The sequence below is a fragment of the Dickeya fangzhongdai genome (genome assembly GCF_002812485.1).
In the GTDB taxonomy this organism is placed as follows: domain Bacteria; phylum Pseudomonadota; class Gammaproteobacteria; order Enterobacterales; family Enterobacteriaceae; genus Dickeya; species Dickeya fangzhongdai.
The window spans coordinates 1,899,842-2,015,184 of sequence record NZ_CP025003.1 but is presented as its reverse complement, the minus strand read 5'-3'; the positions used below and the strand labels follow the sequence as shown (position 1 = coordinate 2,015,184).

The 115,343-nt window shown below is 58.7% G+C and carries 100 protein-coding genes, 2 tRNA genes and 1 riboswitch (2 of these 103 running past the window's edge); of the genes, 43 read left to right on the top strand and 59 right to left on the bottom strand.

Annotated elements, in window-relative coordinates:
- From CVE23_RS09140 to CVE23_RS09115, 6 genes are all read right to left on the bottom strand, one after another.
- Positions 1-769, bottom strand: the 5' portion of a protein-coding gene (locus tag CVE23_RS09140; RefSeq protein ID WP_038918718.1) for an ABC transporter permease. Its footprint begins 110 nt before the window's first position; 769 of the gene's 879 nt are visible here — the first part of the coding sequence; the start codon lies at positions 767-769; the stop codon falls past the left edge of the window.
- An 11-nt stretch (positions 770-780) separates the two neighbouring features.
- Positions 781-1,707 carry an ABC transporter permease gene (locus CVE23_RS09135; protein ID WP_038918717.1) on the bottom strand — a complete coding sequence of 309 codons (927 nt, stop codon included), beginning with the start codon at positions 1,705-1,707 and terminating at the stop codon, positions 781-783.
- Complete coding sequence (locus CVE23_RS09130) at positions 1,701-2,573, bottom strand: ABC transporter ATP-binding protein (protein ID WP_038918716.1); 873 nt, start codon at positions 2,571-2,573, stop codon at positions 1,701-1,703. Before CVE23_RS09130 ends, CVE23_RS09135 begins: the two co-directional genes overlap by 7 nt.
- A complete protein-coding gene (locus CVE23_RS09125) occupies positions 2,570-3,442 on the bottom strand; it encodes an ABC transporter ATP-binding protein (protein ID WP_038920923.1) in 873 nt (290 codons plus the stop codon). The genes CVE23_RS09130 and CVE23_RS09125 overlap by 4 nt, the downstream gene beginning before the upstream one ends.
- A 10-nt stretch (positions 3,443-3,452) precedes the next feature.
- Positions 3,453-5,012, bottom strand: a complete 1,560-nt coding sequence (locus CVE23_RS09120; RefSeq protein ID WP_100849371.1) for an ABC transporter substrate-binding protein — start codon at positions 5,010-5,012, stop codon at positions 3,453-3,455.
- A 199-nt stretch (positions 5,013-5,211) separates the two neighbouring features.
- Entirely contained in the window at positions 5,212-5,985 is a 774-nt protein-coding gene (locus CVE23_RS09115) for a DeoR/GlpR family DNA-binding transcription regulator (protein ID WP_038918714.1), read from the bottom strand.
- 529 nt (positions 5,986-6,514) lie between these two features.
- On the opposite strand from CVE23_RS09115, the gene CVE23_RS09110 reads away from it, so the two are divergent.
- Positions 6,515-7,411 (top strand): DMT family transporter, encoded by an 897-nt coding sequence (locus CVE23_RS09110; protein ID WP_100849370.1) that lies wholly within the window; start codon positions 6,515-6,517, stop codon positions 7,409-7,411.
- A 143-nt stretch (positions 7,412-7,554) separates the two neighbouring features.
- On the opposite strand, the gene rhlE is transcribed toward CVE23_RS09110, so the two are convergent.
- Positions 7,555-8,925, bottom strand: a complete 1,371-nt coding sequence (rhlE, locus tag CVE23_RS09105) for an ATP-dependent RNA helicase RhlE (protein WP_038918712.1) — start codon at positions 8,923-8,925, stop codon at positions 7,555-7,557.
- A 421-nt stretch (positions 8,926-9,346) separates the two neighbouring features.
- Between rhlE and hlyD the strand changes: the two genes are divergently transcribed.
- The 6 genes from hlyD (at position 9,347) to clsB (ending at position 16,463) form a co-directional block, all read left to right on the top strand.
- The gene (gene hlyD / locus CVE23_RS09100) at positions 9,347-10,351 is read left to right on the top strand and encodes a secretion protein HlyD (protein WP_100849369.1); all 1,005 of its coding nucleotides are present in this window, start codon (positions 9,347-9,349) and stop codon (positions 10,349-10,351) included.
- Entirely contained in the window at positions 10,341-12,092 is a 1,752-nt protein-coding gene (locus tag CVE23_RS09095) for an ATP-binding cassette domain-containing protein (RefSeq protein WP_100849368.1), read from the top strand. The genes hlyD and CVE23_RS09095 overlap by 11 nt, the downstream gene beginning before the upstream one ends.
- Positions 12,076-13,221: an ABC transporter permease gene (locus CVE23_RS09090; protein WP_049854315.1), complete on the top strand. Its 1,146-nt coding sequence runs from the start codon at positions 12,076-12,078 to the stop codon at positions 13,219-13,221. The genes CVE23_RS09095 and CVE23_RS09090 overlap by 17 nt, the downstream gene beginning before the upstream one ends.
- A 64-nt stretch (positions 13,222-13,285) precedes the next feature.
- The gene (locus CVE23_RS09085; RefSeq protein WP_100850444.1) at positions 13,286-14,392 is read left to right on the top strand and encodes an ABC transporter permease; all 1,107 of its coding nucleotides are present in this window, start codon (positions 13,286-13,288) and stop codon (positions 14,390-14,392) included.
- Positions 14,393-14,484: 92 nt separating this feature from the next.
- Positions 14,485-15,255, top strand: a complete 771-nt coding sequence (locus CVE23_RS09080) for an endonuclease/exonuclease/phosphatase family protein (protein ID WP_049854314.1) — start codon at positions 14,485-14,487, stop codon at positions 15,253-15,255.
- Positions 15,252-16,463, top strand: coding sequence for a cardiolipin synthase ClsB (gene clsB / locus CVE23_RS09075; RefSeq protein ID WP_100849367.1), 1,212 nt, complete (start codon positions 15,252-15,254; stop codon positions 16,461-16,463). The genes CVE23_RS09080 and clsB overlap by 4 nt, the downstream gene beginning before the upstream one ends.
- 368 nt (positions 16,464-16,831) lie before the next feature.
- Here the strand turns inward: clsB and CVE23_RS09065 are convergent, their stop codons facing one another.
- The 12 genes from CVE23_RS09065 to CVE23_RS09010 form a co-directional block, all read right to left on the bottom strand.
- Positions 16,832-17,542, bottom strand: coding sequence for a Bax inhibitor-1/YccA family protein (locus CVE23_RS09065; RefSeq protein WP_038918705.1), 711 nt, complete (start codon positions 17,540-17,542; stop codon positions 16,832-16,834).
- Positions 17,543-17,723: 181 nt separating this feature from the next.
- Complete coding sequence (locus tag CVE23_RS09060; protein ID WP_100849366.1) at positions 17,724-18,758, bottom strand: ABC transporter ATP-binding protein; 1,035 nt, start codon at positions 18,756-18,758, stop codon at positions 17,724-17,726.
- Positions 18,755-20,257 carry an ABC transporter permease gene (locus CVE23_RS09055; protein WP_225622679.1) on the bottom strand — a complete coding sequence of 501 codons (1,503 nt, stop codon included), beginning with the start codon at positions 20,255-20,257 and terminating at the stop codon, positions 18,755-18,757. Before CVE23_RS09055 ends, CVE23_RS09060 begins: the two co-directional genes overlap by 4 nt.
- A 124-nt stretch (positions 20,258-20,381) precedes the next feature.
- The gene (locus CVE23_RS09050; RefSeq protein ID WP_038918703.1) at positions 20,382-21,398 is read right to left on the bottom strand and encodes an iron ABC transporter substrate-binding protein; all 1,017 of its coding nucleotides are present in this window, start codon (positions 21,396-21,398) and stop codon (positions 20,382-20,384) included.
- A gap of 246 nt (positions 21,399-21,644) precedes the next feature.
- Positions 21,645-22,094 carry a molybdopterin synthase catalytic subunit MoaE gene (moaE, locus tag CVE23_RS09045; RefSeq protein WP_038918702.1) on the bottom strand — a complete coding sequence of 150 codons (450 nt, stop codon included), beginning with the start codon at positions 22,092-22,094 and terminating at the stop codon, positions 21,645-21,647.
- Between the two features lie 3 nt (positions 22,095-22,097).
- Positions 22,098-22,343 carry a molybdopterin synthase sulfur carrier subunit gene (gene moaD / locus CVE23_RS09040; protein ID WP_038918701.1) on the bottom strand — a complete coding sequence of 82 codons (246 nt, stop codon included), beginning with the start codon at positions 22,341-22,343 and terminating at the stop codon, positions 22,098-22,100.
- A complete protein-coding gene (moaC, locus tag CVE23_RS09035) occupies positions 22,340-22,822 on the bottom strand; it encodes a cyclic pyranopterin monophosphate synthase MoaC (protein WP_038659837.1) in 483 nt (160 codons plus the stop codon). Before moaC ends, moaD begins: the two co-directional genes overlap by 4 nt.
- A gap of 6 nt (positions 22,823-22,828) precedes the next feature.
- Positions 22,829-23,341 carry a molybdenum cofactor biosynthesis protein B gene (gene moaB, locus CVE23_RS09030; protein WP_100849364.1) on the bottom strand — a complete coding sequence of 171 codons (513 nt, stop codon included), beginning with the start codon at positions 23,339-23,341 and terminating at the stop codon, positions 22,829-22,831.
- A 31-nt stretch (positions 23,342-23,372) separates the two neighbouring features.
- Positions 23,373-24,362: a GTP 3',8-cyclase MoaA gene (moaA, locus tag CVE23_RS09025; protein WP_038918700.1), complete on the bottom strand. Its 990-nt coding sequence runs from the start codon at positions 24,360-24,362 to the stop codon at positions 23,373-23,375.
- Positions 24,350-24,493: riboswitch (molybdenum cofactor riboswitch) on the bottom strand. It overlaps the preceding gene by 13 nt.
- Positions 24,494-24,804: 311 nt before the next feature.
- The gene (locus CVE23_RS09020) at positions 24,805-24,951 is read right to left on the bottom strand and encodes a DUF2474 domain-containing protein (protein ID WP_071605258.1); all 147 of its coding nucleotides are present in this window, start codon (positions 24,949-24,951) and stop codon (positions 24,805-24,807) included.
- A gap of 47 nt (positions 24,952-24,998) precedes the next feature.
- The gene (gene cydB, locus CVE23_RS09015) at positions 24,999-26,006 is read right to left on the bottom strand and encodes a cytochrome d ubiquinol oxidase subunit II (protein ID WP_100849363.1); all 1,008 of its coding nucleotides are present in this window, start codon (positions 26,004-26,006) and stop codon (positions 24,999-25,001) included.
- Position 26,007: 1 nt separating this feature from the next.
- Complete coding sequence (locus CVE23_RS09010; RefSeq protein ID WP_100849362.1) at positions 26,008-27,423, bottom strand: cytochrome ubiquinol oxidase subunit I; 1,416 nt, start codon at positions 27,421-27,423, stop codon at positions 26,008-26,010.
- 632 nt (positions 27,424-28,055) lie between these two features.
- Here CVE23_RS09010 and CVE23_RS09005 point away from each other — a divergent pair.
- A complete protein-coding gene (locus tag CVE23_RS09005) occupies positions 28,056-28,976 on the top strand; it encodes a gluconeogenesis factor YvcK family protein (protein ID WP_049854308.1) in 921 nt (306 codons plus the stop codon).
- Between the two features lie 3 nt (positions 28,977-28,979).
- Here the strand turns inward: CVE23_RS09005 and CVE23_RS09000 are convergent, their stop codons facing one another.
- The 6 genes from CVE23_RS09000 to bioB form a co-directional block, all read right to left on the bottom strand.
- A complete protein-coding gene (locus CVE23_RS09000) occupies positions 28,980-29,411 on the bottom strand; it encodes a VOC family protein (protein ID WP_038918694.1) in 432 nt (143 codons plus the stop codon).
- Between the two features lie 121 nt (positions 29,412-29,532).
- Entirely contained in the window at positions 29,533-31,545 is a 2,013-nt protein-coding gene (gene uvrB / locus CVE23_RS08995) for an excinuclease ABC subunit UvrB (RefSeq protein ID WP_038918693.1), read from the bottom strand.
- 732 nt (positions 31,546-32,277) lie between these two features.
- On the bottom strand, positions 32,278-32,958 hold the full coding sequence (gene bioD, locus CVE23_RS08990; RefSeq protein WP_100849361.1) for a dethiobiotin synthase: 681 nt from the start codon (positions 32,956-32,958) through the stop codon (positions 32,278-32,280).
- On the bottom strand, positions 32,951-33,733 hold the full coding sequence (gene bioC, locus CVE23_RS08985) for a malonyl-ACP O-methyltransferase BioC (RefSeq protein WP_100849360.1): 783 nt from the start codon (positions 33,731-33,733) through the stop codon (positions 32,951-32,953). Before bioC ends, bioD begins: the two co-directional genes overlap by 8 nt.
- Complete coding sequence (bioF, locus tag CVE23_RS08980) at positions 33,720-34,874, bottom strand: 8-amino-7-oxononanoate synthase (protein WP_049854305.1); 1,155 nt, start codon at positions 34,872-34,874, stop codon at positions 33,720-33,722. The genes bioC and bioF overlap by 14 nt, the downstream gene beginning before the upstream one ends.
- Complete coding sequence (gene bioB / locus CVE23_RS08975) at positions 34,875-35,912, bottom strand: biotin synthase BioB (RefSeq protein ID WP_038920918.1); 1,038 nt, start codon at positions 35,910-35,912, stop codon at positions 34,875-34,877.
- 89 nt (positions 35,913-36,001) lie between these two features.
- On the opposite strand from bioB, the gene bioA reads away from it, so the two are divergent.
- The 12 genes from bioA to CVE23_RS08910 all read left to right on the top strand — a co-directional run bounded on the left by bioA (position 36,002) and on the right by CVE23_RS08910 (position 50,423).
- The gene (gene bioA / locus CVE23_RS08970) at positions 36,002-37,285 is read left to right on the top strand and encodes an adenosylmethionine--8-amino-7-oxononanoate transaminase (RefSeq protein ID WP_100850443.1); all 1,284 of its coding nucleotides are present in this window, start codon (positions 36,002-36,004) and stop codon (positions 37,283-37,285) included.
- A 410-nt stretch (positions 37,286-37,695) separates the two neighbouring features.
- Complete coding sequence (locus tag CVE23_RS08965; protein WP_100849359.1) at positions 37,696-39,672, top strand: glycoside hydrolase family 3 protein; 1,977 nt, start codon at positions 37,696-37,698, stop codon at positions 39,670-39,672.
- A 146-nt stretch (positions 39,673-39,818) separates the two neighbouring features.
- Entirely contained in the window at positions 39,819-40,229 is a 411-nt protein-coding gene (locus CVE23_RS08960; protein ID WP_038918688.1) for a CidA/LrgA family protein, read from the top strand.
- Positions 40,229-40,924 (top strand): CidB/LrgB family autolysis modulator, encoded by a 696-nt coding sequence (locus CVE23_RS08955; protein ID WP_038659877.1) that lies wholly within the window; start codon positions 40,229-40,231, stop codon positions 40,922-40,924. The genes CVE23_RS08960 and CVE23_RS08955 overlap by 1 nt, the downstream gene beginning before the upstream one ends.
- A gap of 102 nt (positions 40,925-41,026) precedes the next feature.
- On the top strand, positions 41,027-42,373 hold the full coding sequence (locus tag CVE23_RS08950; RefSeq protein ID WP_100849358.1) for a PDDEXK-like family protein: 1,347 nt from the start codon (positions 41,027-41,029) through the stop codon (positions 42,371-42,373).
- A 173-nt stretch (positions 42,374-42,546) separates the two neighbouring features.
- Positions 42,547-43,434, top strand: coding sequence for a cytidine deaminase (gene cdd, locus CVE23_RS08945; RefSeq protein ID WP_100849357.1), 888 nt, complete (start codon positions 42,547-42,549; stop codon positions 43,432-43,434).
- 280 nt (positions 43,435-43,714) lie between these two features.
- Positions 43,715-45,412, top strand: a complete 1,698-nt coding sequence (locus tag CVE23_RS08940) for an NAD-dependent malic enzyme (protein ID WP_049854302.1) — start codon at positions 43,715-43,717, stop codon at positions 45,410-45,412.
- A 218-nt stretch (positions 45,413-45,630) separates the two neighbouring features.
- A complete protein-coding gene (moeA, locus tag CVE23_RS08935) occupies positions 45,631-46,866 on the top strand; it encodes a molybdopterin molybdotransferase MoeA (protein WP_100849356.1) in 1,236 nt (411 codons plus the stop codon).
- On the top strand, positions 46,866-47,624 hold the full coding sequence (gene moeB / locus CVE23_RS08930; RefSeq protein WP_100849355.1) for a molybdopterin-synthase adenylyltransferase MoeB: 759 nt from the start codon (positions 46,866-46,868) through the stop codon (positions 47,622-47,624). Before moeA ends, moeB begins: the two co-directional genes overlap by 1 nt.
- A gap of 213 nt (positions 47,625-47,837) precedes the next feature.
- A complete protein-coding gene (locus CVE23_RS08920) occupies positions 47,838-48,233 on the top strand; it encodes an acyl-CoA thioesterase (protein WP_038918682.1) in 396 nt (131 codons plus the stop codon).
- Positions 48,234-48,348: 115 nt separating this feature from the next.
- Positions 48,349-49,401: a glycosyltransferase gene (locus CVE23_RS08915; protein ID WP_100850442.1), complete on the top strand. Its 1,053-nt coding sequence runs from the start codon at positions 48,349-48,351 to the stop codon at positions 49,399-49,401.
- A gap of 467 nt (positions 49,402-49,868) precedes the next feature.
- Positions 49,869-50,423 (top strand): flavodoxin family protein, encoded by a 555-nt coding sequence (locus tag CVE23_RS08910; RefSeq protein ID WP_038659899.1) that lies wholly within the window; start codon positions 49,869-49,871, stop codon positions 50,421-50,423.
- A gap of 71 nt (positions 50,424-50,494) precedes the next feature.
- On the opposite strand, the gene CVE23_RS08905 is transcribed toward CVE23_RS08910, so the two are convergent.
- The 4 genes from CVE23_RS08905 to CVE23_RS08890 form a co-directional block, all read right to left on the bottom strand.
- Positions 50,495-50,662, bottom strand: coding sequence for a YqaE/Pmp3 family membrane protein (locus CVE23_RS08905; RefSeq protein ID WP_038918679.1), 168 nt, complete (start codon positions 50,660-50,662; stop codon positions 50,495-50,497).
- 156 nt (positions 50,663-50,818) lie between these two features.
- Complete coding sequence (locus tag CVE23_RS08900) at positions 50,819-53,020, bottom strand: discoidin domain-containing protein (RefSeq protein ID WP_100849353.1); 2,202 nt, start codon at positions 53,018-53,020, stop codon at positions 50,819-50,821.
- A 104-nt stretch (positions 53,021-53,124) separates the two neighbouring features.
- Positions 53,125-53,472, bottom strand: coding sequence for a DUF3168 domain-containing protein (locus tag CVE23_RS08895; RefSeq protein WP_038918678.1), 348 nt, complete (start codon positions 53,470-53,472; stop codon positions 53,125-53,127).
- A gap of 401 nt (positions 53,473-53,873) precedes the next feature.
- Positions 53,874-53,963: transfer RNA gene (locus CVE23_RS08890), tRNA-Ser, on the bottom strand.
- Positions 53,964-54,057: 94 nt separating this feature from the next.
- Between CVE23_RS08890 and mtfA the strand changes: the two genes are divergently transcribed.
- Together mtfA and CVE23_RS08880 are read left to right on the top strand one after the other, a co-directional pair.
- On the top strand, positions 54,058-54,849 hold the full coding sequence (mtfA, locus tag CVE23_RS08885; RefSeq protein WP_100849352.1) for a DgsA anti-repressor MtfA: 792 nt from the start codon (positions 54,058-54,060) through the stop codon (positions 54,847-54,849).
- 109 nt (positions 54,850-54,958) lie between these two features.
- Positions 54,959-55,034: transfer RNA gene (locus tag CVE23_RS08880), tRNA-Asn, on the top strand.
- A 221-nt stretch (positions 55,035-55,255) separates the two neighbouring features.
- Here CVE23_RS08880 and CVE23_RS08875 read toward each other — a convergent pair.
- The gene (locus CVE23_RS08875) at positions 55,256-55,684 is read right to left on the bottom strand and encodes a hypothetical protein (protein WP_072093575.1); all 429 of its coding nucleotides are present in this window, start codon (positions 55,682-55,684) and stop codon (positions 55,256-55,258) included.
- A 46-nt stretch (positions 55,685-55,730) separates the two neighbouring features.
- Positions 55,731-56,675: an AraC family transcriptional regulator gene (locus CVE23_RS08870; protein ID WP_373287771.1), complete on the bottom strand. Its 945-nt coding sequence runs from the start codon at positions 56,673-56,675 to the stop codon at positions 55,731-55,733.
- A gap of 359 nt (positions 56,676-57,034) precedes the next feature.
- On the opposite strand from CVE23_RS08870, the gene CVE23_RS08865 reads away from it, so the two are divergent.
- The 8 genes from CVE23_RS08865 to CVE23_RS08830 all read left to right on the top strand — a co-directional run bounded on the left by CVE23_RS08865 (position 57,035) and on the right by CVE23_RS08830 (position 65,772).
- A complete protein-coding gene (locus CVE23_RS08865; RefSeq protein WP_100849350.1) occupies positions 57,035-58,183 on the top strand; it encodes an iron-containing alcohol dehydrogenase in 1,149 nt (382 codons plus the stop codon).
- Positions 58,184-58,265: 82 nt separating this feature from the next.
- Positions 58,266-59,357: an alpha/beta hydrolase gene (locus CVE23_RS08860; protein WP_038918646.1), complete on the top strand. Its 1,092-nt coding sequence runs from the start codon at positions 58,266-58,268 to the stop codon at positions 59,355-59,357.
- A 289-nt stretch (positions 59,358-59,646) separates the two neighbouring features.
- A complete protein-coding gene (locus CVE23_RS08855; protein WP_373287763.1) occupies positions 59,647-60,582 on the top strand; it encodes a metal ABC transporter substrate-binding protein in 936 nt (311 codons plus the stop codon).
- Positions 60,579-61,475 carry a manganese/iron ABC transporter ATP-binding protein gene (locus CVE23_RS08850; RefSeq protein ID WP_038918644.1) on the top strand — a complete coding sequence of 299 codons (897 nt, stop codon included), beginning with the start codon at positions 60,579-60,581 and terminating at the stop codon, positions 61,473-61,475. Before CVE23_RS08855 ends, CVE23_RS08850 begins: the two co-directional genes overlap by 4 nt.
- Positions 61,468-62,322, top strand: coding sequence for a metal ABC transporter permease (locus CVE23_RS08845; protein WP_038918643.1), 855 nt, complete (start codon positions 61,468-61,470; stop codon positions 62,320-62,322). Before CVE23_RS08850 ends, CVE23_RS08845 begins: the two co-directional genes overlap by 8 nt.
- 1 nt (position 62,323) lies before the next feature.
- Positions 62,324-63,151, top strand: coding sequence for a metal ABC transporter permease (locus tag CVE23_RS08840; protein ID WP_100849349.1), 828 nt, complete (start codon positions 62,324-62,326; stop codon positions 63,149-63,151).
- Between the two features lie 450 nt (positions 63,152-63,601).
- The gene (locus CVE23_RS08835) at positions 63,602-64,465 is read left to right on the top strand and encodes an ETX/MTX2 family pore-forming toxin (RefSeq protein ID WP_038918640.1); all 864 of its coding nucleotides are present in this window, start codon (positions 63,602-63,604) and stop codon (positions 64,463-64,465) included.
- A 374-nt stretch (positions 64,466-64,839) separates the two neighbouring features.
- Positions 64,840-65,772 carry a LysR substrate-binding domain-containing protein gene (locus tag CVE23_RS08830; RefSeq protein ID WP_049855229.1) on the top strand — a complete coding sequence of 311 codons (933 nt, stop codon included), beginning with the start codon at positions 64,840-64,842 and terminating at the stop codon, positions 65,770-65,772.
- Here the strand turns inward: CVE23_RS08830 and mdcH are convergent.
- From mdcH to CVE23_RS08780, 9 genes are all read right to left on the bottom strand, one after another.
- Positions 65,756-66,664 (bottom strand): malonate decarboxylase subunit epsilon, encoded by a 909-nt coding sequence (gene mdcH, locus CVE23_RS08825; protein WP_049855215.1) that lies wholly within the window; start codon positions 66,662-66,664, stop codon positions 65,756-65,758. The genes CVE23_RS08830 and mdcH overlap by 17 nt on opposite strands.
- Position 66,665: 1 nt before the next feature.
- Positions 66,666-67,280, bottom strand: a complete 615-nt coding sequence (locus CVE23_RS08820; RefSeq protein ID WP_049855214.1) for a malonate decarboxylase holo-ACP synthase — start codon at positions 67,278-67,280, stop codon at positions 66,666-66,668.
- Positions 67,281-67,283: 3 nt separating this feature from the next.
- Positions 67,284-68,243 carry an AEC family transporter gene (locus tag CVE23_RS08815; RefSeq protein WP_038918637.1) on the bottom strand — a complete coding sequence of 320 codons (960 nt, stop codon included), beginning with the start codon at positions 68,241-68,243 and terminating at the stop codon, positions 67,284-67,286.
- A 305-nt stretch (positions 68,244-68,548) separates the two neighbouring features.
- The gene (mdcE, locus tag CVE23_RS08810) at positions 68,549-69,349 is read right to left on the bottom strand and encodes a biotin-independent malonate decarboxylase subunit gamma (protein WP_100849348.1); all 801 of its coding nucleotides are present in this window, start codon (positions 69,347-69,349) and stop codon (positions 68,549-68,551) included.
- Positions 69,346-70,179 carry a biotin-independent malonate decarboxylase subunit beta gene (locus CVE23_RS08805; RefSeq protein WP_049855212.1) on the bottom strand — a complete coding sequence of 278 codons (834 nt, stop codon included), beginning with the start codon at positions 70,177-70,179 and terminating at the stop codon, positions 69,346-69,348. The genes mdcE and CVE23_RS08805 overlap by 4 nt, the downstream gene beginning before the upstream one ends.
- Positions 70,172-70,471, bottom strand: coding sequence for a malonate decarboxylase acyl carrier protein (gene mdcC / locus CVE23_RS08800; RefSeq protein WP_049855211.1), 300 nt, complete (start codon positions 70,469-70,471; stop codon positions 70,172-70,174). The genes CVE23_RS08805 and mdcC overlap by 8 nt, the downstream gene beginning before the upstream one ends.
- Before the next feature lie 9 nt (positions 70,472-70,480).
- On the bottom strand, positions 70,481-71,338 hold the full coding sequence (locus tag CVE23_RS08795) for a triphosphoribosyl-dephospho-CoA synthase (protein WP_100849347.1): 858 nt from the start codon (positions 71,336-71,338) through the stop codon (positions 70,481-70,483).
- Entirely contained in the window at positions 71,338-72,993 is a 1,656-nt protein-coding gene (mdcA, locus tag CVE23_RS08790) for a malonate decarboxylase subunit alpha (RefSeq protein WP_038918631.1), read from the bottom strand. The genes CVE23_RS08795 and mdcA overlap by 1 nt, the downstream gene beginning before the upstream one ends.
- 392 nt (positions 72,994-73,385) lie before the next feature.
- Positions 73,386-74,360: a chemotaxis protein gene (locus CVE23_RS08780; RefSeq protein ID WP_038918629.1), complete on the bottom strand. Its 975-nt coding sequence runs from the start codon at positions 74,358-74,360 to the stop codon at positions 73,386-73,388.
- Between the two features lie 732 nt (positions 74,361-75,092).
- Here CVE23_RS08780 and CVE23_RS08775 point away from each other — a divergent pair.
- The gene (locus tag CVE23_RS08775; RefSeq protein ID WP_100849346.1) at positions 75,093-76,316 is read left to right on the top strand and encodes an MFS transporter; all 1,224 of its coding nucleotides are present in this window, start codon (positions 75,093-75,095) and stop codon (positions 76,314-76,316) included.
- A 118-nt stretch (positions 76,317-76,434) separates the two neighbouring features.
- Here the strand turns inward: CVE23_RS08775 and CVE23_RS08770 are convergent, their stop codons facing one another.
- On the bottom strand, positions 76,435-77,055 hold the full coding sequence (locus tag CVE23_RS08770) for a helix-turn-helix transcriptional regulator (protein ID WP_100849345.1): 621 nt from the start codon (positions 77,053-77,055) through the stop codon (positions 76,435-76,437).
- Positions 77,056-77,250: 195 nt separating this feature from the next.
- On the opposite strand from CVE23_RS08770, the gene CVE23_RS08765 reads away from it, so the two are divergent.
- Positions 77,251-78,219: a threo-3-hydroxy-L-aspartate ammonia-lyase gene (locus tag CVE23_RS08765; RefSeq protein ID WP_100849344.1), complete on the top strand. Its 969-nt coding sequence runs from the start codon at positions 77,251-77,253 to the stop codon at positions 78,217-78,219.
- A 34-nt stretch (positions 78,220-78,253) separates the two neighbouring features.
- On the opposite strand, the gene CVE23_RS08760 is transcribed toward CVE23_RS08765, so the two are convergent.
- The 10 genes from CVE23_RS08760 to CVE23_RS08710 form a co-directional block, all read right to left on the bottom strand.
- Positions 78,254-79,333, bottom strand: coding sequence for an alginate lyase family protein (locus CVE23_RS08760; protein ID WP_225622660.1), 1,080 nt, complete (start codon positions 79,331-79,333; stop codon positions 78,254-78,256).
- Between the two features lie 180 nt (positions 79,334-79,513).
- Positions 79,514-80,893, bottom strand: a complete 1,380-nt coding sequence (locus tag CVE23_RS08755) for a glutamine synthetase family protein (protein ID WP_100849342.1) — start codon at positions 80,891-80,893, stop codon at positions 79,514-79,516.
- A 197-nt stretch (positions 80,894-81,090) separates the two neighbouring features.
- Positions 81,091-81,996: an alpha/beta hydrolase gene (locus CVE23_RS08750; protein WP_100849341.1), complete on the bottom strand. Its 906-nt coding sequence runs from the start codon at positions 81,994-81,996 to the stop codon at positions 81,091-81,093.
- Between the two features lie 76 nt (positions 81,997-82,072).
- The gene (locus tag CVE23_RS08745) at positions 82,073-83,866 is read right to left on the bottom strand and encodes an ABC transporter ATP-binding protein (protein ID WP_100849340.1); all 1,794 of its coding nucleotides are present in this window, start codon (positions 83,864-83,866) and stop codon (positions 82,073-82,075) included.
- Between the two features lie 3 nt (positions 83,867-83,869).
- The gene (locus CVE23_RS08740; RefSeq protein ID WP_082171007.1) at positions 83,870-84,790 is read right to left on the bottom strand and encodes an ABC transporter permease; all 921 of its coding nucleotides are present in this window, start codon (positions 84,788-84,790) and stop codon (positions 83,870-83,872) included.
- Positions 84,787-85,761: an ABC transporter permease gene (locus CVE23_RS08735; protein ID WP_038659970.1), complete on the bottom strand. Its 975-nt coding sequence runs from the start codon at positions 85,759-85,761 to the stop codon at positions 84,787-84,789. The genes CVE23_RS08740 and CVE23_RS08735 overlap by 4 nt, the downstream gene beginning before the upstream one ends.
- Positions 85,762-86,001: 240 nt before the next feature.
- On the bottom strand, positions 86,002-86,970 hold the full coding sequence (locus CVE23_RS08725; RefSeq protein WP_038659973.1) for a nucleoside hydrolase: 969 nt from the start codon (positions 86,968-86,970) through the stop codon (positions 86,002-86,004).
- Positions 86,970-87,920: a nucleoside hydrolase gene (locus tag CVE23_RS08720; protein ID WP_100849339.1), complete on the bottom strand. Its 951-nt coding sequence runs from the start codon at positions 87,918-87,920 to the stop codon at positions 86,970-86,972. The genes CVE23_RS08725 and CVE23_RS08720 overlap by 1 nt, the downstream gene beginning before the upstream one ends.
- Positions 87,917-88,801 (bottom strand): dihydrodipicolinate synthase family protein, encoded by an 885-nt coding sequence (locus tag CVE23_RS08715; protein WP_100849338.1) that lies wholly within the window; start codon positions 88,799-88,801, stop codon positions 87,917-87,919. The genes CVE23_RS08720 and CVE23_RS08715 overlap by 4 nt, the downstream gene beginning before the upstream one ends.
- A gap of 268 nt (positions 88,802-89,069) precedes the next feature.
- A complete protein-coding gene (locus CVE23_RS08710; protein ID WP_100849337.1) occupies positions 89,070-90,608 on the bottom strand; it encodes an ABC transporter substrate-binding protein in 1,539 nt (512 codons plus the stop codon).
- Positions 90,609-90,774: 166 nt separating this feature from the next.
- Between CVE23_RS08710 and CVE23_RS08705 the strand changes: the two genes are divergently transcribed.
- The 5 genes from CVE23_RS08705 (at position 90,775) to CVE23_RS08685 (ending at position 98,661) form a co-directional block, all read left to right on the top strand.
- Positions 90,775-91,674 (top strand): LysR substrate-binding domain-containing protein, encoded by a 900-nt coding sequence (locus CVE23_RS08705; protein WP_100849336.1) that lies wholly within the window; start codon positions 90,775-90,777, stop codon positions 91,672-91,674.
- Between the two features lie 172 nt (positions 91,675-91,846).
- On the top strand, positions 91,847-92,614 hold the full coding sequence (locus CVE23_RS08700) for a CDP-diacylglycerol diphosphatase (RefSeq protein WP_100849335.1): 768 nt from the start codon (positions 91,847-91,849) through the stop codon (positions 92,612-92,614).
- Between the two features lie 365 nt (positions 92,615-92,979).
- Positions 92,980-94,818, top strand: coding sequence for an amidohydrolase (locus CVE23_RS08695; protein ID WP_082171006.1), 1,839 nt, complete (start codon positions 92,980-92,982; stop codon positions 94,816-94,818).
- A gap of 392 nt (positions 94,819-95,210) precedes the next feature.
- On the top strand, positions 95,211-97,448 hold the full coding sequence (locus CVE23_RS08690) for a LamG-like jellyroll fold domain-containing protein (protein WP_100849334.1): 2,238 nt from the start codon (positions 95,211-95,213) through the stop codon (positions 97,446-97,448).
- 286 nt (positions 97,449-97,734) lie between these two features.
- Positions 97,735-98,661, top strand: a complete 927-nt coding sequence (locus tag CVE23_RS08685) for a LysR family transcriptional regulator (protein WP_100849333.1) — start codon at positions 97,735-97,737, stop codon at positions 98,659-98,661.
- Between the two features lie 4 nt (positions 98,662-98,665).
- On the opposite strand, the gene CVE23_RS08680 is transcribed toward CVE23_RS08685, so the two are convergent.
- The gene (locus tag CVE23_RS08680; protein ID WP_225622659.1) at positions 98,666-99,763 is read right to left on the bottom strand and encodes an ABC transporter substrate-binding protein; all 1,098 of its coding nucleotides are present in this window, start codon (positions 99,761-99,763) and stop codon (positions 98,666-98,668) included.
- A gap of 240 nt (positions 99,764-100,003) precedes the next feature.
- On the opposite strand from CVE23_RS08680, the gene CVE23_RS08675 reads away from it, so the two are divergent.
- The 4 genes from CVE23_RS08675 (at position 100,004) to CVE23_RS08660 (ending at position 105,434) form a co-directional block, all read left to right on the top strand.
- Complete coding sequence (locus tag CVE23_RS08675) at positions 100,004-101,608, top strand: ABC transporter permease (RefSeq protein WP_225622658.1); 1,605 nt, start codon at positions 100,004-100,006, stop codon at positions 101,606-101,608.
- Entirely contained in the window at positions 101,605-102,408 is an 804-nt protein-coding gene (locus CVE23_RS08670; protein ID WP_038659998.1) for an ABC transporter ATP-binding protein, read from the top strand. Before CVE23_RS08675 ends, CVE23_RS08670 begins: the two co-directional genes overlap by 4 nt.
- Positions 102,409-102,420: 12 nt before the next feature.
- A complete protein-coding gene (locus CVE23_RS08665) occupies positions 102,421-104,214 on the top strand; it encodes an aryl-sulfate sulfotransferase (protein ID WP_100849332.1) in 1,794 nt (597 codons plus the stop codon).
- A 215-nt stretch (positions 104,215-104,429) separates the two neighbouring features.
- Positions 104,430-105,434: a DUF2167 domain-containing protein gene (locus CVE23_RS08660; RefSeq protein WP_100849331.1), complete on the top strand. Its 1,005-nt coding sequence runs from the start codon at positions 104,430-104,432 to the stop codon at positions 105,432-105,434.
- A gap of 277 nt (positions 105,435-105,711) precedes the next feature.
- On the opposite strand, the gene CVE23_RS08655 is transcribed toward CVE23_RS08660, so the two are convergent.
- The 5 genes from CVE23_RS08655 to CVE23_RS08635 form a co-directional block, all read right to left on the bottom strand.
- Complete coding sequence (locus CVE23_RS08655) at positions 105,712-106,104, bottom strand: hypothetical protein (protein ID WP_100849330.1); 393 nt, start codon at positions 106,102-106,104, stop codon at positions 105,712-105,714.
- 353 nt (positions 106,105-106,457) lie between these two features.
- On the bottom strand, positions 106,458-107,117 hold the full coding sequence (locus CVE23_RS08650; RefSeq protein WP_167389569.1) for a methionine ABC transporter permease: 660 nt from the start codon (positions 107,115-107,117) through the stop codon (positions 106,458-106,460).
- The gene (locus tag CVE23_RS08645; RefSeq protein WP_072093975.1) at positions 107,114-107,905 is read right to left on the bottom strand and encodes a methionine ABC transporter ATP-binding protein; all 792 of its coding nucleotides are present in this window, start codon (positions 107,903-107,905) and stop codon (positions 107,114-107,116) included. Before CVE23_RS08645 ends, CVE23_RS08650 begins: the two co-directional genes overlap by 4 nt.
- Before the next feature lie 3 nt (positions 107,906-107,908).
- Positions 107,909-108,715 carry a MetQ/NlpA family ABC transporter substrate-binding protein gene (locus CVE23_RS08640; RefSeq protein WP_038660006.1) on the bottom strand — a complete coding sequence of 269 codons (807 nt, stop codon included), beginning with the start codon at positions 108,713-108,715 and terminating at the stop codon, positions 107,909-107,911.
- Between the two features lie 43 nt (positions 108,716-108,758).
- Complete coding sequence (locus CVE23_RS08635) at positions 108,759-109,793, bottom strand: isopenicillin N synthase family dioxygenase (RefSeq protein WP_100849328.1); 1,035 nt, start codon at positions 109,791-109,793, stop codon at positions 108,759-108,761.
- Between the two features lie 517 nt (positions 109,794-110,310).
- Here CVE23_RS08635 and CVE23_RS08630 point away from each other — a divergent pair.
- Both CVE23_RS08630 and CVE23_RS08625 read left to right on the top strand, forming a co-directional pair.
- Complete coding sequence (locus tag CVE23_RS08630) at positions 110,311-111,081, top strand: DUF2076 domain-containing protein (RefSeq protein ID WP_100849327.1); 771 nt, start codon at positions 110,311-110,313, stop codon at positions 111,079-111,081.
- A 167-nt stretch (positions 111,082-111,248) separates the two neighbouring features.
- On the top strand, positions 111,249-112,184 hold the full coding sequence (locus tag CVE23_RS08625; protein WP_100849326.1) for a LysR family transcriptional regulator: 936 nt from the start codon (positions 111,249-111,251) through the stop codon (positions 112,182-112,184).
- Here the strand turns inward: CVE23_RS08625 and CVE23_RS08620 are convergent.
- Positions 112,171-112,905, bottom strand: a complete 735-nt coding sequence (locus CVE23_RS08620; protein WP_049842652.1) for a DUF6250 domain-containing protein — start codon at positions 112,903-112,905, stop codon at positions 112,171-112,173. The genes CVE23_RS08625 and CVE23_RS08620 overlap by 14 nt on opposite strands.
- 96 nt (positions 112,906-113,001) lie before the next feature.
- Positions 113,002-115,343 carry the 3' portion of an exo-rhamnogalacturonan lyase family protein gene (locus CVE23_RS08615; protein ID WP_100849325.1) on the bottom strand. Its footprint extends 427 nt past the window's final position, so 2,342 of the gene's 2,769 nt are visible here — the last part of the coding sequence; its start codon lies beyond the right edge, outside the window — the gene reads right to left on this strand; its stop codon occupies positions 113,002-113,004.

The following is a 115,343-nucleotide window of genomic DNA, read 5'->3' as shown; positions in this document are numbered from 1 at the left end:
TCATGATGTAGTCGCGGCCGGCGCCGACCAACGACCCCAGACTGACCTGTGGCGGCTGTACGCCGAGGCCAAGGAAACTCAGCGACGACTCCAGAATGAGGATTTCAGGCATCACCACCGTGAATGTCACCAGCACGACGGCAAGGATATTGGGAAGTACGTGAACCATCGCGATACGAAAACTGCCTGCGCCGTTGCGATGCAACGCGGCGATATAGGGCTTTGCCAGTTCAAGCCCGGCCATGGTCCGCGTCAGACGTGCAAACCGTTCCCAGCCAAACAAACCGAGCAGGCAGATGAACAGCGTGAGGCTGTTGCCGAGAAACGCCAGCACCGTGAGGGCGATGATGATAAACGGCATCGACGCCTGAAAATCGACCGCCACCCGGATGATGGCGTCGGCAAAACCGCGCCGGAAACTCGCGATGAGGCCCAGCGCCGTACCGATAATCATGCTGATGATCGACGCACCGAGCGATATCAACATGCTCATACGCAGCGCAAAGAAAATGCGACTTAGAATGTCGCGCCCCATCTCGTCGGTGCCGAGCCAGTGCGTGGAACCGGCCACGACGTGGAGTGGCGGCATTTTGCGTGCCCTCAGGTCGATCTGCGCAAAGCCGTATGGCGCCAGCGCGTCGGCGAATACCGCAACACCGACGGTAAACACGATGACCAGCACGCATACCGCCAACAGCGGATGAATGCGCGGGAGTCTGGCGAAGAAGCCGGAAGTCAGCTTTGGCGACGCAGGGGAGATATCGGCCATGAGTCCCTCCTTCAAGAACGTTTCGCGTAGCGCAGGCGGGGGTCGGCCATCACATGCAGGAAATCGACCAGCAGATTTGCGCTGACCATAGCGACGGTGATGAGAATGACAATCGCCTGAACCACCGCGACGTCGCGGGAAGCGACCGAACTGATCAGCAGCAAGCCGACGCCGGGCCAGGCGTATACCGCTTCAACCACCGCGGAGCCGCCAATCATTCCGCCGAGCAGGAATCCAAGCAGCGTCAGCAAGGGAAGCGCCGCGTTCGGCATCACATGCCTCACGATGATCCCCCACTCCGATACACGCTTCGCCCGGGCGGCGAGGATGTAACGTTGCCCACTCACCTCCAGCGCGCTTGAGCGAACGAACCTCGCGATGACGCCGGCATTGTAAAGCCCGATCACCAGCGTGGGCATCACCATGTGGGCGAGCGTCGCCCCGCCGCCAGAAGGCAGAAGCCGCAGCTTTACGGCAAACAGCTGGATCAGGAGAATGCCGGTCAGGAAGGTCGGCACAGAGTGCGTCAGCACGGCGAGACTAATCACCGCGCGGTCGACAACGCCGCCGCGATACCGTGCCGCGACGATACCTAACGGGACACCCGCCGCCAGCGCCAGCACCAGCGCGGCCGCCATCAGCCGCAGCGTCGCCGGAACCTTCTCGATGATGATGGCAAGCGCGTCCTGACCGCTTCGCAGCGAGGTACCGAAATCGCCGCTCAACATACGGCCGAGATAGGTGAAATACTGCTCGGCCACGGGACGATCCAGGCCCCATTGCTGGCGCAGCATGTCGACCACCTGCGGCGGGGCTTCGACGCCGAGGAGTGACGTCATCGGGTCGCCGCTGATGCGAAGCATGACGAAGGTAAAGGTCACCACCAGGAAAACCGTCAATATCGCGCGCAACAATGAGCCGGTCATGATGTTCAGCATGCTCTCGCCTCCGCCAGTATTGAGCGGCTGCACGCCGTATCCGCAGACGTTGCCCGACGCTTGCCTTTCGGCACGGCGGCAAGCAGCTTCGCGGTATAAGGGTCGGACGGTGCGGCAAAGACGGTTGACGTCGGCCCGCTTTCCACCACGCGACCGGCCTGCATCACCACGACCCGATGCGACACATGGCGCACCACGCGCACATCGTGGCTGATGAACAGGATTGACAGACCGCGCTTCTGCTGAAGGTCGAGCAGGAGATTGAGCACCTGAGCCTGCACCGACACATCCAGCGCCGAAACGGGTTCATCGCACAGCAGGATGTTGGGTTCGGTCACCAGCGCCCGGGCGATGGCGGCGCGCTGCCGCTGCCCTCCCGACATCTGATGCGGATAGCGATCCAGCATGGCGCCCGGCAGCGCAACGGCGCCGAGCGCTTCTTTAGCCCTATCGCGCCGCTCGCTCTTGCTGCCGATAGCATGAATCAGCAGCACCTCTTCAATCTGCCGACCGATGGGATGACGCGGGTCGAAAGCGCCGAGCGTATCCTGTGCGACGACCTGAAGAACGCGGGCCAGACGCCGGCGATTCGGCCTGAGATAGCCCGCGAAGGGCGCGTCGAAGAGTTCCAGCGTGCCGCTATCCGGCTGGCGGTCGCCGCACAGCAGAGCGGCGAGGGTCGATTTCCCGCATCCAGACTCGCCGACCAGACCGAGCGTTTCACCCTGACCAAGCGCGAGGGAAACGCCGCGGACGGCATGGTGACCCGCCCGCTTGCCCGGCAGAAGAGAAAATCCAGCGGGGTAAGTGAAATTCAGATCGCGGGCTTCAAGGACTGTCGTCCCGCCTGGCGCGTTCAAACTCATGGTAAGCGCTCCGCTGAGGTTAAGGATACGGCAGCGTCGAGCCGCCAGCTGTGGGGCATTTCCACCAGTCGGGTGAGCGGTTCGCCGTGCCCTGGCATCGCGTCCAGCAAAAGCCGGGTGTAGGGATGGCTCGGTCGTTCATAGATGTTTTCAGTCGTGCCGACTTCCATGATCTCGCCGCCGTACATCACGACGATGCGATCGCAGACCTCCGCGATCAGGTCAAGGTCGTGGCTGATGAAAATCATGGCAATACCGCGGTTGCGCACCAGCGACACCAGCAGCGACACCACCTGAGCCTGAACCGTGACGTCGAGTGCGGTCGTCGGTTCGTCGGCGATGACGAGCTGCGGCTCCAGCGCCAGCGCCGTGGCGATCATCACGCGCTGGCACATGCCGCCGGAAAATTGCGAAGGGTAGTCATGGTAACGCCTCTCCGGCTCGTCGATGGCGACGTCTTTCAGGAGTTGCAGCGCGATCTGGCGGGCTTGCTCCGCATCGTGCCCGGCACTTCGCGCCGCCTCGGCGATTTGCTCGCCAACGGTGCGTACCGGATTGAGGCAGGATACCGGTTCCTGAAAAATCATGCCGATCGGCGCAAGTTGTTTCGACGCCAGCGCCTGTTGCAGGTAGTCGGCGGCGAACGTCCGACCGCCGATGGCGACCGAACCGCAAGCCAGGGCCGTTGCCGGCAGCAGACCGGCAACGGCGAGGCACGACAGCGATTTTCCGGAACCGCTCTCCCCCACAATCCCCAGGATTTCGCCCTCCCTGACGTCAAAGGATACCGACTTAACCGGCGTCGTCCTGCCCTTTGCGGCGGGAAAGGAAATGCTCAAGTCTTGAATAGTGAGAACGGATTTGCGCATTGCGACAACCTCACCCGGCGGCATTGACGAAGGACAGGTTTTGCGGCCCCAGATCCATCGCGAAGGCGTGCTGCGGTTTCCACTTCACCTTTTTGGCGACGCCGAAGAAGACGGCGTTCTGGTGAAGAACCGTGATGCCTGGGTCCTTCCATTCAATGATGTCCAGCATGTCGGAGAAGATTTTGGCGCGATCCGCCGGAGCTACGGCCTGTTCAAGCTTCGCGCCAAGAGCGTCGAATTCGTCATTGATCCAGATCTTCTGCGTGCCCATCGTTGCGGTTCTGGCGAACGACAGCGAGTAGATGGAAACGTAAGGATCGGCAATGACCGCGGTGCTGGACCAGTTGCCGGTCGTCCGACCGCTGGCGTTATCGAAGAGCTTACCGGCTTCAACAAACTCCAGTTTGGCGTTGACGCCAACCGCCTGCCACATGGCGACGACCGCTTCGCTGACCGGGTTTTCCGCCGTGTAATAGTTGTTCTGCGAGCGGATCGTGATCGGTTCGCCCTTGTAGCCGCCCTCCTTTAGGAGCTGTCGGGCTTTTTCCGGGTTGTATTCATATTTTGGCCGGTCCTTCAGGTAGATGGGGCCGAACTCCTTGAACTGCTCGCCGTTCGGGACCACGGTCAGGCCGTTCCAGATGGTGTCGACGATCGCCTGACGGTCGATAGCAAGAATCAACGCCTGACGCACGCGCGGATCCTTGAGCGCAGGGTTGTATTTGTCGAAAAAGAGGATGCGGTTGTTTGGAACCGGACCTCCGACGATCGTCGCAGTGCCGGACTTGTTCACCACGTCGAGCTGGTCCGGCGGCAGATCGGTCGCGATGTCATAGTCGCCCGCAAGAAGACCGGCGATACGAGATGACACTTCCGGCACCACCTTGAAGGTGACGCGCTTCGCGTTGGGCTTTCCGCCGAAATACCGGTCGTGAGCGACCAGCGTGACATGATCGTTAGCGACGGATTCGAGAACCTTGTAGGGGCCGGCGCCGACCGGCTTTTGCTTCCACTTCGCCCAGTCGCCGCCCATCTTGACCCAGGCATCTTTGCTGATGACCACCGCGGCATAGCTGGCCAGCCGCTGTAACAAGATCGGATCCTTAAACTTGGTGACGAAACGGACAGTTTGCGGATTCACAACCTCGACATGAGCAAGGCTGCTGAAGCTGGTCAGATAGGTGGGATAACCGGGTGCCTGCGGGTCGGTCAAACGTTGCGGCCCGAACGAAAAGGCCACGTCGTCAGCGGTCATCTCACGGCCGTCATGGAAAATGACGCCTTTGCGAAGCGTGATGTCGAGGGTTTTGTCGTCTACCCATCGCCACGAGGTCGCCAGGTTCGGCTGCACCGAGAAGTGACCATCAAGGTCAAGTTTCAGCAGCGTCTCGTGAATCGAGGGATTGTTGCGAAAAGCGACGTTGGACGCCGCGTCAACCGGCTCCTGCGTCTCCGGGTTTTTCTGAACCGCGATCCGTAACTCAGGACGATTGTCTTCCTGAGCGGCCGCGCCGCCTGCAAGGGAGACGGCGATCAACGCCGCCATAGCAATAAAAATGCGTATCTTCATCCAAACCACTCCTTAAGTAAGCAGGTCCGTCGAGCCGTGCCCGCGATTGTTCTTTTTTCACTACCCATCACCGCCGGGATGGCAGCGATTTCCCCCGTACAGAAACGCGTGCCGGAAGATACTTAAGCGAGCCGTCGTACCCGGATTAGTCCGGGCGGTTCAGCCGGATCCCCATGTCCGCCGACCAGAGGGCCGGATTTCAGTGCGCGATGACAAACTTCTTGCGCAGTTTCTCAGGTACGGTGTCGATGATGCTGCGGGCGCCGGCATCGGTAACAATGACGCCCACGTCTTCTATCCGGGTGATGACCGAGAGGCTTGATTTCGTGAATTTCGAGTGGTCAGCCACAACAATGACGCGGTTCGACACGTCGATCATGGCTCGCGCGACGCTCGCATTCACTGGCGATGAGGTGCAGATCAAACCACGGTCGACGTCGATCGATGCGGCATTCAGGATGAGTTTGTCGACATTGAACTGCCGTATGAAATACTCGGCCAGCGGCCCTCTGAATGAGCGGTTCGTGGCGGTAAATTCTCCCCCGACCGAGTAAATGCTCTGCCCCTCGCTGCGCGAAAATTCAGCAACGATGTCAAGGCCATTCGAGATCAGCGTCAGACTTCGACGACCAACGAGCTTTTTAGCCACTTCCAGCGCGGTCGTACCGGCATCCAGAAGCACGGTGTCGCCATCGGCAATCATGCCGGCGACGGCGGCGGCGATGGCCGCCTTCTCCGCCTGATTCCAGACGGCGCGGGCCTCGTTCGTCGCATCCAGCGCGACCTGATTGATATTGACCGCGCCGCCATGCGTTCTGCGCAGCAATCCGGCTTCCTCAAGATCGCACAGGTCCCGACGAACGGTGGCGACCGAAACCTCGAATCGATCCGTTAACGTGCGCAAATCAGCAAAATTCTCTTCGCGCAAAAATTCAACGATTTTCGCCTGACGCTCTTCCGCCTGAGTCAGCATAGGGTGGTTCCTTGTCATCATCATGACCGTTATCGATCAACAATCTGAGCGAACCCTATCCTTTCCAGATGACACTCGTATGAAGAAAATGCGTCGATTACCACCATCGAAGCGTTGCCGGACAAGAAGACTGCGCAATAAACCCTGAACCCATCTTAATGAACGAAATCGCTCACTTACCAACGGCGGCGACGGCTCGTGCCGGACTCTGGCGCCCCGCCAACCACCGATCGATAGCCCTGGCGTTATTCTGCGTAATCTGAAGGAAAACGTGCTGCGGCGGGGTGCGGCGCAGGTCGCCCCCTGTCGGTGCTGGAAGCCGTTTGAAATAAAAAACCGCAGGATTCTGCTACTCGCCGCAAGCTGCTGACAGCCGCCGCCCTGCCAATCCCAGATACTCAATGTTTACGGTTGCTTGCGGATTGTTTGCGGAATTACCGGTGAAACTGTTTGTGAAATTGACTGTTTGTGAAATTGACTGTTTGTGAAATTGATTGTTCGTGAAATTGATTATTAGCGGAGTCTGACGATGAATAGCCTGCTTTATTGCGCCGTGGTGCTGATTTGGGGCACCACCTGGATCGCCATCAGTCTACAGCAAGGTAGCGTGCCGCCAGAAGTGTCGATTTTCTGGCGTTTCGCCATCGCTTCGGCGTTGTTAATGGCGTTTTTGATCCTGACTCGTCGCCTGCGCCCGCTGAGCGGCCGCGCGCATTTGCTGTGTATGGCTCAGGGGGTGACGGTTTTCGGCATAAATTTCTTTTGCTTTTATCATGCCGTCGCCTGGATCCCCAGCGGGCTGGAATCGGTGATCTTTTCGATGGCGGTGCTGTTCAATGCCTTCAACAGCCGGCTGTTTTTCGGCACCCGTCTCAGCCGCAACGTGAAGCTGGCTGCGCCGTTGGGGCTGGCCGGCATCATCCTGCTGTTCTGGCACGATCTGCTACAACTTGGCAGCAGCCCACAATTGCTGTGGGGGGTCGGCATGAGCCTGATCGCCACCTACTGCTTTTCGCTCGGCAACATCATCAGCGCCCAGCATCAACGCATGGGCCGGGACATCATGACCACCAACGGCTGGGGCATGCTGTACGGCGCGCTGGCGATGGGTTTCATCGCACTGCTGCTGGGTTACCGCTTTACGCCGGAATTCTCGCTGCGCTATCTCGGTTCGCTGTCTTACCTGGCGCTGTTCGGCTCGGTGATTGGTTTTGGCGCCTACTTCGCGCTGGTTGGGCGTATCGGCGCCAGCCAGGCGGCTTATGCCACCTTGCTGTTTCCGTTGGTCGCGCTCTCCGCCTCCACCCTGTACGAAGGGTACGTATGGCGAAGCAACGCCGTGCTGGGTTTACTGCTGATTCTGGCGGGCAATGCGGTGATGTTTTATCGCCCCCGGCCGCAACCGGTGGCGAAAACCGCCGCGTAAACGGTCGTCTTCTCATCATGGGAAGACGACCTGGGCGATAACTGACTGGATAACAAGGTTTGCCGACGAATAGCTACCCGACCGGGTAGCTATTTTGTTTGCTGCGTGACCGGATAGCGACCCGACCTTGCCGGGTAACCCGCTTACTGGCCGCCGGCAGGCTTGCGCGGCGGGCGACGACGGGCGGATTGCCCTTCCGGGCGCTGTCCGGCCGGGCGCGCTGCGCCATCACGACGCGGCTGATGAGGACGGTCGCCCTGCGGGCGTCCGGATGCGCGTTCGCCTTGCGGACGATCGCCCTGACGCGGCGCACCGCCGCCGCGACCACCGCGCCCGCCCTGCCGGCCGTTCTGGATCGGTTCGGCCTTGATCGTTGGGTCCGGCTCATAACCCGGAATCTCCATCCGCGGGATTTCCCGCTTCAGCAGACGCTCGATATCACGCAGCAGTTTGTGTTCATCGACGCACACCAGCGACAACGCCTCGCCAGTCGATGCCGCCCGGCCGGTACGGCCGATACGGTGCACGTAATCTTCCGGCACATTCGGCAGCTCGTAGTTCACCACATGCGGCAACTGGTCGATATCCAGCCCACGGGCGGCGATGTCGGTCGCCACCAGCACGCGGATGTCGCCGTCTTTGAAATTAGCCAGCGCACGGGTACGCGCCCCCTGGCTCTTGTTGCCGTGGATAGCGGCGGCGGTGATGCCGTCTTTATTCAGTTGTTCCGCCAGATGGTTGGCGCCGTGCTTGGTGCGGGTAAACACCAGCACCTGCTGCCAGTTGTGTTTGCCGATCAGGAGCGACAGCAGTTCGCGCTTGCGTTTCTTGTCCACGAAATGCACGTGCTGCGTCACCAGTTCGGACGGCGTATTGCGGCGCACCACTTCCACCGATGCCGGATTGGTGAGCAGCTTCCCGGCCAGTTCCTTGATCTCGTCGGAGAAGGTGGCGGAAAACAGCAGGTTCTGACGTTTGGGCGGCAGCTTCGCCAGCACCCGGCGGATGTCGTGGATAAAGCCCATATCCAGCATACGGTCGGCTTCATCCAGCACCAGAATTTCCACCTGCGACAGGTCGACCGCGTTCTGGTGCTCCAGATCCAACAGACGGCCCGGCGTGGCAATCAGAATATCGACGCCGCCGCGCAGCTTCATCATCTGCGGGTTAATGCTGACGCCGCCGAACACCACCAGCGAACGCAGACGCAGGTATTTGCTGTACGCCAGCACGTTTTCGCCGATCTGCGCCGCCAGTTCGCGGGTCGGCGTCAGGATCAACGCCCGCACCGGACGGCGGCCTTTCGCCTGCGACGGACGGTGGCTCAGCAATTGCAGCAGCGGCAGGGTGAAGCCGGCGGTTTTGCCGGTACCCGTCTGGGCGCTGGCCATCAGGTCGCGCCCTTCCAGCACCACCGGAATCGCCTGACGCTGAACCGGCGTCGGCTCACGGTAGCCCTGTTCTTCCACAGCGCGCAAAATATCGGCACTCAGGCCGAGAGATTCAAAAGACATAACGAGAACAACTCCAGATTCACCCTACCCGGCATCCGCCGGTGCAGTTTTCAGGGTGACAACAGATGGGTTCAGCGCCGCGTCGGCGTACACGCCTTACAACGCTGACTCCAGATGAATGGGCACAAACTACGGTGCGTGACTGCGCGCGATTGTAACAGAAAATCGCTTGTTTGAGGAATTTTTATCTGTCGATCACATTTTATCCTCCGCATTCTGCGCAAAATGGCCGTGCTCTTCATGGATATCAATCGTTTACTGATTAAAAAGCCGGTTCTCTCCTGCCACGGCAGCGCATATCCGCGCTGAATCAGCACGCCGTCAGTCAGAACACGGCAATCTGTTGAATATCGGATTATTCTTAAGTGATGTCGTCGTAATAGCGGGATCGGCAATAACACGAAGTCATATCGGGAGCGCTATGAATAAAAAAACAGGGGTATGGTTGGTGCTGGCGTTGTTCGCCGTCACCACCGCCGGCTACGGCTTGATGCACTACCGTAGCCAGCAGGATGCGCCGCTGACGCTGTACGGTAATGTGGATATCCGCAGCGTCAATTTGGGGTTCCGGGTCAGCGGACGCCTGACCGCTCTAAATGTGGATGAAGGGGAGGTTGTCCAGCCGGGGCAGTTGCTGGCCCGACTGGATAACGCGCCGCAGCAGAACGCGCTACGGCAGGAAAAAGCCAGCGTAGCCAGCGCGCAGGCGCAACTGGCGCTGCTGCGGGAAGGCTACCGCAGCGAGGAAATCGCCCAGGTGCGTTCGCAACTGGAGCAGGCGCAGGCCGCCTACGACTACGCCAACAGCTTCTACCAGCGCCAGCTTGGCCTGTGGAAGCAACACACCCTGGCCGCCAACGCGCTGGAAGACGCCCGTTCCACCCGCAATCAAACGCAGGCGACGTTGCAGGCGGCGCGGGAAAAGCTGAGCCAATATGAGCGCGGCAACCGGCCGCAGGAAATAGCCGCCGCCGAAGCATCGCTGGCGCAGGCGCAGGCCGCTGAAGCGCAGGCGCAACTCAGTCTGCAGGATACGCGCCTGTACGCGCCCTCTCCCGGCGTGATTCTGACCCGGGCCGCCGAAGCCGGCAGCATGCTGAGCGCCGGCAGCACCGTCTTTACCCTGTCGTTGACCCAGCCGGTATGGATTCGCGCCTACGTCAATGAAACCCAGTTGGGCCGCGCCGCGCCCGGGCGCGAGGTGCTGATCTACACCGACGGCCGCCCGAACCGCCCCTATCACGGCAGAATCGGCTTTGTGTCGCCCAGCGCCGAATTTACGCCGAAAAATGTCGAAACTACGGAGTTGCGCACCGACCTGGTGTACCGGCTGCGCATCATCGTCAGCGACGCGGACGACGGTCTGCGTCAGGGGATGCCGGTGACCCTCACGCTGGTGCAGGATCGGTCGCGCCATGACCAGTGACCCGCCGCTGATCCGCCTCGACGCGCTGGAAAAACGCTTCGACGGCATGACGAAACCGGCGCTGGCGCAGTTGAGCGCCGAGATTCGCGCCGGCGCGGTCACCGGGCTGGTGGGGCCGGACGGCGCCGGCAAGACCACGCTGATGCGCATGCTGGCCGGATTGCTGACGCCCAGCGCGGGCACGATTCGGGTGCTGGGGCTGGACCCGATCGCCGATGACCGCCAGTTACATGCCCGGCTCGGTTACATGCCGCAGAAATTCGGCCTGTACGAAGACCTCACCGTGATGGAAAACCTGACGCTGTACGCCGACCTGCGCGGCATCACCGGCGACATCCGGCGCGCCACCTTTGATCGGCTGTTGCAGTTTACCGACCTCACCCGCTTCACCACCCGGCTGGCGGGCAAACTCTCCGGCGGCATGAAGCAGAAACTGGGGCTGGCCTGCACCCTGCTGGGGCAGCCCGGCGTGTTGCTGTTGGATGAACCGGGGGTCGGCGTCGACCCGATCTCCCGCCGCGAACTGTGGCGGATGGTGCATGAACTGGCGGACGACGGCATGCTGATTCTGTGGAGCACCTCCTATCTGGACGAGGCCGAACAGTGCCGCGACGTGCTGCTGCTTAACGAAGGCGAATTGCTCTACCGGGGCGCCCCCGCCGACCTAACGCAGCGGATGGCGGGCCGCTGCCTGCTGCTCGACCAACCGGGCAGCAACCACCGCCGTCTACTGCAACAGGCGCTGCGTCAGCCGCAGGTGAGCGACGGCGTGATTCAGGGGCGCTACGTGCGGCTGATTCTGAAACCGCAGGCGGATCGCGCCGCGCTGCTGCACGCCCTCAAATTGCCGCCGGACAGCGTGCAGGACACCGCGCCGCGCTTTGAAGATGCGTTCATCGACCTGCTGGGCGGCGGGCCGAGCGCCACCTCGTCGCTGGCGGCTATTCTGCCGCAGTTGGACACTCACCGCGGGGAGACGGTGATCGAAGCGCGGAACCTGACCAAGAAATTCGGCGATTTCGCCGCCACCGACCGGGTGAATTTTCAGGTGCGCCGCGGTGAAATCTTCGGCCTGCTGGGGCCGAACGGCGCGGGGAAATCCACCACCTTTCGCATGATGTGCGGCCTGCTGACGCCGACCGAAGGTCAGGCGCTGGTGCTGGATATGGACCTCAAGACCCGTTCCGGCCGGGCGCGACAGCATCTCGGCTACATGGCGCAAAAATTTTCGCTGTACGGCAACCTGACCGTGGAACAAAACCTGCGCTTTTTCTCCGGCGTTTACGGCCTGCGCGGCCAGCATCAGCAGGATAAGGTGGACAGTATGGCGCAGGCGTTCAACTTTCATCCGATCTTCCAGCAAACGCCCGACGCGCTGCCGCTCGGTTTCCGCCAGCGGCTGGCGCTGGCCTGCGCGCTGATGCACGAACCGGACATCCTGTTTCTTGACGAGCCCACCTCCGGCGTCGACCCGTTTACCCGCCGGGAGTTCTGGCAACACATCAACGGCATGGTGGACAAAGGCGTGACGGTGATGGTCACCACCCATTTTATGGACGAAGCCGAATACTGCGACCGCATCGGGCTGGTGTACCGCGGCCGGCTCATCGCCAGCGGCACGCCGGATGACCTGAAACGTCAGGCCGCCAGCGACGACGCGCCGGAGCCGACCATGGAGCAGGCGTTCATCACGCTGGTGCAGGCCTATGATCAGGAGGCCGGCCATGTCACCACCAATTGACGATAAACGTTTTTCCTGGCGACGCTTACGCGCGCTGTGCCTGAAGGAAACCCGCCAGATCCTGCGCGACCCCAGCAGCGCGCTGATCGCTTTCGTCATCCCGCTGTTGTTGCTGTTCATCTTCGGCTACGGCATCAACCTCGACTCCAGCCGCCTGAACGTCGGCGTACTGATGGAGCAACACAGCGCCGAGGCCGATAGCCTGGCGCGCGCCTTTACCGGCTCGCCCTTTCTGTCCGTCACCCTCAGCGATAACCGCCCGGCGCTGATAGCACGGATGCAGGCCGGGCAGATTCGCGGTCTGGTGGTCATCCCGGCCGACTTCGCCAAACGGCTGGCGCACCCGCAGGATCGCGCGCCGATTCAGGTCATCACCGACGGCAGCGAGCCGAATACCGCGCAATTCGTGCAGGGCTACGCTCAGGGGGTGTGGCAACTCTGGCAGCAGCAATACGCGCAGGACCACGGCGGCCGCTATCAACCGCTGATTGAGGTGCAGACCCGCTACTGGTTCAACGCCGCCGCCATCAGCCGGCATTTCATCATTCCCGGCGCCATTACCATCATCATGACAGTGATCGGCGCGATCCTGACCTCGCTGGTGATCGCCCGCGAGTGGGAACGCGGCACCATGGAAGCGCTGCTTTCAACGCAGGTCACCCGCGCCGAACTGCTGCTCACCAAATTGCTCCCCTATTACGTGCTGGGGATGATCGCTATGGCCCTGTGCGTAGTAGTGGCGGTGTTTGTGCTGGGGGTGCCTTATCGCGGCTCGCTGTGGCTGCTGTTCGGCCTGAGCAGCCTGTTTCTCGCCAGTACGCTGGGGATGGGGTTGCTGATTTCCACCCTGACCCGTAATCAGTTCAACGCGGCGATGGTGGCGCTCAACGCCGCCTTTCTGCCGGCGGTAATGCTGTCCGGGTTTATTTTCGAAATCCACAGCATGCCGGTGCCGGTACAGGCGGTGTCGTACCTGATCCCCGCCCGCTATTTCGTCAGCACGCTGCAAACCCTGTTTCTGGCCGGGAATATCGGTAGCGTGCTGCTGATGAACCTGCTGTTTTTAATGACGTCCGCGGTGTTTTTCATCGGCCTGACCGCCTGGAAAACCCGCCGCCGACTGGATTAGGTGCGGTAATTCATCCACCGGGCCGTGCCGGATGTATGCCGGCACGCTGATGAGGGAAAAGAGTATGTTGCATCGTCTGTGGACGCTGATCCGCAAAGAGCTTCAGTCATTGCTGCGCGAGCCGCAAACCCGCGCCATTCTGGTGTTGCCGGTGCTGCTGCAGGTGTTACTGTTCCCGTTCGCCGCCACGCTGGACGTCACCGACGCCACGCTCGCCATTTACAGCGAAGACAACGGCCCGGCTTCGGTGGAGCTGACGCAGCGTTTCGCCAGCGCCAGCGCCTTTTCTCGGGTCATCACCCTGCACAACCCGCAGGACATCGCGCCCACGATCGATAACCAGCGGGCGCTGCTGCTGGTGCGCTTCCCGCCCGATTTCTCGCGCCAGTTGGTCAGCGGCACGCCGACCAGCATCCAGCTTCTGCTCGATGGACGCCACTCCAACAGCGCCCAGATCGCCGCCCGCTATGTACAACAGATCGTGCAGGATTATCAGTTAGAGCAGTTGAACGATCCGGCGCTGACGCACCAGAGCAAGCTGGTGATTCGTCACTGGTACAACCCGAATCTGGACTACAAATGGTTCGTGGTGCCGTCGCTGGTGGCGCTGATCACCACCATTGGCGTGTTGATCGTCACCGCGCTGTCGGTGGCGCGCGAACGGGAACAGGGCACGCTGGAACAGCTGCTGGTTTCGCCGTTGTCCACCGGGCAGATCTTTGTCGGTAAGGCGGTGCCGGCGCTGATTGTCGCCACCGTTCAGGCCAGCATCGTGCTGGCGGCCGGCATCCTCGCCTACCGCATCCCGTTTTCCGGCTCGCTGCTGCTGTTCTACCTCAGCATGCTGGTGTACGGGCTGTCGCTGGTAGGGTTCGGGCTGCTGATTTCTTCGCTCTGTTCCACCCAGCAACAGGCGTTCATCGGCGTCTTTGTCTTCGTAATGCCCGCCATTCTGTTGTCCGGCTACGTGTCGCCCGTCGAGAATATGCCGTTATGGCTGCAACAGCTTACCTGGGTCAACCCGGTGCGCCATTTCACCGATATTACCAAACAGATATATCTGAAAAACGCCAGCCTGGCCGTGGTCTGGCGCGGGGTGTGGCCGCTGCTGGCAATCACCGCCACCACCGGCAGCGCCGCCTACGCCCTGTTTCGGCGCAAGATTGGCTAGGCTGGCGCAAACCGCCGGCGCCCGCCGTCAGCGACGCTTTGCCAAACACTGACTACACTGATTATTCAGCTACTTGGGAACGAGGGAAAACAATGGATACCGTCTCGCAACCGTCATTGGGGTTTTCTTTCACCGTGCTGACCATCAATACCCATAAAGGGTTCAGCGCACTGAACCGCCGCTTCATCCTGCCGGAACTGCGCGATGCCGTACGCTCGGTTTCCGCCGATATCGTCTGTCTGCAGGAAGTGCTGGGCCGCCATTCCACCCATCCGCTGCAGGTAGAACACTGGCCGGACACCTCGCACTACGAGTTTCTGGCGGAAACCATGTGGAACGATTACGCCTACGGGCGCAATGCGGTCTACCCGGAAGGCGAGCACGGCAACGCGGTGCTGTCGCGCTTTCCCATTTTCAGCTATCGCAATCTGGACGTATCGGTATCCGAAAAAGCCAAACGCGGCATCCTGCATTGCGTACTGAAAGTCCCCAACCGGGATTTACATATCCACATCGTGTGCGTACACATGGGGCTCACCGCCTCGCACCGGCGACAGCAAATGACATTATTGTGCGACCTGCTGGCGACGCTACCCGCCGAGGTGCCCCTGATCGTCGCCGGAGATTTCAATGACTGGCAGATGAAAGCCAGCGCCCTGCTGAAACGCAGCGCCGGTCTGGAAGAGGTATTCAGTCAGCATTTCGGTAAACCGGCACGGACCTTTCCGGCTCGCTTTCCATTGCTGCGCCTCGACCGCATCTATGTGCGCAACGCCCGAACCAGCGTACCGAAGTTGCTGCCGTCCAAACCCTGGTCGCACTTGTCCGATCATGCGCCGCTGGCGGTGGAGATTCATTTGTGAAAACCGAATGGCGCGACGGCAACCAAATTGAACTACTGGTGAATGGCGACGAATTCTATCCCAGCGTGTTTGACGCGATCCGTCAGGCCCGCAATCGGGTGGTGCTGGAAACCTTCATCTGGTTTGAGGACAAGGTCGGCTACGCGTTGCGGGAAGCGCTGATCGCGGCGGCGCAGCGCGGCGTCAGCGTGGATGCCACCGCCGACGGCTATGGTTCGCACGACCTGTCGCCCGCCTTTCTCGCACCGATGGTGGAAGCCGGCGTACGCTTCCATTTTTACGACCCGCGCCCACGCCTGTTCGGCCTGATGCGTACCAACCTGTTCCGGCGTCTGCACCGCAAGATCGTGGTGGTGGACAGCCACACCGCCTGGATAGGCGGCATCAACTACTCGGCCGACCACCTGAGCGACTACGGCCCGGAAGCCAAGCAGGATTACGCCGTTAAAGTGCGCGGCCCGGTAGTGGACGATATCTACCGGTTTGTGCTGGCGGCGCTGGCCCATGATGAGGAGCCGCGCATCTGGTGGCGGCGACGCTTTCGCCGCGCCGTGCGCAACCCCCACCCCGGTAACGCGCAGGCGCTGTTTGTCTGGCGCGACAACGGTCTGCACCGGCGCGACATCGAACGTCAATACCTGCTGATGCTGCGACGAGCCAAACGCGAGGTGGTGATCGCCAATGCCTATTTTTTCCCCGGCTATCGCCTGCTGCGGGCGATGCGCAAGGCCGCGCGACGAGATGTGCGGGTACGGTTGATCATTCAGGGACAGCCGGATATGCCGATCGTTCTGGTAGGCGCGCGTCTGCTCTATCCCTGGCTGGTGAAAGCCGGGGTGGACATTTATGAATACCGTCGTCAGCCGTTGCACGGCAAGGTCGCGTTGCAGGATGAATACTGGACCACCATTGGCTCCAGCAACCTGGATCCGCTCAGTCTGGCGCTCAACCTCGAAGCCAATCTGATCATCAATGACCGCGACTTCAACCAGCAACTGCGGGACAACCTGCACCAGCTTATTCGCGAAGACTGCGTACGGGTTGACCCTGCGCAACTACCGAAACGCTCGTACTGGCAGATGCTCAAAAACGTAGTGGTGTTCCATTTCCTGAAACGCTTCCCGTCGATGGTCGGCTGGTTGCCGGCGCACAGCCCGCAGTTAACCCAGGTGGGCCCCCCGCCGACGGATGACAGCGAAAAGAAATAACAAAACTCTAAGGCTGTCGACAAACAGCCGTGTTGTTTTGTGAACGGAGATGTATGTCTGGTCAGTGAATGGTTTCGTGCGGGATAAACGGTGTGGTTTCTTTGCCACTTCATAGCACGCACGACAAGGAGAGGTTCAAACGCCACCTCTCCTTGACCACTGGCTAGTGGCTAAACTGTGGCGCTACGCGCTACCTTCGGCATTCGACTTCGCTGTTCGGGCCGTCCGTGACGCGCTCCCGGCGCGGCACGGACTTTCGCCGCGTCCATGCGGCTCACCCGGCGAAGTCGCTTGCCTCAGCACAGTTTTAACGCCGGAAAGCCCCATTATCTGTAACTAAGAAGGGTTGCCAGTAATCTGCAACACCCTCACCGACGACTGCCGAACAAACGCAGCAGCATCAGGAACAGGTTGATGAAATCGAGATACAGGGTCAGCGCGCCCATGATCGAGTACTTGCGGAAACTGTCCCGGTCATCGACCGACAGCTCTTCACCGATGTTTTTCAGTTTCTGCGTGTCGTAAGCGGTCAGGCCGACAAACACCAGCACCCCGATGTAGGTGATGGCAAGCTGCAACCCTTCGCTTTTCAGCCAGAAATTCACCAGCGTGGCCAGCAGAATACCGATCAGCGCCATGAACAGCATGCTGCCCATGCCGGTCAGGTCGCGTTTGGTGACATAGCCGTACAGGCTCATGGCGCCGAACATACCGGCGGTAATCACAAAGGTGCTGGCGATGGATTCGCCGGAGTAGACGATGAAAATACTGGAAAGCGTCAGGCCGGTCAGCGCGGAATAGAGCATAAACAGCGTGGTGGCGACGCCGCCGCTCAGGCGGTGCACCATGCCGGACAGCACAAACACCAGTCCCAGTTGGGCAATCACCAGCCCAAAGAAGGTGATCTTGCTGGAGAACACCATCTGCAACACCGCCGGGGTGTTAGCGGCATACCAGGCAACAAACGCGGTCAGCAACAGACCGCAGGTCATCCAGCCATAGACCTGCGCCATATAAGTTTGCAGACCGGTGCCGGCCTGCTGGACGATGGAACCGTTAGAACGTGGAAATCGATCCATGATGCAACCTTTGCATTGAGTGAAACAGAACGGGCTTACGCCCACCTGTTTTTCAGCTTAACACAAAATGCTACACGCAACGGATAACGCTTCCTCAACGGTCATCGCAATTTATGCAGGCTATGCGCCCGCACGGCGCGTGACCACGGCCAGCGCTCCACAGTGAAGGCGGCCGCCGGAACTAATCCAGTCGATGCGCCCGCCCGGCTACCGTCAGATTGACGCCGCAACCGATGACGATATCTTCCCGGCTGACGCTTTTCAGTTCGATCATCTGCGAGCTGTTGGTCATTCGCAGGCGCAGCGTGGACACGAATCCGGCAAACTCGATGTTCGCCACCACCGCCTGCGGCGCCGCCGACGGCTCGGCCAGCGAGAGCTGAATCTGCTCCGGTCGCAGCATGATGCGTGCGGCGCCGGCGGACTGATTATCGTCAACCGCGATGTCGCCCAGCGCGCACGCGGCGCGCCCGTCTTTCAGTTGCGCCGACAGCACCAGCGTGTCGCCAAGAAACGCGGCGGCGGCTTCATCCACCGGGCGCAGATACAACGACTGCGGCGATCCCACCTGCACCAGCCGCCCTTGCCGCATGACGGCCACCTGATCGGCAAACGACAACGCCTCCGCCTGATCGTGAGTCACCAGAATCGACGCCACGCCCGCCTCCGCCAGCAGGGCGGAAACCGCCTGACGGGTCGCGGCGCGCAGGCCAGTATCCAGCGCCGAGAAAGGTTCATCCAACAGCATCAGCGTCGGGCGCTGAGACAACGCGCGCGCCAGCGCCACCCGCTGCTGCTGGCCGCCGGATAATTCATGCGGCCACAGTGACGCCAGCCGCGAGTCCAGCGACACCATCGCCATCAGTTCATCGATGCGTCGCTGTTTATCCTGTTTACTGCCCTCAAGCCCAAAACCGATGTTCTGCGCCACGGTAAAGTGCGGAAACAGCGCGCCGTCCTGCGGTACAAAGCCGATGCCGCGCTGATGCGCCGGCACCCACTGGTGCGCATCCGCCACGACGCGCGTTTGCAGACGCACGGTGCCGCTATCCGGCGCTTCGAAACCGGCAATAATACGCAGCAACGTCGTCTTACCGGAACCGGAGGGGCCGACAATCGCGGTACGGCTGCCCGGCGCAACCTGCAAGTCGATTCCGTCCAGCACCGTGACGGCATTGAAAGATTTGCCGATGCCATAAAGTTCAAGCGTATTCATAAACCTGCCGTACGTTTCGATTGAGAATAGAGCAACCAGGTCAGCGGGAGCGACAGCACGACCATAATCAGCGCGTAGGGCGCCGCCGCCATATAGTCGATTTCACTGGTTAACGCCCAAAAGCCGGTCGCCAGCGTGCGGGTGCCGTTCGGCGCCAGCAACAGCGTGGCGGTTAATTCGTTGGTGACGGCGAGAAACACCATCGCCGCCCCGGCCGCTGCGCCCGGCGCCGCCAGCCGCAGCGTGATGCGCCACAACGCCCGTCCGGGCGAACATCCCAGACTGCGCGCGGCGTTTTCCAGTTCCACCGGCGCCTGCGCAATGCCGGCGCGCAGGTTAATCAGCGCTCGCGGCATAAACATCAGCACATAGGCCAGCAGCAGGGTGAATTCGGTCTGGTACAGCGGCCGCAGGGTATGAATGGTTACGGTGACCAGCGCCAGCGCCACCACAATGCCCGGCAACGCGCTGGTGATGTAATTACAGCCTTCCAGCAGGCGATACAGCCGCGACGGATGGCGCACCGACAGCCAGGCCATCGGAAACGCGCACAGCGTCACCAGCGCCGCGCCGCTGACGCCCAGCCACAACGTCTGGCGCAATGCGGGCCACAGTTCGTCGTTGCGCCACACCTCCATGCCGCCGAGCCACAGCCAGCGAGCGAGCGTCATCAGCGGTACGCCCAGCGCCAGCACGGTTAACGCCAGCGGCAACAAAACGCAAACCAGCGCCGCCGGCGACGACAGCCGCCAGGGCGTCAGGTTACGGGCGCTGCCGGAGCCGACGCGGGCATAGCGCGCGCGTCCGCGGGTCAGCGCTTCCAGCAACAGCAGCCCCAGACAGCACAACACCAGTACGCCCGCCAGCATGTTTGCCGCCAGACCGTTAAAGGTAGACTGGAACTGTTCGAAAATTGCGGTGGTGAAGGTATCGAAGCGAATCATGGCGTACAGGCCGTATTCCGCCAGCAGATGCAATGCAATCAGCAGCGAACCGCCCCACACCGCCAGCCGTAGCTGCGGCAACACCACGCGAAAAAAAACACGCCAGGGTCTGGCGCCCAGTGAGGTCGCCACATCTTCCAGGCTGGGATCAAGCCGGCGCAGCACCGCCGCCGCCGGCAGATAAATAAACGGGAAATAGGCGAGAACCGACAGGAACACGCCCGCCGCCAGGCCATGCATGCCGGGCAACAGGCTGATCCAGGCATAACTTTGAACAAAGGCCGGTACCGCCAGCGGCGCGGTCAACAACAGCGACCACGCGCGGCGCCCCGGCAACGTGGTACGCTCGGTCAGCCAGGCCAGCGCTACCCCGAGCAGCGTGCAGAGCGGCAGCGTCACCGCCACCAGCAATACGGTATTAAGCAGCAGTTCCCCGACCCGAGGCCGGAACACCAGCGCTTTTATCGTTTCCCAGTCGGTTTCAAGGGTGATACCCACCACGAAACCCAACGGCAGCAACGCCAGCAACGACAACAGCAAGGCCATCAGCGCCATGCCGCCGCCAGCAATCCGGTATGGCCGCGCCCCCGGTCGCACCGGGTGGGTCACACCGACGCCGGCGACTTTCCATTCCACATCGGCCATATGCCTTATTGTACTCCCGCCCTGCACTGACGCATTACAGCAGACCTGCTTCGGTCATCAGCTCAACCACTTTCTTGCCGTTAAGTTTGGCGGCGTCCACTTTCGGCGCCTGCAGGTCTTTCAGCGGCACCAGTTTCGGGTTGGACTCGGCATTCACGCCCACCGCGTATTCAAAGGCGGTGTTGGTACGCAGCACTTCCTGACCTTTCTTACCGGTGATCCACTTGACGAAAGCCTGAGCCTGTTGCTTATGCTTGCTGGAGGCCAGCACGCCGCCGCCGGAGATGCTGACGAACGCGCCCGGATCCTGATGTTTGAAGTAGTACAGACGGATATTTTTGCTGTTTTCGCCGGTTTTAGCGCCGTCGACAAACGGGTAGTAGTGGTAAATAACGCCGCTGTCGATCTGGCCGGCGTTCACCGCTTTCATCACCGTACTGTTGCCTTTATAAGCGGTGAAGTTGGTTTTCATCGCCTTCAGCCATTCCAGCGTCGCTTTCTCGCCTTTCAGCTCCAGCACCGCGCTGACGATCGCCTGGAAGTCGGCGCCGGACGGGGATGCGGCCCAGCGGCCTTTCCATTCCGGTTTAGCCAGGTCCATCAGCGACTTCGGCAGTTGCGCCTCGGTCAGTTTCTCCGGATTGTAGACAAACACCGTCGAGCGAGCGGCGATGCCGATCCAGCGACCGTGGGACGGACGATACTGCGGCTCCACCTGCGCCAGCGTATCGGCGTCCAGCGGCGCGAACAGGTTGGCGTTATCCACCAGCACCATCGACGGCGAGTTTTCCGTCAGGAACACGTCGGCCGGAGAGGCATTGCCTTCCTGCACCAGTTGGTTGCCCAATTCGCTGTCGCCGCCATTACGCAGCGTGACTTTAATGCCGGTGTCCTGAGTAAAACCATCTACCCACGATTTCACCAGGTTTTCGTGCTGCGCGTTGTAAATCACAATACCTTCATCTTCAGCCTGCGCGCCGAAGGAGAACCCCATCACCAGGGAAGACGCCAGCAGGGTGGCGGGGAACAGGGAAGCAATACGCCGTTTCATACCATTATCCTTTTCACTGTATGGCAATTAACTGTATGACAATAAAAGCGAATCAGGCGGAACATAACCGCCGGCTCATTATCGTAGCACTAAAATAGAAATAAAAATGATTCTTATTAATTGTTTCCTTAACACTATTTTAATGCAAAATTTATAATTCACTGCTTTTTATCGCTTTTTCTTCAACGGTGAAATTATTACGCTGAAAATCATACAGCGGCGGCAATCAATCCGCCGCCGTTGCCATTACCAACGCTCCGCCGCCTGCCGATCGCTATCGCGGGCGTCCACCCAGCGGTCGCCATCCGACGTCGCTTCCCGTTTCCAGAACGGCGCGCGCGTTTTGAGGTAATCCATGATGAATTGCGCCGCCTCGAACGAGGCATGGCGGTGGGCGCCGCTGACGCCGACAAAGACGATTTCGTCGCCGGGATAGAGCGCGCCGACGCGGTGAATCAGGCTCACGCGCTGAATCGGCCAACGCTGCCGCGCCGCGTCGACAATCTCCGTCAGCGCCTTTTCCGTCATACCCGGATAATGCTCCAGCGTCAGCGCGTTGACGTGATCGCCCAGATTATGATTGCGCACTTTGCCGGTGAACGTCACCACCGCGCCGTCCGCATCGCTCGCCGCCAGCCAGGCGTACTCGTCGCCCACGCTGAACGGCGCTTCCCCTACCTGAATACGCGTCTCCATCACTCAGCCTCCGGTTACCGGCGGGAAAAACGCCACTTCGTCGCCATCGGTCAGCGGGTGCGACATCGCCACCAGCGACTGATTCACCGCCGCCAGCAACTTACCGTCTTCCAGCGCCAACGCCCAGCGGTCGCTCCGCGCGCACAGCGCCTGTCGCAACGACGCCACGTCCCGATATTCCGCCGACAGCGAGAGCCGATCGGTGCCGGTCAGTTCCCGCACCTGCGCAAAAAACAACACGGTAATCATGATGCCTCCGCCTTGAAATCACCGGATTTACCGCCGCTTTTCGCCAGCAACCGCACCGGGCCGATCACCATGTCCTTCTGCACCGCTTTACACATGTCGTAAATGGTCAGCGCCGCCACCGAGGCGGCGGTCAGCGCCTCCATTTCCACACCGGTCTTGCCGGTCAGCCGACACAGGGATTCAATCCGCACCCGGTTGTGCTCCGGCTGGGCTTCCAGCTCCACCGCCACTTTGCTCAACAATAGCGGATGGCACAGCGGGATCAGCTCCCAGGTACGCTTGGCGGCCTGGATACCGGCGATGCGCGCGGTGGCGAAGACATCGCCCTTGTGATGCCGCCCGTCGATGATCATCGACAGGGTCTGCGGCGCCATTTCCACAAAGGCTTCGGCGCGCGCCTCGCGCACCGTGTCCGCCTTGTCGGAAACATCCACCATCGCCGCTTCACCGGCTGCGTTAATGTGGGTCAGTTGTGACATAACAGCTTACTTTTTCAAATGGGGATAAAGGTTACAGGGTTTCTGGCGCGCATCCAGTTGCTCGCGGATAATGCGCTCCCAGGCGGTATGACAGGCTTTGGTCGACCCCGGCACGCCGAAAATCGCCGTCTGGTTAGCCAAACCGGCAATGGCGCGGGACTGAATGGTGGCGGTGCCGATCTCTTCGTACGACACCATGCGGAACAGTTCGCCAAACCCGTCGATTTCCCGGTCGAACAGCACCCGGACCGCCTCCGGCACCAGGTCGCCCGGCGTAAAACCGGTACCGCCGTTGATCAGGATAACCTGTACATCGTCGCTGGCTACCCAGGCGGAAACCTGCGCGCGGATCTGGTACAGGTTTTCGCTGACAATCGCGCTGCCCGCCAGTTGATGCCCATCATGCTGCAACGCTTCACGCAGATAATCGCCGGACGTATCGTCGGCGGCGGTGCGGCGCGACGACACCGTCATCACCGCCACGCACAGAGGAATAAATTCGCTGCTGACCTTGCTCATAAACACTCCTTAACGCTATTGCGCGGCCGATTCAGCCGCCGATAAAGGACAGATTCGGGGTAATGCCGCTGTTGCCGTCGTGCAGGAAATGCGATTGCCGTTTGCTGCTCAGGCCGCCGGAAATACGCAGCTTCAGCGCTTCCTGCTGGTCGTCATCCGTCAGCAAATCGCGCAGCGGAATGCCCTGCTCGCCGAACAGGCACAGGTGCAGATTGCCGATGGCCGACACCCGCAGCCGATTGCAGCTCTGACAAAAGTCTTTTTCGTACGGCATGATCAACCCCACTTCACCCTGATAATCCGGGTGCGAGAACACCTGCGCCGGGCCGTCGCTGCGCGCCCGCGCCTGCTGTTGCCAACCTTGTTGCAACAAGCGCTCGCGGATCACCTGACCGGATACATGGTGACGGCGGAACATCGCCCGCCCTTCGCCGGTTTCCATCAGTTCAATAAAACGCAGTTGGATCGGCCGGGTGCGGATCCAGTCGAGAAAGGTGTGCAGGCTGCTGTCGTTGACATCGCGCATCAGTACGGTATTGACTTTCACCCGGCGAAATCCGCTGGCGAAGGCGGCATCGATGCCGTCCATCACCTGACGAAATTTGTCCTGCCCGGTAATGGCGTGAAACTGGCGGGCATCCAGGCTGTCGACGCTGACGTTAAGCGCCGTCAGCCCGGCCTCGCGCCAGCTCGCCACATCCCGCGCCAGCCGGTAACCGTTGGTGGTGACCGCCAGCGTGCGAATCGCCGGGTTTTCGCGGATAGCGGCAATAATGTCGACAAAATCCCGGCGCAAAGACGGCTCGCCTCCGGTCAGGCGCACCTTTTCGGTGCCCAGATCGGCAAACGCGCGGCCGACGCGGCGGATTTCATCCAGCGACAGAAAACGATGGGGCGTCGCGCCGTTCGACTGGTAGCCGTCCGGCAGACAATAGGTACAGCGAAAATTACAGACGTCCGTTATCGACAGGCGCAAATAGTAAAACTTGCGCGCAAACGCATCGGTCAGTTGACTCACCATAAACACCTTTCCAAATACGGGAGATGCGGGCATTTCTACCCTGCACCCTGGTGACCATCGGCCACGGCCAGGGAACCGTATCCTCGCTTGCGCGCGAACTTAGGCTCCGGGGCTAGGAGTTTGATTTCCCGGCGTCGCTTCACCGACGCCGAACAACCGTGATTGCTTCATGAAGTCTATCGCCAAATCAGGTTATCCGTCACTGAAAATGCGGTATATAGTCCTGTATATAGCGGATTTCATTCACTATTTTTGCGCTCAGCATAGCGGAAATCCACTCAGCTTTCCTGACCTGAGTCATAGGATGACGCTTATCCCCTACCCCTCTGGAGGTAAGGCGCGCGAAATGAACCGGTTTGCCCGGTTAAAGAAACCTGCCCGCCGGATAACCGGCAGGCATGGGGTGCGGATAAAAAATACGGCAGATACTACGGCAAATAAATCAGTGCGTTTTCAACCCGGCGGCGGTCATCAGCAGGCGAAACAGCGTCGCGACCACGCCGAGCGCCAGCACGCTGGCGCTCCATAGCACCGCCATCCATACCAGCCGTCGCCACAGCGGCCGCACCGGCTTTGGCGATGTCGCCATGTCGATTGCACTTTCCCTGACAACGTTTCGTACGGCAAACAGCTTCATCAGTGGTACCCCTCATCCGGCCGGATTTTTCCCCGGAAGACGTAATAACTCCAAAAGGTGTAACCCAGGATCACCGGGATGATCAGCAGCGCGCCGACCAGCATGAACCCCTGGCTCTGCGGCGGCGCGGCGGCATCCCACAGCGTCAGCGACGGCGGAATGATCATCGGCCACAGGCTGATGCCAAGCCCGGTGAAACCGAGGAAAATCAGCGCCAGCGTCAGCAGGAACGGAGAATAATGCGCGTGGCGACGCACGCCGCGCACTATTCCCGCCGCACAGGCCGCCACCAGCAACGGAACCGGCAGGAACCAGAACAGATTAGGCAGCGAAAACCAGCGCTGTTTGACGGCTGGATGCGCCAGCGGCGTCCACAGGCTAATGACCGCGATCACCGCCAGTAACGCCACCACCAGCGACGGCGCCAGCGCCGACATGCGGCGATGCAGCCTCTGCCCGGTTTTCATGATAAGCCAGGTACACCCCAGCAGCGCATACGCCACCACCAGTCCAACGCCGCAAAACAGTGAAAACGGCGTCAGCCAGCCTAATACCGGGCCGGAAAAATGGCGATCGGTCACCTCAAAGCCGTTGAGCACCGCACCGACGGTGACGCCCTGAAAGAAGGTGGCGACCAGCGAGCCCCACATAAAAGCGCTATCCCAAAACGGGCGGTGCGACGGCGTCGCCTTGAAGCGAAACTCAAAAGCGACGCCGCGAAAAATCAGCCCGACCAGCATCAGCGTCAGCGGAATAGTCAGCGCATCCACAATCACCGCGTAAGCCAGCGGGAACGCGCCGAACAATCCGGCGCCGCCCAGCACCAGCCAGGTTTCGTTGCCATCCCATACCGGCGCGACGGTATTGACCATCAGGTCCCGGTCGGCGGCGTGGCGATGAAAAGGAAACAAGATGCCGATGCCCAGATCAAAGCCGTCCATCACGATGTACATCAGCGTGGCGAAGATGATGATGGCGAACCAGATGACAGAAAGTTCGATACCCACGTTATTTCCCCTCTTCCAGCGTTTCCGGTACCGCGGACAGCGGCCGCGCCGGCGTAGACGATTGCCCCGGCCCACCGGTAGATGCGGCGTCGCCCTCTCCCGCTTGCGGCCCTTTCTTGATCAGCCGCACCAGATAGACATACCCGACGCCGAATACCGACAGATACACCGCGATAAACAGCAGCAGACTGATGCTCATTTGCAGGTCGCCGTGCGCCGATACCGCGTCACGGGTGCGCTGCAGACCGTAAACCACCCACGGCTGGCGCCCCACCTCGGTGGTAAACCACCCCGCCAGAATCGCGATCAGCCCCGACGGCCCCATCAGTAGGGTGAACCACAAAAACGGCCGCGACTGATACAACCGGCGACGCCAGCGCAGCCACAAACCGATAACGCCCAGCAGGATCATCAGCATGCCCAGCCCGACCATGATGCGAAACGACCAGAACACCACCGTCGAATTGGGGCGTTCGTCTTTCGGAAAACTTTTCAATGCCGGCACCTGCTTGTCCAGGCTGTGGGTCAGGATCAGGCTGCCCAGATAAGGAATTTCCAGCGCATAGCGGGTGGTTTCGCGTTCCATATCCGGCCAGCCCACCAGGATCAACGGCGTCGGTTCGCCGGGCGGGTTATCCCAGTGGCCTTCTATCGCGGCAATTTTGGCCGGCTGGTATTTCAGCGTATTCAGGCCGTGCATATCCCCCAGCAGCGCCTGAACCGGCGCCACGATTAACGCCATCCAGAGCGCCATCGACAGCATTTTGCGAATCGCCGGCGTGTCGTTGTGACGCAGCAAATGCCAGGCGGCGGACGCGCCGACAAAGAAGGCGCTGGCAAGAAACGCCGCCGTCGCCATGTGCATTAGCCGGTACGGAAAGGACGGGTTGAAGATCACCGCCAGCCAGTCCACCGGCACCACTACGCCGTTATGGATTTCATGCCCCTGCGGGGTCTGCATCCAGCTGTTGGACGCGAGGATCCAGAACGTGGAAATGATGGTGCCAAGCGCCACCATGCAGGTGGCGAAGAAGTGCAGCCCCGGGCCTACCCGCTGCCAGCCAAACAGCATGACGCCAAGGAAACCGGCTTCCAGAAAAAAGGCGGTCAGCACCTCGTAGGTCAGCAACGGGCCGGTGATACTGCCGGCAAACTGGGAAAATCCACTCCAGTTGGTGCCAAACTGATAAGCCATCACCAGGCCGGACACCACGCCCATGCCAAAATTGACGGCAAAGATTTTCGACCAGAAATGGTAGAGATCGCGGTAGTCGCGGTTATTGGTTTTCAGCCATAACCCTTCCAGCACCGCCAGAAAACTGGCCAGCCCGATGGTGATGGCGGGAAAAATGATATGGAAGGATACCGTGAAGGCAAACTGGATCCTTGCCAGATGAAATGCATCGAGTCCGAACATGTCTTACCTCTGGACTGCAAACAGTCCTGCTATCGATTTACTTGTCGGCTGGGCGCGGGCCGGAATAGGAGCTATCGCCGACGCGCGCCGAACGAAACAGCGCCAGCCGTACTCACGCTGATGGCGGAATACCACTGGCAAGGATCTTAGAATGGGCGGGAATAAATGGACATAAACAGTCTGTATTATTTACTCCATAACAGTTTACGCTATAACAGCATGATTTCGCTGTGCGTGACTTTTATTTACCGGTGAAAAAATTCGCAAATAAAAAATACAAACAAACTTAAAAAACATAAACATAACAATAAATATGAAAAATATAACAGCATGCTTTATTACACTATTTATCAAGCCATCATATTTTAAAAAATCCGGTTTCCTGTTATTAACGATTATCGGCTAACCACTGATTTCCGCTGAAAAATCTATCCGTCGACGAACCTTTTTCTGGTTAACCGGCTGGCATTTCCTGCACCGCCGCCCAGCGCTTTTTTGCCGCCGGCTGTACAACCGTTAACCATCCGGGAAGACGCGTGGAAAATTTCTGTCGGCGCTTATGCTGCTTCAGGCCAAGATGTGGTATATATCCGCTACTTTTTACGGCAGATAACCGAAAGATAAGGGTATTTATGGGGAATCGCACATTGGCGGAGCTGGATCGTGTGGTGGCGCTGGGCGGCGGTCACGGACTGGGGCGCGTCATGTCGTCGCTCTCCTTTCTGGGGTCACGGCTGACCGGCATCGTCACCACAACCGACAATGGCGGCTCCACCGGGCGAATTCGCCGTTCGGAAGGCGGCATCGCCTGGGGCGACACCCGGAACTGCCTGAACCAGTTGATCACCGCCCCCAGCGTGGCGTCGGCAATGTTCGAGTACCGTTTCAGCGGCAACGGCGAACTGTCCGGCCACAATCTTGGCAATCTGATGCTTAAGGCGATGGATCACCTCAGCGTGCGTCCGCTGGAAGCCATCAACCTGATCCGCAATCTGCTCAAGGTGGACGCGCTGCTGATTCCGATGTCGGAACAACCGGTAGACCTGCTGGCGATTGATGCCCAGGGCAATCCGGTGTACGGCGAAGTGGCGGTAGACCAGCTCGCCACCCTGCCGCAGGATCTGATGCTCTACCCGGCCGCCCCCGCCACACGGGAAGCGCTGACGGCGATTACCGAGGCGGACCTGATCCTGATCGGCCCCGGCAGCTTTCTCACCAGCCTGATGCCGCCGTTACTGCTTACCGATCTGGCGCAAGCGCTGCATGACGCCCGCGCCCCGGTGGTGTACATCGGTAATCTGGGGGACGAACAAAGTCGAATCGCCACCCGCCTGACGCTGGCGCAGAAGCTGCAGCTTATCGAGAGCAAAATTGACCGGCGCATCATTGACGCCGTGGTCGTCGCGCCCCGAACGGACACCCGCGGGGTGGACGATCGCCTGATTATCCAGCAGCCGCTGGCAGCGCAGGACGTGCCGCACCATCATGACCGCGTACTGTTGCGCGCGGCGCTGGAGCAGGCGGCACAGTCGCTGGGACTATGCCCTGCCTGAGGTTCACTCTCTGAGCCACGGCGTATGGGTCATGCCCAGCAGCAGACCCTCCGGGCTGAGGAAGCGGGTTACCGTCTGCCCCCAAGGCTCCAGCCGGTTCTCCACTAACAGCGGATATCCCTGCTGTTTGACCGCTTCGGTAGCGGCGGCGATATCCGCCACTTCCAGTTCCATCCAGCCCTGCGGCCTTGGATACGCCGACGGCCAGTCATCACTGCCGAAACAAGACTGACTGGCCTGCGCCAGCGGCCATAGCGCGAAATGCTTCACGCCGCCCAACTCGTCGCAGGAGAGGTAGATGTCATTGCCTTCCATCGGCTTTAGCGGCAGGTTCAACATCGTCTGATAGAACGTCTGACTAGCCGGAGCGGATACCGTTACCGGCCCAAAGCCAGCCACGAACAGCACGTCTACGCCAGGAATCGGATTATTCATCACTCAGCCTCTCTTTTGTATATGCTCTGCATCTGTGTAGGTTCTGCATCTGTATATAGGCGCTGCCTCGCCATGCCGCCGGCCGGGCGACAACGCCAGCACAGCGCTCACGCCGGTATCATCATGACGCGGCGATAAACTGTTCGCGCAGCGCGTGAATCTCGTCGCGCAGCCGGGCGGCTTCCTCGAATTCCAGATTCTGCGCATGGGCCAGCATCTGACTTTCCAGCTCGCGGATTTTTTGATCCAGCGCTTTTGGCGACAGTTGCTGGTAATGCGCCGCCGGTTCGGCCGCTTTCTTGCCGCGCCCTTTGCCCCGGCCGTTAGTCGGCTGACCAATCTGCAGGATGTCGCCAATCTTCTTGTTAAGCCCCTGCGGCACGATGCCATGTTGTTCGTTGTACGCCTGCTGTTTCTCGCGACGGCGCAGAGTCTCATTCATGGCACGTTCCATCGACGGCGTAATCTTGTCGGCATACAAAATCGCCTTGCCGTTAAGATTACGCGCCGCCCGGCCGATGGTCTGAATCAGCGATCGTTCCGAACGCAGGAACCCTTCCTTATCGGCATCCAGAATCGCCACCAGCGACACTTCCGGCATGTCCAGACCTTCACGCAACAGGTTGATGCCCACCAGCACGTCGAACTCGCCCAGACGCAAATCGCGGATGATCTCCACCCGCTCCACGGTATCAATATCAGAGTGCAGATAACGTACCCGCTCGCCGTGCTCTTCCAGATACTCGGTCAGGTCTTCCGCCATCCGCTTGGTCAGGGTGGTGACCAGCACGCGCTCGTTGATGACGGAACGTTTACGAATTTCCGACAGCAAGTCATCCACCTGGGTGGTCACCGGGCGGACTTCCAGTTCCGGGTCCAGCAGACCGGTCGGCCGCACCACCTGATCGATCACCTCGCCGCCGGATTTTTCCAGCTCGTAATTGCCCGGCGTCGCCGACACATAGATGGTCTGCGGCGCCAGCGCTTCGAACTCCTCGAATTTCATCGGCCGGTTGTCCAGCGCCGACGGCAGGCGAAAACCGTACTCTACCAGCGTTTCCTTGCGCGCCCGGTCGCCGCGGTACATGCCGCCCAGTTGCGGAATGGTGACGTGGGATTCGTCGATCACCAGCAGACCGTCGGCCGGCAGGTAATCGAACAGCGTCGGCGGCGGTTCGCCCGGCCCGCGGCCGGACAGAAAGCGGGAGTAGTTTTCAATGCCGGAGCAATAGCCCAGCTCATTCATCATCTCCAGATCGAAGGTGGTGCGCTGCGCCAGCCGCTGTTCTTCCAACAACTTATTGCCGGCGAGCAGCACCTGACGGCGCTCCGCCAGCTCAACCTTGATCTCTTCCATCGCCTGCAGGATGCGTTCGCGCGGCGTGACGTAGTGGGTTTTGGGGTAGATGGTGTAACGCGGCACCGTCTGCACAATATGTCCGGTGAGCGGGTCGAACAGCGACAGCCGCTCCACTTCTTCGTCGAACAGTTCCACCCGCAGGGCGATGTCTTCAGATTCCGCCGGAAAAATATCGATGATCTCGCCGCGCACGCGAAAGGTGCCGCGCGAAAACGCCTGATCGTTGCGGGCGTACTGCAACTCCGCCAGCCGCCGCAGGATGGCGCGCTGGTCGATCAGCATGCCCTGAGTCAGGTGCAGCATCATCTTTAGATACAAGTCCGGGTCACCCAGACCGTAAATGGCGGACACCGACGCCACCACCACCACGTCGCGCCGCTCCAGCAGCGCCTTGGTGGCGGATAATCGCATCTGTTCGATGTGTTCGTTGACCGAGGCGTCCTTCTCAATGAAGGTGTCCGAACTCGGCACGTAGGCTTCGGGCTGGTAGTAGTCGTAGTAAGAGACGAAATACTCCACCGCATTATCCGGAAAAAACGCTTTCATCTCGCCATACAGCTGCGCCGCCAGCGTCTTGTTGGGCGCCAGCACCATCGTCGGCCGGTTGAGGTCGGCAATCACGTTGGCGATGGTGAACGTTTTACCGGACCCCGTTACCCCCAGCAGCGTCTGGTGCGCCAGTCCGTCTTCCAGCCCTTCTTCCAGGCGGCGTATCGCCTCGGGCTGATCGCCGGCGGGTTTGAAATCAGAATGCAGTTTGAACGCTTTACTCATGGATAAGACACCCGGATAAAAAACGGTTGGAATCACGCAACGGACATCGGCGGGTTAGGCCAGCGTCGCCGACAGGGAGAGACACACCTAGTATGAAAATCCCCGGTCAGATTTGCCAGCCACATATTACTGGATATAAAAACAGCATCAAGCAATTCTTAACCATTGACGGCACAACCATAGCGCCCTGCTTGACTAGCACAGAGTGATGCCGCTAATCCAGCAAAAAATAATGCATTTATCCCCAGAAATGCCGTTTCTCAAATTAGCTGCTACGACCAGTGCCGGTGATTTATTCAAACGGGTCCCGCTGCAATAAAAGTGACTTGCTTTTAATTAATTATTTGATTTTTAATGATTTTATAAAAAAGCGGAGATTAGCATCAAACCAGGCGCAACCCGCGCCAGCTCTCGGCTGGCGCGTTTTTTCTAACCCTAATGCACACGGTTATCCACAGAAATAGTGGATAACTCCCACAAGCGCCCGCGCCTCCTGTATTGGCGTGTTTTACTGTTTTTTTCCGCCACGAAAGCGCAAGGCGCTTTTAAACAAGATTTCCGTGTTTGACCCGGCGATCATTATAAAAAAAAGTGCTAAATGACACAGACTTAGCAAGAAGAAAAACTGCTGGCCCAGTGGATTCAGCACCTGTTTTCAAGATGGTTTTTTCTATCAATTTCAACCAGAAGAGGGGGAAAAGCTGCGACTCATGCAACATTTACTCAGAATCGTTAACCTCTCAGTAAAGTGATGTTTAAGTAATCGCCGATATCCTGCTGAATTGGCTCGGATAAGTAAGGGATTTCCCCCAGTTGCGGCGCCGGAATCCGCGCTTGCAACGTTTGCAGGTAGGCGTGATGGTGACGACCGGGCGGCTGCACCACGTTGGCGACCCAGCCCGCCAGCCGCAAACCGGCTTGCTGCACCGCCTGCGCCGTCAGCATCGCATGGTTGATGCACCCCAGCTTCACCCCCACCACCAGAATCACCGGCAGCGCCTCTTGCTGTACCCAATCGGCGAAGGTCTGCCGTGTGGAAAGCGGCGTAAACCAGCCGCCGGCGCCCTCTATCAGCACCCAGTCCGCCTGACGCCCCAGCTCGCGCAACCCCTGGCTGAGGGTGGAAAACGCAATCGGTCGCTGTTCGGCGGCGCTGACGATATGGGGCGACGTCGGTTCCAGAAACGCCAGCGGATTGACCGCATCGTAGGGCAGCGCCACGCTGCTGTTGGCCTGCAACTGCAATGCATCGCTGTTGCGGATGCCGTGCGGCGTCACGTCGCAGCCGGAGGCCACCGGCTTATACCCGGCGGTACGGTATCCGGCGCGGCGGGCGGCCTGCAGCAGCGCCACGCTGGCGACCGTTTTGCCTACTTCAGTGTCGGTTCCGGTAACAAACCAGCGTTCAGTCACGATAAATCACTCCAAAAACACGTTGATACGTCAGGGGATAGCCCTGCGGATGACGACTGTAACGCGTGGTCAGTTCGGTCAGTTGCCGACGGCTCAGGCCGCCGTGGTCACGGCCGTCACGCAGCCAGGTGGCGCCTACCCCTTTGACCGAACGCATCAGGCTCAGCACATCGGGGAAATAGCAGGTCACCGGCGCCAGCGAGACATCAGCGTGGTAGAGACGGAAGGAGGAGACGATCGCCTCCAGCGACATAAAGCGGTTAATGCGACGCGAGCCGTCCAGTTGCTGCCAGGCGGCATCCAGTTCAGCCAGCGTGCCTTCCGCCAGCGTACAGACGGCAATCGCCCCGCCCGGCCGGGTGACCCGGTAAAGTTCAGCCAGCCCGGCGTCGAAATCATCGCACCATTGCATCGCCATGTTGCTAAAGCTGATATCCACGCTGCCATCCGCTAACGGCAGATGTTCGATATCGCCTTGCAGATAGCGCGTCGCCGCCCGCCGCTGACGCGCTATCGCCAGCATCTCCGTCGATAAATCCAGCGCCGTCACCTGTTTTCCGATCGCCTGCCAGCGGTCGCTGAAATAGCCGGTGCCGCAACCGGCATCCAGCACCTCGCGGCCGGCATGGTCGCCGACCAGCGCCATCAACTGTTCCCCACTCTCGCGCTGCAGGGCGGCAAAGCGGTCGTAATATCCGGCCGCCCGGCCGAAGGCGCGGGCAATCGCCTGTTTATGGGGAGGATGCGGCATCAAGAGCGTGTTACCCGGCGTCATACAATACCTCCAGCAGACGGTCGATATCCTCCGGCTGATGACTGGCGGTCAGGGTAATGCGCAGGCGAGCGGTGCCCGGCGGCACGGTGGGCGGCCGGATGGCGTTCACCCACAACCCTTGCGTACGCAGTTGCTGCGCCAATGCCAGCGCCCAGGCGTTATCGCCGACGATCAGCGGCTGGATAGCGCTCGTCGACTCCAGCAGACGAAACGGCAGCCCGGCCGCACCGTCGCGGAAACGACGGACCGCCTGCGCCAGCGCGGCACGTCGCGCCTCGCCGTCAGCGCCGCGAACGACCGCCAGCGCCGCGTCCAGCGCGCACGCCTGCGCCGGCGGCATGGCGGTGCTATAAATCAGATGACGGGCGAACTGCAACAGGTATTCCGCCACCGACTGGCTGCACAACACCGCCGCCCCGCTAACGCCAAACGCTTTGCCGAAAGTGACAATCAGCAATTCGGGTTTCACCCCTTGCTGCCAGCTACAGCCGCGCCCCTGTTCGCCGACGATGCCGATGCCGTGGGCATCATCCACCATCAGCCAGACGCCATGATCGCGGCAGCGCGAATGTAACGCCGCCAGCGGCGCGGTGTCGCCATCCATGCTGAACACCCCTTCGGTGACCACCAGCGTCTGGCCGCCGACCGGTTTTTCCAGCAGTTGCTGCAACGAATCCGGCTGATTATGGTGAAAACGGCGTAACGTCGCGGGCGACAGGCTGGCCGCTTCCAGTAACGAGGCATGACTGAGGCGATCCGCCAGAATACGGTCCCCCTCCGTCAACAGCGCCGTCACCACCGCCTGATTGGCGGCAAACCCGGAGATCATCAACAGCGCCCGGTCGTACCCCAGCCAGTCCGCCAGTTGCTGTTCCAACTGCTCATGCGCGTTGGTATACCCGGTCACATGACCGGAACCGCCGCTGCCCACGCCGTAGCGCTCTGCGCCCTGCTGCCAGGCGCGCACAATCGCCGGATGCTGGCTCAGCCCCAGATAGTCGTTACAGGAGAAATTGAGATAACGCTGCTGCTCGCGCACCAGCCAGCGGCCGCTGCCGCCGTCATTGGGCAAGCGAACCCGGTAGGCGTCCTCCGCCTGCCGCTGCGCCAGCGCCTGATCGATCCGTTGTTGCCAGCCCATTCACACCGCCGCGTTGTAGTACTGAGCGGTATCGGCATGCAGCAATCGTTCGGCCAGATGCTGCTGTTGCTGATTGTCGCCGTATTCGGTTTGGGTCTGCCGCGGGTTAAGCCCCAGTTTGCGGAACAGCAGCAGGTCCTTGTCTTCTTTCGGGTTCGGCGTGGTCAACAGCTTGCAGCCGTAGAAAATCGAATTGGCGCCGGCCATGAAACACATCGCCTGCGTCTGCTCGTTCATCTGCTCGCGCCCGGCCGACAGTCGCACGTAGGAGGCCGGCATCATGATACGCGCCACGGCGATGGTGCGGATAAAATCGAACGGATCCACGTCCTCGTTTTCCGCCAGCGGCGTCCCCTTCACCTTCACCAGCATGTTGATCGGCACGCTTTCCGGCGGCGTCGGCAGATTCGCCAGTTGCACCAGCAGTCCGGCGCGGTCGCGCACCGTTTCGCCCAGGCCGACGATACCGCCGGAGCACACTTTGATGCCGGCTCCACGCACTTTGCCCAGCGTATCCAACCGTTCCTGATAAGTACGGGTGGTGATGATATTGCCGTAAAATTCCGGCGACGTATCCAGATTGTGGTTGTAGAAATCAAGCCCGGCCGCCGCCAGTCGTTCGGCCTGATCGCCATGCAGCGTGCCCAGCGTCATGCAGGTTTCCATTCCCATCGCTTTCACGCCGCGCACCATTGACTCCAGATACGGCATATCGCGCTCATGGGGGTTTTTCCACGCCGCGCCCATGCAGAAACGGGTAGAACCGGCCGCTTTGGCCTGACGCGCGGAATCCAGCACCTGCTCGACCTGCATCAGCCGTTCGGTTTCAATGCCGGTACGGTAGCGCGCGCTTTGCGGGCAGTATTTGCAGTCTTCCGGGCAGGCGCCGGTTTTGATGGATAACAGCGTGCTGACCTGCACCTGACGGGGATCAAAGTGCTGGCGATGCACCTGTTGCGCTTCAAACATCAGTTCCAGAAACGGCTTATCGAACAGGGCCTGCGCCTGCTCCAGTGTCCAGTTTACGCGTTCGGTCATCATCATTGCTCCGGGTAAAAAAGTCTCGCCAGTGTAATTTATGTGGGTATACTGTCAACCAAATTGAGATCCAATTGGTTTACATCAGTATGAATCAGGACGACCTGAACTTCGACCAGCGCCATATCTGGCACCCCTACACGTCCATGACCGCTCCCCTGCCTTGTTACCCGGTGATCGCCGCCAGCGGTTGTCGGTTGCAACTGGCCGACGGCCGCCAACTGGTGGACGGTATGTCTTCATGGTGGGCGGCCATTCACGGCTACAATCACCCGCGGCTGAATCAGGCGTTGACGGACCAGCTGGCGCAGATGTCGCACGTGATGTTCGGCGGCATTACCCATCCGGCGGCGGTGGCGTTGTGCCGCCAACTGGTGGCGATGACCCCGGCGGCGCTGGAGTGCGTGTTTCTGGCGGATTCCGGCTCGGTAGCGGTGGAAGTGGCGATGAAGATGGCGCTGCAATACTGGCAAGCGCGCGGCGAACGCCGCCAGCGCTTCCTGACGCTGCGCCACGGCTATCATGGCGACACCTTTGGCGCCATGTCGGTGTGCGATCCGGATAATTCGATGCACAGTCTTTATCAGGGATATTTGCCGCCGCATCTGTTCGCCGACGCGCCGCGCTGCCGCGTTGACCAGCCCTGGCAGCCGGAAGACATCACCGACTTCAGCGCACGGTTGCAGCAGCATCAGCACGACATCGCCGCCGTGATCCTGGAACCGATCGTGCAGGGCGCGGGCGGTATGCGCTTTTATCATCCCGAGTATCTGCGGCAGGTCCGCCAGTTATGCGATCGGCACGGCATTCTGCTGATCGCCGACGAAATCGCCACCGGGTTTGGCCGTACCGGACGCCTGTTCGCCTGCGAACACGCCGGGATAACGCCGGATATCCTGTGTCTTGGCAAAGCGCTGACCGGCGGTTACATGACGCTCTCCGCCACGCTCACCACCCGCGCGGTGGCGGAAACCATCAGCAACGGCGAGGCCGGATGTTTCATGCACGGCCCCACCTTCATGGGCAACCCGCTGGCCTGCGCCGTGGCCCATGCCAGCCTGACACTGCTGGCGGAAAACCGCTGGCAGACGCAGGTCGCCGCTATTGAGGCGCAGTTGCGTCAGGCATTGCTACCGCTCAGCGAGGCGCCGACCGTTGCCGACGTGCGGGTGCTGGGCGCCATCGGCGTGGTGGAAACTCGCCAGCCGGTCAATATGGCGCGTCTGCAACGCTTCTTTGTCGATCGAGGAGTATGGATTCGGCCGTTCGGCAAGCTTGTCTATCTCATGCCGCCCTTCATCATTCAGCCGGACGAGTTGCAGGCGCTGACCGATGCGGTTCGGCAGGCGGTTTCCAATCCGGCGCTGTGGTGAACCTGGCGTGAGGTAAATCCCCGTCTGCCAAAAGCCGGGCCGCAAATAGCGCCCGGTTTTATTTTTCTTTATTTGCCGACTCCGCTTTTCGTCCTCTTTCTTGTTATTTCCCAGCGATTGAAATCAAACAATCACAATAAGAAATTATCACCAATGACGGTGATTGAATAATTCTCACCCACCGGCAACACCTGCGCCAATTCTTTGATCCATCTTCAGAATTACTATTTACCCGCTTGAACCCCCAATTAAGACTGGCATAGCGTGACAGGAATTAATCGCTGGCGTTCACCGTTATTCCACTCAGCGGGCACAGGCTGTCTTTTCTTTTTCCGATGGTCTGTCGCGTTGAACCTTCACGGGCGCTCGCTGTTTTTTCCTCTGGCCCACACATAATGAGAAAGACCACCATGAAATCACGATTCTCGCCGCACACCGCGGTGGTTCTGCCCTGGATTGCCACCCTACCCTTGCTGTTTTCCCCGCTGGCGGGAGCTGTGCAGCAAGCGGTGCTTGATACCCGCGAAGCCCCGCTGATCACCGTTAATGGATTGAAATTCAAGGATCTCAACCGCGACGGTAAACTCAATCCGTACGAAGACTGGCGTTTGCCGCCGGCGCAACGTGCGGCGGACCTGGTGTCGCGTATGACGCTGGCGGAAAAAGCCGGGGTGATGATGCACGGATCCGCCCCCACCGCCGGCAGCGTCACCGGCGCCGGCGCCCAGTACGACCTCACGGCGGCCAAAGCCATGATCGCCGAACGCTACGTCAACAGCTTTATTACCCGGCTTTCCGGCGATAACCCGGCCCAGATGGCGGAAGAAAACAACAAGCTGCAGCAACTGGCGGAAGCCACCCGGCTGGGTATCCCCGCCACCATCAGCACCGACCCGCGCAACTCATTCCAGTCGCTGGTCGGCGTTAGCGTGTCGGTCGGTAAATTCAGCAAATGGCCGGAAACCCTCGGTCTGGCCGCCATCGGCGACGAGGAGCGAGTGCGGCGCTTCGCCGATATCGTGCGTCAGGAATACCGCGCAGTCGGCATTACCGAAGCCCTGTCTCCCCAGGCCGACCTGTCCACCGAACCACGTTGGCCGCGTATCGACGGCACCTTCGGCGAAGATCCCGATCTGACCAAAAAGATGGTGCGCGGTTATGTCACCGGCATGCAGAACGGCAAAAACGGCCTTAACGGCCAAAGCGTGATTTCCGTGGTGAAACACTGGGTCGGCTACGGCGCGGCGCAGGACGGCTGGGACAGCCACAACGCCTATGGCAAATACGCGCTGTTCCGTCAAAATAACCTGCAATGGCATATCGACCCGTTTACCGGCGCGTTTGAAGCCCACGCTGCCGGCATCATGCCCACCTATTCCATTCTACGAAACGCCCGCTGGCACGGCAAACCGATCGAACCGGTCGGCGCCGGCTTCAACCGTTTCCTGCTCACCGACCTGCTGCGCGGCCAGTACGGTTTTGATGGCGTGATCCTCAGCGACTGGCTGATCACCAACGACTGCAAAGGGGACTGCCTGACCGGCGTCAAACCCGGTGAAAAACCGGTGCCGCGCGGCATGCCGTGGGGCGTGGAAAACCTGACGCCCGCCGAGCGTTTCATCAAGGCGGTTAACGCCGGGGTTGATCAGTTCGGCGGCGTAACCGACTCGGCCTTGCTGGTGAAAGCGGTACAGGACGGCCTGCTGAGCGAAGCCCGGCTGGATACCTCGGTCAACCGTATCCTGAAGCAGAAATTCCAGACCGGGTTATTCGAGCGCCCTTACGTCAATGCCGCGCAGGCCAACGATGTCGTCGGCAGAACAGACTGGCAGCAACTGGCGGACGAGACCCAGGCGCGGGCGCTGGTGCTGCTGCAGAACAACAATCTCCTGCCGCTGCGTACAGGCAGCCGGGTCTGGCTGCACGGTATTGACGCAAAAGCCGCGCAGGCGGCAGGGTTTATCGTCGTGGATGCGCCGGAGAAGGCGGACGTGGCGCTGATTCGCACTCATACCCCGTACGAGCAGCCGCACAAAAACTTCTTCTTCGGCAGCCGTCACCATGAAGGGTCGCTGGCGTTTCGCGCCGACAATCCGGACTATCAGGCCATCGTGCGCGCCAGCGTCCGCGTGCCGACGCTGGTCACCGTCTATATGGAACGTCCGGCGATCCTCACCAACGTTGTGGACAAAACCCGGGCGCTGATCGCCAACTTCGGCGTCAGCGATAGCGTACTGCTGAGCCGGCTGGTTTCCGGCGCGGCTTACACCGCAAAATTGCCCTTCGAGCTGCCATCTTCCATGCAGGCGGTGCTGAAACAGCAGCCCGACCTGCCGTACGACAGCAATAAGCCGTTGTTCCCATTCGGCTACGGCCTGCCCCACTGACCCGCGTTGCCCCGGTTCGTCCGGGGCGACCATTTCCCGCCGCAGGGGATCATCCAGGGAAAACCACACTCCGCGTTTTGTGATTCGTAGCACACTGACAATATTAGCGTTATCATCACTTCTACGGTTAATCAGGATTTTCCCTTATGCGTAATACCATCACGCTTTGCTGGCAGTATTTACGCGCTTTCGCATTGATTTATCTGTGTCTGTTCGCCGGCAATGCGATATCCGCGTTACTCCCCATCACCATTCCCGGCAGCATCCTCGGCATGCTGATTCTGTTCGCGCTGCTGGCGTCGCAGATTCTGCCTCCCAACTGGGTCAAACCCGGTTGTCATCTGCTGATTCGCTACATGGCGCTGCTGTTCGTGCCCATCGGGGTCGGGGTGATGAACTACTATGGCGTGCTACGCGACCAGTTCGGCCCGATTGTCGTTTCCTGTCTGGTCAGCACCTTTGTGGTGATGATCGTCGTCGGCTACACCACCCAGATGATGCACGGCGACCGGCAGGCCGGCAGCCGGAACGGCACAGAAACGAAGGAAGAAAAATAATGCTGAATTATCTGTGGTGGTCGCTGCCGCTGACGCTGGCAGTGTTCTTTGGCGCCCGCAAGGTGGCGATGACGCTAAAAATGCCGTTGCTCAACCCGTTGCTGGTATCGATGCTGGTGATCATTCCGCTGCTGCTGGTGCTGGATATCCCCTACAACCACTATTTCAGCGGCAGCGCCATCCTCAACAGCCTGTTGCAACCGGCGGTGGTGGCGCTGGCGTTTCCACTGTATGAACAGCTACATCAAATCCGCGCGCGTTGGAAATCCATCATCAGCGTCTGTTTTATCGGCAGCGTCACCGCCATTATTTCCGGCACCGTCATCGCCCTGTGGCTGGGCGCTTCGCGGGAAATCGCCGCCTCGGTGTTGCCGAAATCGGTCACCACGCCGATCGCCATGGCGGTCGCCAGCTCCATCGGCGGCATTCCGGCCATCAGCGCCATGTGCGTGATTTTCGTTGGCATCGTCGGCGCAGTACTCGGCCACGCGCTGTTCAACCGACTGAAAATCCATGCCAAATCCGCCCGCGGACTGGCAATGGGCACGGCGTCGCACGCGCTGGGCACCGCCCGCTGCGCGGAAGTGGACTTTCAGGAAGGCGCCTTCAGTTCGCTGGCGCTGGTGATTTGCGGCATCATCACCTCGCTAATCGCCCCGTTTCTGTTTCCGGTGATCGTGCGCCTGATGGGCTAATGCCACCGGACGCCCTGACGTCATCCAAATTGCAGGTCCGCACCTTGAAACACCGGTCGGCCTGCATCCCGCCACATGATAAGAAAACATTCAGACTGCCACATGGACGAACAGACATTTTATACCTTTCTTGAAGATAAACATTTCATCGAGTTACAAGAGCTGCTCAAGACATCGGATGACATCCTTGATGTGATTTCGCTAACGGAAAATCAACACTCCCATATGTTGGCCTGGTGCCTGAATCCGAATGAAGGCCACGGTCAGCGAGACGCGATAATTAAAGATTTTCTGACCGCCGCCTATTACGCCAGTACCGAACATAAATACGACAATAAAAAATTTTTCCATATCTGGACCCCCGGCTTAATCCATCAGACCAGTTTTGGTTCGCTGTTTGTCTGCCGGGAATTCAGCATTGTCGACCTTAACGGGGGTCGCCGCCGTCTTGACCTGTTTTTGATCGACCCGCAAAACAAATTTATCGTCACGATAGAGAATAAAGCTGGCTCAACCCCCGATGTCGCTCAGCTTGACGACTATCACGCCGCGGTGAAAAACGCGCTGGCGCGCAACGCCTGTTTCCACGGCTATAACTTCCTGTTCGTCGCCATCGACAAATGGTTTAACCAGTCAGCCGATAACGATTTTGTCAGCCAGGCCAAGCGCTGGGCATTTATGAACTACCAGTGGCTGGATAAAGCGGCGCACCGCGCCCGACTGCAATCTGAAAATCATCATGCCGCGGTGCAGTTGCTGTTGTCGTACTGCCAGAAACAGGCCGACTGGCAAAGCCCGGCCGAGCAAAGAATCTCAGAGCTCTCCGCCACGCTGGCAATCCGCTATGCGCCGCTGGTGGAACACTTTTACCAGCAAAGAAATCACTCGCCTGTCCAATGGCGCGTCAGCAAATTTGCCGGCATCGACGCCGAAATGCTGCTGTTCCTGCAACAGCACCGCCCGCTTTGCGACAAGCTGATCCAATCCCGCGGCATCGCCGGCGTGCTGGTTAACATGAAAAAAGCCCTGCCGGATTTGCAGGGTGACGACGGCTCGTACAGCAATAATCTGCAAATCAGCCGCACCTGGTTTAATTTTGCGACCGACGCCATGCTGGAAATCAGCGCGGAGACGTACTGGCCTATCTACGTGAACATTTTCAGAGAAAAAAGCGAAAACAGCCGTCATCCTCGCTTCGGCCTACGGGTGTTTTATGCCGAGGCCTACCTGAATGAAGCCTTCTCCTCTTCGCATTGCGCCTTCACCGACTTGCTCTATCAACACTTTCCTGAGGGAAGAAAATCCAGAGCCTATGACTGGAAAACACTCAGCCATCAATACGGGTTGAGCGCAACGGAGGTGGTTGAGCAGGCGAAAAGACTCGCACAAAAAATAGATGCGATCATTCAGCAGGAAAATGAAGCGGCATTGCCGGACGGCGGTTCATAACCGCTGCCGCAATACCAACCGGACCTGCGGCCGATAAACTTGAGATACATCTCGCATTTGTGATTTCTTTTTCATGTATTTCATATAAAAAGTGATAATAATCACAAATAATCGCCGCGTGTCTGACCAGACTCTGGTTAACATGCTCTGAAAACCGGGAAAGAGAGACCATCATGCAAGCACGCTTCCACGACGCTTTCACGCAACTGCCTGCGGCGCTGCAAGCCACGCTGGCGCCGATACTGGCGCGTGATGATTTTGCCGCCATGCTGACCGCCGACGATGTCAGCAGCATTTGCGCCCAGAGCCAGCTCGACGCCGACAGTTTGGCTTTCGCCCTGCTGCCGCTGGCCGCCGCCTGCGCGCTGACGCCGGTGTCTCACTTTCACGTCGGCGCGATAGCACAGGGCGTCAGCGGCGCCTTCTACTGGGGCGCCAATATGGAGTTCGACGGCCTGCCGCTGCAACAGACCGTCCACGCCGAGCAAAGCGCCGTCAGCCACGCCTGGCTGCGCGACGAACCGGCGCTGCGGGCGGTGACGGTGAACTACACGCCCTGCGGGCACTGCCGCCAGTTCATGAACGAACTCAATAGCGCGCCCGAACTGCGTATTTGCCTGCCAGGGCGTTCACCCGCGCTGCTCGGCCACTATCTGCCGGATGCGTTTGGCCCGCGCGATCTGGCGATCAACACCCTGTTGATGGATGACATCGATAACGGGTTGACGCTGACGACAGACGATCCCCTGCGCCAGCTGGCGCTGGCGGCGGCCAACCGCAGCCACGCGCCGTACAGTAAAGCATTCAGCGGCATCGCGCTGGAAACCCGCCGCGGTCGCCGTTACGCCGGGCGTTATGCGGAAAACGCCGCGTTCAACCCCAGCCTGCCGCCATTGCAGGCGGCGTTGAATCTGGTCAATCTGGCCAGCGAGCCGTTCAGCGACATTCAACGGGCGGTTTTGGTGGAATCCAGCCATGTGACGCTCAGCCAGTGGAGTCTGGCCCAGCCGTTGCTGGCGTCATTCGGCTGTACCGATCTGTGCCGCGAACCGGCGCACTAAAACATAGCGCGCCGCCATGCGTTCATATGGCGGCGCTGCGTCGATTCGGTGGTGGAAAATTCACACCGTGTGAGTAAGACCGGCCCCCCAACCCCCCTCTTTTTCCAGCAGAAGCGCGATAATATGTGACTTTCCCCACATATTTTTCATATGCAAGTCATCTGTAATTATTTTAATTAACAATCCCTGTACATATTTTTGGGGTACTTTAAGATCCGCGTTATCCTATCGTTTCGTTGGTTCTTCGAACCGATTTCCGCTACCCAAAGAGTCGAAAGTCATGGAATTGGAATACGAAAGTAAACGTCCGCTTTATATCCCTTATGCCGGTCCTATCCTGCTCGAATTTCCCCTGCTGAACAAAGGCAGCGCCTTTACCGAGGCGGAGCGCGCCCAGTTCAACCTGCACGGCCTACTGCCCGAAGCGGTGGAAACCATTGAAGAACAGGCAGAGCGCGCCTGGCGGCAGTATCAGGAATTCAAGAACGACATGGAAAAGCACGTGTACCTGCGTAACATTCAGGACACCAACGAAACCCTGTTCTACCGTCTGCTGGAAAACCACCTGAGCGAAATGATGCCGATCATTTATACGCCGACGGTGGGCGCCGCCTGTGAACACTTCTCCGACATTTACCGCCGTGCCCGCGGCCTGTTTATCTCCTACCCCAACCGCGAGCATATCGACGATATGCTGCAAAACGCCACTAAACAAAACGTAAAAGTCATCGTGGTGACGGACGGCGAGCGTATCCTCGGTCTGGGCGACCAGGGCATCGGCGGTATGGGTATTCCGATCGGTAAACTGTCGCTGTACACCGCCTGCGGCGGCATCAGCCCGGCTTACACCCTGCCGGTGGTGCTGGATGTCGGCACCAACAACCCGCAACTGCTCAACGACCCGCTGTACATGGGCTGGCGTCACCCACGTATTACCGGCGACGAATACTACGAGTTCGTGAACGAATTCATTCAGGCGGTGAAACGCCGCTGGCCGAACGTGCTGCTGCAGTTTGAAGACTTCGCACAGAACAACGCCATGCCGCTGCTGAACCGCTACCGCGACGAAATCTGCAGCTTCAACGACGACATTCAGGGCACCGCCGCCGTAGCGCTGGGCAGCCTGATCGCCGCCAGCCGCGCGGCCGGCAGCCAGCTGCGCGACCAGACCGTAGCCTTCCTCGGCGCCGGTTCCGCCGGTTGCGGCATCGCCGAGCAGATCATCGCCCAAATGAAATCCGAAGGCCTGAGCGATGAAGAAGCCCGCGCCCGCGTATTCATGGTGGACCGTTTTGGCCTGTTGACCGACAAACTGCCGAACCTGCTCGACTTCCAGAGCAAACTGGTGCAGAAAAGCGAAAACCTGGCCAAGTGGGACATCACCAGCGACGCTATCTCGCTGATGGACGTCATGCGCAACGGCAAACCGACCATCCTGATCGGCGTATCCGGCCAGCCCGGCTTGTTCACGGAAGAGATCATCCGTGAAATGCACAGCCACTGCGCCCGTCCGATCGTGATGCCGCTGTCCAACCCGACCTCCCGCGTGGAAGCGCGTCCGGAAGACATCATCCGTTGGACCGACGGCGCGGCGCTGGTAGCGACCGGCAGCCCGTTCGCCCCGGTACAGCACAAAGACAAGGTTTATCCGATCGCGCAGTGCAACAACTCCTACATTTTCCCCGGCATCGGTCTGGGCGTACTGGCCTGTGGCGCCAAGCGCATCACCGACGGCATGCTGATGGCCTCCAGCCGCGCGCTGGCCGACTGCTCGCCGTTGGCAAGCCAGGGCGAAGGTCCGTTGCTGCCGGAAGTCAGCACCATTCAGGAAGTCTCCAAACACATTGCTCTGGAAGTCGCCAAAGCGGCCCAGTTGCAGGGCGTGGCGGAAGTCACATCCGAAGACGCGCTGGTAAAAGCGATTGCCCACAACTTCTGGCAGCCGCAGTACCGCACCTACAAGCGCACCTCTTTCTGATTGCGCTTTCCGATCGCGCTGCGTTCAGCGCGATCGTCGTTTCAAGCGCGGCTCCGGCCGCGTTTTTTTATCCCCTGCTCCTCCGACACGCCTCATTCTCCCGCCCGGCGATTTCTGCCATAATGGCAACCTATAGACACATCAATACCATACCTGTTTTCAATACGATGCCTGTTCTGCCCGCTTAGTGATGCGGCGAACAGACCTGTGGAGCTGTCATGGATACTTCGGGTTTACTCTCTCTGGAACAGGCGCTGCAAACCATGCTGGCGCAGGTTTCACCACTCACCGCCACAGAAACGGTTTCGATTTATCAGGCCGCCGGTCGCATCACGGCGAGCGCGGTAAACTCCCCCCTCGACGTGCCCCCGTTCGACAATTCTGCGATGGACGGCTATGCCGTGCGTTGTCATGAACTGACCGGTCAGCCGTTGCCGGTGGCGGGTAAAGCGTTTGCCGGCGCACCGTTTGACGCCGACTGGCCCGCAGGCAGTTGCATCCGCATCATGACCGGCGCGCCGATTCCTGTCGGCGCCGACGCGGTGGTGATGCAGGAAGACACGGAAAACGATGCCGACGGCCGGGTCCATTTCACCCGCGCGGTCAAACCGGGCCAGAACATCCGCCGCATCGGTGAGGATATCCGCCGTCAAGCGCAGGTGCTGCCAGCCGGCACCCGACTGGGCGCCGCCGAACTGCCGTTGCTGGCGTCGCTTGGCATTGCGACGGTCGAGGTGGTGCGCCGTCTGCGAGTAGCGCTGTTTTCCACCGGCGACGAATTACAGCCGGTCGGCGAACCGTTACAGGCCGGGCAGATTTACGATACCAACCGCTTTACCGTGCGCCTGATGCTGGAACAGCTGGGCTATGAGGTGATCGACCTCGGTATCGTGCGTGACGACCCAGCGGCGCTGCGTCAGGTATTTCGGGAAGCGGATCAGGCGGCTGACGTCGTGATCAGCAGCGGCGGCGTGTCGGTGGGCGAAGCGGACTACACCAAACAGATGCTGGAAACGTTGGGCGATATTCGCTTCTGGAAACTGGCGATCAAACCCGGCAAGCCGTTTGCCTTCGGCAAGTTGAGCCACGCCTGGTTCTGCGGGCTACCGGGCAACCCGGTGTCCGCCGCCGTCACCTTTTACCAACTGGTGCAACCGCTGCTGGCACGGCTGTCCGGTCATACCGGCTGGTCATTGCCGGCGCGTTTTCGGGTTAAGACGGCGACAGCGTTGAAAAAATCGCCCGGTCGACTGGACTTCCAGCGCGGCATTTTGGCCCGCACCGCCGGGGGCGACCTGGAAGTGCGCACCACCGGGCACCAGGGGTCCCACGTGTTCAGTTCATTCAGTCAGGGCAACTGCTTCATCGTGCTGGAAGCCGAGCGCGGCCGGGTGGAAGCGGGCGAATGGGTGGACGTAGAACCGTTTAACGCCTTGTTGCAGAGCCATTACTGATGTTGCCTGAACTGACTGATGAAGAAACCCTGCGCTATAACCGGCAAATCGTCCTGCGCGGATTCGATTTTGATGCGCAGGAGCGCCTGAAAGCCTCACGGGTATTGATCGTCGGGCTGGGCGGACTGGGTTGCGCCGCCGCGCAGTATCTAGCCTCGGCAGGGGTCGGTCGGTTGACCCTGCTGGATTTTGATACCGTTTCATTGTCCAACCTGCAACGTCAGGTGCTGCACCGTGACGATCGTATCGGCATGCCGAAGGTGGAATCCGCCCGCCTGACCTTGCAGGGCATCAATCCGCATGTTCATATCACGCCGGTTCAGGACAATCTGGACGATGACGCGCTGCTGGCGCTGGTGATGCAACACGATGCCGTGGTGGATTGCACCGACAATGTGTCGATTCGCGATCGGCTCAACCGCCTCTGCTTTATGCAAAAAACGCCGCTGGTATCCGGCGCGGCGATTCGGATGGAGGGGCAAATCAGCGTCTTTACCTATCAGCCGGAGGAACCCTGCTACCGCTGTCTCAGCCGTCTGTTTGGCGACGGCGCGCTAACCTGCGTCGAAGCCGGCGTCATGGCGCCGCTGGTCGGCGTAATCGGCTCATTGCAGGCGCTGGAAACCATCAAGCTACTGGCCCGCTATGGGCAGCCGCTGGCCGGTAAACTGCTGCTGTTTGACGCCATGACGATGCAATTTCGTGAGATGCGACTGCCGAAAAATCCGGACTGCGACATCTGCGGGCAAACAAGCTAAGAGCCTATCCCAATAGACGTAATTGGCGCAGCCAGTTTGGACTCGGGCAGCGCGGAGAACCCGGGGCGTACACGCAGTACGTGAGGCGTTCGAGCACTGCCCAGGGCCAAAATGACAAATAAAATAGCCCTGGTGGGATAGGCTCTAAATCCCGCCGGGGATGAAATTGATGTAAGATGACGATGTTCTGATTATCCACAAGGTCGCCGTATCATGACGCAATCCTTAACTATTGAAGAGCGTATTCAGCACTCCATCACCCGGGTCGCCAAAGTGGTCTTCCCCACCAATATCAACCACCATTCGACGCTGTTTGGCGGTACCGCGCTGGCGTGGATGGATGAAATTTCGTTTATTACCGCCACCCGTTTCTGCCATAAACCACTGGTCACCGTTTCCACCGAAAAGATCAACTTCACTACCCCTATCCCGTCGGGCACCATTGTCGAGCTGGTCGGGCAGGTCAGCCGGGTCGGACGCACCAGCCTGACGGTCGATGTATCGGTGTATCTGGAGCAGATGTATGCCGAAGGCCGCACCAAAGTGATTACCGGTCAGTTCAATTTTGTGGCGGTCAATGACGAAGGGCGCCCGATTCCATTATTCTGATCGCCGGCCGCTTTCATTTTTCAATGAATGAGGCAACACTGACGCACTAATGTTTCGTCAACGGTTTCCTCTGGTCGCCGTGGCATCATTAACCTTTTTCTGGCGGGTGAAAATAATGATTTCCGTCTGCATGATAATCAAAAACGAGGCCAGGCATCTTGCCGGTACGCTGGCATCCATCGCCGCCCATTTTGACGATATCGTTATTGTCGATACCGGTTCCACCGATAACTCCAGGGCCATCGCCAGTCAGTTCACAACCAATATCCATGATTTCGAATGGATAGCCGATTTCTCCGCCGCGCGTAATGCATCGCTGGATTATGCCCGTCACGATTGGGTGCTGGTGATCGATGCCGATGAAGAAATCGAATCGATTGATATCGATGCGTTATACGCACTGATAAAAGCACACCCGCAGGCGATCGGGCGCGTGGAGCGCATCAATTATCTGGATGAAGGAAGCGATACCACGACCGTCCGGGAATCGATCAATCGTTTATTTCGCAAAGATCGTTATCATTACAGCGGCATTATTCATGAACAGGTTACGCCGCGGGAAATCAGCGCGCCGCCCGCCCCTTCATTTATAGCCCCGATACGCCTGAATCATGTGGGATACAAAAAAGAAATACTGCAGGAAACCGATAAAATTTCGCGAAACATCACCCTGCTGAAACAAGCGCTTGAAACACAGGCTGACGACCCTTATCTGCTGTTTCAACTGGGAAAAAGTTATTACCTGAAGCGGGACTATCCCTCCTCGATTGACTATTTCCGGCAGGCATTGCGTTTTGAAACCAATTTTACGTACGAATATACCGAAGACCTGGTCGAGACCTATGGTTATGCGCTGATCAATCAGGGCGACTATGCGGCGGCCATGGATATTCTTCAGTATGAATCCCATTTTTCATCTACTGATTTTATGTTTTTAAAAGCATTGATTATGATGAATAATGGTCAGCTTCAAAACGCGGTTGATTTATTTATCCACTGCACAAAGATGCCGCCGGGGAATAAAGAGGGCGTCAATTCCTATAAAGCCAATTATAATATCGGCGTTATTCTGGAATGTGTCGGCATGAAGCAGAAGGCGCTGGAGTTTTATCAAAAATGCGGTAATTACGCGCTGGCGCGTGACGGCATTCAACGGCTGGTTCATTGAAGCGATTTGATACGCCTCCTCTGACATGTTTTTCCAGCGGAGGCGTGTATACCCTAAATAATTCGAGTTGCGGTGAATCCCGATGCGCTTACTCAGGTAAGCGATTCGGATGAACGACAACGCTGCCGGGAGCAGAGTTGAACGCTACTGGCAACGGCCCCAAAGCGGTAAGGCCCAGGGATGGGCCGAGTAATAAAGCCAGCACATCTGCAACGTGACGTACGACGGATATAAAGCCGAATCACTTATTCATATTCTTCATAATCTATTTTAAAACGATGCGGCATCGCTGCATTCTATTAATATCCCTGATCATATTACCGTTATATGGTTACCACAAAGTAACCTAGGCACTTTCAGGTAATTCATTGTTTATGCAAATTTGACGCGATAATATGTCGCCATACCTGAGCAGAATTTATCGTTTTTAAGTTCTGTTTTTATCTGGCCATACTTGAGGAAATGCTATGAGCAAGATTGCAGTTGTCTACTATTCTGGCTACGGTCACACCAAACTTATCGCTGAACTGGTTGCGGAAAGCGCCAAAGCCAGCCTGATCGCTATCGACAGCAATGGCGATATCACCGACGCGGACTGGGAAACACTGAACGCCGCAGACGGCATCATCTTCGGCGCGCCGACCTACATGGGCAACGCCCCCTGGCAGTTCAAGAAATTCGCCGACGCCAGCTCAAAAATCTGGTTTACCCGCGGCTGGCAGGACAAGGTGTTTGGCGGCTTCGTCAACAGCGCCAGCCTGAACGGCGACAAACAAGTGACGCTGATTTATCTGCAGACGCTGGCTGCACAGCACGGCGGCATCTGGGTCAGCCTGGGTCAACTGCCGGCTAACGCGCTGGCTTCCACCCGCAACGACGCCAACAACCTCGGTGGTTCCGGCGGTGCGCTGATTCAGTCTCCGTCCGACGCCGGCGCCGATGCCATTCCGGCTGGCGATCTGGAAACCGCCAAACTCTACGGCGCGCGCGTTGCTGAAATTACCCGTCGCCTGCACGGTTAATCACGCTATACCCTCTGAAATTCACATGCCCGGTTTCCCGGGCATTTTTATTTATCGCCATTCTTTCCCGGCTAATGCCGTTCAGGGCGCGTTTGAATCCAGAACGCATGGATCAGGCCAGGCAGGTAACCCAGCAACGTCAGCACGACATTCAACAGGAATGCCCAGCCAAGACCTTTGCCCAACAAAACCCCAAACGGCGGCAGAATAATGGTGAACAGAATACGCCAGAAACCCATTGGTAACCTCCCTTGCGGCCAGTAATCGGGTTAGATACGCCAGCATAATCGGTTGAATGTCAGTTTCTGATAGCTGTGGGTAAGGTTTTTCATACAGATGAAAAAGCGGACTGAGAATATCAGTCCGCCCGTGTTATTTAGGGATACAGTCAGGTATTACGGCTGTTGATAGGCCAGCTTGTAGTTACCCGCCGCCACGGTTTTAAACGTCACTTTATCGGGATACCAGCGAATTTCCACTTCGGCTTCGGTCTGTTTTTTCCAGGCGGAGACATAATCCACATTCAGATTTAGCGAATCAAGCGACGCCGTATCATTACTGGTATCAGTAATATCAAACGCATAGGCAATAAAAACGCTATCGGTAATGCCGTCAGCACTCGGCGCAATCCAGGTCGACCAGGCGACGCTGTCGATCTTATTCATGACATCCAGTGGCATGCCTTTTGCCAACAGAGTCGTTGCACCGGATGTATCCACCGTCAACTGGCCGATATTTTCCCACTGAGTACCATTCCAGATATACCAGTCTCTTCCATCGTGGCTGACCGCGCCACGCAATTTACCATTGCCTTTTGCGGTATAGCTGGCAGTAATGGCGTTCACTTTTTTGAATGAACTTAGGTTATATCGCGCCTTCGAAACCATAATCTGCGAATACGGCAAATAAGATGTCGTGATCGGTGTTTGTTCTGGTGCAACCACAGTCAACGGCAGCTTGCCATTCAACTGACTTGCATCAATTATGCCGGACTCACGGAAGCCAGAGGCAAAATCCCCCTTACTGGTTGGCGCATTCACCGGTACAAGAACATGATTGACGACGTTAAAATACTCATTACCGGCACGCAATAATACATTTGACGTTCGATACAGGTTCAGCATCGAAATCCCTACAATGATCCCGTCACCATCAGATGAAGTAATATATAAACGGTATTTACTGTACGCAGCAGGCGTACCGATTTTAAATGTCTTCACCTGCGGCAGGGTTTGCCACGTCACATTGCTTTGTACATCCAGATCCGTCCATGTAGAACCGTCATTCGATCCCTGCAATGAAAAATTGGTAGGGCGTGCTGAATCATGCGCCGGGTTTGATGGATAGCCATCATTTCGCACGCCGATCTCATATTCGGTTACAGCGTATGGCTGAGGAAAATCAATCCGCAGCCAGGCAGGCCAATTATTTTTGGCCGAAAACCACGCTTTGTTATTGTCATAATATCCCCCGACCTTGCGGTTAAAAGCCATCCAGGCAAATACACTGGTATCATAGACACTGGATGCCGAGGCAACATACCCGTCAGCGGAGGTATTGGCTGCCATCACCGGAGTAGCATAGCTGATGGAAGAAATCTGAATACTCTTACCGTCAGCCTTGATTTCACGGGAATAGTAATCACCGTCGGCAGCGACAGCATAAGTCTCACCCGAGTAGGGTTTCACCGTACCGTCCCAGACCAACGCTGATGTTTGCTGATAATCATTACGACTGGTTGCATCAAAGCTTTCCAGTACCACCGTCTGATTACTCAAGCCAGCTTCTTCTTTTAGCGCATAAGCTTCAGCACTGTAATCCCATTGGCTATCTGTAGATATCGGGAATGAGAAAACTTGTCCCGTGGTCGCGCCTTGTTGGTTCGACACGGTATAGCCTCTTCCCCCCTGGCCCGAATCGCTTCCCGTCCCGGTTGCGTTGATGGTCAGTTGGTTGTTTCTGTTGTCATATGCCAGAGAAACACCCCGGCCAGCCGCCAGCGTCGCCACAAGTACCTTGCGCACCGCGTCGGTGAAGTCGGTAATTTGCGAGGCAGTATGGGTATGATTAGCAAGGTCGGACTTATGCACCACATCGCTCAATCCAAGATTAGCGACAAACTGGGCTTTATCCGGGATATCCGCACCATTGAGGGTTTTATCCATCATCCGGCTGACGGCGTCGGTCAAATCCGGCAGCGTTTTCACCACCACGTTCTGACCATTGCTGTCCGTCAGGGTCACCTGACCGCGCTCGGTCAGCACCTGTTTCCACTGCGTCAACTGGGATTGATAACCTGCCAGCATCGCCGCAACCTGCGCCACATAGGCGGCGTGATCAAACGTGTCACTGCTGCCAAATGCCGGAATCGCGTAGTGCACGCCATTTGCCGTACAACCACTATATTCGCTGACCAACACCAGCTCAGTATCCGATACCACTGAGGCAATTTCATAAATTTTAATGCTGCAATCAGCAAAAATCAGCAACATGCCGCCGGCAATAACGCCATTATTCTTATCTGTCCAAATCGTATTATTCCCCAGAACAACCTTACTACCAGAAAATAAAGATAAGCTACCTGATTTATACCACATAAATTATGTCCTTTATTCCATAAAACAGTAAAAACCTGCCCAGCACAATGTCAGGATGGAAGTTAACCCAGGATGGAAATTAAATTCACTCGCTGAGGAAATAGTTAGCGAGAAATATCAACCTCCAGTGTCATACGGAACTTTTCGTATTCCACATCGAAGTCGTTATATTCGACGGTTTTATTCGGTTGCAATGCTGAAAGGGCCATTCCGACCTGCTCACGCAAGGCCCGAGCTTCGGCTACCGTATGAGCATAGCAATCTGCCGTGACGGTGACTTTCTGGCTGCTCAGCTGTTGCGAGGTATTGTAATTATTCTCCTGGATCAATGAGAAAAGGATAAACGGACATTTCTGATGAGGTGCATGATAATCGCAACACGGTACGGCATACGCATAAACACGACCATTAGCCAATTTACCCAACAATGGATAGATATCTTCTTCAGTCATTTTAATCGCCTACTTTGATAATAAATAAAATAGATTCTTTCGAAAACCTACCGTTTCGAACATGATCATAATGGCTTTATGACTAGGCTTCTTGCTTTCACTGTTGTGCCGTCAACCAGAAATAACAATTCTGGTCTATTAATATTTATCCCTGTTGAACGATAAAAACTTAAAAAATGACGGCAATCCACGAGATTAGGCCGGTTACCATAAATCAACGCATCAACGATGATAATTCATGATGTAAAAATGGTGATTTCATGACGCTTCTGCCAGAAACATCACCCAATTGAGTGTTAGGCTGTGCCATACGTAATGGCGAGAGAAAAGGAAAAACAACATATCAGGAAGAAAAGGATAATTCAGACAGGAAAAAGACAAAGAACTAAAAGAGGGTTAAGTGGCGGAGAGAGGGGGATTTGAACCCCCGGTAGAGTTGCCCCTACTCCGGTTTTCGAGACCGGTCCGTTCAGCCGCTCCGGCATCTCTCCGTAAAAGTGGTGCCTATAATGCCCTGTTTTATGGCATGTTAACAAGAACAAACCGACGCCTTTGAATTCAAGTGATGACTTAGCGAGCAACACCATGATGAAGTGGCAATGGAAATCCCCTACCCCCGACGCTTTTTCGGACTGGCAGCAGGCGTTGTCAATCCCGCTGTTAACGCCGCTGGCTGAGACTGAACGCCAGCGTATCGTCATACTGGCCAGGCAGTTTCTGCGCCAGAAACGCCTGGTGCCGCTGCAGGGGCTGGCGCTGACTGAGCTAATGGCGCAGCGCATCGCGCTATTGTTTGCGCTCCCGGTGCTGGAGCTGGGTATCGAATGGCTTGACGGCTTTCATGACGTACTGATTCACCCCGAACCTTTTATGGTTGATGGCGAGTGGATGGATGAATTCGGTCTGGTGCATAGCGGCCCCAGCGTACAATCGGGTCAGAGCTGGGATCAGGGACCGATCGTACTGAACTGGCTGGAGATTCAGGATTCGTTCGATCTTTCCGGATTCAATCTGGTTATCCACGAAGTCGCGCACAAACTGGATATGCGCGGCAACGAACGCCCGTCTGGCGTTCCTTCCATGCCGCTGCGTGATGTAGCACGCTGGGAGCAGGTGCTGCATGCCGCGATGGAGGAACTGCGCGAGGAAATAGAGCTGGTGGGCGAAGACGCCGCCAGTATGGACCCTTACGCCGCGACCGATCCAGCGGAGTGCTTCGCCGTGTTGTCCGAGTATTTTTTCAGCGCGCCAGACCTGCTGGCGGAGCGATTCCCGGCGGTATACCAACACTTTTGCGGTTTTTACCGCCAAAGCACGTTGGAACGCTTGCAGCACTGGCAAGCGAGCCATCCACTGGCTGATTTGTCATCAGAATGACGCGGAATCCTACGGATTGTACAGAAGCCAAGCAGTCAGCGCAGAATGTCGATGTTGCCCGTTGACAGCTTACGGGCACCACGGATAAGATGCGCCCCGTTCAAGCGATTCCTCTGTAGTTCAGTCGGTAGAACGGCGGACTGTTAATCCGTATGTCACTGGTTCGAGTCCAGTCAGAGGAGCCAGATTTAGAAAAGCAGATGTCGAAAGGCATCTGCTTTTTGCTTTTCAGACACTCACTCCCCTTCTCATCTATACCCGCCCAGTAAAAACACCCTGTAGCCATTACTCTTATTGGTATCTCTGTTTGCAATGCGCTTATACCAACAGTAAAGAGGAATGCGCGCTGCCTATTATTGATACTAAATAAAACATTGAGCAGGAATACCGCTCACGAGTAGCCTCGTTATAACAACGTTATCTGCTGAATATTAAGATGATGCGATAGCTCGCGCACAATGACCAGATAGCTGATAAAGCCCGTGTCATCCGGGAATTCGCCGTCGTGAAAGGGGCTGCCGGAAATGACATCCGCCACCCGGTTGAACACGTTCTCGATTTGTTGCTGAGTCAGCATGTCGTGGCTGCCGGCGCTGCGGGCTATCTCTTTAAGATAACTGTCGGCAGAAGCAATATGTTGCGCCACCTGACGTAGCGCCGGTGTCGCCTGCAGTTGGTCTTCAATGGTGGCGATCGCCATTTCCACTTCATAAGGCGACGGGATTTTGCGGCGGAAAAACTGGCGGGCAATGGCGCGGTATCCTATCGACAAGGCGATATCGGGGGTAGTAAACCGCACATGCTCTTCGTCGATAGTGAACGAATCATTCATCATCGTGATTCCTGAAACAGGCATTGGATGACCAAAACAATAACGCTGATTAATCGGAAAGGGAAACCATCCCCGCTGGTTTTTGCGGCTTATCCGGCTCTCCGGGGTGAGAGTCGCCTCCCCCACTATCCGCCTTGCGCCGTAATCCGTCTATGTCACGCTTGGGCGGCGCCCCGAAAAGGCGCGTGTACTCACGGCTGAATTGCGACGGGCTCTCATAGCCGACGTCGAAGGCCGCGCTGGCCGCATCCAAATCCTCGTTCAGCATCAGGCGCCGGGCTTCATTCAACCGCAGCCACTTTTGATACTGCAAGGGGCTCATGGCAGTCAGTTGCCGAAAGTAATGATGCAGGCTGGATGTGCTCATCTGCACATAGGCCGCAAGCTCATCAATCCGGAGCGTTGCGGTGTAATTGAGTTTCAGCCAGTCGATAGCCCGGGAGACCCGGTGTCCCTGGCTTCCTACCGACGCGATTTGCCACAGCCGCGCGGCCTGATCGCTCATCAGCAGGCGATAGTGGATTTCCCGCTCGATAAGCGGTGCGAGCACCGGGATCGAGCCGGGCTCATCAAGCAAATCCAGCATCCGCCTGAAGGGTTCAATCAACACCGGCGTGACCGTACCGATACCAATGCCTCTGTCATTTGCCCGCTGCGTGGGCAACGGCAAACCGCCCTGAGCGATCAGCTCCGCCATGATGCGAAGATCGAACTTCATGGACAACCCCAGACAGGGCTTGTCCGGGCTGGCGACGTTCACTTGCGAATTAGCCGGAAGATCCAGCGATGTGATCAGGAAATGCCGGGTGTTATAAGAGTAGGCTTCGCCGCCCACCAGCATTTGTTTTTCGCCCTGAACCACGAGGATAATGCTGGGCTCGACCAAACAGGTGGTCGGCGGCATCGGAGCTTCACGTCGAAAGAGCGTCAGGCTCGGAATCGGGGTGGTACAGTCCGTCTGAGCGGAGGTCCATCGCCCGATAACCTCCGCCATCGCCTCACTCGTCACGCCGACCGCGTCGACGTCGTGTCGTCTTATCTGTTGTTCCTGATTCGGCATACCACGTCTCCAGTCAGTGCCTTTTCGCAGCATATCCTCACGACACGATAGAGCCAATCGACAATCCCGGCAGTTGGAGGATCAGGCAATAAATGCGGAGTATCTGTCTATCGATGGGCTGACAAGATCACGAAAAATGCATCCTGCAAGAACGTTAAGCGGTCAGCGTAATCCCGGTCATCCCTCAGCACGTGTTTTCGCTCCGTTCCGATATATGTCGATTCAGTCCGCTCATCCCTCAGCCTGTGTCCGGCGACAAAATGAGCAACCAGACAGATTCAAAGGATGTAAATATGGAAAACTTCACTTTCTTTAACCCGACCCAAATCGAATTCGGCGTCGGCAAGGAACAACAGATTGGTCAGCATCTGACCGATCATGGCATTAAAAAAGTGCTGCTCTGCTACGGCAGTGAGCGCATCAAACGCAACGGTCTTTTCAACACCGTCAGCCAGAGTCTCTCCGGGCAAGGCATCGAACTGATCGAATGCGGCGGTATCGTCAGTAACCCGGTTATCTCGAAGGTGCGGGAAGGGATTGACCTGGCAAAAGCGCATCAGGTCGACGCCATTCTGAGCGTCGGCGGCGGATCGGTGCTCGACAGCGTCAAGGCGATCGCGGCCGGCGTCCGCTACGACGGCGATGTCTGGGACTTGTTTACCGGCAAAGCCCCCGTCGAGTCGGCGCTGCCGCTGTTCGCCATTCTGACGCTGGCCGCGACCGGCAGCGAAATGAACCCGGGCGCGGTGGTCACCAATGACGAAACCAAAGAGAAGTTCTTTATCTCGTCGCCCGCGCTGTTCCCCAAGGTATCCATCGTCAACCCAGTGCTGATGCAGGACGTACCTCGTGACTATCTGGTGTATTCCGCTTCGGATGTCATCGCTCATTTGATCGAGGTTTATTTCACCGCGACGGTGCATCCCAAGCTGCAATCACGGCTGGTTGAATCCCTGATCAACACGGTCATTGAGACAACCGAGGCGTTGCTTGCTGATGCGACAGACTATAACGCCCGTGCACAGTTCGCGTGGGCCGCGACCTTGGCGCTGAATGGCCTGACCTTTTCCGGCGCAGCGGGCTTTAGCTATCCCAACCACGCCATCGAACACTCGCTTTCCGCGCTGTTCAACGTACCGCATGGCGCCGGCCTGTCGGTGGTGGTCCCGGCCTGGATGAAATGGTACATCGACCGCAACCCGGCGCAGTTCGAACGATTTGCCCGCAACGTATTTGGCGTCGATACCGGCGAGCAAGGCATCGCCACACTGGAAGACTGGTTCAACACCATCGGTACTCCTACGCGTCTGCCACAGCTGGGTATCCAGGAAACCGCTTTGCCGGGCATCGTTGAAAACGTACAGAGCAACGTCCGTGTCTTTGGTATTGCCGACACCTATTCACCGGACGTGGTGACCGCCATTCTGAAGAATGCGTTGTAGCCGTTTAGTTGTGACATCCCCCCTGATAAGGTCAGTGTCCCTTATCAGGGGGTATCCCGTAATCATTCGAGAGATAATCCGCATGAACAGCCTGCTTTCCCGCAATACGTTCATTCAAAACGCTATCGCTATTTGTGTAGCGACAGTATTGACCAGCGTCCAGCCGGTGCTGGCGCAGTCCCCTTCCGCGTCAGCCAATGGCGATGCCCTGCAACTGACTCAGGAATGGGATAAAACGTTTCCGAAAAGCGATAAAGTCGACCAGCGGAAAGTCACTTTCAAAAACCGCTACGGCATTACCCTGGCCGCCGATCTGTATTTGCCAAAAAACCGTGGCAACCAGCGACTGGCAGCGCTTGCGATCAGCGGTCCCTTTGGCGCGGTAAAAGAGCAGTCTTCCGGTCTGTATGCGCAAACCATGGCCGAGCGCGGCTATGTTACGCTGGCCTTCGACCCGTCTTATACCGGCGAAAGCGGCGGAGAGCCTCGCAATGTGGCTTCACCGGATATCAATACCGAAGATTTCAGCGCCGCGGTCGACTTTCTCGGTTTGCAGCCCTTTGTTGATCGCAACCGTATCGGCATTATCGGTATATGCGGTTTCGGCGGCATGGGGCTAAACGCCGCCGCGGTGGACAAACGCATCAAAGCCGTTGTCACCACCAGCATGTATGACATGTCCCGCACCATGGCGAAAGGCCTGAACGATAGCCTGACCAACGCGCAGCGCACCGAAATGCTGGAGCAAATGAGCCAGCAACGCTGGGTTGACGCCCAGAAAGGCACGCCCGCCGCCGGTCCCCGCATTTTGCCGGAGAAACTGGACAGCAACCCCAATCCGATCATCAAGGAGTTTTTTGAGTATTACCGCACACCGCGCGGCTATCACAAGAACTCGCCGAACTCCAATGGCGCCTGGACGGCCACCACGCCGCTATCGTTCATGAATATGCCGCTGCTGACCTATGTCAACGAAATATCGCCGCGCCCGATCCTGCTCATCGCCGGTGAGAATGCGCATTCGCGTTATTTCAGTGAAGATATCTATCAGGCGGCAGCGCAACCGAAGGAACTCATGATTATCAAGGATGCCAACCACGTCGATCTCTACGATCGTCTGGATAAAATTCCGTTTGATAAGATTTCCGATTTCTTCAGCAACAACCTGAAATAAGCAATACGACGGCCATCGGGAGCGAGATGATATTCGTTGCCAGATGGCCTGTCGGCATTTTATATCCGCCATCGCTTATAACCGCACTGGTTTTACTCGTCCAGCGCGGACTGATCGTCGTATTTATCGCGCACAACCACTCCCCCCGCGCAGAAAGCGCATGAAACTACAACCATTTACACCCAAAACAATTTACTTCGTGGTGTTATTGAGGTGTTAAATGTAGTCTGTTAACATAGCGCTGATTTTGAATGAAAATGGTTATCATTATCATTGTTGGGAGAGTGTTATGTTTACGGCCTTTCAGATGCGCAAGACGTGGTTATCCTTCCCGTTTCCCTTTTCTGCTGCTGCGCTATCAGCGGCTCTGCTGGCGCTGCTGTTCGGTTTTTCGCTACCGGCGACGGCAAAACTCAAGGTGGTCACCACATTTACCATCATTCAGGACATCGCCCAACATGTTGCCGGCGATGCCGCTACCGTCGAATCGATCACCAAACCGGGCGCGGAAATCCACGACTACCAGCCCACGCCGCGGGATATCGCCAAAACGCAGTCGGCAAACCTGATTCTGTGGAATGGCCTGAACCTGGAGCGCTGGTTCGGCCGGTTCTTTGAAAACATTCAGGGCGTGCCGTCCGTGGTCGTCAGCGAAGGCGTCGCCCCTATCGCGATCAACGAAGGCCCCTACAACGGCAACCCGAATCCCCACGCCTGGATGTCGCCGAACAATGCATTGATTTACATTGAAAATATCCGGGCGGCGCTGGTGAAATACGACCCAGATAATACGGAAACCTATAACCGCAACGCCAAAAATTACGCCGCGCAAATCATGGCGCTGGATCAACCGCTGCGGGCTCGGCTGAACAATATTCCGGCCGAACACCGCTGGCTGGTGACCAGCGAAGGCGCGTTCAGCTATCTGGCGCGCGACTACGGCCTGAAAGAACTGTATCTGTGGCCGATCAACGCCGACGAACAGGGCACGCCGCAACAGGTTCGCCATGTTATTGATGAAGTGCGCCAGCACCAGATCCCGGTCGTATTCAGTGAAAGCACGGTATCGGACAAACCGGCGCGTCAGATCAGCAAAGAAACCGGCGCGCGCTATGGCGGCGTGCTCTATGTGGATTCACTGTCGACCAAAGACGGCCCGGTTCCCGACTACATTTCGCTGTTGAAAACCACCGTAGACACCATTGCAAAAGGTTTTAACCAATGACCCGGCACGCAGAAGACGCACAGTTGACCGTGCAGGACATCACGGTCACCTACAACAATGGCCACACCGCCATCCATAACGCCAGTTTTCAGCTCCACGGCGGCACCATCTGCGCGCTGGTGGGGGTAAACGGCAGCGGAAAGTCAACGCTGTTCAAAAGCATTATGGGCATCGTCCGCCCCACCACCGGCAGCGTGTCGCTCAACGGGTTGCCCGTCAGGCAGGCGCTTAAAAGCAATCTCATCGCCTATGTGCCCCAGACCGAGGAGGTGGACTGGAACTTCCCGGTGCTGGTTGAAGATGTGGTGATGATGGGGCGCTACGGCAAGATGTCGATGTTTCGCATTCCGTCAGCGGAAGACAAAAAGCAGGTGGCGCTGGCGCTGGAGCGCGTCGGCATGGCGGAACTGCACCAGCGCCAGATTGGCGAGCTGTCCGGCGGGCAAAAGAAGCGGGTGTTTCTGGCGCGCGCGCTGGCGCAGCAGGCGCAAATCATCCTGCTGGACGAACCGTTCACCGGCGTTGATGTGCAGACGGAAAATGCGATTATCAAATTGTTGAAAACGCTGCGCGAAGAGGGCCACCTGATTCTGGTGTCCACCCATAACCTCGGCAGCGTGCCCGAGTTTTGCGATCAGGTGGTGCTGATTAACCGCACCGTGCTGGCGGTCGGCCCGACGGAGAGCACCTTCACCCACCCCAATCTGGAGAAAACCTTCGGCGGCGTGCTGCGTTACCTGCGCCTGTCGGGGCAACAGCTGCATCAGGACGCCGATGCCCGCGAGCTGACGGTGCTGACGGACGATGAACGCCCCGCGGTCTTTTACGGCAAGGGCAGCCTGACGCCGCCCCATCGCTCATCCGCGGATGATGAGGATAAACGCCATGATTGATGCGTTGCTGGCGCCCTTCCAGTATGAATACATGGTCAAAGCCATCCTGATAAGCAGCCTCGTCGGCGGCACCTGCGCCTTTTTGTCCGCCTACCTGATGCTAAAAGGCTGGTCGCTGATGGGCGACGCGCTGTCGCATTCGGTGGTGCCGGGCGTGGCCGGCGCTTATGCGCTGGGGCTGCCCTACGCCGCCGGCGCGTTTTTCGCCGGTATTCTGGCGGCGCTCGCCATGACCTTCATCCGGCATCTGACCCGTATCCGGGAAGATGCGGTGATCGGGTTTATCTTCTCCACGTTTTTTGCCGCCGGGCTGTTGATCATTTCGCTGAATCCGACCGCGGTGAACGTGCAGTCGATCATCTTCGGCAATATTCTGGGCATTGCCGATGAAGACATTTTGCAGGTGGCGCTGATTATCGGTATTTCACTCATCGTGCTGTGTTTTATCTGGAAAGATCTGTTCGTCACCTTTTTTGACGAAATCCACGCCAGAACCATCGGCCTGTCGCCGCTGCGGCTGAAAATCATCTTCTTCACCCTGTTGAGCGCCTGCACCGTCGCCGCACTGCAAACGGTGGGCGCCATTTTGGTGATCGCGATGGTGATTACGCCCGGCGCCACCGCCTGGCTGCTGACCGACCGCTTCCCGCGGCTGGTGCAGATCGCCATTGCGCTCGGTACCGTCACCAGCGGCGTGGGCGCCTGGCTGAGTTTCTTCCTGAACGGCGCCACCGGCGGCATCATCGTTTCACTGCAAACGCTGATGTTCCTGCTGGCGTTTGTCTTCGCGCCCCGCCACGGGTTGCTGGCCGCCCGTCGTCAACGCCGTCTGGCGATGAGGAAATAAGATGGAATGGTTGACCTTGTTAGCCGAACCCTTTGCCTTTCCGTTCATGGTCAAAGCCATGCTGGCGGCGGGCGTGGTCGGCATGGTGTGCGCGGTGCTCTCCTGCTTTATGGTGCTCAAAGGCTGGTCGCTGATGGGGGACGCCGTTTCCCACGCCGTGCTGCCCGGCGTGGTGCTGGCCTGGCTGGCGGGCATTCCGTTGGCGATCGGCGCGTTCGCCTCCGGTTTGTTTTGCGCGCTGGCTACCGGCTATGTGAAGGAGCGTTGCCGCATCAAAGAAGACACGGTGATGGGGATTTTGTTTTCCGGCATGTTCGCCCTCGGTCTGGTGCTGTTTTCACGCGTCAATACCGAGCAGCACCTGAGCCATATCCTGTTCGGCAACGTGCTGGGGATCACCCGCTACGAACTGCAGCAAACGCTGGCGATCAGCCTGTTGGTGCTGGCGGTAATCCTGATTAAATGGCGCGACCTGGTGCTGTACTGCTTTGACGCCACGCAGGCGCAGGTCTGCGGCCTGCCGGTAAAACTGCTGCACTATGGCCTGTTGACCCTGCTGTCGCTGACCATCGTCGCCGCGCTGCAGGCCGTCGGCGTGATTCTGGTGATCGCCATGTTGATCACCCCCGGCATTACCGGGTTTGTGCTGTGCAAACGGTTCAGCGCCATGATGCTGGTGGCGGTAACCAGCGCCACCTTCTCGTCGGTTTTCGGCACCTGGCTCAGCTATTTCCTTGATGGCGCGACCGGGCCGTGCATCGTGCTGATTCAGTCGCTGATTTTTATCATCGCGCAGTGCGCCGCGAAAATGCGAAAACCGCAACACTGACCGGATACGGTTCGCTGGGGCCTGCCAAGCGAGGCTCCGGCAGCAACGGACATCACGTCACGTTGTTCTACAGTCGTAGAAATTGACATCGACAATCCTTCTTCAATAGAGAATTTCTCACCCGATATCAGCCCTGCTGAGATATTTTTACATTGACGAAAATAAATTATTTTCCTTGAAATTATGGCAACGACTTAATTAACGCCTTAACACTCTTTCCTGACTAACAAAAAAATAATAAATTTAAATTTGTCGTTATAAAAAAACACACCTATGCTGATAAATATTAGATTTGATGTAAAAGAATTAAATAATCCAACTTGTAGACTGACAACTAACACATTCGCGGCGTAATAGCATTAGCACTATCAATATCCGAAACAAAAAAGAAAACAACCTAATTATGCATGTTGATGAAAACTCACAACCCATAAATTAAGGAACGTTATCATGTCAATAAAAGTTGATATCACTGCATCATCAGACAACCATCAAACGATAGCCACGGCTACAGGAAATGATATTTCCGTTATCAGCAATGAAGAAAGAGGTACTTTTCAGCTAAACGATCAACAGTTAAAGAGGGCAGTTGAAGTTTATTTTGGCAAAAAACCAAATGACGCATACCTTTCTAGTCCTACGCCCTGGGGGGATTTATATAAGACCTACAATTGGCAGCAGGTTATGAGAACCTTACAGCCGGTAAGCACAAGGGTCATAAGCCAAAACTCAACACCGGTCATTGTTATGGAACAGGATTTTGTTAATAACAGTTCTGTTCCTGCTGTTTATAATGTAAAAATCTCACAAAGTGTTCAGAACACAGTAAAATCCAGCTGGAATACTGGAGGAAAGCTAACTGTAGGTCAGAAAGTTAAGTATGGCATATCCTTTCTGGGAACAGGTGGCGGGGGCGAGTCATCTATATCGTATGAACAGTCGTGGGGAATTGGCGGTGAACAATCTACGACTATAACGTTAGGAACTGAATCCGGCTTGCAGGTTACTCTACAGCCAGGCCAGGCCGTTACGGCAGAGCTGGTCGCATCCAGAGGATCGATGAAAGTTCAGGTAGATTATCAGGCGTCTCTTTCTGGAATCAGTGCGGTTAATTATAACCCCACCTATAAAGACCATCATTTTTGGGGACTTCCCATCACTCAGATCATGAGAAGTTCAAACATAAGTAATGCGATAGTTTCATCTGAAATAATCGATATCGGATTTTACGCTGATTCAAAAGTTATTCTTCGCGACAAAAATACCGGTGGAGTTTTCAGAACATTTAATCTTTTCGACAAACACACCGACTAGCATTAACTGAAGATCATACATTTACCCCCCATTATTTCGTGTTCCACTAGGGGGGTATTATGTTGAAAGCTTAATCCTTATATTTACATTTAACGATCACATTTCAGTATTTTCATTTTCTTGTAAATTTCACAGCAACACCCACCAGGTGATGAAACCACCGTAACACCCGTCCAGATATCGGGATCCGGCAGGTTAAGTAAAATAGGTTTGAACACGGCAGCCACAATCCGACACTCAGCCAGTTATGCACGATAGTCATACTGAATTAATTGCAGGATGCAACCTAACTCCCCTTTTACCACGCATTGCAGGTACAATTCCCTACCCGTTACCCCATTTACATCTGCGCGCTATCACGCAATGAGTCCGATATGTTAAAAGACGGCGACATCACGTTCCGCAAGCTTGAGATTTTCAAGACGTTCATGGAGAGCGGCACCATCACCCGCACCGCCGAACTCCTCGGGCTCAGCGGCGTCAGCGTACATCGAGCGCTGCATACGCTGGAGGAAGGGGTACGCTGCCCGTTGTTTATCCATAAAGGGCGCAATCTGGTGGCGCTGCCGGCGGCGCATACGCTGCTGGAGTACAGTCAGGAAGCGATGTTGCTGATGGAACGGGGGCTGGAGGAAACCCGCAAGACCGCGGGGGTTGGTCAGGGGCGCTTGCGCATCGGGACACTGTATTCGCTGACGCTGGAAACGGTGCCGCGCCTGATTATGGGCATCAAGCTGCGCCGTCCGGATCTGGAGCTGGATTTAACCATGGGGTCGAATCAGCGCCTGCTCGCCATGCTGGATGATCAACAGTTGGACGCGATTCTTATCTCGCTCTCCGACAGCAACATCGACCGTAACCAGTTGGAATTCCTGCCGCTGTTTGAGGATGACATCTGTCTGGCGGCGCCGGCCGCTGCGAAGCTGGATACTCGTCAGCCGGCCGACCTGCGTGATTTCCATCACCAGCGGTTCGTTTCGCTGTCCGAAGGGTTCGCCACCTATGCCGGTTTTCAGGAAGCGTTTCATATCGCCGGGTTCGAGCCGGAGATCGTCACGCGGGTGGACGACATTTTCTCCATGCTGAGTCTGGTGCAGGCCGGCGTCGGCTTTACCCTCATCCCCGAGCGGATGAAAAAAGTGTACGAGAACGATGTACAGTTGCTGAAACTGGCGCCGCCCTACCAAATGCGCCAGCTCATCGCCATCGTGTTCGCCCGCAACCGCGAGCATGACCCGAATTTGCTGGCGCTGGTGGCGGAAGGCCGCATGTACGCCCGCGGCCTGAACGCTACCCCTGCGCCCTAAGCTGGCCGGCGCGGTGGACCACCACATCGATGCCGCTGCGCTCCAGAGCAAACGCCTCGCCACGGCTAAACGCCTGCTTCGCCAGACAGGTCAACACGCCGCCCGGCGGCATCTCAATCGCCAGCCGCACATCGCGCTCTTCAGCCGCAATCATCGCCTCATGCCAGCGCACGGTGCGCGCCATGTTTAGCGCCAGGTCGTCCGCGATGCGTTCCGGCTGCCAGATTGCCCGGGCGGAACTGCCGCTCAGGTAGCCGCATTGCGGCGGCGACAGTTGCAGCGAAGCAAACGCCGCCGCCAGCTGTCTGGCGGGCGCATCCAGCAACGCACAATGCGACGGCACGCTGACCCGCAGGCGCTGCGCCCGGCTGGCGCCGCGTTGCAGCGCCCGTTCCGCCACCTGCGCCATGTTCTCGTCGCTGCCCGCAATCACGATTTGCCGCTCGGCGTTCAGGTTGGCGAGATACGCGCCGCTGTCAACCAGCAACGCCTCCACCTCCGACTGGCTCAACCCCATGATGGCGGTGAGCCCATACCCTTGCGGATAGGCTTGCTCCATCAGGTCGCCGCGCAGCGCCACCAGCCGTAACGCATCGTCAAAACGCAGCACACCGGCGATCACCGCCGCCGGAAACGCGCCAATCGACAGGCCGCTGACCATATCCGGCATCACGCCGCGCGCCATCAGCGCTCTGGCCCAGCCAACGCCCGTGATCAGCAGGCACAGCTGTACCGCGCGGGTATGGCGCAGCGCCTGCGGGCTATCCAACTGGCGAACCTCGTCGCCCAACACCGCCGCCGCTTCATCCATCACCCCGGTGTCGGCTGGCAGCGACTGCAACATACCGGCATGCTGCGCCCCCTGTCCGGGGAAGGTAAACAGAATCTTCATCTCACCACTCCATTGCCCACGGGTCGCTGACCCGCCGCGGCCCGCGCTCGGTTTTCAACAGCGCCTGCCCGTCTCTCAACCACTCAGCCAGCGCGAAACCGCCGTTGGGCGTTTCCACTTGCGTGTCGGCTCGACACAACCCCGACGACAATTGCCGTTGCCAGTCCCGCAGGGCTTCCAGGTCCGGTGCACGAGGCGCGCGAATCAGCAGGTCCAGGTCGCTGTCGGCATGCAGCACCGGCATCTGCGTCGCCAACGCGTATCCCGTACTGCCGGTTACCCCCCACTGCCACGGCCAGTGCTGCTGCGCCAGTTGAATCGCGACCTGCACCGGCGGTTGCGACACAAACGGCGATGCCAGCAGTGCGGGCAGCTCACCCAGCATTTCCGGGGTCGCCGCGCGTACAATATGCGCCGCCGCCACCCACCCGGCAGCGCGCTGGTCCCGGCGCATGCCGCGCACCCCGACCGGAATACGCCCGGCCGGGTCAACGTCACGCCGCACCACCACCGGCAAAGCCGGTCGCCATTGGCTGTCCACCCAGGGCGCGTCGATACCTTCCAGCGCCTCGCGGGACGCCAGCCATAACAGATCGTGCGGACGTGTCGTTACCATGCTTTAGATTCCTGATGTCAACGTAATAAATAGCGGCAGCGACAGGATACAGAGTACCGAGCTTAACAGCAGCACCGCTTCCGCATCCGGCGACTGCACGCCAAACCGGTTACCGAAAACCACGCCGAAAAAGCCGGCGGACAGAGCAATCATCAGAATCGCGGTGATCGCCACCGCGCCGTGCAGCCCCAACATCAGCACCACCGCCCACGCCAGCGCCGGTTGTACCAGCAGCTTGGCCAGCACCGCGGTGGTGACCACGCGGTTAAGCTTCAACTGGCGCGCCGAAAGAATAACGCCGGTCAGGAACAATGCGGTCGCCGTGGCGGATAGCCCCAGCGGCTTGATCGCCGCCAGCAGCAGTTCCGGCATGCGAATACCAATGGCGGACAGCACCACGCCCAGCAACGGCCCCAGCACAATCGGCTTTTTCACCGACCGCCACATCAGCACCGGCAGCATCGCCAGCGTAGAGGTCTGGCTGCCGCCTGACGCCCGCGCTTTTTCGCGTTCCAGGATCAGCAAACAGAACGGCGTCATCAGCACCGAACCACAGGCGATGGACACCGCCACCGACAGTGAGGTAGACGAACCGTCGCCCAGCACGCTGCCAAGAATCGGCAGGCCGAGCGCCGCATAGTTGGGCAGCGCCACGGTGAGCGTCAGCACCGCTGCGTCCTGCGGCGTTTTATGAAACAGCTTGACGGCCAGAAAATAAATGGCCGCATAGGTTACCCACATCGCCAGCGTCAGCACCACGATCAGCGGAGCCTGCTGGACAATGCCGGACCAGGGCGTTTGCACCGTGGCGCTGAACAACGCCGCCGGCAGCGCAAAATCCATGACGAAAATATTGAGCAGGGCAACGTTCTTGTTATCCACCATTTTGGCTTTGCCAGCCCAGAACCCCAGCAGCATGATGATAAAAATCGGCGCGAGGGCATGAACAATTACATAAGTCATATCGTATTCACCTGTAATAAAAGAGCATGAGTTCCAGCGCGATGGTTAGGCCGTGCCCCGCTATTATTCGTGTGGCGGAGCACCGCATAGTTTTTTCAGACAAAGGGCGTCCGTGGGCATCCAATGACGCCCATTACCCTTTATCTGGCAGGTCTCTTTACTGGCTTACCGATATCAGGCGGCCGCTCCTTGTTAACCAGGATGCTGACCGCCTGTGTGGGGCTGATTACCTGTGCGAGGCTTCTCCCCGAGTGACGTTCCCTGGTGACGCTTACACCGGCGCGTGGTTTACCCGCGGACGCGGTTTACCACTGCGCCCGCATCCGTTCGCGGACCAGCGACGAACTGCGCCGGTTGTCCGCTCCCAGCCGCGTTTTCAGTGAGCGGTCGCGACGGGCGTCGGCAATCGCCTGCTGCAACGCGGCGATCACCTGCGCCGAATCGTCGGCGGACGGCGCATCCGGATTGCTGATATCCAGCAACGCCGACAGCAACCCCAGCGTGGCGTAATTGCGGATGTCATACGCCATCGGCGGGATAGTGGCCGCCAGTTTCTCCAGTTCCTCGACGCTTCTGAGCGTGATGCGCGCGGCGGAGGCCTTGCCCATCGCGTGAATCTGCACCGCGGGGTCATTAAAGGCGATCAGCCGATTGGCCTGATAGCCGTGGGCCAGAAACGCGCCGGACATCGCTTTGCCGACGATCAGCCCGATGACCGGATGCCCGGCGAGGCGAGCCTGCGCATACGCGCCCGCCGCTGCCGCCAGCGCCTGATGGATGCCGAACGCTTCTTCCCGGCGGCCATACGCCTGACTCGGCACGTCGATCACCGCCACAATCGGCCGTTTGTTATCGCTGTGCCGATCCGCGGAGATAGTCTCATGCACCACTTTCGCCAGCGTCCAGCCTTCAAGCAGTCCCACCTCGCCCTGCGCGGCGCGCGGGTAGTGGTTATCCGCGTCAGGAACAACGGCGATAAAACGGACCGGTTCGCCGGCGATGTCGCCGTCAGCCGCCTGCACCGACGGGCACAGCCCGGCCAGTCGCGGTTTACCGTGCGCCAGCGTTTCCAGCCATAACGCGCCGCGATGTGCTACGTGACTCATGGGTTTACCTCCCCGAAAAGCTGTTGGATCTGTTGCGTGTCGGCCTGCACCCGCGTATCGGCATCGGTCAGTCGCGCCAGATACCACGCATAGTTATCCGACCGGTGTTGCGCCGGAACGCCGCTGGCGAGCGCGTTATCCACCGCCTGTTTGACGGCGTTAACGCCATCGGCCACCAGACTGTCGGCCAGGCCGCTGCGGCGACGGATTTCCCCGCCGGTCATGCTCCAGATAAAAGGACGGTCGCGTGAGTCGTACTCGGCAATCCCCGCTTCCTGTTCAATTACCTGCGGGCCGTTGAGCCCAAGACGCGCCTCGCGGGTGACGATCAGGTGGCTGCACAGCGCGGCGGCGATCGACATGCCGCCAAAGCACCCCACCGTACCAGCGATGATGCCGATCACCGGCGTGTAACGGCGCAGGTCGACGATGGCGGCGTGGATATCGGCGATCGCCGCCAGCCCCAGATTGGCCTCCTGCAACCGGACGCCGCCGGTTTCCAGACACAAGATCGCCTGCGTCGGAATGCCCTTGCGCTGATCGTCCGCCGCCAGCTCCAGCGCGGCGGCCATTTTGGCGCCGGAGACTTCGCCCATGCTGCCGCCCTGAAACGCACCCTCAATAGCGATCACTACCGTCGGTTTGCCCTGCAGCGTGCCTTTCGCTACCACCATGCCGTCGTCGGACTGCACCACGATGCCCTGCGGCCCCAGCCACGGCGAGACGATGCCGTCAAACGGGTCGAGCAATTCGCGGTAGCTGCCGTCATCCAGCAGCGCGCGGGCGCGCTCCCGCGCTTTGAGTTCGATAAAACTGCGGTCGTCACGCATGATTCACCCCTTCAAAAACCTGTTCGATACGGATGCGCGCCACACCGGGCGTGGCGCCGAAATCATGAATCTTCATGGCGCCGGCAGGCAGGCCGCCGAGCGAACTTAACCGGTCGAACAGCGCCTGCCAGCGCGCCCGGCTGTTATCCACCGATGTGGTGATGTCGATGGTGAGCGTCTGTCCGGCGTTCGCCGTCAACAGCACTTCCATATCACCGGACCCCACCACGCCCGCCAGCGCGTTGCCGCTGGCCGTGCGGGTAGCCGGGAATGACAATGTAATGTGTTCCATAACACCCTCTTAATCGTATAAAGATGGCTGTGCGATACCATCGAGCAATAGCGTGGCGGCCAGCAGATCGGCCGCGCCGCCCGGCGACGCGTTCAGCGCCAGCATATGTGCATCCAGTTGCGCCAGCGCCTGCCGCCCGGCGGGACGAGATATGCCGCCGGCCGCCAATACCGCCCGCGCGCCGCGCTGCATCGTTTCCAGCCCGTCCAGCCCGGCGCGTGACAACACGCAGGTATCGCTCAGCGAGGTCATAATGCTCATCAGCGCATCCAGACGCGCCGCGTCTTCACCGGCGCCTTGCCGGCGGCTATGCAGCAACTGCGGCAGCGCCAGTCGGGTAATGTGCGGGAACCCCTGCTGCGCCTCTTCGCGCGCGCCAGGGACCTGATAACGCTGCGTCGCCCGTCGCCCTTTGCTAAAGACCGTCGGCGCGGCGCTATCCGGCAGGCGGGCAAGACGCGCCGCGGTGTCCGCGATAGCCTGCGAGTCGCCGACGCCGCCGAGCATCGCCGCCGCGCTGACCAGCAGCCCCAGCGCCCAGATCGCGCCGCGGTGCGTGTTGACGCCGCCGGTCGCCAGCATCATGCGCTGTTCGCCTTCGCGCCCTACCCGACCGACCAACTGGCGCAACGCGGCATCCACCGGGCGTTGCCAGCTCTGAAGCGCCAGCGTATGGAATGTGTCGGTCAGGCTGCGGGCGGAACGCTCCATCAGCGCGAGCGTTAAATCCTGATGCGCGCCGCTGCCGCGGCTATCGACCAGCCCCGGCTTGGGGCTGAGCCGCGCTTCCTCAATCAGGCAGCGCGTCGCGGCCTCGGCCAGCCATTGCGCATACCCCTGCGCGTCGGACTGTCGCTGCGGCTTCATTACCAGCTCCGGAATTTCGCCGGCGGGTTGTACAGGCCGCCCGACCATTCCACCAGATCGGCCACGCTGCCGGCCGCCAGCAGTGAGCGGGTCGCTTCGGTACGGCGGATCCCCAAATCTTCCGGGTAGGCGACCTTGCCGTTGCGGCGGAACTCCGCCACGCGCTGCGCGTCCACCCCCAGCCCGATATCGGTGATCCCGGCTACCGCCGCCACCATCGCCCGGCGTTCCTCCAGACTGTCGGCGCGATAGAGATAGGCGATGCCTTCTTCCGTCAGCACATGGGTGACATCGTCGCCATAAATCATCACCGGCGCCAACGGCATACCGGCCGCTTTCGCCACATCCACCGCGTCGAGTTTTTCCACAAAGGTCGGTTTGACGCCGGCCTGGAAGGTTTCCACCATTTGCACCACCAGCTTGCGCCCGCGCTGCATCGGGTCAGGTTCGTTAATCATGGCGAGCCATGCCGGCGTGGCGTGACGGCGACCGTGCGGGTCATGCCCCATGTTGGGCGCGCCGCCGAATCCGGAAAGACGTCCTTTGGTGACGGTGGACGAGTTGCCCAGCCCATCGACCTGCAATGTCGAACCGATGAACATGTCCACGGCGTACTGCCCCGCCAACTGGCAAAACGCGCGGTTGGAGCGCATTGAGCCATCGGCGCCGGTGAAGAACACGTCCGGCCGGGCGGCGATATAGGCTTCCATCCCCAGTTCGCCGCCAAAGCAGTGGACACTGTCGACCCAGCCGCTTTCAATCGCCGGAATCAGGGTGGGATGCGGATTGAGGGTCCAGTGCTTACAGATTTTGCCTTTCAGCCCCAGACGCTCGCCGTAGGTCGGCAGCAGCAGCTCAATCGCCGCGGTGTTGAAACCGATGCCGTGGTTGAGCGATTGCACCTGATGCTCGGCGTAAATGCCCTTGATAGCCATCATCGCCATCAGAATGTGCTCTTGTTTGATCAAGCGCGGGTCGCGGGTAAACAGCGGTTCGATAAAGAACGGCTTGTCGGCGACCACCACATAATCAATCCAGGAACCGGGAATATCGACGCGCGGCAAATCCGTTTCGTCGTCCACCAGCTCATTGACCTGAGCGATGACGATACCGTCATGGAACGCGGCGGCTTCGACCAGCGCCGGCGTGTCTTCGGTACTGGGGCCGGTGTACAGGTTGCCTTTGCGATCGGCTTTATACCCCGCCACCAACGCCACATTGGGGATCAGGTCGACATACAGGCGGGAATAGAGTTCGATATAGGTATGGATGGCGCCGACTTCCAGCGCGCCATCCTCCAGCAGTTGCGAAATACGCAGACTCTGCGTGCCCGAGAAGGAAAAATCGAGCTTGTGGGCGATGCCTTTTTCAAAGATATCCAGATGTTCGCTGCGCCCGACGCTCGGCATGATCATATGCAAGTCATGCACTTTTTGCGGATTGACCTCCGCCAGCGTGCGGGAGAGAAAATCAGCCTGCTTCTGGTTATTGCCTTCCAGCACCACCTTATCGCCGGGAGCGATCAGCTTTTCCAACATCGCGGCAAGATGTTCCGTGGGAAGCACCTTGCCCGGGACGGGTATCGACGCCTTGCGCCGTTGTTTTTCACTGCGGCGCGTATTCCAGAGCCGCGGTGACGTTTGCCCAGACAACATTATTAACCTCCTGATTCAGCTCATCATTTTGATTTGCCTTGGTCTGGTTAAAGTATGTTCCCCGGCCGATGCCGCTTCAATAAAGCCGGTATCGCAATCATTAGCTTTAGAGTAAAGATTAATAGCGCGCCGCGGGTCGTCGTGATGCCAACGCGCGTCCGCTCACGGTTTGCCCCTGCGGCCCGGTTTTGACTCATTGTGATCGACATCGCGCTTTTTAACGCGGGATGGGTAAGCGGTGGCTCGGCAAACGCCGCCGTTAACAGGCAGGGCAATACGGTACCGGCGGGGATTACCGTCTGCGGAGGTTATTGGTCATTCAGGAAAACAGTCCGGGCGGTTACGCTGTCAGCCCTGACCGGACAGGTCAGGGCTGTGGAGAACCGGTTACATCACTTGGAGGAAGGGACTTTTTTGTCCACCACGCTGTGAATCGCGGCGGCCAGTTCATTGATTTCGAATTTCGCTACATACGAATCCGCGCCCACGTTACGCACATGGTCTTCGTTCGCGGTGCCGGACAGTGAAGAGTGGATAATAACGGGAATGCTCTTGAGCGTATCATCACGTTTGATATTACGCGTCAGTGTAAAACCATCCATCTCCGGCATTTCCAGATCGGTCAGCACAAAGGCAATCTTGTCCGAAATCGGCCGACCTTCCGCCTGTGCTTCCTGCGCCATTGCCTTGATCTTGTTCCAGGCTTCCAACCCGGTGATATGCATGATGTACGGAATATTCATCACCTTCAGCCCCGTTTCGAGCATCGTTCGCGCGACTTTGGAGTCTTCGGCTACAATCGCCACCGCACCGGGCTTCAGTTTGAAGGTTTTGGCTTCTACGCTTTCAATCTTAATCTCGCGCTCGGTCGGAATAATGTCGTGCAGAATCTGTTCGACATCCAGCACCAGCGCCAGACGGTTACTTGATGGATCGCTGTCCAGACGCGCAATACTGGTAATATAGGTATTGCTGACGCCTGCTTCGGCGGTATTTACCTGACTCCAATCCAGACGAACAATGTCATCAACGGATTCGACCGCAAAAGCCTGAGTGCTGCGTGCATATTCCGTCACCAGCAGGATATTGCGGCCGGTACTCGCAGCACATCCCACTACCGCCGGAAGATCGATAACGGGAATAATCTGCCCGCGAATATTAATCATGCCAAGCATCGGCGGTGTCATACCCGCAGCCTTGGTCAAGGTTGGCATCGGAACGATTTCACGAAGCTTGAACACATTGATGCCGAACAGCTCGGATGGCCCCTCACCGGTAGCCGACCCTAAACGGAACAATAACAATTCAAACTTGTTGGATGAGGTAAGATTGGTTCTCTCCTCAATCTCTCTTTGAAATTTATCCATTCTGTCCTCAATGCAAATAATTATTAATTGTGTGGTTACAAGGCAACATCAGTAATGCAGGCAAATCAGGGCAATACCCTGCCACCTCACTCTACGCGATCGCTGGCGCGCTTCAAATAGCTCTTACTTCTTATACACCATCAAAAAGAAAAATATGTGTCTCACGTCATCCGTCGCATCTTCCTGTTTTAAAAAGCATAGACCACCGGTCATTTATCCACCATTTTCCTGTGACAATTGTTCCGCATCCTGTGAGCAGTGGTTAAACCGCGTCATTGACATAACGTCTGCCGCGGTTTAACCACGAGGCGCTGATCCATTTTGCCGGCAAACTGCCCGCGCGACGCGCAAACCGTCGGGACGGCGCATGACAAAACGCGCACGCTGGAAAGGGTTAAATAACAACCTTTCTCACCGCCCGGTCAGGTATTCGATGCATCGCCACGGTTATCGGAAAAAAGACCTCGCAGCGGCATCCGCGCCGTCACTGTTATTAACTTTATAAATAAGGTCACATTTAAAAACACCCGAGAACAGGATTTAACAAAAAGCTTAAATGAATAAGATAAATCCCAGAGCATGAAATACTCCGTCGTTTACGCTCATGCACCACATTCTCCATCTATATTTTCGCCGCCGTCTGGCGTCATATAGATTGAAATAATGCCATACATTGAAAGTCATTCCATAGATTAGAAAATTTCCACAGGTTTGAAAATTACAGGGTTATCCATGATGAAGTTTTTATTCACAAAAAATGTATTACTGCACAATAAATCCTGGTTTTTGCTATCAGGGACATTCTTATCCGTATTATCGTCATTTTTTATTATCCCCTATTACGTTGTGTATTTATACCAGACCCTGGGGATGAGCGTATTTCAGGTTTCGCTATTACTGATGCTACGCGCCACCCTTGAAAAAGGGCTCACCTTACCCGCCGGCATGATGGCCGACAACATCGGCGCCAAAAAGGTGGCGCTGCTGGGCATTGCCTTGCGTATCATCGGGTTAATCCTGCTGGCGGATGCCCATACCTTTGCCGGGCTGGTCGCGTCCGCGTTGATCAACGGCGTCGGTCTGGCATGCGGCATGATAGCCAGCAAGAAAGCCATGCTTGAACTGATTGACAGCGACATGAAAGCCTTCGCGTCTATCGGTCTGGCGATCAACATGGGAGTGGCATTTGGTCCGCTATTTGGTTACCTGATGATCGGTTACGATTTCGCTTTTCTGTGCTACGCCAACGCCGTCTGTCTGGTGGTAGTCGCGATAATCTACCTGATTACGTTATCCAATTTCCGCAGTTATCATAACGATCGCGAACGGGCATCGCCCTGGCAATGGCTCTCAATGCTTCGACAGGTCAACATCCGGCCGTTATTTTTAATGCAATTATGCTTTTTTTATTTCTATACCTTTCTCGAACTGGTCTTTCCGCTTTATTCCTCTCTGAATATTTCATTACTGGCATCCGGAATGACATTTACCATTAACGCGATCACCGTAATTTTTTCAAACCTGTTTATTATCAGCAGAGTAAAAACAGTCGCTCTTGAGCTTTCCTATGGTTTTCTGGTTTTTTCCGTCGCCTTTATTTTGATTGCTATTTCGTCATTAATAGACTCCCCGTTGCAACTGGTTTTTTACGCCATTGGAATATTTTTCTTCAGCATTGCCGAGGTATTTTTCACGATAATGATAGACGCTCAGGCAATAACCCGTGCGCCGGCAAACGCCAACGGCACCGTCATGGGCTTACTGGGGTTATTTTCGATGACTGGCGTCGGCCTCGGCTATACCCTGAACGGCATCCTTTTCGACTATTTCCATTCTCGTGACATCGTCCCCTGGTTCTGGGGGCTTTTTATTGCGATCAGCGGACTCTTTTTCGTTATCGCGCTCACGGTCAGCCGATGCTGTAAAGAGAATACGGCGCGCCCCAGGCGCTTTTGACCTTAACGTCTGGCCCTAACCTCACCCACGCATCATCGGCAAAGGCGGCGGGCGCGCCGCGTTTGCCGACAGGGCCGCGATTATCCGGCCCGGTGAGGATTATTTAGCCGCGCGGAGATTATTTGGCATAGCTGTAAACCGAGGCGCGAGAAATCCCCAGGTGCTGGGCGATGGTTTCCATGGATTTTTTCACGTCGAGCAAGCCATTTTCCCGCAGTTCCTGGATCAGCTGGCGCCGTTCCGGCGCTTTAAGCGCGCGCGGCGTGGTCGCCAGACGCGCCGCAAACCGATCGATGCGCTGACGAATCGCTTCGGAACCAGACGGTTCCAGGCTTTCGTTAAGCACGCCGGTACTGACCTGATTGAAGCGGGCGAATGCATGCTGAATGCCGCGAAACAGCGTCATATCGACATTGAGACACAGCGACGCGACATACTCGCCGCTGGCGTCCTTGATGCCGATCGAGGTGCTTTTCACCGGCCGACCATCGGCGAACTGGTTGGCGTAATTCGCCACGATACGGGGAAATTCCGGCGATGCGATACGCGCCAGCCCCAGTTCGGTCGCCGGTTGCCCCACTTCCCGCCCGGACAGGTTGTTGTAGATAGCCAGAATGGCGTGTTCCGGGTTTTTCAGATCGTGGATCACCACTTCGCAAAACGGCGCGAACGTCTCTCCCAGCCCTTCCGCAATGGTGCCAAGCTGCTCAAACAGTAGCGAATCAGGCAGATGCGTCATCGCGTTTATCCTTTCATCGACTCATTTTTGGATAAAATATTTACAAATAGACATTATGTCAAATTCAGCCCGGCCCTCGCCCAGCCGGGCAACGCCGTCAGCCCGCCAAAAACGGTTGGCAACGCCCAAAATACAGGCTATAAAAAATAAGACATTTTGTTTAAAACTGGATAAATCGTTTACACAGGTACCGCCATGAACCCGATTGTTCTGCCTTCTTATGACGACGTCGCCGCCGCCAGCGACCGGATTGCTGGTTATGCCCACCTCACGCCGGTTCTCACCTCCCGTACCGTTAACGATGCGTTCGGCGCGGAACTTTACTTCAAATGCGAAAACTTTCAGCGCATGGGCGCGTTCAAATTTCGCGGCGCGATGAACGCGTTGTTGCAATTCACCGATGAGCAGAAAGCCGCCGGCGTGGTGGCCTTCTCTTCCGGCAACCATGCGCAGGCGATCGCCCTGTCGGCAAGATTGCTGGGGATTCCGGCCACCATCGTCATGCCGCAGGACGCCCCCGCCGCCAAAGTCGCCGCCACCAAAGGGTACGGCGCGCAGGTGGTTACTTATGACCGCTACACGGAGGACCGTGAGGCTATCGGCCGCGAGCTGGCGCAACAGCACGGCATGACGCTGATCCCACCCTACGACCATCCGCAGGTCATCGCCGGTCAGGGAACCGCGGCCAAAGAGTTGTTTGAAGAGGTAGGCGAGCTGGATGCGCTGTTTGTCTGTCTGGGCGGCGGCGGGCTGCTGTCCGGTTCGGCGCTGTCGGCACGGCGGCTGTCGCCCGGCTGCCGGGTGTACGGCGTCGAACCTGAAGCCGGCAACGACGGCCAGCAGTCCTTTCGTTCCGGCCGCATCGTGCGTATCGATACGCCCAACACCCTCGCCGACGGCGCTCAGACGCAGTATCTGGGCCAATATACGTTCGCGCTGATTCGCGCCAACGTGGATGATGTTCTGACCGTCAGTGATGATGAACTGGTCGCGGCAATGCGCTTTTTCGCCGAGCGGATGAAAATGGTGGTGGAACCGACCGGCTGCCTCGGTTTCGCCGCCGCCCGCGCCTGCCAGCACGAACTGCGGGGGAAACGCGTCGGCGTGATCATCAGCGGCGGTAACGTCGACCTCGTCCGCTACGGCCAGTTACTGGCTGGCTAATCCTTTCAGTCAACACGCAAAGGCGCCGGCGAATTCACCGGCACGATGCCGCCGCCCACAGCCATCGGGGCGGCGTAGCATTGAGTTTGCGGGCAATCTCCAGGTAGCGCTCATCCAGCAGGCTGGCCGACCAGTACAGGGCGGACGCGGTTTTGGCCGGCCATAATCCGTCGAATCCCGGCACCCCGGCCTGCCGACGCTCGATATCAAAACGCACCGTGGTGCGGGCAAATTCTTCGTGAGTCTTCACGCCGTCGGCGTAAGGTTTGAGCCACGCCAGCGCGGCGCGCAGACTTTGTCCGTCACGGCCTTTCAAATCAAGCCAGTCATGCCCCTGCGTGCGAGCGGCCAGCGCAGCGCGCACCAGCGGTTCCAGGCTATACACCACATAGTGCAGCGCATCGCGCTGGCTGAAATCCAGCACTTCGCCATCGGCGCGGACATTGGCGTTCAGTTGGCGTACAAAGGCCTGCTGCGCCGCCGCCATCAGGCGGGGATCGTCCAGCGCGGCCGCCCCCATCGTCACCAGCTTGACGCGGTGACTCTGCCAGTTATTGTTCCAGGTGCCGCGTTTATCCTGCTGATGCGCCTGCATCCGTTGCAGATACCCCGTCGTCAGGTCGTTCAGAAAACGGCGGGTACGCTCCCGCGTGGCCTCCGGCAGGTCGTTTCGGGTCAACTGATAGGCGTCAATTAACCCGTCAAGGCCGGTTTCATCAATAGGATTGAAGCTCAGGCGGTAAGTCTTGATCCAGTCGTCCAGATAGACCGCCAGCCGTGACAGCGACGCCGCATCCCCAGCCATGCGCCACGCCAGCGCCAGATCGCGCATGTAGCCGAAGTCGCGTTTGGCCGCGTTGGAAATATCATAAATGCCCTGATGAGGCAGCGTGCCTTCGGTGTGCATGACCGGTATCGGTTGCGGCGACGGCGGGCGGGAGGCGGTCGACAGCAGGGCGGATTTTGACGGCGTTTTTACCGCCAGACAAAACGATTCGCCGGCCTGCGCCGACGTGATGAGACCGGCGGCGATCGCCCCCAGCATCCACCGGGAATGGCGACTAAGACGGACAACGCCTGCCTTACCGTTGACGTTTAACGTTATGGTTCCCACGCGAAAAACTCCTATCCATGCCCAGACCGGCGCACCGTTATCGGTATTATTGACGTTATAAAAATGAAGGATGTAACGCATCGTGGACTGCGGCGCAAGCCCGACAATCCTGCGGCAGACGGTCAGCGTGGCGGTTTGTGCGCCGGGTCACGGCCGCCACGCCTGTCGCCGGGCACGCCGCTATAAATGCCACCCGTTTTCCGCCTCGGTCACCCGTGACTCAAAATGGCTCAACTCCGCGTTTTTGCACGTCAGCCACAGCTGGCTAAATTCGCGGCCAAGCAACGCTTGCAGCGGCAAACACTGCCGAAACAGCGCCAGCGCATCCTGCTGATACCGCGGCAACGCCACGCGCTCCGCGAGCGGAACCGCATCGTGCCGCCCGTTGCCGGGAAGCGGCAGGTCATGCTCAAGACCGTGCCACATACCGCTCAACAGGGCCGCCATCACCAGATAGGGATTGGCGTCGGCGCCGGCCAGACGATACTCGATACGCTGATTATCGCGATCCGCACAGGGCAATCGCAGCGCCACGGTGCGATCGTTGTATCCCCACGATGCGTGGAGCGGCGCATGTCCGCCCTGCCGCAACCGGCGAAACGCGTTCACATTCGGCGCCAGCAGCGCTACCGACGCCGGCATCAGCGCCATCATCCCCGCCAGCGATCGCCGCATCGTTTCGCTGAGCGCCTGCCCCGGTTCACCGGCGAGCAGGTTGATGCCGTTCCTATCCTGCAAGCTGATGTGCACATGCAGGCCGCTGCCCGACAGATGCGCGTACGGCTTAGCCATAAAACAGGCCGCATGGTTGAATTTTTCCGCCAGTTGTCGCGTCATCCGTTTCAGCGTCAACACCTGTTCACAGGCCTCCAGCACCCTGTCGCTATGCTGCAAATTGAGTTCGTACTGACCGGCGTCCGCTTCGGCGACGATTCCGGTCAGCGGCAAACGCTGCATTCTGGCGTGCTGTTCGATCTCATCAAGGAGGTAAACATGCGGTTCCGGCTCATCGACCAGAAAACAGTGGGAAGGCTGGGAGAGCGACGGTTCGGGCTGCTCGCGGTCGCGCAGATAAAACTCCAGTTCGGCCGCCGCCACCGGATACAGGCCGCGGTCATGAAAACGGCGCAGCAGGTTTTGCAATACCACGCGCGGTTCCAGCTCGCAGGCGGCGCCATCCGCATTTTTCATGGTCAACAGCAACTGGGCGTGACGCGCCGGATCGCTGGCGCAAGGCCGCAACGTGCCGCTGACCGGCAGGCACAAGCGGTCCGGCTCGCCCACCTGTTTACCCAATCCGCTCTGCTCGATGACGTGCCCTTCCAGACTCATGGCATACACCGACAACGGGAAATAGCATCCCTGTTCCAGAGAAAACAGCGTGCTGACCGACATACGTTTACCGCGCACGCAGCCATTCAGGTCATGGAGGTAGATGTCGACATGTTCGGTATCAGGATAGTGCTTCAGGTAGGTTTCCACTTCATCGCGAAAACATCGCTCAACCGGGTCGGGAAATGGTCCGCTAACGACGTTGGCGTTCATGACGCGTAATGGCATAACGATATCAGCCTCATCAGATAAGTGACGGGGTCGACAAGGCAGGAGCATAATCAGCCGCGCTGAGCGCGACCACCCTGCCGGCCCCAGTTAACGTCGGGCTGATTATTGGCCGGCAGGGATAAATTTTCTGTAAATTCTCCGCGGCGGGAAATAAAAATCCTGTAGGGCACCAGGCGAAAACCGCCGAAGACGCATTACCCCTGACGGCGCAGCCAGCTCAGGTAGGCCGCCGGCCAGGCCGCTGCCGGCGTGCCCGGCTCACCCAACCCAAAACCGTGCCCGCCGACCGGGTAACGTCGCATTTCCACCGGCACCTGCGCACGTCGGCAGGCCTGCGCCATGATCAGGGTATTGTGCGGGTCGGACACCGGATCATCGTCCGCCTGCACCAGAAAGAACGGCGGCGAGCGCCGCGACACGTAGGACTGCACCGACCATTCGGCTTCCGCCGCCGGCGTGGCGTTACGCCCCACCAGCTCCCGGTGGGTGGCGGTGTGCTGATAGGGTTTTTCCAGCGTAATCACCGGGTAGATCAGCGCGGCATGGTCAACCTGAAGCGGGAGGGTATCACGCGCATCCTGCGGCGCATAAGCGGCGTCATGCCTGAGCGCCGCCATGCCCACCAGATGCCCGCCCGCCGAAAACCCCAGCACGCCGACACGCTGCTCGCGATGACGAATCAGGCGCAACGCGCGCTGGGCATCCTGTAACGCCACCCGGTTGCCGTCATGCCAGCCTTCGCCGGGCAAGCGGTACGCCAGCACATAGGCGGTATAGCCCTGCGCCGCCAGCCAGGCCGCTGCCGGCCAGGCCTCCTTACCCATTTCGATACGCTGATAGCCGCCGCCGGCCGCCACCAGTATGGCCTGACCGTTGGGTTTTTCCGGCTGAAACACCTCAAGATAAGGGGCGGCGATCTGACTGAGCGCGCCCCTGGCGCTCAACCGCTGCGCGCCGGATGGTCCGCCGCCGCCCGGCGGCAATCCATCCCACAGTGGGATGCGGGGACGCGACGTCGGCAACGGCACACCGAACGCGCCCCCGGTTTTCAGCGCGACGGCAGAAAGGGTAACGGCGGTCAGAAAACGTCTGCGATTCATGCTGATAGGCCTCTTCATGCCGGCGACGCGATGCTTCATCTCAGCGTACGGCAGGCACCACACGCTGCTCCATCGCTCAGGATACTAGCACCAGATGGCCGTCGCCAACCTGCTGATAACGGCGCGTCGGCGGCTGATAGTCCGCCGGGCGCAGCGGGCTGTGCAGTTCATCGGCCTGCGTCGATCTGAGCACGCGCTTTTCCGGGTCGGGCACCGGCACGGCGGCCAGCAGGCGGCGGGTATACGGGTGCTGCGGATCGTTGAATACCGCCTGACGCGGGCCGATCTCCACAATTTCGCCCTGATACATCACCGCCACCCGATGGCTGATGCGCTCGACTACCGCCATGTCGTGAGAAATAAACAGGTAGGCCAGCCCCAGTTGCTGTTGCAAATCGAGCAGCAGGTTGACGATTTGCGCCTTGACGGTCATGTCCAGCGCGGACACCGCTTCGTCGGCGATAATCACCTGCGGATTGAGCGCCAGCGCCCGCGCGATGCATAAGCGCTGGCGCTGACCGCCGGAAAACTGATGCGGATAGCGGTCGGCCATGTCAGCCTGCAATTCCACCTTCTCCAGCAGTTCCGCCACTTTTTGCGGCGCCTGTCGCGCTGACGCCAGGCCGTGGCTGATCATCGGTTCGGCAATCGCGCTGCCCACGGTCAGCCGTGGGTTGAGGCTGTCGTAGGGGTCCTGAAAAATCATCTGCGCCCGCATCCGCAACCCGGCCAGCGTCGACGCACCGGCCGCCAGCATGTTCTCGCCGCACAGCGACACCGCGCCGCCATTCGGCTCCAGCAACCGCAGAATGGCGCGCCCGGTGGTGGACTTGCCGCAACCGGACTCCCCCACCAGCGATAGGGTTTCCCCCGGTTGCAGGCTGAAAGAAACTTTTTCCACCGCATGCACCCGGCCGGTCACCCGCCGTAGCCAGCCGCTTTTCACGTCAAAACGCTTGATCAGATCGCGCACCGCCAGCACCGGCTCTCCCGGCGTTACCGTGTCTGCCAGCGGTTCGCTCGCCGCCGCGGGCTGCCCGAATAGCGCAAACCGCCGCGGCAGACGGCTATCAGCCATTTCGCCCAGTCGCGGCACCGCGGAGAACAGCGTCTTGCTGTACGGGTGCTGCGGCGCGCGAAACAGCTGGCGGGTGTCCGCCATTTCCACCCCTTCGCCGTGGTACATCACCATCGTGCGGTCGGCCACTTCCGCCACCACCCCCATGTCGTGGGTGATGAACAGAATCGACATGCCTTGCTCGTCCTGCAACGTTTTGATCAGCGCCAGAATTTGCGCCTGAATGGTGACATCCAGCGCCGTGGTCGGTTCATCGACAATCAGCAAGCGGGGATTGCAGGCCAGCGCGATGGCGATCACCACCCGCTGGCGCATACCGCCGGAAAAGCTGAGCGGGTACTCGTCCAGCCGGGAGCGGGCGGCGGGAATGCGCACTTTTTCCAGCAGATGCACCGCTTCCGCCCGGGCGCCGGCGTGGTCCATTCCCCGATGGCGCCGCAAGACTTCGGTAATCTGGGTGCCGATTTTCAGCACCGGGTTGAGGCTGGTCATCGGCTCCTGAAACACCATGCCGATATGATTGCCGCGGATGCGCTGCATCTCGCGGACCGGTAGCGCCAGCAGGTCGCGGCCGTCGAACAGCACCCGTCCGGTGGTGCGCACCTGCGGCCCGGCCAGCAGACGCATGATGGACAGCGCGGTGACGCTTTTGCCGGAGCCGGACTCGCCCACCAGCGCCACGGTTTCCCGTTCGCCAATGTCAAACGACAGATCCTGCACCACCTTCAGCCACTCACCGTTGACCCGAAAAGCGGTGTTCAGTTGTTCAACGCGCAGCACCGGCTGATTCACGCCTCACTCCTCTTGTCTGGTATTCAGCGCATCACGCAGGGCGTCGCCGATCAGGTTAATCGCCACAATCAGCAACAGCAGCATTACGCCGGGGAACAGGCTGATCCAGTAATCCCCGGACAGCAGATAGTCAAACCCGTTGGCGATCAACAACCCCAGCGACGGTTCGGTAATCGGCAGGCCAATGCCGAGAAACGACAGCGTCGCCTCCAGCATGATGGCGTACGCAATGCGCATGGTGGCGACCACAATCAACGGCGGCAGGCAGTTGGGCAGCATATGGCGAAACAGAATGCGCGGAGCGGAAAACGCCATGCCGCGCGCCGCATCCACATAATTACGGCGGCTCTCCAGCAGAGCGGAGGCGCGAATGGTGCGGGCGTAGTACGCCCACTGGGTAATCACCAGCGCCAGAATAATTTTGTCCACCCCCTGCCCCAGCACCGCCAGCAGAATCAGGGCGATAAGAATGGGCGGAAAGCTGAGCTGGATATCGACGATACGCATCAGCAGCGCATCGGTTTTGCCGCCCAGCCAGGCGCTCAACATACCGGCGGCCATGCCGATGATCAGCGCCGCCAGCGCGCTGCTGACGCCGACTGTCAGGCTGGTGCGGGTGCCGTAAAGAATGGCGCTCAGCAAATCGCGGCCCTGATCGTCGGTGCCGAGCCAGTAAGTCAGCCCGCCCATGCCGGTTGAACCCGGCGGCAGGCGGTTATCCATGATCATCAGTTGGGTCAGGTCATACGGATTCTGCGGCGCAATCCAGGGCGCCAGCAGCGCCAGCGCCACAATCAATGTCAGCGTAAACAGCCCCAGCCGCGACAGCCGGTCATGAAACAGCATCGACAGCGTACGCGCCAGCGCCGAACGCGCCGCCGGCGCGGCGGATGGGGTATGTACCGAGCGTCCCGACATGCTCATTGCCCTCCTCCTAACCGGATGCGCGGATCCACCACCGCGTATAGCACGTCCACCAGCAGATTGATCAGGCTGAACATCACCACCGTCATCATCAGGTAGGCCAGAATCACCGGGCGATCCAGCACCGCGATGGAGTCGATAATCAGTTTGCCCATCCCCGGCCAGGCGTAAATGGTTTCGGTCACCACCGCAAAGGCGATCAGCGCGCCCAGTTCCAGGCCAATCACCGTAATCAGCGGGATCAACGTATTTTTCAGCACGTGCACAAACAGGATGCGGCGCTCCGACAGCCCCTTGGCGCGGGCAAAACGTACGTAGTCCTGTTGCAGGCACTCGCGCACGCCGGCGCGGGTCAGGCGGATAATCAGCGAAATCTTGAACAACGCCAGATTGAGCGCCGGCAGCAGCAGGTGCTGCCAGCCGTCCGACGTCAGCAGGCTCAGCGGCACGCCCGCCACCGTCACGGTGTCGCCCCGTCCCGACGACGGCAGCCACCCCAGCTTCACGCTGAACAGCATGATCATCATCATGCCGATCCAGAACGTCGGCAGGCTAAAGCCCAGAATCGACACCGTCATCACCGATTTCGCCGCCAGGCTGTCCGGACGCAGGCCGGCGAACACCCCCAGCGGAATACCGATCAGCAGCGACAGCAGAAACGCCACCAGCGCCAGTTCCAGCGTGGCGGGCATGCGTTGCAAAATCAGGTGTAGCGCCGGTTGGTTGAAAATGAAGGAGTTGCCCAAATCGCCCTGCAGCGCGTGGGTAACAAACAGCAGGTACTGTTGCCACAAGGTTTTATCCAGCCCGAACGCGCGGATCACCGCCTCGCGCTCGGCCGGGGTGGCGTTGCTGCCCAACAGCAAATCCACCGGGTTGCCGACCAGATACACGCCGGCGAAAACCAGCACCGACATGACCGCCAGCGTTATCAGGGTTTGCAGAAAACGACTGAGTAAAAAGCGGGCCATGACGCATCCTTGTTGGTTAGCGATGGGTTAAGAACCTACCCCAATAGAGCGATTTTACTTGCCATTTTGGCCCTGGGCGGTGCCCGAAACCCTCACGTACTGCGTGTACGCTTCGGTTTACTCGCCGCGCTCGCCCGTTGGGCCGGACCAATTGCTTTGTCCGTTCAACATGCATTGCATGTTGTCTCCGCGCTGCCATGTCCAAACTGACTGCGCCCATTACGCCTATTGAGATAGGCTCTACGCGTGACGCTCCGGGATATCCGGCCGGCCGTAGCGGCTGAGCACCCGGACCAGCAACGACAGAAAACCGGGTTCATCTACCGACTGCATCACCTGCGCATTAGGCGCCTGCGACAGCTTGCCATAAAAATCCGCCCAGGTATGCCCGGCGGTTTCACCGGCGACGGTCACCCCGACCAGCGCCTCCCGTCCGGCAAACAGCGACGGTTGCAATAGCCAGGCCACGGTGGTGGCGTCATGCACCGGACCGCCTTCGCGGCCGAAACGCGCCATGTCGCTGCGGTCAAAAGCGCCCAACAGGCGGGCGATGGCCTCACCGGGCCGCCCGGCGTCACGTTGCAAAACGTCGATCTCCTGTTGGGTAATCAGCGCCTGAAACGTCATGTCCAGCGGCATGATCACCAAAGGAATGCCGCTGCCGAATACCCGGCGGGCGGCGTGCGGATCGGCATAGATATTGAATTCCGCCCACGGCGTGCGGTGGCCGAGCGCGGTAAAGGCGCAGCTCATGGTCACCACCTGACGGATGCCGCGCGCGACGTCCGGGTGCTGAATCAGCGCCAGCGCCAGATTGGTCATCGGCCCGATGGCGCAAAAGGTAATCGGGTTCTGTTCTTCCGCCGCCCGACGTGCGGTGCGAACGATAAAATCCACCGCGTGCTCCTGCACGACCCGGCACTCGCCCGCCGGCACCAGCTCATCGCTGAATGCGCCGATATGGGCGTACTTGCCGTAGCGCTGCGGACCGATCAGCGGCCTTTTCGCACCGGCGAACACCGGCACGTCATCACGACCGGACAGCGCCACAATCCGCCGGGCGTTCGCCAGCGTATTCTCCAGCGCCACGTTGCCGGCCACCACCGTAATACCCAATACGTCCAGTTCCGGCGAGGCCAGCGCCAGCCACAGCGCAATGGCGTCGTCTACGCCGGGATCGGTGTCAATAATGATTCGCTGACGTGTCATCACGCGGTTCCATAAGCTGAAAACAGCTGACAGAACAACTGAAACACCTCGTCGACCGCCACGCCGGTGACCACATCGACGTTCGCCGACAGGCCGGATTTACCGTAGATATCCATTACGCTCTGTCCCATACACAGTTCGCTCTGATGCTCCACCAGCACCCGCGCCCGTTCGGTCTGGAACAAATCGGGGCGCAATACCCAGGCGATCACCAGCGGGTCATGCAGCGGCCCGCCGCGGGAGCCGTAACGTTTAACGTCATTGCGATCCCAAAACGCCATCAGTTGACTCAGCGGAGCGCGCAATCGCCCGGCGTGAGTCACCAGTTCGCTGACGCGCTCCGGCGTCAGAATCACCTGATGGGTGGCGTCCAGCGGCAACAGCGTCATCGGCAGTTCCTGCGAAAAGACGATGTGCGCCGCGTGCGGGTCGGCCAGCATGTTGAATTCCGACGTCATGGTGCGGTTGCCCAGCTCCCGGCAGGCGCCGCCCATTGATACAATTCGTTCGATGCCGTCCACGATATCGGGCGCGATACAGAAGGCGCTGGCCAGGTTGGTCAGCGGCCCCAGCGAGCACAACGTAATGCGTTCGCCGCTCTGCGCCGCCGCCCGGCAACGGGCGATCAGAAAGTTAACCGCGTGCTGCATTTCCGCCGCTTTACGCGGCGCGGGAAAATCGCTGTCGCCCAACCCATTCTTGCCATGAAACTGACCGTGGATCGGCTCGCGCAACATCGGTTGCCAGCAACCGGCAAACACCGGAATATCGGTACGCTCGCCCAGTTCGACGATCTGCAGCGCATTGCGCAGCGTGTTGGGCAACGGCTGATTACCGTTCACCACGGTAATGCCCTGAATCGCCAGCTGTGGGGCGACAAACGCGCTCAGTAACGCCAGCGCGTCGTCAATACCGGGGTCGCAATCGATGATGATGGGAATCGACTTCACAGAGCGCCCACCAGTTTCAGCACGCTGGCGATCTCTTCCCGCGCGTGATGATTCAGCGGCTGTTGCGGAGCAATCGGGTTGCCGACCGCGAATCCCTGCATCTCCAGCGCGGCCTTGATGCAGGCGGCCACCGAGTATTTGGCGAAAATTTCATTCACCCGCCACAACGGGCGTTGCAGTTCCATCGCCAGTTGCCAGTCGCCGCGTTTGGCCGCCTCGTACAGCGCCAGGCTCTGACGCGGCACGATACAGGCCGGGCCGGCCATCCAGCCGACGCCGCCGATCAGCATGACGCAGGCGGGAATATGGGCCGAGGCGGCGAAAACCTGCATGCGTCCTTCGGTGCGTTCGATGATCGACAATAACCGGCCGGTATTGGTGGACGCATCCTTGATGTAACGGATGTTATCCACGTGGCTTAAACGCTCGATCACCGGCAGGCTTAAGTCGGAACGCTGGAAATGAGGATTGGTGTACAGCACCACGGGCGTGGGATGCGCGGCTTCGGCAATCGCCCGAAAGTAGCTCTCCACGCCGGCATCGGTCAACGGGAAATAAGCCTCAAGTATCGCCAGAATGCCGTCGACGCCCAGGCCGAGGTAAGCCTGCGTCTGCGCCACCGCATCCTGAATGGTGGTGGCGGCTACGCCGGCGATCACCGGCACCCGGCCGCGCGCCGCGTCAACCACGGTGCTGACGACATCAAAACGCTGCTTTGCGGTCAGATAAGCGAATTCGCCGGTGCTGCCAAGCGGCGTCAAACCATGTACGCCGCTGGCGATAAGGTGCTCGACCAGTTCGGCGAGGACGGTTTTGTCCACATCGCCATTCGCTTTTATAGGTGAAACCAGATAGGGAAATACGCCGAAGAATTCGCTCATGGAGTGACCCTGAAAGTGGCAGGCGGAGTGTCCCGCCGCGCAATGCAGCGGGACACGGCCTGATGGGAGAACCCTGGTGTTAACGTAAAAATCGCACTATACCCGTCATACTTCGAGTTGCAGGTGTGTTGGCTGCCCTCACTCCCCCCAGTCACTTACTTATGTAAGCTCCTGGGGATTCACTCGGTTGCCGCCTTCCTGCAACCCGAATTATTTGGGTATACATCATTTTCATTCACCACCAGCGCCGGGTGAAAAACTCACCGTTTTACTGCTTGTGAACGAAATAGGGCAATGTGTAGCCGTCTGTGCGGCCCACGTAGCTATAGCCTTTTTTCATTGCCCAGGTATTGGAGAGAAACAGCAGCGGGATAACCCCTTGCTCTTTCATCGCCAATTCGGTTGCCTGCTGCAGCAGAGCATCGCGTTGCCGTTCATCCAGCGTGGCGCGAGCCTGATTCAGCAGCTTGTCAAATTCGGCATTGGAATACCGTCCCCGGTTTCCCTGGCCGGCATTCGGGCCAAAGGTTTCCAGCAACGGCCCCAGCACGCCGGACGCCTCGCCGGTTTCAATCGCCGCGCCGCCCATCACCAGGCTGAATTCACGCTGCGCCGCCTTGGCGAAGTAGACGTTGCCGGGCATGGTGACCACCTCGGTCTTGATGCCCGCCTGACTGAACATCTGCCCCAGCGCCTGCGCGATTTTGGCGTCGTTGGGATAGCGATCGTTCGAGGCGTGGAACGTCAGGGTAAAGCCGTTCGGATAGCCCGCCGCCGCCAGTTTTTGTTTCGCCTGCGCCAGGTCGTAAACCGGCGCCGGTATTTTGGCGGAATATCCCGGATACCCTTGCGGCACCAACTGCGACGAAGGCAGCCCCTGCCCGTCGAGGATACGCTGCACCAGCGCGTCGCGATTGATCGCCAGCGACATCGCCTGACGCACCTCCGCTTTTTTCAGCGGATTCTTGCCGTCGTCGCCTTTGGCGAACGGCGACTCGTCTCTGTCCTGATCCGGGTGCAGATACAAAATGCGGTTGCCCGGCACCGACTCCGTGGCGAAAGCCTGCTGACGCGCGATAGACGCGCGGTCTGCGGTCGGCACGCTTTCGATCATGTCCACATCGCCGGACAGCAACGCGGCAATGCGCGCGCTGCTGTTCTTGATGACGCGCAACGTCACCTGGTCCCACTCGGCTTTGCCGCCCCAGTAGTGGTCGTTACGGCTCAGCACCACCTTGTCATCCGGGGTATAGGAGACAAATTTGAACGGGCCGGTGCCAATCACGTCTTTACCGCCGTTCAGCACGTCGGTCGGCTGGTCGGCCAGCCGCGCCGGCAGTATCGCGATGCGGCTCAGGTTGTTGAGCAGCAGCGCCGCCGGTCCTTTGGTCTTGATTTCCACCGTCAGCGGGTCGATTTCACGAACCTCGCTGATGTCCGCCACGTAGGGCGTGTAAGCGCTGGGGCTGTTTTTCGCCGCCAACGCGATGCGTTTCACACTGGCCACCACATCCCGGGCGTTAAAATCGGTGCCATCGTGAAACTTGACGTTCGGTCGCAATTTAAATTGCCAGGTGGTGTCGTCGATAGCTTTCCATGACACCGCCAGAGCAGGGGTAATTTGTTGTTTTTCGTTTTGGTTAACCAGCCCGTCGAACAGATTGCGGGCCATTGCGCTGTTAGCGCCGCCGACATAAAACTGCGGATCCATCGAGGTGGTGGATGACGCCAGTCCAATCGTCAAATCCGCTGCCTGCGCGATGGGCATCAGCGTCATCAGGCCGGCAACAAACAACGTTCCTTTCATGGTTACTCCTTTAAATTCGGATCCATCCCGCATTCGGGTTTATCACGCTTTGTGCAAATCTATGACAAACTGTAACCTTCGGGATGGAGTCTACGTGTTGGTTAAAATAATTAAAAATCGTATTTTGTACCGAATTCATAAATAAACATTATGGTTGGTAACATCTATGAGCCGTATCAACTTAAGACAGGTTGAAGCATTCCATAAGGTGATTCTGACCGGCGGCATCACACAGGCCGCCAACATCATGAATATCACCCAACCGGCGGTCAGCCGGCTGATCAAGGATTTTGAGTACGCGGTTAAACTAAAACTGTTTGATCGGGATGGCCGGGGACTCGAACCCCGTGAAGAAGCACTTAAGCTTTTCCGGGAGATCGAACGGCTGTATCTGGGGTTGGATCACATTCTGCGGGTGGCGGACGACATCCGTCACGCCAAAGGCAGCGTGCTGCGCATCGGCGCGGTGTCCGCGCTCGCCAACCTCTGTACCGAACGCATTTTCCCCTCGCTGTTGAAGAAATACCCGGATGTGGCGCTGTCTATGGATGTGGAAAGCACGCTGGCGATCACCGAAATGGTGCTGAGCAACCAGTACGACATCGGTTTTATCAACAGTACGCCGGCAATCAAGGGCTTGCAGGCCGACCTGCTGGGCGTCGCCCAGGCGGTCGCGGTCGTCGCGCCAACCCACCCGCTGGCGGGCCGCACCGGTATCACCCTTGACGACCTGAACCACTACCGCTCGATCCTGCCGGGGCGCAAAACCGTGTTACGGGAACAGTTGGCGCAGGCTATCACCGCGCAGGATGTGGCGTTGCAAAGCCCGATCGAAACCTCGCTGCGCCATTGCTGCGTCATGGCGGGCGCCGGATTAGGGGTGGGAATTGTCGATGCCATTACCGCCCGCACCAGCGAAGCGACGCTGCTGATCAAACCCTTTGAACCGAAGATTGACGTCGCCTATCTGGCGATCTTCCCGCCCCAACATGCGCGCAGCCTGCTGGTGGAAGAGGTCGTTCAGGTTATCCGCACGTTGATCGGCGAGAGCGCGTCGGCCGATTGATCGGCATCGGCCGGCTGTCATCATGGCGCCATCTGCGCACGGCACTATGCGGCGCGTCATCACACGAATGCAGCCTGTCGTCATACGACGAATCACCTTGCAACAAATAACGTTGCGACAATTGCGTTGCAATCAATAACCATGCGGCAACAACCCTTCACGGAATCCTGCCATGATACGCAAGAAATACCTTCTCGGTTTGATCGTTACGCTGCTGCTGGTCGCCCTACTGCTCTATTTCTGGCAGCCTTTCGCCCGCCGCGGCAATGGCAACGCGTTGTGGACGTTCGTCAGCCAGCAGTGCGTACCCAACCAGCAGAAAAATAACTCGCCCGCCCCTTGTCTTGACGTCAATCTGCAAGGTCATTACGCCCTGTTCAAAGACCGGCGCGGACCGTATCACGACCTGCTGATCCCGACCGATCGCATCAGCGGCATTGAAAGCCCATTGCTGCTGCAACCCGGTACGCCGGCCTATTTTGCCGCCGCCTGGAGCTACCGCGACAGGCTGTCGAGCCAAATGGGCAAACCGATCGGGGACGACGCGCTCGGGCTGGCGATCAACTCGCTGTACGGCCGCACGCAAGGCCAGCTGCATATCCATATTTCCTGCCTGAAACCCGAGGTCTACCAGACGCTGCGCGCCCAAAGCGCTAACATCGGTTACGACTGGGTGTCGCTCGGTCAGCCGCTGTTGGGCCACGACTATCTGGCAACCAAGCTGAACGGCAGCGATCTGACGCGAACCGATCCGTTCAAGCTGCTCAATCAGTATGTGCAAACGCGCGGGGACCAGATGGAAAACTACGGTCTGGCGTTGACCGCCAACGCTCAGGGCGAACTGATTCTGCTGGCGGTGCGGCGTGATTTTATCGGCCTGTTCAACCGCGGCTCGGCGGAAGAAATTCTGGATGTGAGCTGCGCGCTGGCGCAGACCTGAAACGTCTCTTTCACCGGATGGCTGGGGAACTGAGTTCCCCAGAAAACACAACACCCATAGCCTGACGCGATCTACAGATTGCGCAAAAACACAGGTTAATCAAAACATACCTGTTATTAACAGTATGTCGAAACCGTCTCCAGAATACCTTAATGTCGAGTCACAATAAGTCAAACATGGGTTTATCGGGAATACATCAGTGCTTCTCTAAGAATGCCACATTTCTCGAATAGCACCGCTGTTTTTGCTATTTGTGCCTTCACATCACTAATAGCTCAATTTGTATTATCCGATTGTAACAATATATGGAGGATGTAACTCCCAGCTAGTGGAATAGCGTAAAAAATACATAGGGAGATGAATATATGACAAGAGCCAGTGTAGGTAATATTGAAGGGTGTAGCCCCCAATTGACGTGTGTAAGGAAGCCGCCATTAGCTTCGAACGTACCGACAAAAAACCATTTTCTGGTACGGGTCGGATTTGTTGCATCTATAGCAGGTTTACTTTTTTCTATTCCCTCTTCTGCCGTCGCAGAAAAGAACGTACCCGCCGAACTGGTTTTACGTAATGGCAATATTTTCACCGTCACTCAGCATCAACCGTGGGTTGAAGCGATTGCAGTGCGCGATGGTCGTTACGTATTTATTGGTTCCAATGCGCAGGTCGCCAACCTCATCGGCCCCAATACCAAGGTTGTTGACCTCAAAGGGGGAATGGCGATGCCCGGCATCAATGACGTGCATGCCCACCCGCTGGATGGCGGATACGAAGATCTATTCTCCTGTAATTTCCCTGGCAAGAGCTCGCTGGACGAGATGCTAAAGCGAGTCTCCGAATGTGCGAAACAGGTGGAACCGGGTGGATGGGTTATCGGCTCATCATGGGGGAGCCCGCGCATGTCTGAACTTATGAGCGCCGACGCACTGGCCAGGCTGGATAAAGTCAGCAACGGGCATCCTGTTATTCTGCGTGACGATTCCTATCACAACCGCTGGATCAATAGTGAAGCGATGCGTTTGGCAAACATCACCTCCGCGTCCGTCAGCCCTGCCGGCGGCGTGATTGTCAAAGATGCGGTGACTGGCGAACCTACCGGATTGTTACAGGAGTTCCCTGCCTTCCAGCATGTGCAAAGCCTTGTTCCTGCCCGAACGGAGGAGCAACGCCTGACCTCTGGACGAGGTGCAGCAAAGACGATGGTCTCTCTGGGTATCACGGGTGTGCAAGAAGCCGTTAGCTCCGAAGTGAATCTGCGGATCTGGAGCAAAATCGATCGGGCAGAAGGCTTACCGCTGAAGATTTTGGCCTCTGTCGTCTCAACCCCATTACTGGATGAAGGCGCAGCCGGAATGGAACTGTTTGCCAGACGCGACGTCTATCGTACGACGAATTTCCTCCCCGACCGCTTCAAGTTCGTCCTTGATGGTGTGCCGCCCGCTTACACGGCTAAGCTTCTCGCTCCTTATGTTCCAGACCATGTCCACGGCAATAATTTTCATGGTGAAACACACTACACGGTAGACCAGGTAGTTGACATTCTGACTAAGCTCGACAAGCAAGGTATTTCCACCAAATTACATGCGGCTGGAGATGGTTCATTACAGCTTGCGTTAGATGCTGTCGAAAAAGTACGTAAAATCAATGGGCCGAATGGACCTGTGCATCAGATTGCCCATACGCATCTGATTGCGCCACAGGATTTGCCGCGTTTCGCCAGGCTTCGTGTAGCAGCCGACCTGTCGCCGATGCTGTGGTTCCCATCGGATATGACGCAAGCCAGCGTTGTTACTGTCGGTGAGGAGCGTATGAGAGATTTTGTCCCCACGATGAAATTGCTCCGCGCAGGGGCGCTGGTGGCCGGAGGCTCTGACTGGCCAGCAGGTGGTCCGACACCGTCTCCGTGGATCGGTATTGAAGGTTTGGTAACACGACAGAACCCATTGGGTGATGTCCCTGGAACGCTGGCGCCCGATGAAGCTGTCGATCTGGCAGAAGCGATCCGCATTTATACTATCAACAGCGCGAAGGCGATGGGGCTGGAAAAGGATACGGGGTCGATCGAACTTGGCAAGTCCGCGGATCTTATCGTGCTTGATCGGAATCTGTTCAAAATTCCTATCAAACAAGTTCATAAAACTAAAGTATTAAAAACCTACTATAAAGGAAAACTGGTTCATTCGGTTCCAGAAATAGGTATTTGAGCCATTCTCTATAGGGCAAGAAATGTAACAATCGTGCCGTTAACCATTAATAAATTTTGATTAGAACCGATCCGAAAACGGCTTTTTTCACAGAAAGTCGTTTTTATTTTTAGTGCCGATTCTTCAGCAGACGAGCAAGATGATTTCTGTCCGGCGGGTAATATCCGGCATGCGGTTACCCTGCATTAAAAATAAAGGAATGGCTCACAGGTGCGCTAAAAAAGCAGAGTCACATCGACTATACCGTTATATTCTCACGAGAGACGGAGGACACGCGCCACGTTTACGAAGTGGCGCATGGAATTCCCCACTTTTAGGTTTTACAGGTAATTATTGAGAAAGAACTGCCGCAGAGCACTGCTAATTCATATCAATCAGGGAGAGAGTCCATCATGAAGAGAATACCACACACGCTGCAGCGTGATTTTCCGTCGACACCAGAAGCAGACGCCACGCCTGTGACTACTCAAAAACAACTGGACTCCATGCCACGGCGTCGCTTTCTGCAAGCTGGCGCGAGTATCGTATTCAGCGGGCTGCTGGGGCGATTTAGAAGCAGTTTTCTAACTCGTGCAATCGTAGCCGCAGCAACGGGCACCGTTGCGCCGGCGCTTCACGCAGAAAACCGCACCTTCACCCATCCCGGCTTGTTGCACACTGAAGATGACTTCGTCCGTATAAGCAAGAAGCTGGCAACCGGTGAGAAACCCTGGGTAGATGGATGGGAACCGTTTGTAAAAGATGCCTATTCACAGTTGGGGGCGACCCCGCGCGCCACTGAGACAATTGTGCGGGGAGGTGACGGGCAGAATTTTTCATTACTGTATGTTGATGTGCAGCGTTCCTACCGTCTGGCGGTACGCTGGAAAATCACGCAAGACACCGCGTATGCAGAGGAAGCGATCAAGTATCTTAATGCGTGGTCTTCCACGCTAAAGACGGTCACTGGCAACGCCGATCGCTGGCTGGCCGCGGGTATCTACGGCTATCAATTTGCCAACGTTGCTGAAATCATGCGCAGCTATTCCGGGTGGGCTGCAGCAGACCTGGAGCGCTTCCAGAATATGATGTTGACGGTGTTCTATCCGATGTCGAGGCAATTCCTGGATGTGCATAACGGTGCGGATATCACCAATTACTGGGCCAATTGGGACCAATGCGCGATAGCTAATATTCTGGCGATCGGCGTGCTGTGCGATCGCCCCGACATCTATCAGGAAGCGATTGACTACTACAAATACGGTCAGGGCAACGGAGCCGGCATGCAAGCAGTGGTACATGTGCATCCCGGTTACCTTGGGCAATGGCAGGAAAGCGGTCGCGATCAGGGACACACTACGCTAGGAATAAGTCTGGGCGCGGCTTTCTGTGAAATGGCGTGGAATCAAGGCGATGACATTTATGGATACGACAATAACCGTTTTCTTGCCGGTGCAGAGTTTGTCGCGAAATCAAACCTGAACGACGAAACGGGCGGGTTCTATGCAATGCCCTGGATGAACTACCGCAACAGGCATGGCTTGATGGAAGCCGTTTCCTCGTCGAGCCAAGGGAATAAACGGCCATGCTGGGAGGCTATTTATAACCACTATGCAAAGCGAAAAGGTATTGCAACGCCCTATGTGTTCAAACAGGTACAGAAAGTGTACCCGGAATACGGCGGCGGGGGCGACGGAACGGGATACGGTACGTTACTGTTCTCACGCGACCTGGCCGTTGAGACGACGGCGTTGCGCCCTTCCGGCCTGACTGCCAACCGCCGTGGCGACAAGGTAGAACTTTCCTGGTGGGGGGTTGTTGGCGCTACGCGCTATACCCTCGAACGCGCCACCGTTGCTAATGGGCCGTTCACCGTCATTGCGACTGACATCATTGATCTTTTGACCTATTCGGACAGCGATATTACGAGGGCAGCGAGCTACTACTATCGCGTGAAAGCGTTCATTGCGGGGGGAGAAACCGCGGCGTCGGACACCGTCAGAGTACCGATTCAGGTGGAAGAAATATTCCATCTTGCGTTGAACGAAGGCTCTGGCATTACTGCCGCAGACAGCACAGGCAAGTGGGGAGTGAGTTCGCTGTCAGGCGGTGCCAGTTGGGGAACGGGACCGGATGGCACGGGTACTGCGCTGGTGCTTGATGGCGTAGATGGCTACCTGAAACTGCCGGATGGCCCCCTGTCGAAACTGGGTGATTTCACAATTGAAACCAGATTCTGTGCGGACGATTCACGTTCGTGGGGCAGGATTTTCGACATTGGTTCTGGCGAACGCCGCTGGATCAGCCTGACACCATTTGGAAATAACGGGAAGCCAACGTTTAGGATATCGATCCTACATGGTTATATGGTCGAAGGCGTGACGGCAGACACCACATTCCCCGTCGGTAAATGGGTACATGTTGCGATGACATTGTCTGGCAATATCTGCATCGTCTATATCGATGGCATAGAGGTCGGACGTAATGAAAAATTTACGCTAGCGCCCTATCAGCTTGGTGTGGCCGAGTCGGCCTATCTTGGCCGCTCGCAGTACGCGCGCGACGCCAATATAAAGGGGCGTTATGACTATTTCAGGATCTTGTCGGGGGCGTTGAGCAGCGTGGATATTGCCGCATTAGCCAGAAAATGACGCCATACTTCGCGACTTAAAAGGGTGACAACGCTGCACATGGATAAAGAGATAGCGCACCGGATGCATCGGCTTATAAAGCTGAGTTAGATTGCTCAGACCGGGATCCGCAGGCTTCGGCAAGCGGGTCTCGGAAGAGCGGGATATTCCAGCCGGTGTCTCCACCATCTATCGCCCGGACAAAACCGACAGATAACCTGTTATAAGTTATGCGTTTTTGTTCATTGCTTTGCCAACGCCCGTCAGCCTAGGCTGGCCCGGATTTCCATGCCCGGGCGAGAACATCATGCATCTGGATTTACGACAACTGCGCAATTTTCTGGCGCTGGCGGAACACCGCAGTTTTGTGCAGGCGGCGGAGGCGGTTTGCCTGTCGCAATCCGCGTTCAGCCGCAGCATTCAGACGCTGGAGCAAACCCTCGGTCACCCGCTGGTGGAGCGGCACAGCAAGCAGTTCACGCTCACCTGGCAGGGCAAAAAGCTGCTGCCTTTCGCCCAGCGCATGCAGGCGCTGTCGTGGGAGCTGATTCAGGACATGCGGCAACTCGGCGAGGATGACGCCGGCGAGCTGGCGTTCGGCTGCGGCCCGGCACCGGCGGCGGCGCTGATCCCGCAGGCGATATCCGCCTTCCACCTGCTGCGGCCGCGGGCGCGCGTCACCTACTGCGTCGACAACTGGCATGCGCTGCATCAGCGGCTACAGGCCGAAGAGTGGCCGTTTTTTGTGGCCGACGCCTGGCAAGCCGAACTGGACCCGCAGTTGCGGGTGCAGCCGCTCAACCCGCGCCGCTGTTTCTTCATCTGCCACCGCGACCACCCGCTGGCGCAGCAGACGCAGGTCTCGCCCGACGACCTGCTGCGCTTTCCGCTCGCGTCGCCCTATTTGCCGGTCGGCATGCGTAAGGTGCTGGCGGCGTTGACCGGCCAGCCGGACTATCGCCCGCAGATTCAGTGCGACCACATCCATTCGGTGTTCAGCGTGCTGCGCCACACCCAGGCCATCAGTTTTTCCAGCGAGGACGGATTTGCGCTCGGCCGCGATAGCCATCAACTGGTGGAGATCGCCCTCACCGAACAACCCGCGGAATGGGCGCAGATGCAGACCCGGTTCGGCATTATCTCCAGCCTGCAAAAACCGCTGCCGCCGCTAGCGCAACTGATGATCGACGCCATTCTGGAACAGGACCGGCTACGCCAGCCCGTTCCCGTATAAAGCATTACTGCGGTTTGCCGCTGGCGTCATACGCCGGCCACTGTGGTTCCAGTTTCAGATCGCTCAGTGCCTGATCGACAACGCGATTATCCAGCCACTCCTCCACCGAAAAAGCGGAACGAATTAATCCGGCTGTGCCGGCGCGCTGCACGCTGTCCTGCAGGTTGCTGCGCAGGAACGGGTCCAGACGCGGTGAACTTTGCAGGTTGAGCGAATCCGGCCGGAACTGCTCTTCAAACAGCACGGCCGGAATCTGGCTCTGGTCCGCCATCAGTTTGATATAGTCCGCCAGATGCGCCGGGTCGCTGACCCAATGCGCTTCCTGCACCAGCGTCGTCACCAGTTGTTGCGTGACCTGCGGGTAGCGCTGGATAAAATCCTGCGTCGCCAGCACGACTGCCTGAGTAGTATTGGCCCAACCCAGGTCGCGGCTGGACGTAATAATGCGAATCCCCTGCGGGCGCAGCGCCAGCAGCGACACGCCGCCCCACACCGCGTCGACGCGCCGGGCCGCCAGCGCCGCTTTGCCGGCGGTCCAGTCAAGGTTGATGACCCGGATATCCCGCTCGTTGAGCCCGGCGCTTTTCAGCGCCCGCTCAAACGACAGCTGGTCGGCGGTGCCTTTGTAGACCGCCACCCGTTTGCCGCGCAGATCCTCAATACGCTGAATGCCGGACTCCGGCGTCGCCGCCAGATACGAACTGGAACCGCGCGACCCTAGCAGCACCCGAGTAGGCAACCCGCCGGAGCGGCCGATGATCGCCGCCAGATCGCCGAGGTAGGCCACATCCAGTTGCTGGTTGGCCAACGCTTCGTTCACCGCCGGTCCCGCGCCTTTAAAGAACGACCAATGCACCTTGATGCCCTGTGGTTCAAACACCTGTTCCAGACTGTGGCGAATATAGGCCAACCCCAGCGGTCCGCCGATAAACGGCTTGCTGCCCGCGCTCTGATCCGGCAGCCCGATGCGGATTTCCGTCGGTTTGGCCTCCTGCGCCCGTGCTGAATTCCCCAGCGCCGCGACCGTCAACAGCACCAGCCCCGCGCCTTTAAACAGGCGGCGCCAGCCACGGTAACGATGACGATCTTGTTGTTGTTGCATGATTTTCTCCACTCATTGCAGGCGGTTTCAATGGCGAGAAACTAGCGAACGCGACCGGTGCGCCGTAAATAACATTTCCATGATTTATCAGCAAAAAAAAGCATAAATCAGCACCGGTGCCGGGTAGCGGGTCATATGCATTTCTTGCACGCGCAATATCGGTTTATTGCATTGGCGTATCACCGGGAAATCAGGTTTTTATACCCTATCTCTTCGTTTTGACTGAGCTTACAAAGAAAAATGAATAAGCCATTGGTCATGCATAAATCCTGGTTTGTGAAAGCCCCGCAGGCGACACGCCCGCTCACGCCGCGTCAAACCCGGCGTATCGCCGCGCCGTTGCTGTTGCCGCTGGCGGTGTTGCTGCTGTGGAGCCTCAGCAGCCTGCAGGGATGGATGCCGCCGCAAATCCTGCCTGCCCCGTCGCGGGTGGCGGCAACGGCCGTCGCTCTGTTGCAGGGCGACCTGCTCAGTCAGTTATTGATCAGCCTGCACCGTCTGGTGAGCGGGCTTGCCGCCGGCGTACTGGCCGGCACGCTGCTGGGCGCGCTGATGGGCGCATCGGTGCGGGCGGAACGGCTGCTGTATCCCACCGTCTACGCGCTGGCCCAAATCCCCACGCTTGGGTGGATCCCGCTGTTTATGGTGCTGTTCGGCATCGACGACGGCCTCAAGCTGGCGGTGCTGATCAAAGCGGTGATCGTGCCGGTGACGCTGCACAGCCAACGCGGCGTACGCGACGTCCCGCCACACTTGCTCGACGTGGCGCGCACCCTGCGCCTGCCGCGGCTTACTCGTCTGACCCGGCTGATTCTGCCCGCCGCGTTGCCGGTGTGGTTTACCGGCCTGCGGCTGGCGCTGTCGCAAGCCTGGGTGTCGCTGATTGTGGTGGAACTGCTCGCCTCATCGCAGGGCATCGGCTATCTGATGGTGTGGGGACGCCAGCTATTCCAGTTGGATATCGTGTTGGTGTGCATCGCCGTCATCGGGCTGACCGGCCTGCTGATGGAATGGGGCATCAACCAGTTGGACAAACGGCTGATCGCCTGGCCGCATCCACCGGTCGGTCGGCTGCACGCCGTACCCGCCGGTCAGGCCATCGGGCTGGCGGCGCCGCTGCTATTGCTGGCGCTGTGGCAATTGGCCAGCTATCACAGGTGGATCGATGCGCTGCTGTTGCCGCCGCCCGGCGATGTGCTCCGCGCTATCTGGCATGGCGTGAGAGAGGGTTCGTTGCCCGATGCCATGCGCCACAGCCTGTGGCGCGCGCTGGCGGGCGGCGCCCTCGGCGCAAGCGCCGGTCTGCTGGCCGGGCTGGCGCTGGGGCTGAGCGCGCGCGCCGAGGCGGTATTTACCCCGACGCTGACGCTGTTGCGTCAGGTAGCGCTGTTTGCCTGGCTGCCGTTGATTACCGCCTGGGTCGGCAACGACGACGGCGGCAAGGTGATCTTCATCGCGCTGGTGGCGTTCTTTCCGATGCTGGTCGCCAGTCATCGCGGCGTGCGCCAGCGCTCCCTCGCCTTGCAGGAAGTAGCACAGGTGCTGCGCCTGCCGTGGTTGCGCCGCCTGCGCGTACTGATCCTGCCCGGCGCGGCGCCCGCGCTGTTCACCGGGCTACGGCTGGCGATGATTTACGCCTGGCTCGGCGCCATCGGCGCGGAATATTTCATGTCGTCCGGCGTCGGGATCGGCAGCCTGATGATCAACGCCCAGCAATTGCTGGATATGCCCATCATTCTCAGCGGCATGCTGCTGATTGGCGTCACCGGCGCGCTGATCGACTACCTCGGCCAGCGGCTGGAACGCCGCGTGACCCGCTGGCGCACCACAGGAGACACCCAATGACGCAACCACGCCCCCAACCGGTGGTCGCCTTCGACCGCCTGAAAAAACAGTTTCGCGTCGGCGGCAGCCCGCTGACGGTCATCGACGACCTCTCGCTGGCGATTTATCCCGGCGAGCTGGTGGCGATTGTCGGCAGCAGCGGCTGCGGCAAATCCACGCTGCTGCGCCTGTTGGTCGGGTTGGATGACGACTATCAGGGCCGCATTCTGGTGGACGGCGCGCCGATTAACGGCATCGGCGGCGAGCGCGGCATCGTGTTTCAGGAACCGCGGCTGTTTCCGTGGCTGACGGTGCGCCAGAACATCGAGCTGGGGCTGGCGAGCGAGAAGATCGGCCGCGCCGACCTTACCCGCCGGGTCGACCATTTCATTCGGCTGGTGCATCTGGACGAGTTCGCCGACGCCCTGCCCGCCCAGTTGTCCGGCGGCATGGCGCAACGCGTGGCGATCGCCCGCGGGCTGGTGGGCAACCCGCGCATTCTGATGCTCGACGAACCGTTCGGCGCGCTGGACGCGCTGACCCGACAACAGATGCAACAGGAACTACGACGGATTCATCAGCAGGAAGGCACCACCACCCTGCTGGTCACCCACGATGTGGAAGAAGCGGTCTATCTGGCCGACCGCGTCGTGGTGCTGGCGCCGCGCCCCGGCCGTCTGAAACACATCGCCACGGTGACGTTGCCGCATCCGCGTCAGCGCGACAGCCAGGCCTTCCACCAGCAGTGCAGCGAACTGCTCACGCTGCTGACTCACTCCGACGCCTCGGCCTTGCCCGACGCCACGCTTATCACTGACTAAATGGAGTAGCACATGGGACACCCTTCCGTTTACCCGACCGGCACCACGATTTATCATCCGGACAAAGCCTGGGGCGGCTACACCGTCTTCCAGGCGCTGGAAACCGGCGCGGTCTTGATCGACATGAACGGGGCGGCGCTGCGGCTGTGGGAAGGCCTGCACGGTTTTCCCAATAAAATTCTGCCGGGCGGTTATATTCTCGGCCACAGCGGCCAGCGCGACGCCCGGTACGGCATGCAGGACATGGTGGATGTGGTGCAACTGGACTGGGACGGCAACCGGGTCTGGCAATTCAACGGTTACGAACACATCAGCGACCCGGATCTGCCGCCGGAGTGGATGGCGCGCGCCCATCACGACTACCAGCGCAGCGGCAACCCGGTGGGGTACTACGCGCCGGGTCTCGAACCGCAGGCGCTCGGCGGCAATACGCTGATTCTGGCGCACCAGAACCTGCACAACCCGAAAATCAGCGACAAGTTGCTGCTCGACGACACCATCATCGAAGTGGACTGGGACGGCAACGTGGTGTGGGAATGGCGCTGCAGCGATCACTTCGACGAACTGGGCTTTGACGACGCCGCCAAAACCGCGCTGTACCGCAACCCTAATATGCGCAGCAGCGGCGGCGGCATGGGCGACTGGATGCATATCAACTCCATGTCCACCCTTGGCCCCAACCCGTGGTTCGATCAGGGCGACGCCCGTTTCCATCCGGACAACATTATCTGGGACGCACGCGAGTCCAACATCATCGCCATCATCGACAAGCAGAGCGGCGACATCGTGTGGCGGCTCGGCCCGGATTACAGCACGCCGGAGCTGAAACATCTGGGCTGGATCATCGGCCAACACCATGCGCACATGATCCCGGCCGGATTGCCGGGCGCGGGCAATATTCTGGTGTTCGACAACGGCGGCTGGGCCGGTTACGGCGCCCCCAATCCGGCGTCGGCCGACGGGGTGAAGAACGCCTGGCGCGATTATTCGCGCGTACTGGAAATCAACCCGGTGACGCTGGACATCGTCTGGCGCTATTCGCCGTACGAAGCCGGTATTCCGCACCCGACCGACGCGTTCCGGTTTTACAGCCCGTATATCAGCAATATCCAGCGCCTGCCGAACGGCAACACGCTGATCAACGAAGGCGCCAATGGCCGCCTGTTCGAAGTGACGGCCGACCATGAGGTAGTCTGGGAGTACATTTCGCCGTTCTGGGGCAAGAGCGTCAACACCAACATGCTGTACCGCGCCTACCGGGTACCGTACGACTGGGTGCCGCAACTGCCGCGCCCGCAGGAAACCCCGGTGCAGGCGCCGGACAACACCCGCCTGCGTCAGCCTGGCGCCGCGCAGCCCGGTTTCGCCAGCGTCGTTCCCGTCAGCGATACCCGGCCATACAAGCGCGGTGGCGATGCGCTGTGCGTCGCTACCGACAGCGAAGAGCTGAAACGCAGCCCGAAACTGTTCGCCGTCAACCGTCATCGCTTTACCGCCTTATCGCTGGCGCCGGATGAAGCGCTGTCGCTGCCCGCCGGCAACCAACTGCTGCTGGTGGGCGCGGAACGCTGCGTGCACTGTAAGAGCCTGTATCGCCAGTTGGAAACGGTCATCGGCGACGTGGCGTTCAATGGTCTGTCCTGCCACTATCTGGACGCCGACCATCATGTGCCGCACGCCGCACAGCTACAGGTTCGCTCGCTGCCCACCCTGCTGTGGCTGAAAGACGGTCAGGAACAAGCCCGACTGACCAGCGCACAGAGCGCGGACAAGCTGCGCCAGTGGTTAGGCGACATTCAGAGCTAATCGCCCCGCTTCCCGGCACGACGCTGGCCGGGAAGCGTCCCGTTGGCCGAGAGATACCAAATCATGCCATTATTATTAATTAGTGATTATTTTATTTATAATTATAAATACGATTGAATAAGTAATCGCGAATATAATTGAGATAGATTAATAACGAGAGTAATATCCCCCCGCTTTTCTATTTGCTCTCTTTTTATTATTAATCAGGATGATTTATGGCTCTCTCCGTACGTTTAATCAGCCAGCTGGCGCTGATATTTCTCCTTTCCTTTTCTCTTCGCAGCATGGCCGCAGACAATGCCGCGCCGCAGGTTCACAGCGCGCTGGACAACGCCGTTGAAGCCATGCAACGCGCCGGTGTTGAAGGCCCCAAAGAGATCGGCCTCGGTAATCAGGCGGTGCTGAAACTTCCGCAGGGATTTGTTTATATTCCGGTGCGGGAAGCGCGTGTATTTATGCGCGAACTGGGAAATTATGTGGGCGGTAATTTTTATGGTCTGGTGTTGCACCCTGACATCGATGGTTTTATTTCCATCGACTACACCTCGTCGGGTTATATCAAGGATGACGATGCCAAAGAATGGAATGCCGATGAATTGCTGGATAACCTGAAAGAAGGTACCCGTGAAGCTAATAAAGAACGGGTGAAGAAAGGCATTGCGTCGATCGAAATCCTCGGCTGGATTGAAAAACCCAACTACGAGCAGGCGACCCACCGGCTAGTCTGGTCCGCCGCGTTGCGCGATGAAGGCAGCAACATGGCGGAAAACGATCAGGGCGTCAACTACAACACCTATCTGCTCGGCCGCGAAGGCTATCTGTCGCTGAATCTGGTCACCAATCGCGGTACCGTCAACGAAGAAAAACCCAAAGCCCGGCAGTTGCTCAATGCCGTGACCTTCAACAATGGCAAGCGCTACAGCGATTTTAACGCCAGCACCGACCGCGTCGCGGAATATGGCCTGGCGGCGCTGATCGGCGGGATTGCCGCCAAGAAACTGGGCCTGCTGGCGATGATGGGCGTGGCGTTCGTGAAATTCTGGAAAATCATTCTGGTGGGTATTTTCGCCGTCGGCGCCATCTTCAGAAAACTGTTTTCCGGTAAGAAAAAACCGCAGCCAGCGCAAGACGATGCCGGGAATGAAACCGTGCCGGAAACAAGCGCGGAAATAGTCCCTGAAACCGCAACCGTAACGGAAAAAGAACAACAGAAAGTCTGACATTAATAGCGCCAGCCCAAATAGCGCAAGCCCAGCTTCATCGCTGGGCGTATTAACATCGTCCGGAAATGCCGGCGCTGGCACACACCCGGCACCGATGCCTGCCCCGACGGCGATATTAATGAGTCCCGGCTGGGCATCATACCTGTTCTCTGCATCAGGCAAAAAACAGACGATGACCAGCCGGGAAATAAGGGCGCCAGCCCAATGATGCCTCTTCGGTTATTACTGACTCCCTTCAGTGACTGGCATAATTTTTAATTACAACAATAATCCATTATTCCGTTTTGGCGGAAGTTATCGGTGTGGTTTTTTTCTCATCAACGTTATGTTTCTTTTTTTCCGCCGTTATTTTCTGCCCGGTTACTTTTTCTTCTTCCGCTTTTTTCGACGCGACCGTTTCTTTTTCCGTCGTTACCGCTTTTTTATGTACGACTTTTTTCTCGTTGTGCGTTTTCATCTGGGCATCGGTGCTGGCAGCCGTCTGTTGCGCTGCCGTCAGCGTTTTGCCGCTCGCCTCCTGACTCGCTGTGGCGTCGGTGGCGGCCGTGGTTTTCACTTCCGCGCTGGCTGCCGTTCCGGTTACCGGTTTGGCGCTCACTTCGGTCGATGCCGCGTGTGCGTAAGAAGCAGCCAGGATAACGCCTAAAAACAGGGGTTTCATATTCATTATGAATTTCCTTTAACAAGTCATTTGCGATTAACCGGAAATAAAGTTTTATTCTCTGGTTAATAACTGAAGCGTTTAGGTAACCGCCTCGGGAGTGATTAAAGCAAAGCTGGAAATAAAAAGAATATGGAATATTCCTAGAAATCACTCCACTCATCCGACCTGATTAATTTATATTCTGTCCACCTGCATGGATAAATAACATGTCATACCTTATTTTTATTTGATTCGTCCCATCGCCGGGGGATAAGGCAAATTACATCATCAAAATTACTCACAGCCAATCGATTGAATGGCAGGGAAACTGGGGATAAGCGCCCGCCGGGCAGGCGCGTACCGTTGGAAAGCCGTGATTAGCGCCGGTAGGCCAGCGACCGCACCAGTCGATCGCCCAGCGACTGCACCAGTTGCACCAGCAGCACCAGAACGATCACCGTTCCCGCCATCACTTGCTGATTAAAGCGTTGATAACCGTAGCGGATTGCCAGATCCCCCAGCCCGCCGCCGCCAATCACCCCCGCCATTGACGAAAAGCCAATCAGCATCACCACCGTCAGCGTGATGCCCGCCAGAATCGACGGCAGAGCTTCCGGCAACAACGCCTTGGTAATCACATGCCAGACGGTGCCGCCCATCGACACAATCGCCTCTATCCGGCCGCGATCCACCTCAGCCAGCGCGTTTTCCACAATGCGAGCGAAAAACGGAAACGCGCCGACGGTAATCGGCACCACCGCGGCGGTGCTGCCCAGCGTCGTGCCGACCACCCAGCGGGTAAACGGAATCAGGGCAATCAACAACACCACGAACGGCAGCGAACGTCCGACGTTGATCACGCCGCCCAGCACCGCGTTCCCCCGCGGCAACGGCATGATGCCCGACTGGCGGCTGATAAATAGCAGCACGCCGGTCGGCAGCCCCACCAGCACGGTAAACAGCGCCGCCAGCCCCACCATGTACAGGGTTTCCAGCGTCGCGTTCAGCATAATCGGGAAAAAATCTTCCCAGCTCAGGCGACTTTGCACAATTCGCCCTCCTCTACGCCGTGCCGCCGTAAAAACGCGCGCTCGGCGTCCAGATCCGGCAACAGCGCCTGTCGCAAGCGGGAAGTCGGGTCCGCCAGCAGCGTTCGCAGCGCGCCGCTTTCCGCCACCCGGCCTTGCTCCAGCAACGCCGCGTGATCGCAAATGGCTTTGACCACCTCCAGCTCATGGGTGATCAGCACAATGGTTAACCCCAGTTGCCGGTTGATGTCGGCCAGCAGCGCCAGGATCGACGCGGTGGTTTCCGGGTCGAGCGCGCTGGTGGCCTCGTCGCACAGCAGATAACGCGGCTGGGCCGCCAGCGCGCGGGCGATGCCGACCCGCTGTTTCTGCCCGCCGGACAGCTGCGACGGATAGGCCTGCGCCTTGTCGCTCAACCCGACCAACGCCAGCAACTCCGTTACGCGCGCCTCCCGTTCGCGCTTGCCGGCCCCGGCGATTTCCAGCGGCACCGCCACGTTATCCCGCACAGTACGGGCATGCAGCAGATTGAAATGCTGGAAAATCATACCGGTGCGCTGACGCTGCTGGCGCAGCGCCCGCGGCGACAGGCTGGCGATATCGCAGTCGTCCATCAGAATACGGCCCGAGGTGGGCCGCTCCAGCAGATTGAGGCAGCGAATCAGCGTACTCTTGCCCGCACCGCTACGGCCGAGAATGCCGTACACCGCCCCTGACGGAATGGTCAGCGACACATTCTCCAGCGCGGGCTGCGCGCAGCCCGGGTAGCGTTTCCCCAGCCGTTCGATCCGAATCATGCGTTATTGCCCCGCCACCGCAATCACCGACCCTTTGTAGCGCTGGCTGATGAAGTCAGCCGTGGCTTTGGACTCCAGATCCTTCGCCAGTTGTTTGATGCGCGGATCGTTTTGCAGCGCCGGCGTAGTCACCAGAATATTGGCGTATGGGTTATGGCTGGCGCTTTCCAGCCCCAACGCATCGCGGGACGGCACCAGCCCGGCTTCCAGCGCATAGTTGCCGTTGATCACCGCCAGATCGACGTCATCCAGCGAACGGGGGATCTGCGCCGCTTCAATCTCTTTAATCTTCAGCTTTTTCGGGTTTTCGGCGATATCTTTCGGCGTCGCCTGATCTTTCGACGGGTCGCTATAACCCGCCTTGAGTTTGATCAGCCCCTGCCCCTGCAGCAGGTACAGCGCCCGACTGAGGTTGGTGACGTTGTTCGGCACCGCCACGGTGGCGTTCTCCTTCACCTCGCCGAGCGATTTGTATTTTCGGGAATAAATCCCCAGCGGTTCGATATGCACCGTGGCCGCCACCACGAATTTTTTGCCCAGCGCTTTTTCCTGATCGCGCAGATAAGGCACGTGCTGGAAGTAGTTGGCGTCCACGTCGCCGCTGGCCAGCAATTCGTTGGCGTTCACGTTGCCGCTCAGTTCAACCACCTTCAGCTTCAGCGACGGATCCGCCTTTTGAATCTGCGCCAGAATTTCCGCATGCGGCACCGGGTCCGCCGCTACCCGCAAAGCATCGGCCGCCTGAGCCGATACCGACAGTCCCATTGCCAATGCCATCGCCGTCAGAGCAAAAAAATTATGATTTTTCATTTTGTTATCCCTTGATGATTTTCATTGTGATGACTAACCGAACTCAGGCGGTAACCGCCTGCTGCTGCGCCTGCAACACATCGCCGTAGTAGCGTTTAGCCACTTCCGGGTGAGAGCGCAGGCGCCCTTTCAGATAGTTCCAGCCCACTTCGCGCAACAGCGGGTTGTTGGGGTCACTGGCCGGCCCGCGGGCCAGTTTCGCCAATGCCGGCGACAGCGGAAACACCGGCACCACTGCATCCAGTTGCGCGCCGAGGAAAAAGGCCACCGACAACCGATCCTGACTGGCCGGCGGCGACACCACCCGGTGCACGGTGGCGCGCAGATAGCCGTCGGTCGCCAGTTCCAACAGTTCGCCGATATTGACCACGAACGAACCCGGCAGCGGGTGCGCCTCTACCCATTGACCCGGTTCAACCTCCACCTGTAAACCGGACTGTTGGTCCTGCAACAGCAGCGTCAGAAAGCCGGAATCCTTGTGCGCGCCAACGCCTTGCTGGCTGTCCGCCGTCGCCCGGCCGGGGTAGCGAATCAGCTTGATATGTTCGCTGGGTTTATCGCCGTACAGCGCATCAAACGCGGTTATCGGCAACCCCAGCACTTCAGCAAAAGCGCGCAGCAGGCGCAGCGAAATGCGGGTCAGGGTTTGCTGCCACTCCAGCAGTGCGATTTTCAGTTCCGGCAGCGACGCCGGCCATTGATTCGGCCCCTGCAACCGTCGCCAGGCGGGATCGCCGGATAACAGCCGCAGCGGCGGGCGCTCCGCCCCGATATCAAACTGCTCGCGCCAGTCCGGCTCGCTGCGGGTACGCTCCGCGCCAGCGAGGTTGTAACCGCGGAAATGGGGAGAGTGAATCATCGCCACCCGCTGTTTTTCCGCGTCCGGCAATGCAAAAAAAGCGCGCGACAACCGTTGAACGCGTTGTTGCAGTTCCGGGTCGACGCCGTGGTGGGTCAGGTAGAAGAAGCCGGTTTCACGCGCGGCGTGATTCAGGCGTTGCAGAAAACCGGCACGTTGCCGGGCATCGCCGTCAAGCTGGGAAAAGTCGAGTACAGGCAGGGAAACGGGTTGACTCATGGCGGACTCCATTAATGAAATTAACAAATGTCGAAATCTTCGGCATGGAGCAACCGCAACAACACAAACGGGACATGGTGATTCCTCTTGGTCGATAAATAGGAAACCGGTTGGCAAAACGGCCCCCAAATGACGCATTCAGACCGTGCAAGCCACGCTGTGTAGCGTGACATCACCTCGCTGATACGGCGAGCGTCCGGCGCCCTTAGCGGCGTCGCCTGCGCGGCCTGAGAGCCAGCGCGGGCAGGCTCCCGGCGTGTGTAAAGTATTAATCACCATTTCCCCCGGCAGGTAAAATATCAATAGCGGCAAAGGTAAGCCGGAAACCGGCAGAGCGGTCGGCATCGGTTTGCCGTGGTTTGCCGTAATTGGTAACAAATTTGTAAGCAGCTTTACCCGACAATCATGTATTAGCCCGGAGGAACGCAGTAGGATGGCGGCGAAGGGTGTGACAAAACAGCCGCAGGACCGGCCTGAACGGGCGGGTCCGCAATCCAATATCTCTTGAGGTAATCCTATGCAATCTGAAGAACAACGCCTTATTGATGGTCTGTTTAGCCGACTGAAAACAGCCGAGACCAACACGGGCCCTCGGGATCTCAAGGCAGAACAGCAAATCAATGACCACATTCGCCAGCAGCCGGCCGCGCCTTACTACATGGCGCAGGCGATGATTATTCAGGAAGCGGCGCTGAAACAGCTGGATCAGCGGGTGAAAGAACTGGAAGCCGAGGTCAACCGGCTGACGCAGGAAGCGGCTGCCCGTCCGCAGCAAAGCAGCGGCGGTTTTCTGTCCGGCCTGTTTGGCGGCGGCAACCGCAGCAGCGCGCCGCAGCCGTCGCAACCGGCTGGTTATGGTCAACCGGCCGGATACGGTCAACCGAGCCAGCCGATGGGATATACGCCGCCGGCGCCGGGTTACGGCCAGCCGGCACCGGGCTATGCGCAACCTGCGCCGTCCCGCGCGGGCGGTTTTCTGAGCGGCGCATTGCAGACCGCAGCCGGCGTGGCGGGCGGCGTGGTGCTGGCCGACATGCTGACCGGCATGTTCCACCGCTCGCAGCCGGAAGAGATCGTCAACATTATCAACGAAACCCCGATACTCAACGAGAATCCGCTGGGTAACGTCAGCGACAGCTTCCGGGATTTCGGCGCGAATAATCTGGACACGTTCAACGGCGCCGGCAACAACTTTTGGAACAGCAACGCCGGCGACGAACCGCAGAACAGCGACTACGACAATTACGCGGCTGATGATTCCTACGACGACGACGATTCCTACGTCTAATCCCCGCCCCTCCCGCGCCCGCGGGAGGGATGCTCTTCCCGCCCGAACGCACCGTTTGCGACATATAACAACCCGTAATATGGCCGCCCTATTGGTTATTTGTTGATGGGGGCGCCAGGCTGATAGCCTGTTCAGTCTGTCCGCCGCACAACATTGCCCTGAATGCCATGAACATCGACCTGCGTCAGTTACGCCACTTTATTGCGCTGATCGAGCACCGGAATTTCACTTCGGCGGCGCAGGCCATGAACATTTCACAGTCGGCGTTCAGCCGTAGCATCCAGTCGCTGGAACAGAGCGTGGGCGCGCGGCTGATTGACCGTCACCATAATCTGGAACCCACCAAGAAAGGGCTGCTGGTGCTGGAGCACGCCCGCCGCCTCACCCGCCACGCGCAAGATTTGATAAACGACATCGAGCAGTTCAGCGAAAAAGAGAGCGGCGAGGTGCATTTCGGCTGCGGCCCGGCGCCGGCGGCCTGGCTGATGCCGCAGGTGATCGGCGAGTTCTCCCGCCAGTATCCGCGGGTGCGGCTGGTGTTCCGGGTCGATAACTGGCAGGCGCTGGGGCAACGCCTGATGGCGGAAGAGTTTGTCTTTATCGTGGCCGATACCCGCCATTTCGAGCTGGACGCTCGCTATAACGTGCAGCCGCTGAGCCGGCACCGCTGGGGCTTCTGCTGTCGTCAGGGGCATCCGCTGGCCGCGTTTGATGAAATCAGCGTCGAGCAACTGTTCAGCTACCCGCTGGCGGCCACCGTGCGCCCGCCCAACCTGCGTCAGGCGCTGGTGCGGCTGAGCGGTCAACAGGATATCCGCACCGGCATTGAGTGCGAAAACGGCTACAGCCTGCTGGATGTGATCCGCCAGTCCGACGCCATCGGCACCACCAATCACCGTCACGGACCGCTGCAACAGCCGCCGGACGGCATCCACATGCTGAAAATCACCGGGCTGGATGACGACACCGACGAGTTCTACACCCATTACGGCATTGTCAGCCGCGCCGACTCCCGCCTGTCGTGGCTGTCGCAGCGGCTGATCGCCATGTTTTTGCAGGTGGATCAGGCGCCGCATCGCGCCAGCGCCTCTACAGCGGCGTAACGCTGAATTCGCTGATCGCCTGCCGTGAAAATACCGTCCGCAAGCCAAAATAGCCGCTGGCGGGCGGCTCGGCATAGTGGGCGCGAAAGTAAAGTTGGTTATCGATCAGGAAACGGGTTTCAGTGCGGTCCACCTCGATGGTCACCCGATAACGATGCCCGGCGCGCAACAGATGCGCTTCATCGGTGAATTCCCCCAGCAGTTGCCGCTCGCCGTGGCCGTTGTAGTAGCGAAAACGGGTGGTGCTGTTCCAGTTACCGCCCATGCCCACGTAATACAGCGCCAGATTATCGTATTCGCCCAACACGCCGTGGCGGGTGAACAACGAAGCGCGGGCGGGGTCCCGCGCCGCCCAAAATTGATTGAGATCGGAGAGCCGATCGTTCGGTTGCCCCTGTACCAGCACTTCGCGCAGATAGCTAATGCGATACCTGCCGGATAGCGGCTGGTCGAGCCATACCGTTAGCCCGGCGGCGGTATCCAGCGTCAAACTGTGTTCGTCAATGTCGATACGGGTGCGCGCCGGCTCTTCCTGCTCCACCCGCCAGCGCAGTGGCTTTCCGTCAGCGGAGTGCGCCCATTGCAGCGAGAACTGCCGGGCGTCTGATTCCCGATGAATACCTGATTCCCGCTGGGAGCCGCCTTCCGTGGCGGCGGTACACGCCTGACCGGCGTGACTTTCCATAACCGTGCTCTGTGCGCTATAGCCTGTGTCCGTCATTGATAATGTCCTGATGATGTCCTGTTGAAGCCCGCCTCGGCGGGCGTAATTATCTGGCGTTCGTCGTTATCGGGCCTGTCGCTGGCTGAAATACCGCTATCTGGGCGGCGCGTCTCCCGCCAGCGCCAGCATGGCGATGGCGGTCAGCCCCCACTGCGCCACCGCATTGGTGGACAGGTTGGTGTCGGCGGCGCTGCCGGAACGCTGATCGATCGACGAGTCGATCTCCGCTTCTTTCACCGGGTAGAGCACCGCAGGCGGCGTTATCAGCCGTACCCGCCGGTTGGGGTGGACAATGCCGCCCTCGCCGTCCAGAAACTCGCGCCAGGCGCGCCGGACCAGCGCCTTGTCGTGCTGACGCCAGCCGGCAAACGCGCTCAGCCGGGCATGGCCCTGCACCAGATTGCGTTTTTTCACCGGCTGGCCGACAAACTTGCTCAGCGCCGCCGGGTCGTTGTACAGGCGGCAATAGTCCAGCCAGGCGCGCTCGAACGCCGGGTCCGGCAATACCTGCAACAGTTCCGCGCACACCTCTGCCAGCCCGAACACCGCGCTCAGATGCGAAATAAACCGTTGATCGGCCGCGGCAGGCCGGAACACGCCGGTATCCGGGTCCATCTCCGCCAGCCCGGTGAAGAAGCCGTGCGGCTGGGCCGCAATCGACCGCATACTGTTAAGCAGACGATCGCGTATCGCCGCATCATGCCGCCGTTCCCAGGCGGTCAGCCAGGCCGCCGCCACCGCGCCCCAGTCGGTGCCGAAATAGAGGCTGACCAGACGCTCGTCGGCAGGCGGTGGCTGGCCGATCTTGCGGCCCGGCATCACCCGTTGCAGCGTGCGCAGCGCCTCCACCTGCTCATCCATCAGCTCGCCGATGCGTTCATCGGCGGTCAGGTAATACAGAAAACGCCGGTTCGCCACGGTGGAGATGCGCAGTTGCTTGGCGCTGTCGCCCCAGTGGCGCACGTTGTGGCGCGACCCAAGCGGCTGGAAGCGCCCGGCATGGTGTACGTCCACCTCGCCGGTGTGGCGGGTCATCGCTTCCGCCATGCGGAACACGTCCGCCCGCCCGCTACGCAGAAAGTAGTACCACAGCCACAGATCGGTGCTCAGCTCCGAGTTATCCCAGGCATAGCCTCCGACGTCATAACGCCAGACGTGGCGATCGCTATCGTAGGTGTGCATCACGTCGCCAAAATCCCAGAAGCCGTACCATTTCCGCTGTTCCACTTCCTGCTGATAGAAATCGAAATACCACGCCAGCTGTGCGTCCAGCGCCGGTGGCGGCTGATGCCCCGGCGCGGCTGGCGACCATACCGGGCCAAACGCGCCGGCGCGCTGTAAATCGGCGCCGTCGGCCACCAGCAGCGGCGGTTGCTGGTGACGGCGGGCCAGCGCCAGCAGCGTGTCGCTGTCCGGCATAGCGGGCAGCACATCGAGAAACAGTTCGCTGGTGCGGGCGACGCCTTCCGGGGTGGCGAACCCCGGTTCGTAATCCTCGTAGGTGATTTCCAGCGCCTCGCGCTGCTGTTCGAAACTCGCCTGCCCCATGCCGTCGTGATAGAAGCGCAGATCCATCGGTTCCGCATACGGCGACCACAGCCACAGCGTGATCGTGGCCAGATCGGTATGCGCGCGCTGAATCTCCAGACAGGCCGGGTAGCTCTGCCAGAAATGACGGATACCGAACGCCACCCCGCCGGCGTGCGACCCCAGATAGCCGCTGCCGGAGGCCCGCTGCCCGGTGGCGGACAGCAGCCAGCCCTGCCCGGCGGCGGTGCGTTTGTGGATCTGGTAGCCGTCGGGGTGATGCTGGGTCAGCCGGTAACTGCCAAACGCCGGAATGTAGTCCAGCCGCTTGCCCACCGCCGGGGGAAACTGCGCGACCGGCGGGGTGGCCTTTCCGGCCAGTTGCGCCGCGATAACCGCCTCGCCCGGATCGCGCCGCAAGCCGGTCAGGCCGCGCACCGCCTCCCGAAACAGCCCGCCCTGCGCCGAGGTGAACCGCACGTGGCGGTCGTGCAGTTCACCCTGCTGCGGCGCATCAAACGCCACCCCCAGCCCTTTGATGAAGGTCTGTTGCTCATCGCCGTCGTAAATAATGGTGTGCAGCAGGCGCAGCGACGCCGAACCGGCATAGAAATAGAGCCGCACCACAAACGGCAGACGGGTGACGCCATCCTGCCCGGCATGGCGATGCACACCGCGCAGGGCGATGACCGCACGCTGCGGCCCGTTCTGCTCCAGCGTGACGCGCGCGGCGTGCCCCTGAAACGTCTCCACCGTCAGTGGCCCGTCCGTCCCTTCGCCGGACTGGATCTGCAACACCAGCCGACCGTTGCCGAGCGCCAGCCTGCCGTCCTGCCACAGCTCACCGATCAACCGCTCGCCGTTTTTCGGCACCTGACAACGCAGTCGACCGGTATCCACCACCCAGT

Coding starts and splice junctions, on each gene's coding strand:
- CVE23_RS08680 (WP_225622659.1), bottom strand. CDS start 99,763: ATGCAACAACAACAAGATCGTCATCGTTACCGTGGCTGGCGCCGCCTG.
- CVE23_RS09010 (WP_100849362.1), bottom strand. CDS start 27,423: ATGTTCGGACTCGATGCATTTCATCTGGCAAGGATCCAGTTTGCCTTC.
- CVE23_RS09005 (WP_049854308.1), top strand. CDS start 28,056: ATGGGGAATCGCACATTGGCGGAGCTGGATCGTGTGGTGGCGCTGGGC.
- rhlE (WP_038918712.1), bottom strand. CDS start 8,925: ATGTCTTTTGAATCTCTCGGCCTGAGTGCCGATATTTTGCGCGCTGTG.
- CVE23_RS08960 (WP_038918688.1), top strand. CDS start 39,819: ATGCGTAATACCATCACGCTTTGCTGGCAGTATTTACGCGCTTTCGCA.
- CVE23_RS09060 (WP_100849366.1), bottom strand. CDS start 18,758: ATGAATACGCTTGAACTTTATGGCATCGGCAAATCTTTCAATGCCGTC.
- CVE23_RS08805 (WP_049855212.1), bottom strand. CDS start 70,179: ATGCGTGACGACCGCAGTTTTATCGAACTCAAAGCGCGGGAGCGCGCC.
- moeB (WP_100849355.1), top strand. CDS start 46,866: ATGTTGCCTGAACTGACTGATGAAGAAACCCTGCGCTATAACCGGCAA.
- CVE23_RS09050 (WP_038918703.1), bottom strand. CDS start 21,398: ATGAAACGGCGTATTGCTTCCCTGTTCCCCGCCACCCTGCTGGCGTCT.
- CVE23_RS08900 (WP_100849353.1), bottom strand. CDS start 53,020: ATGTGGTATAAATCAGGTAGCTTATCTTTATTTTCTGGTAGTAAGGTT.
- CVE23_RS08765 (WP_100849344.1), top strand. CDS start 77,251: ATGAACCCGATTGTTCTGCCTTCTTATGACGACGTCGCCGCCGCCAGC.
- hlyD (WP_100849369.1), top strand. CDS start 9,347: ATGAATAAAAAAACAGGGGTATGGTTGGTGCTGGCGTTGTTCGCCGTC.
- CVE23_RS08895 (WP_038918678.1), bottom strand. CDS start 53,472: ATGACTGAAGAAGATATCTATCCATTGTTGGGTAAATTGGCTAATGGT.
- CVE23_RS08870 (WP_373287771.1), bottom strand. CDS start 56,675: ATGGCGGAGGTTATCGGGCGATGGACCTCCGCTCAGACGGACTGTACC.
- mdcA (WP_038918631.1), bottom strand. CDS start 72,993: ATGTTGTCTGGGCAAACGTCACCGCGGCTCTGGAATACGCGCCGCAGT.
- CVE23_RS08860 (WP_038918646.1), top strand. CDS start 58,266: ATGAACAGCCTGCTTTCCCGCAATACGTTCATTCAAAACGCTATCGCT.
- CVE23_RS09135 (WP_038918717.1), bottom strand. CDS start 1,707: ATGCTGAACATCATGACCGGCTCATTGTTGCGCGCGATATTGACGGTT.
- CVE23_RS09000 (WP_038918694.1), bottom strand. CDS start 29,411: ATGAATAATCCGATTCCTGGCGTAGACGTGCTGTTCGTGGCTGGCTTT.
- CVE23_RS08725 (WP_038659973.1), bottom strand. CDS start 86,970: ATGACACGTCAGCGAATCATTATTGACACCGATCCCGGCGTAGACGAC.
- CVE23_RS08755 (WP_100849342.1), bottom strand. CDS start 80,893: ATGCCATTACGCGTCATGAACGCCAACGTCGTTAGCGGACCATTTCCC.
- mdcE (WP_100849348.1), bottom strand. CDS start 69,349: ATGAGTCACGTAGCACATCGCGGCGCGTTATGGCTGGAAACGCTGGCG.
- CVE23_RS09090 (WP_049854315.1), top strand. CDS start 12,076: ATGTCACCACCAATTGACGATAAACGTTTTTCCTGGCGACGCTTACGC.
- CVE23_RS08665 (WP_100849332.1), top strand. CDS start 102,421: ATGGGACACCCTTCCGTTTACCCGACCGGCACCACGATTTATCATCCG.
- CVE23_RS08950 (WP_100849358.1), top strand. CDS start 41,027: ATGGACGAACAGACATTTTATACCTTTCTTGAAGATAAACATTTCATC.
- CVE23_RS08740 (WP_082171007.1), bottom strand. CDS start 84,790: ATGAGCATGTCGGGACGCTCGGTACATACCCCATCCGCCGCGCCGGCG.
- CVE23_RS08840 (WP_100849349.1), top strand. CDS start 62,324: ATGGAATGGTTGACCTTGTTAGCCGAACCCTTTGCCTTTCCGTTCATG.
- CVE23_RS09080 (WP_049854314.1), top strand. CDS start 14,485: ATGGATACCGTCTCGCAACCGTCATTGGGGTTTTCTTTCACCGTGCTG.
- CVE23_RS09110 (WP_100849370.1), top strand. CDS start 6,515: ATGAATAGCCTGCTTTATTGCGCCGTGGTGCTGATTTGGGGCACCACC.
- CVE23_RS08710 (WP_100849337.1), bottom strand. CDS start 90,608: ATGAAAGGAACGTTGTTTGTTGCCGGCCTGATGACGCTGATGCCCATC.
- CVE23_RS08920 (WP_038918682.1), top strand. CDS start 47,838: ATGACGCAATCCTTAACTATTGAAGAGCGTATTCAGCACTCCATCACC.
- CVE23_RS09120 (WP_100849371.1), bottom strand. CDS start 5,012: ATGAAGATACGCATTTTTATTGCTATGGCGGCGTTGATCGCCGTCTCC.
- mdcC (WP_049855211.1), bottom strand. CDS start 70,471: ATGGAACACATTACATTGTCATTCCCGGCTACCCGCACGGCCAGCGGC.
- cdd (WP_100849357.1), top strand. CDS start 42,547: ATGCAAGCACGCTTCCACGACGCTTTCACGCAACTGCCTGCGGCGCTG.
- CVE23_RS09115 (WP_038918714.1), bottom strand. CDS start 5,985: ATGCTGACTCAGGCGGAAGAGCGTCAGGCGAAAATCGTTGAATTTTTG.
- CVE23_RS08685 (WP_100849333.1), top strand. CDS start 97,735: ATGCATCTGGATTTACGACAACTGCGCAATTTTCTGGCGCTGGCGGAA.
- CVE23_RS08655 (WP_100849330.1), bottom strand. CDS start 106,104: ATGAATATGAAACCCCTGTTTTTAGGCGTTATCCTGGCTGCTTCTTAC.
- CVE23_RS08830 (WP_049855229.1), top strand. CDS start 64,840: ATGTTAAAAGACGGCGACATCACGTTCCGCAAGCTTGAGATTTTCAAG.
- moaE (WP_038918702.1), bottom strand. CDS start 22,094: ATGGAGACGCGTATTCAGGTAGGGGAAGCGCCGTTCAGCGTGGGCGAC.
- CVE23_RS08770 (WP_100849345.1), bottom strand. CDS start 77,055: ATGACGCATCTGCCTGATTCGCTACTGTTTGAGCAGCTTGGCACCATT.
- CVE23_RS09095 (WP_100849368.1), top strand. CDS start 10,341: ATGACCAGTGACCCGCCGCTGATCCGCCTCGACGCGCTGGAAAAACGC.
- CVE23_RS08865 (WP_100849350.1), top strand. CDS start 57,035: ATGGAAAACTTCACTTTCTTTAACCCGACCCAAATCGAATTCGGCGTC.
- CVE23_RS08660 (WP_100849331.1), top strand. CDS start 104,430: ATGGCTCTCTCCGTACGTTTAATCAGCCAGCTGGCGCTGATATTTCTC.
- CVE23_RS08750 (WP_100849341.1), bottom strand. CDS start 81,996: ATGAATCGCAGACGTTTTCTGACCGCCGTTACCCTTTCTGCCGTCGCG.
- CVE23_RS08915 (WP_100850442.1), top strand. CDS start 48,349: ATGATTTCCGTCTGCATGATAATCAAAAACGAGGCCAGGCATCTTGCC.
- CVE23_RS08640 (WP_038660006.1), bottom strand. CDS start 108,715: ATGAAAAATCATAATTTTTTTGCTCTGACGGCGATGGCATTGGCAATG.
- moaD (WP_038918701.1), bottom strand. CDS start 22,343: ATGATTACCGTGTTGTTTTTTGCGCAGGTGCGGGAACTGACCGGCACC.
- bioB (WP_038920918.1), bottom strand. CDS start 35,912: ATGACCGAACGCGTAAACTGGACACTGGAGCAGGCGCAGGCCCTGTTC.
- CVE23_RS08780 (WP_038918629.1), bottom strand. CDS start 74,360: ATGGATAAATTTCAAAGAGAGATTGAGGAGAGAACCAATCTTACCTCA.
- CVE23_RS08940 (WP_049854302.1), top strand. CDS start 43,715: ATGGAATTGGAATACGAAAGTAAACGTCCGCTTTATATCCCTTATGCC.
- CVE23_RS09125 (WP_038920923.1), bottom strand. CDS start 3,442: ATGCGCAAATCCGTTCTCACTATTCAAGACTTGAGCATTTCCTTTCCC.
- CVE23_RS08855 (WP_373287763.1), top strand. CDS start 59,647: ATGTTTACGGCCTTTCAGATGCGCAAGACGTGGTTATCCTTCCCGTTT.
- CVE23_RS08875 (WP_072093575.1), bottom strand. CDS start 55,684: ATGATGAATGATTCGTTCACTATCGACGAAGAGCATGTGCGGTTTACT.
- CVE23_RS08910 (WP_038659899.1), top strand. CDS start 49,869: ATGAGCAAGATTGCAGTTGTCTACTATTCTGGCTACGGTCACACCAAA.
- CVE23_RS08705 (WP_100849336.1), top strand. CDS start 90,775: ATGAGCCGTATCAACTTAAGACAGGTTGAAGCATTCCATAAGGTGATT.
- CVE23_RS09055 (WP_225622679.1), bottom strand. CDS start 20,257: ATGGCGCTGATGGCCTTGCTGTTGTCGTTGCTGGCGTTGCTGCCGTTG.
- moaC (WP_038659837.1), bottom strand. CDS start 22,822: ATGTCACAACTGACCCACATTAACGCAGCCGGTGAAGCGGCGATGGTG.
- CVE23_RS08905 (WP_038918679.1), bottom strand. CDS start 50,662: ATGGGTTTCTGGCGTATTCTGTTCACCATTATTCTGCCGCCGTTTGGG.
- CVE23_RS08815 (WP_038918637.1), bottom strand. CDS start 68,243: ATGACTTATGTAATTGTTCATGCCCTCGCGCCGATTTTTATCATCATG.
- CVE23_RS08835 (WP_038918640.1), top strand. CDS start 63,602: ATGTCAATAAAAGTTGATATCACTGCATCATCAGACAACCATCAAACG.
- CVE23_RS08620 (WP_049842652.1), bottom strand. CDS start 112,905: ATGACGGACACAGGCTATAGCGCACAGAGCACGGTTATGGAAAGTCAC.
- CVE23_RS08955 (WP_038659877.1), top strand. CDS start 40,229: ATGCTGAATTATCTGTGGTGGTCGCTGCCGCTGACGCTGGCAGTGTTC.
- moaB (WP_100849364.1), bottom strand. CDS start 23,341: ATGAGCAAGGTCAGCAGCGAATTTATTCCTCTGTGCGTGGCGGTGATG.
- CVE23_RS08820 (WP_049855214.1), bottom strand. CDS start 67,280: ATGGTAACGACACGTCCGCACGATCTGTTATGGCTGGCGTCCCGCGAG.
- bioC (WP_100849360.1), bottom strand. CDS start 33,733: ATGACGCCGGGTAACACGCTCTTGATGCCGCATCCTCCCCATAAACAG.
- CVE23_RS08695 (WP_082171006.1), top strand. CDS start 92,980: ATGACAAGAGCCAGTGTAGGTAATATTGAAGGGTGTAGCCCCCAATTG.
- CVE23_RS08715 (WP_100849338.1), bottom strand. CDS start 88,801: ATGAGCGAATTCTTCGGCGTATTTCCCTATCTGGTTTCACCTATAAAA.
- CVE23_RS09085 (WP_100850444.1), top strand. CDS start 13,286: ATGTTGCATCGTCTGTGGACGCTGATCCGCAAAGAGCTTCAGTCATTG.
- CVE23_RS08645 (WP_072093975.1), bottom strand. CDS start 107,905: ATGATTCGGATCGAACGGCTGGGGAAACGCTACCCGGGCTGCGCGCAG.
- CVE23_RS08850 (WP_038918644.1), top strand. CDS start 60,579: ATGACCCGGCACGCAGAAGACGCACAGTTGACCGTGCAGGACATCACG.
- CVE23_RS08630 (WP_100849327.1), top strand. CDS start 110,311: ATGCAATCTGAAGAACAACGCCTTATTGATGGTCTGTTTAGCCGACTG.
- CVE23_RS08690 (WP_100849334.1), top strand. CDS start 95,211: ATGAAGAGAATACCACACACGCTGCAGCGTGATTTTCCGTCGACACCA.
- bioA (WP_100850443.1), top strand. CDS start 36,002: ATGAATCAGGACGACCTGAACTTCGACCAGCGCCATATCTGGCACCCC.
- CVE23_RS08635 (WP_100849328.1), bottom strand. CDS start 109,793: ATGAGTCAACCCGTTTCCCTGCCTGTACTCGACTTTTCCCAGCTTGAC.
- mdcH (WP_049855215.1), bottom strand. CDS start 66,664: ATGAAGATTCTGTTTACCTTCCCCGGACAGGGGGCGCAGCATGCCGGT.
- CVE23_RS08625 (WP_100849326.1), top strand. CDS start 111,249: ATGAACATCGACCTGCGTCAGTTACGCCACTTTATTGCGCTGATCGAG.
- CVE23_RS08675 (WP_225622658.1), top strand. CDS start 100,004: ATGAATAAGCCATTGGTCATGCATAAATCCTGGTTTGTGAAAGCCCCG.
- CVE23_RS08735 (WP_038659970.1), bottom strand. CDS start 85,761: ATGGCCCGCTTTTTACTCAGTCGTTTTCTGCAAACCCTGATAACGCTG.
- CVE23_RS09065 (WP_038918705.1), bottom strand. CDS start 17,542: ATGGATCGATTTCCACGTTCTAACGGTTCCATCGTCCAGCAGGCCGGC.
- uvrB (WP_038918693.1), bottom strand. CDS start 31,545: ATGAGTAAAGCGTTCAAACTGCATTCTGATTTCAAACCCGCCGGCGAT.
- bioF (WP_049854305.1), bottom strand. CDS start 34,874: ATGGGCTGGCAACAACGGATCGATCAGGCGCTGGCGCAGCGGCAGGCG.
- CVE23_RS09020 (WP_071605258.1), bottom strand. CDS start 24,951: ATGGCGACATCGCCAAAGCCGGTGCGGCCGCTGTGGCGACGGCTGGTA.
- CVE23_RS08670 (WP_038659998.1), top strand. CDS start 101,605: ATGACGCAACCACGCCCCCAACCGGTGGTCGCCTTCGACCGCCTGAAA.
- CVE23_RS08965 (WP_100849359.1), top strand. CDS start 37,696: ATGAAATCACGATTCTCGCCGCACACCGCGGTGGTTCTGCCCTGGATT.
- CVE23_RS09130 (WP_038918716.1), bottom strand. CDS start 2,573: ATGAGTTTGAACGCGCCAGGCGGGACGACAGTCCTTGAAGCCCGCGAT.
- CVE23_RS08845 (WP_038918643.1), top strand. CDS start 61,468: ATGATTGATGCGTTGCTGGCGCCCTTCCAGTATGAATACATGGTCAAA.
- CVE23_RS08795 (WP_100849347.1), bottom strand. CDS start 71,338: ATGAAGCCGCAGCGACAGTCCGACGCGCAGGGGTATGCGCAATGGCTG.
- CVE23_RS08775 (WP_100849346.1), top strand. CDS start 75,093: ATGATGAAGTTTTTATTCACAAAAAATGTATTACTGCACAATAAATCC.
- moaA (WP_038918700.1), bottom strand. CDS start 24,362: ATGGTGAGTCAACTGACCGATGCGTTTGCGCGCAAGTTTTACTATTTG.
- CVE23_RS08700 (WP_100849335.1), top strand. CDS start 91,847: ATGATACGCAAGAAATACCTTCTCGGTTTGATCGTTACGCTGCTGCTG.
- mtfA (WP_100849352.1), top strand. CDS start 54,058: ATGATGAAGTGGCAATGGAAATCCCCTACCCCCGACGCTTTTTCGGAC.
- moeA (WP_100849356.1), top strand. CDS start 45,631: ATGGATACTTCGGGTTTACTCTCTCTGGAACAGGCGCTGCAAACCATG.